The organism is Alcaligenes aquatilis (assembly GCF_003076515.1).
GTDB lineage: Bacteria > Pseudomonadota > Gammaproteobacteria > Burkholderiales > Burkholderiaceae_B > Alcaligenes > Alcaligenes aquatilis.
This window is the reverse complement of sequence record NZ_CP022390.1, coordinates 3,042,243-3,156,591: the sequence shown is the minus strand read 5'-3', so window position 1 is coordinate 3,156,591 and position 114,349 is coordinate 3,042,243. Positions and strand designations below refer to the sequence as shown.

Sequence of the window (114,349 nt, the reverse complement as noted above, 5' to 3'; positions counted from 1 at the left end):
GCACCAGCGCAATACGCGCTTTGCCCTTGCCGGAGAAATGCGGGTGGGCGTTATGAGTCGCCGGTGCGCCATGGGTTGCCCAGCGTGTGTGAGCAATGCCGGTAAAGCCTTGCAGTTGATCCGCCTTGACCTGCTCTTGCAGCTCGGCCACACGCTGTGTACTGCGTGCCCGCAACAACTGACCCTGCGCATGAACAGCAACCCCGCAAGAATCGTAGCCCCGGTACTCCAGGCGCTGCAGCCCCTCCAGCAGCACGGGAACAATATCGCGTTGCGCCACCGCGCCAACAATTCCACACATAGCCAACTCCTGTTCATGGCCCCTTTTGGTGGGCCAGCTAATCAATTCAATCCGCCTATTCTGATCTGAAACACAAAAAATTTTATGTCTATTTTTTTTCTAAAATGAATTAAAATTTCATTTAATAATCAATATGAAAGAAAAACAAATTTCATTTTATTTAACGGAATTTTATTTCATCATAGATAGATAAACATTGTCATGATTGAACTGGACGAGCTGGACTTACGCATTCTGGAGCAGCTGCAAAATGATGCTTCCATCAGCAATCAGGCGCTGGCTTTGCGCGTGCATGCCTCTGCCCCAACTTGCTTGCGGCGAGTGCGTCGTTTAAGTGAACAAGGGGTGATTCGCAGGCAGGTCGCCTTGCTGGATCCGGAACAACTGGGCCCCAGTTTGACGGCGATTGTAGAGATTACGCTGGACCGTCAGGGTGAAGAATATCTGCAGCAATTCGAGCGCCTGATGGCACCGGAAACTGCGGTGACGCAATGCTATCGGGTCTCTACTGGCGTGGATTTCATTGTGATCCTGCAGGTCAGCGATATGACGGCATATCACAAGCTGGCTCATGCCCTGTTCACCAACCAGGCAAATATCCGCAATATTCGCAGCTTCTTCTCGATTCATCAGGCCAAGTTCGAGACACGAGTCCCTTTACCTGCGGCGAAGATCTAAACCAGGCCAAGTTTTTACGCCGAAACGCTATCGGCAAAGAACATGGCTGTGGCTGTGGCTGTGGCTGTGGCTGTGGCTGTGGCTGTGGCTGTGGCTGTGGCTGTGGCTGTGGCTGTGGCTGTGGCTGTGGCTGTGGCTGTGGCAGGAATTAAAACACACGTGAAGGTCAGCACAAGAGCAAAGAGTAGAACGCGCAGAAGCAGATTAAAACAGCCGCGTTCAGGTTCGTGCGCGTTGTTGCACCAGTTGCTGATACAGACGCAGGTAACGCTGCACCATGACAGCGGGGTCATGCTCCTGCTGCACCCAGCGATGTGCCAGTGCGGCCTGTTGCCGCGCGGCCGTCGGATTGCTCAAAGTGGCGTCCAAAGCCTGGGCGATGGCTTGCGCATCCCCTACCGCGCATAAGGTACCGCGCCCATTGTCCAGCAGCTCGCTCAAGCCCCCCGCCATCGTCGCCGTCACGGGAACGTCATACACGAACGCATCCAGGACACTGGAACCCAGGGCCTCATGCCGGGAACTCAAGACAAAGCCATCCATCAGGCGATACGCTTGTTCAGGGCGAGCTTCAAAACCCGCCAGCTTGTAGCAGGACTCCAGGCCCAATTGCACAATCAGTTCCTGTGCCGCTAAGGACTCGGAACCAGGCGCACCAAAATGCAAAAACACAAAGTCCTGACGACGCTGATACAGGGCATGAACGGCACGAATCAGGGTCAAGGGATCTTTCTCTGCCGTCAATGCTGCCATCGTCCCCAGAACGTGCAAGCCTTGCGGATTCCAACGCTGCCGCAAGTGGTTCACATAGGCGTCGTCCTGCTCCACATAGTCAATGGCGCTGGGAATCACGTCTACAGAAAAACCCAGGCGACGCGGCTCGGCTGCCGCTGCCTGACTGATGGCCACCAGGCGATCCGCCTTGCGCCATTTCCAGCGCGTGCGGCGCTCTTTGGAACTTAAGGGGATGCTTGCTTGCCGCCCACTACGCTGCTCGATACGTTTACGATCAACCGGAAAAGCCGTGCGACGTGTAAAGACGACCCGCTTGGGCAGCCAGAAATGCAGCAGGGCCAACCAGCTCATGCAGGACGCGGTTTGAGAGTGGACGATATCAAAACCACGGCCATGTACCAGCAAGTAGCGCAGTGCGGCACCCACAGAGGCACACTCCACCACGCTCAAGCCCTGCTCTTTGGCACGCTTGGCCAATTCCTCATCGCCTCTGGCCAGCAAGCTGACCTGATGGCCAGCCTGCTGCATATGCAGCAGACTCAACAAGGTCTGCCGCTCGCCACCGCGCCAGCCGCGCTCGAAATTAAGCTGCAGAATGCGCATGGCGACCACCCAGAATCCGCCCATCCGGGCTTGCTATGCCACCAAAGCAGGCAGCACGCCCCCCCTTGCAACGCAAAGGGGGCCATACCAAAGAGGGGCTAACACACATCAAGATTTACGAACCGGGCGCTTCCAGCCGGACACGCTGCGCTGTTCCGAACGCGACAGGGTCAACTGATCATCCGGTGCATTGCGCACCAGGGTCGTACCCGCACCAATCGTTGCGCCACGGCCTACGGTCACCGGGGCCACCAACTGCGTATCGGAGCCGATGAACGCATCGTCACCAATCACGGTGCGGAACTTGTTCACGCCGTCGTAATTGCAGGTGATGGTGCCCGCGCCAATGTTCACACGCTGCCCCACATCGGCATCACCGATATAGGCCAGATGATTGGCTTTGGAGCCTTCGCCCAGTTGGGTGTTCTTGATTTCCACGAAGTTGCCTACGTGGGTGTGATTGGCCAGCACAGCACCTGGACGCAGGCGGGCGTAAGGGCCGATACGGGCTTGTTCGCCAACCTGGGCTTGTTGCAGATGGCTGAAGGCTTCGATCTGTGTACCAGCACCGATGGTCACGTCACGCAGCACGCTATGCGGGCCAACACGCACGCCGTCTTGCAGCACGACCTTGCCTTCAAACACGCAGCCCACATCAATGAACACATCGCGGCCACATTCCAGTGTGCCGCGCAGATCAAAGCGGGCCGGGTCAGCCAGTGTCACGCCTTTTTCCAGCAAGCGACGGGCCTGCTCGGCTTGCCACAAACGCTCCAGCTCAGCCTGTTGAATGCGGCTATTCACACCCAGGGTTTCCCAGCCAGCAGCGGGTTGAGCAGCTTGCACCGACACGCCATCGGCAACCGCCAAGGCGATGATGTCGGTCAGGTAATACTCGCCTTGTGCATTGTCATTGGTAATGCGGGTCAACCAGTCTTTCAGGCGGGCCGTGGGCGCCACCAAAATGCCGGTATTGACCTCTTTCACGGCACGCTCGGCGTCGTTGGCATCTTTGTGCTCAACAATGCGTTGCACGGAACCGTCAGCACCGCGAATGATGCGGCCATAGCCGGTGGAGTCTGCCAGCGTTTCAGTCAATACAGCCACGCCTTGGCCACGCGCGGCCAACAAGCGTCGCAAGGTGTCAGCCTGGACCAGAGGGACGTCGCCATACAGAACCAGCGTGGCGTCATCTTGCTGGTCGCCACCGACCAGTTCAGGCACAGCCTGTTGTACAGCGTGGCCCGTGCCATGTTGAGGTTGCTGCAAGGCAAAGGCCAGCTCGGCCTGAGCGAAGGTTTGCTGAACGCGCTCGGCGCCATGCCCCACCACGACCACAACTTTTTCCGGCTCCAATTCACGTGCGCTGTCGAGCACGTGGGCCAGCATGGATTTGCCGGCGATAGGGTGCAGTACTTTGGGCAGGTCAGACTGCATACGCTTGCCCATGCCTGCTGCCAGAATCACGATATTAAGCATAAAAATTTACCTACTAGGTTGGTCGATCCGTTTTTTTGGTACTACTTTTGGTGCTGCGCGTGGCGGTTTTTTTAGCCGCCGTTTTGGTGGCCGCCTTGGCCGCCGTTTTAGTCGCTGCTTTTGCGGCCGTTTTTACCGGTTTGGCTGTTGCCGGAGCACTGGTCTTGGCAGAAGTCTGGGCATCGGCGGCGGCCGGTTTAGGGGGCTTGGCCGACCCGGCCGCTTTGGCCTTGGTCGCCTGCTGGCGATAGTTTTCCACCTGCTGCATCGATGCGGCTGTAGCGGTCGCCATGGCATCGAATTGCTGTTGCAGCATGTTCCACCACGCTTGCGCAGCGGGATTACCTGCACCTGCGTCCTGCTGAGCGCCGGGCTGTTTATCTTTGGAGCTGTCCTGATTGGCAGCCGCGTCGGGCTGTGGCGACGCTTGTTGTGGCTGTGCCGATGCTTGCTGGAAGGCCGTTTGCGCTGCGGTTTCAGGCTGACTGACCCCAGGCTGGGTGCTCGAGACACTGGCGGCACTCTCGGCCGCTGCAGCACCGGCCGCCATGGGATTGAAAGCCATAAAGGCTTCAAAAGGATTTTTCCCACCAGCAGCCTGGGTGCCTTGCTGCGCCATGGTCTTGATCGCCGCCAGGGTGGAGCGCTGAATCTCCAGCCCCTGGATGGTGGTGCTCAGCATGGACAGGTTCAACTGCAACCAGCTCTCCACTGCACGCAAGTCACGGATACGGCGATCCAGATCATCAGGGGACAAGCTGGGCATCATGCCCGAGCCGACATCGCCCGCTCCCCCGCTGGCCATGTTTTTCCAGGCCTGCGCCATCATATCCATGCTGCGCAGCAATGGATTGTTGCCGCTGCCCAGGGCATTGAAATCAGGTATACCAAAAGGATTCGGGTTCATGCGTCGCTCCCATCAGGTTGGTGCCTGCCCGGTAATGCCCAGGTTCAGGCCAGCTTGTCCAGATGCTGCTTGATGCTGTCGATCAGCACCACTTGCGCTTCCAGGGTGAACAAATCTGCTTCTATCATTTGCCAGGCTTCATCCAGCGTCAATAAGCGAAACTCACTAACCTCGCCGTCCATATTGCGGGGCCGCACATCGTCAGCCAGCACGCAATCGCTAACCAGGGCGTTCTCCACCTGATAGCCTTCCGGCAGGCGACGATGCATGCGCAAGGACACGCGCAAAGGGGTGCAATTGACCAGCACGGACTCGGCCAAACCTGCTTCTTCATAACTTTCGCGTATGAGGGAGGTCTGCAACGATTCACCGCTGACCGCCAATCCCCCGACCAGCGTGTCCCACATATTCGGGTCTGTCGATTTGGTGGGGGAACGACGCGCGGCCCAGATTCGGCCGTCTGTGGACCAACCATTCAAATGCACCGCTTGCGTCAGAAAACCCAAGGGCCGCACGGCACCACGTTCAATGCGGGACAGACATTGCCCTTCTCCGACCACGTCCAACAACTCGTCACGCCAGGCCCGGATGCAACCGCCTTCCTGCAAACGCAAGGCGACCTGATCCAGGACCTGAGCCAAGCTCAGTTCCTGGCTGGGGCAATCGCTCAGACGCAAGACATCTTCTTCAATCGAGACCCCGGGCAAGGGCTCAATACAACGAGCGGCCTTGGGGGTGATCCATCCGGCCACGCGCCCATCAACAGTGACAGGACGGCTGCCCGGCGGGGGCAATTGTTGCAGCTGACTGGTCAGGCTGGCCATGCGCTGACGCAAGGCCTGAGTAAGTGATCGGTTCTGGAACAAAGTCATAGTCGGCGATTGTAATTCAAGCCTTGCTCCGTTACGGCTTTTGTAGCGTTTAGTCCAACCTTGTCGTCTAGGGACATACCCTGCCCTTGAAGGCTAAAGCAAGTTCTATATAATTTCCGTGAACAAATAAGCAATTAAAAACTTCGAGCGGACCAGCACTTAGCTGCCACAAGCCCGCCACTGCAACACAGCAGTTTCTTCCAGCGTTGGATTTTTCGGAGCGTTGACGCAGCCGAACCCCGGTTTGGCATGGCAACACCAAAAGAGGGACAACAATGAAGATGTGGAGAAGTTTATTTGCTCTGACCGCCTGTTCGACGGCAGGGCCTAGCTTGGCTCAGGTCACCAATATGGAAGGTGGCCCCCGTGTCAATCAGCTCAATTTGCATAACGGGGTTACCCCCATCGCCCAGGACATTGCCTGGCTGCATTGGATGATGCTGATTATCTGTACCATCATCTTTATTGGCGTGTTCGGTGTGATGTTCTATTCCATCATCCGGCATCGCAAGTCCAAGGGTGCAATTGCCGCGCGCTTTCACGAGCACCTGGGGGTGGAAGTAGCCTGGACTATCATCCCCTTTCTGATCGTGATCGGCATGGCGCTGCCTGCCACCAAAACGGTGGTGGCCATGAAGGACACCAGCAGCGCCGATCTGACCGTCAAGGTCACGGGTTATCAGTGGAAATGGGGCTACGAGTATCTGGACGGCCCAGCCACGGGCGTGAAATACCTGTCCAACCTGTCCACCCCCCGCGCCCAGATTGAAGGTCGCGAACCCATTGGCCCCAACTATCTGATGGAAGTGGACAAGCCACTGGTCGTGCCGGTCAACAAGAAAGTGCGCGTCATGCTCACTGCCGAGGATGTCATCCATTCCTGGATGGTGCCCGAGTTTGGCGTCAAGCAAGATGCCATCCCTGGTTTTTTGCGCGATACCTGGTTCCGTGCGGATAAGGTCGGCACCTACCGTGGCCAATGTGCCGAGCTGTGCGGCAAGGACCATGCCTACATGCCCATCGTGGTGCAAGTGATGGAGCAAGACGACTACGACACGTGGGCCAAAGAGCAGAACGACTTGATGACTGCCCAGGCCGACGATCCCAATAAAGAGTGGACAAAAGACGAGTTGATCGAGCGCGGCCAACAGATCTTTGCGCAAAACTGCGTGGCTTGCCACCAGGCCAACGGTAAAGGCATGCCCGGCACCTTCCCCGCTCTGGATGGCGATACGAAGTTTGTCCTTGCCCCCAAAAAAGGCCAGATTGACACGGTGTTAAATGGTCACCCTGGCACCGCGATGGCCGCCTTCCGCAATCAACTTAACGACGTTCAGATTGCAGCGGTCATTACCTACACACGCAATGCCTGGGGCAACGCGGGCAAAGGGCCTGATCCTGTCGTGATGCCCGCCGATGTCCAGCAACAGCGCTAATTCTGCGCGCACCGCCTATCACACTATCAATCCATCCCTGACTACGGCCAGGGGGAGTGCAGCAAGGAGTCAAGCATGAGTAGCGTCACCGTCGACCATGTAGCGAACCCGAGCGGACATGATGATCACCATCATGCCCATGCCACCCCTAGCGGCTGGCGTCGCTGGCTGTTCGCCACCAATCACAAAGACATCGGGACCATGTACCTGATCTTCTCCTTTGTGATGTTGCTGGAGGGCGGCGTGCTGGCCTTGCTGCTGCGTACAGAACTGTTCCAGCCGGGCTTGCAATTTTTCCGGCCCGAGCTGTTTAACCAGTTCACCACCATGCACGGCCTGATCATGATTTTCGGCGCGATCATGCCGGCATTTGTGGGCTTTGCCAACTGGATGATTCCGTTGCAAATCGGTGCCTCGGACATGGCCTTTGCCCGCATGAACAACTTCAGCTTCTGGCTGCTGCCCGTGGGCGCGATTCTGTTTACCGCATCTTTCTTTGTGCCGGGCGGCGCACCTGCCGGTGGCTGGACCATGTATGCACCGCTGTCCTTGCAGATGGGCCCCGGCATGGACTTCACTATTTTTGCGGTTCATATTCTGGGCGCGTCCTCCATCATGGGAGCCATCAATATTGTGGTGACGGTATTGAACATGCGCGCCCCTGGCATGACGCTGATGAAAATGCCGCTGTTTTGCTGGACCTGGCTGATTACCGCGTACCTGTTGATTGCGGTCATGCCTGTGCTGGCCGCTGCCGTGACCATGCTGCTGACCGACCGCCACTTTGGCACCCACTTCTTTAACGCAGCCGGTGGTGGCGATCCGGTTCTGTACCAGCACATTTTCTGGTTCTTTGGTCACCCCGAGGTCTACATCATGATCTTGCCGGCCTTCGGGATTGTGTCGGCCATCGTGCCGGCCTTCTCGCGCAAGGCCCTGTTTGGCTATGCCTCCATGGTGTATGCAACCGCCGCCATTGCAATTCTGTCCTTCCTGGTGTGGGCGCACCACATGTTCACCACCGGCATGCCAGTAACCGGGCAGTTGTATTTCATGTACGCCACCATGCTGATTTCCATTCCGACCGGGGTGAAAATCTTTAACTGGGTGGCCACCATGTGGCGCGGTTCGCTGTCTTTTGAAACGCCCATGCTGTTTTCCATCGGCTTTATCTTCGTGTTCACGATTGGCGGCTTTACCGGCCTGATCCTTGCCGTAGCCCCCATTGATATTGCGGTTCACGACACCTATTACGTGGTGGCTCATTTCCACTATGTGCTGGTAGCCGGATCGCTCTTTGCCCTGTTTGGTGGTGCCTACTACTGGCTGCCCAAGTGGACAGGCCGCATGTACAACGAACGTCTGGGCAAGATCCACTTCTGGTCCACCATGATCTCGTTCAACGTGACCTTCTTCCCCATGCACTTTCTGGGTCTGGCAGGCATGCCACGCCGCTATGTGGACTACGCTGGTCAGTTCACGGATTTCCACCAGATTGCCACCATTGGCGCCTTCTGGTTTGGCCTGTCGCAACTGCTATTGATCTACATCGTGATCCAGGCCGCTCGCGGTAAAGGGGAAGTGGCCAGTGCCAAGCCCTGGGAAGGCGCAGAAGGTCTGGAATGGACGGTGCCCTCGCCCGCCCCGCATCACACCTTTGAAGTCCCCCCTGTCGTCAAGTAACACTGGAGGAACGCCCATGACCCCCGAACAACGCCGTCGCAACCGCCGTCTGGGATTGCTCCTGGCCGTGTTCGTCATTGCCATCATGGCCTGGACCTTTCTAAAAGGCAGTCAATTTCTAGGACAGTGATATGGATGACGATTTTCGGGACCTCACACGGCGCAAGCTCAGTTTTTTCCAGACATTGAAAGCCATTGCCTGGGGTTTTTTTGGAGTCCGTCGTGGCAGCGACCATGAACAGGACATTGCCAAGATCAATCCGGTCTATCTGATTATTGCCGCCTTGATCGCCACGGTTGTTTTCGTTGTGGGCCTGATTATGGTGGCCCGCTGGTTCATTGGTCAGGCCGGCTGAACCCTGGCCGGATACTGTGCCCCAGGGCACATGACCCGAAGGAGAACACTATGCATGTCGAGACTACGGCTCACCCATCCAAGGCGCCGTATTACTACGTCCCCGGCTTGTCGGGACACCCGGTACGCGCCAGCCTTTCCCTATGTCTGACGCTGCTGGGTGCGGCAACCTGGATCAATAACTGGCCGGGCGGTTTCTGGGTGTTCCTGGTCGGGATTCTCAGCTTCCTGCTGGTCCTGTTCTTCTGGTTCAGCGACGCCGTGCGTGAATCCGAAACGGGCCTGAACAGCACACGCGTAGACATCTCCTATCGCTGGAGTATGTCCTGGTTCATCTTTTCCGAAGTCATGTTTTTTGCCGCTTTTTTCGGGGCGCTCTGGTATACCCGCGAAATTTCCACACCGCTGTTAAGCGATCTGGATCACCGCGCCCTGCTCTGGCCGGACTTTACCGGGACATGGCCCAATCAGGGGCCAGCGGGCACGATCGCTCCGTTCCAGACAGTTGGCCCGCTATGGCTGCCAACGATCAACACGGCTTTGCTGCTGACCTCGGGCGTTACCCTGACCATCGCTCACCATGCACTGCGCGCCAGCAAGCGTAGCAGCGCAATCTTCTGGCTGTTCATGACGGTCGCACTGGGCTTTGCCTTTGTGGCCTGCCAGGCCTACGAGTACCTGCACGCCTACGCCGAACTGAACCTGAAGTTCACCTCCGGCGCCTATGGGGCCTTGTTCTATATGCTGACGGGTTTTCACGGCTTTCACGTGATTATCGGTGCCACCATGCTAACGGTGATGCTGATACGGTTGATGCGCGGTCACTTTACCGCCGAGCACCACTTTGGTTTTGAAGGTGCCGCCTGGTATTGGCACTTTGTGGATGTGGTGTGGTTGGGCTTGTATCTGTACGTCTACTGGTTCTAGTGATTCATGCCCCAGGCCCATTTCTTCGGGCCTGGGTTTTTACCTCAGGCCAAGGGCACGCCGGTGCTTTCAATCCAACCCAGATAATGGGCCAGCAACACAAACAGGAACAGGGCCACGGACAAGCCCACTCGCCAGGTCAAGGCATAGGCCATGCGATTGGAGTTACCCCGGTCCCGCATCAAATACACCAGGGCCGAACCCAGCGACACAATAATCCCCAGAAACACGATCAGAACTAGCACACGCATTACGTCTCCCCCGCTTCAGGTTGAATGGATGTCCAGCAACAATTCTCGTTCTTCTTCGACTCGACCCCTGCTTGCCCTGGTTTGTCTGGGTTTGCTGATGCTGCTGTTCATTAGCCTGGGGCGTTGGCAACTGAGCCGCGCACAGGAACGTCAAAGCCTGGCACAACAAATTGAACAAGGCCGCCAACAAGCTCCCCTTCATATTGATTCCCAGGCCAGCCTGGATAAAGGTGCCTTGTGGCAGTCTGTCGCCGTGCACGGCTCCTGGCGCAGTGAGTTAACTGTACTCCTGGATAATCGCAATTTCAAAGGTAAGCCGGGCTACTGGATTGCGACTCCTTTTGTGCTGGACGAAGGTGATCTGGCAGGCTCCAGCCTGCTCGTACTCCGAGGTTGGCTAGCTCGCGTACCGGGACAGGCGCCTAGCGTACCGGACGCACCGTCCGGCTCCGAGACCATCTCCGGTGAATTACTGGAACGCGTGCCGCGTCTGTTTGAGCTAGGCAGCAGTCCCTTGCCCGAGCACTTGCCCAGCCCTTCTGGTACGCCCCCTGTGGTGCAGAACCTGGCCCTGGAAGATCTGCGCAGCCGCATTGATCTGCCTGTACTGCCCCGTGTGCTGGCCCAGACCGCCCCCGCCTCGCAGTTGCAAACCAACTGGCCCGACCCGAATATCGACTTTGAAAAGAACCGGGGCTATGCCCTGCAATGGTTCGGTTTTGCCCTGATTGCCCTGTGTGCCTGGATCGGTGTAGCGTGGAAATGGCTACGACGCTCCAGACCCAACTTTGCCCCTACAAGGAAAACCTGACGTGGACACGACTCAAACCCCTGCCCGCCCGCGTTCCCTGACTCCGTTGTATCTGCTGCTGGCAGTCAGTCTGGCACCGGTACTGTTTGCGCTGGCGGCCTACTACATGCCTTCGTTGGGGCTGCGGCCTGAGCAAAGCAATGCCTATGGTCAGTTGATTGAGCCACAACGTAGCGTACCGACACCTGCCACCCTACCCTTGCAGACCCTGCAAGGCGAGGCCTTTGATCTGCAGTCCCTGCGGGGCCGCTGGGTACTGGTCAGTGCCGACGAGAGCGCCTGCCCCGAAAGCTGCGTACGCAAGCTGTTTATCCTGCGCAACTCCCATGCCAGCCAGGGTAAGAATGTAGACCGACTCGCCCGCGTCTGGTTTGTGACGGACCAAGGCCAGCCTTCGGAACAAATTCTGGAAGCCTATCTAGGCACTCATATGCTGCGCGCCGATCCGGGCCAGTTGGCCGAGTTTCTAGCCCCTGGAACCGACAGCCGTGCTGCCGAACAAGCTGTCAAAAATGGCATGTGGATCATCGACCCCAATGGCAATTTAATGATGGTTTTCCCCGGTGATGCCGACCCTATCAAAGTTCGCACCGACATACGCAAACTGCTGAACAACTCACGCATCGGATAAGTTTATGGCCGATATCCGCCAACGCTACCGCAAACTGGTCTACCTGACCTGGTTCCTGACCTTGGACCTGATCATGTTCGGCGCTTTTGTCCGTCTGACAGATTCGGGCCTGGGCTGCCCGGACTGGCCCGGTTGCTATGGCAAACTCTCGCCGCTAGGCGCGAGCGCACATATCGAGCAAGCCTATCAAGCCATGCCTTATGGCCCAGTCAGTTGGGGCAAGGCCTGGATTGAAATGATTCACCGCTATGTGGGCGCGGCCTTGGGCATGTTGATTATTGCCATCGTCTGGATGGCCTGGCGGCATCGTCACACCTTGGGCTATTCGGCTCGGCTGGCCCTGTTCACCTTGCTGGCCGTCTGCGTGCAAGGAGCCTTTGGTGCCTGGACCGTCACCCACAAATTGATGCCTATTATCGTCACCACCCACTTGCTGGGCGGCATGAGCGTACTGGCCTTGATGACCTGGCTGGCCGTACGCGAGAACCCTGGCCCGCCGGTCTCTCCTGTCACCCGCCGCTGGCGACCTTGGCTGATTGGCGCCTTCATTCTGCTAACGATTCAGATCGGCCTGGGTGGATGGGTCAGCACCAACTATGCGGCGCTGGCCTGCATGGACTTTCCGCAATGCCACGGCCAATGGATACCCGAGATGGATTTGCATGGCGGGTTTTCGCTGTTTCGCGCGCTGGGCGAGCTGCCTTCTGGCGAGATGATTTCCCAGGCTGCACTGACCGCCATTCACTGGGTTCATAGAAATATGGCCTTTCTGGTGTTTCTGATTTTGGGTTCAGTCGCGTGGAAACTGCGCGCCGATCCCGTACTGCGTCGCCCGGCAACATTAGTCCTTTTGTTGCTGTTGGCACAGCTCATCACGGGGTTAACCACGATCTTTTTCCAGTGGCCTCTTTTGATTGCCGTCCTGCATAATGGGGGAGCTGCCGGTCTCGTTTTATGCTGCGTCACCCTGTTGGTACGGCTTTCCCGCAAGTCGACTGTCCCCCAAGGAATACAGTATGACAAACACCGCTACCCTGGCTCCCGCCTCGCTCCTGCGCCAGTATCTGGTACTGACTAAACCACGAGTCACCCAACTGGCTGTTTTCTGTGCCGTAATCGGCATGTTTCTGGCTGCTCCCGGCCTGCCCGATCCGGGTACGGTGGTCGCAGGCACGCTAGGCATATGGATGCTGGCGGCTGCCGCCTTTGCCATCAATTGCCTGATCGAAAGCCAGATTGATGCCCGCATGCTGCGCACCGCCCGACGCGGTACGGCACGCGGCACCATTACCCCACCCCAAGTGCTGGCCATGTCCGGTTTGCTGGGCGGCATAGGCATGCTGGTGCTGTACTACTGGGTCAATCCGCTGACCATGTGGCTGACCCTGGCCACCTTCATTGGTTACGCGGTGATCTATACCGTGATCCTCAAACCCCTGACCCCACAAAACATCGTGATCGGTGGTTTGTCCGGTGCCATGCCGCCTGCTTTGGGCTGGGCCGCCATCGCCAACGCTGTACCGGCAGAAGCCTGGCTGCTGGTGCTGATTATCTTTATCTGGACGCCCCCGCACTTCTGGGCCTTGGCGCTCTACCGTCAACACGACTACCAGCGCGCCGGCCTGCCCATGCTGCCCGTCACCCATGGCAAAACATTTACGACGCTGCATGTGCTGCTCTACAGCTACATCCTGATGGCCTCCAGCCTGCTGCCCTTTATCATCCGCATGAGCGGCCCTCTGTACCTGGCTACCGCCCTTTTGCTGGGCGCCCGTTTCATTCAATACGCCCATCAACTACACCGCCACTACAGCGATGAACTGTCCCGTAAGCTGTTCCGCTTTTCCATCATTTATCTGGCGGTTCTGTTTGGGGCGCTGCTAGTGGATCACTGGGTGCGCTTGATCTGATCAACACAAGGATGTAATACGTAGACTTTTGAGACATGTTGGAAAAAACACTATTTTTCGACGTATCTCAAAAACATGTCTATCGCTTGTACACATAATTCATATGTGTTTAAAAAATAGAAAAAAATCGACATATCAGGCAGGTCTCAATAGAATTCATAGCGTGATCCACATGTTTCTTTAGGGACCTAAGTATGTTCAATCCACAAGTGCCGTACAACGATCTGCCCCGGCTCCCACCACAAACTGACATTGAAACCAAGGCCATTCTGAAAGCCTGTATCCAGGCACAGGCATCGTTAGCAGAATTAAAAGGCATGGCAAAGCGCATTCCGAACCAGGAAATGCTGATCAATATCATCCCCATGCTGGAAGCACAGGCAAGCTCAGAAATCGAGAACATCGTCACAACGGCAGACCGGCTCTTCCAATACGCGAACGACGCCTCGAACACACAGGCTGATCCGGCAACAAAAGAAGCCCTGCGTTACCGTACAGCGTTACACAAAGGGTATCGCTCCCTCAAAGAAAGACCTCTGACAACAGCCACGGCTGTGGACATATGCCAAACGATCAAGGGTGTGGCCATGGATATCCGCAAGGTGCCAGGAACCGCCTTGATGAATGATGCAACCCAGCAAATTATCTATACCCCACCTCAAGGAGAAGCGACGATACGTGATCTTCTCTCAGACTGGGAGAACTTCATTCATCAACAAAGAGATATCGACCCTCTTGTTCGCATGGCAGTCATGCACTATCAATTTGAAGCTATCCACCCGTTCAGTGACGGTAATGGACGAACGGGCCGGATACTGAACCTGCTGTTCTTGATCTCTGAAAACTTGTTGGAAGTCCCTATCCTCTATTTGAGTCGTTACATCATTCAAAATAAGCAGGAGTACTACCGTTTACTCCTGCAAGTAACAACAGAGCATCAATGGGAACCGTGGGTTTTGTACATGTTGGAAGCTATCCACCGCACATCTGAATGGACCGCTGCAAAAATCAACGCAATCTGCGACCTCATAGACAACACGCGGGAGCGACTTCGCAACGAAGCCCCGAAGATATACAGCCATGAACTGGTTGATCTAATTTTTATGCAGCCGTATTGCCGAATCCCAAACCTAGTGGAGCAAGGAATTGCACAACGGCAAACCGCATCAAAAATACTGAAAGATCTTGTCGCCTTGAAAATCCTGAACGAAGTCACTGTCGGGCGCGAAAAGGTCTTCATCAATCTAGGCTTGATGGCCTTGCTAAAGGGAGACAACGCCCGCTAAAAGCAGGCGTTGTCTCTACTCAACTTTCTTGCGTCTTAGGTGGTAACGGCGGCCCTACAAAATTCTCCGCCTCACTCAAAGCATGCGCCAAGCCAAATAGCGGTGGCAGTGCTTCGTGCTGGCGTTGGCCGGACTCGAACTCCTGCCAGACTTGGTAGGCTCGCTGGCGTTGACGCACGACTGCCTCGATCTTTTCACTGAAGATAGGATCTTTGCCACGCAAGGTGTCGAAGTCGCGCTCGGTCAGCATCAGCAGGCGGCTATAGCCCAGAGAGCGGACTTCGCCCGCATGGTCGCTATGCTCGACGACATTCACCTCGCCAATCGTCTGCCCTGTTCCCAATTCGACCAGACTGCCATCGGGCAAGGTCAGCTCCAGTGCTCCGGAAGCCACAAAGAACATGACGCGCATGCCGCCGTAGCGCAGATGAATCTTCTGGTCCGGCAGAGCCAGACGTGGGCGCAAGCGTCGCGCCAGTTCTTTTTTGGCCTGCTCGGAAATGCCATCGAACATGGGCACCTGGGCAATCAACTCCATGGCACTCATGGTCATGTCCAGAGTGGGACGCTCCTCCAGATAGCGCCAGCGTTGCGTGATCTGTTTGACCAGATCCGCGTACATCTCGCTGGTAATCAGAGAGTGCGACAGCATGGTGCGATAGTGGGCTCGCTCTTGTGCCGCCGCCACTCGTGCCAGATAGGATTCCTGCAACCATTGTGCAAACACAGGGTATTGCAGCGTCAAGGAATGCAAGGCATCTTCCAGTTGCGACAGACGCAATTTATGGGCCTGCACAATCGTACCGGTGGCCTGCTGCCCCAATAAGGGAGCCAGCTCCGTTTGGGCAAACTGTATCAAACGCTGGGCCACTGACCGCTTGGCGATCAGGTTCGAGAAACGCTTGTCCAGTTCCCGGACCAGCCAGCCTTGCCGGCCAAATAGATAATGCAAGCGCAACGCATAACGAAACCCTCGGGAGTAACGCAGGTCTGATGCAATGGCGGCCTCAAAACCAGCCAAACCCGCCTGACGCACCGTATCGTTCATGCGCTCGGCCCGGCTTAACAAGGACTCGGCTGTTTTCCAGTCCACAATCTGCGATTTCAACTGCTCGTAAAACAGCTCCACTTCACGGGCCGATAGAATCGCCATGCCCATTTTCACTTTCTGCGCCTCGGTCAGGCTTTGGATCTGACCCGACGCCACACCGGCCTGACTGACCTCAAAAACGGTACACAGGCGCTCGATAACTTGTGGCTTGATTTGCTCTTGCCGACCCAGTTCCTCGGTCTTGTCGCGCAGCTCTTCCAGGGCCAGACTCACCGCCTGATCGCGCAAATGGCGCTCCAGAGGAGTCAGTTGGTTCAGACCCAAACGACGAATCAAAGGCCGCAGGCTGATCCCGTTCACAAACAAAGTCAGCAACACAAAGCCCGTCGTGGCCACGCCGATGAACTGGCGCACATCATGCGGGATAGCGTGTTGCTCGGTGACGGCCAAGGCCAACGCCAAGGAGACAGCACCACGCAGCCCACCCCACAGAATCACCACCCGATAGGGACGACTGACTCGGGTCCCAAAGCGGGTGCGCCCCAGCAAGGGCAACACGGCAAACACCATGACAGCCCGTGCCAGCAAGGTCACCACAAACAGCAAGGCGACCAGGCCGATCTGCATCCAGGTGATTTCAGCCATCAGGCGCGGAATCAACATGGCAGCAAACAAGAAGATCAAGGAATTGGCCAGAAAGCCCATCTGGGACCAGGAGCTGCTCAAGAGTTCGAAGGTCGCGGGCGACATGCGGGTGCGGCCTGTGGAGCCCACCACCAAACCGGAAATGACCGTGGCAACCACACCCGATACACCCAGATAGTGCTCGGACACAAAAAAGGCCAGATATGCCAAGGCAATGGTCAGCGTCACTTCCGCTGCGGGCCAGCCTCGTAACAGCACAAACAGGCCACTGGCCAGACGCCCCATCAGGAAACCCGCAACACCACCGCCCAAGAAGCTGAACAGGAAACTGCCCAGCACGGTGCTGCCACTTAATTCGCCACCGCCGGTCAACACCGCCAGCAGCACCGAGTACAAGGCAATCGAGGCCGCGTCATTGAACAGGGCCTCGCCCTCGACCAGCGTGGACAGACGTTTAGGCGCACCCACTTCACGGAAGATACCCACCACAGCGACTGGGTCTGTGGTGGCCACAATGGCGCCCAGCATCAAACAGACCACCAGCCCATAGGAAGAGGCCACGTTCAGGGCATAACCCACGGCAAAGGTACAGACCACCACGGCCACAATGGCCATCATCAAGATGGCGCCTATATCATCGAGCAACCTACGCAGGTTCATGGCCAGCGAAGTCTCGAACAGCAAGATAGGCAGGAAGGCGTAGAGGAAGGTCTCGGAGGAGATGTCGAAGGCTTGCAGGGTGCTCAGAAAGTCCGACACCATCTTGGGTGCCCAGGCATGCAGATGCAACAGGATGCCCAACGCAAAGCCGATCAGAGCCAAGAGTACGGAGTACGGCAGTCGCAAGCGTCCCGCCAAAGGCGGCATAAAGGCAACCAGCCCCAACAGGCCTGCCAACCCAAACACAAACTGCCCAATCTGCATCGCGACATCCTTTGTCATCGGCATTGAGTCTACCGGCATGTACCTACGCATTCAGGCGTGGACAGGCCAGATCGACACGGAAAATCCCCCCGCTTTCCGCATAAGGCAGAATAGCGCCTTTTCCCCGCATCACAGCCACCGAACTATCTTTTTCTCGCAAAATTTACGTTTTTTGGCCTCTGGCCCCGCACCCAGAGCCACATCTACACAAAGATACGACAGCGAGCCGGAATCTGCGCCAACGCAAATTCGCCTTTGACATAACTGGTTATACTTTCGCATCATGAATTTTCCGCGTCCCTTTCCTGCTGCGACTCGCTGGCCCCATCGTCTGGGCCTGTGCTTGTTGTTGCTGGCTGTGGTGCTGCGCGGAATCGTGCCTGCGGGCTACATGCCCACGCAAAACGATCAGGGCTATGCCCTGGCCTTCTGTTTGCCTTCAGGACAAAGCCTGCCCCCTGAAATGGTGCAGCACTGGGCAGCCTTGTTGGGCGAGGACACCGCTGACCACTCGGACGAGGCTACTACCAGCGCCACCTGTCCGTTCTGCGTCATGCTGCAAGCCGCGTTGACGCCCGCGCCTGTGGCTGTCGCCACACCCTTGAGCCTGGGCCACTTCCGGCCCTTCCTGCTTCCCCTGCTTGATCCCGCCCTGGCACAGGCCTTTATTCGTGGCCCGCCGGTGGGACAACGAGCCCCACCCTTTCTTCTTCCTGCCTGATTTCCCGCGTTCGGCTCTGCCGCTGCGCCTTTTCTCCTTTGCTGCTATTGCCCAAGCGGATTTGCCGCTGGGCGACGGCTGCTCTTCGGAATTTAGTCATGAAGAAATTAGTAAACCCCGGCCTGATCAGCGCCGGTGTTCTGGCCTGTGTGCCCTCTATTGCCCTGGCCCAATCCACCGTTATCGAACAACTCAGCCCCATTGTGGTGACAGGGGTGGCTCCTGAATCTCCTTTGCAGTTCAGCACCAATCCCAAACTGCCGCGCCTGCCCCTGCCCGCCAGCGACGGCACAGACTACTTGAAAACCATCCCTGGCTTTGCCGCCATCCGTAATGGCGGTAGCAACGGCGACCCGGTGCTGCGTGGCATGTTTGGCTCGCGCCTGAACGTGCTGACCAATGGCAGCTCCATGCCTGGTGCCTGCCCGTCGCGCATGGATGCGCCCACCTCCTACATTTCGCCCCAATCCTTTGATGAGCTGACCATCATCAAAGGCCCACAAAGCGTGCGCTGGGGGCCAGGCGCGTCTGCCGGGACGGTACGTTTCGAGCGCAAAGCGCCTGGCTTTACCGAAAGCGATGCCACGCTGGACGCCAGCATCCTGGGCGGCTCGGCTGGTCGTCACGCAGGCAATGTGGACTTTGCCGCTGGCAATGCCTCTTACTATGCCCGCCTGACCGCCAATCAGGATCGCGCGCAAGACTACAAGGACGGGGATGGCGAGCGTGTGCCTTCACGCTGGAAAAAATGGAATACAGACGTCGCCATTGGCCTGACACCGGATGCCGATACCTTGCTGGAGTTAAGCGCAGGCACGGGTGACGGCTATGCCCGCTATGCCGGTCGTGGCATGGACGGCACCAAATTCAAGCGCGAAACCTTGGGTCTGCGCTTCCAGAAAGACATGCATGAAGGCGTACTGCGCAATGTGCAGGCCCAGTTGTATTACAACTACGCCGATCATGTGATGGATAACTACGAGCTGCGCCCCTTCAAGCCCAGCGGCGGTATGTCCATGCCTATGGCTTCCAATGTGGACCGTCTGACCTGGGGCGGCCGCTTCAGCATGGACTGGGCCTTGAGCGACGACCTGACGCTAACCACCGGCGCGGATGCCATGCGCAGCCGCCATCGCAAACGCAGCGCAATGGGGATGCAGGACTACCGTGATCAGGATTGGGTAAAAGATGCCGAGTTCGACAATATCGGCATCTTCACCGAGGCCCGTTGGGATCTGAATGACGCCAGCCGTTTGATTGGTGGTGCACGTCTGGATTGGGCCAGCGCCCGCGATCTGCGCCCCAGCCTGGGCAGTGGCATGATGAGCAAACCCAACCCCGGAGCCAACGAGCGCCGTCGGGAAACCCTGCCCAGTGCCTTCTTGCGTATCGAGCATGATCTGGATTCCCTGCCTTTGAGCCTGTACGCCGGTATTGGTCATGTGCAGCGCATGCCGGATTATTGGGAACTAATTTCCCCGGCCAGCGGTCCGCAAGGCAGCCCCAGTGCCTTCCTGGGGATTCAACCTGAAAAGACCACGCAGCTGGATTTTGGCGCGCAGTACAAGGATGAAACGGTATCGGCCTGGGCTTCTGCCTATATCGGCCAGATTCAAGACTACATCTTGTTCGACTACCTGCCCGGCGGCATGATGGGCAAGAAAACCCAGGCCCGCAACGTCAAGGCCCGCATCATGGGCGGCGAATTGGGTGCGGACTGGAAAGCAACGCCCAACTGGACCTTGGGCGGCAGCCTGGCCTATGCCTGGGGTCGAAATAGCACTGATGGCCGCGCTCTGCCGCAAATGCCCCCGCTGGATCTGCGTCTGACAGCGGATTATGTGCAAGGTCCTTGGTCCGCAGGCGGTGTCTGGCGCATTGTGGCCAAGCAAAATCGCTATTCGCAGGGACAAGGGAATGTGGTGGGTTACGACTTTGGGCCTACCGGCGGTTTCAGCACCTTGTCGCTGTACGGCGGCTACAAAATCAACCGCAATCTGTCTGTGACAGCCGGTGTGGATAATGTGTTCGACAAGACCTATGGCGAACACCTGAATCTGGCCGGGAACAGTGGGTTTGGTTTTGGGGCAGCAAGCCGCTTTAATGACCCTGGTCGCACCGTCTGGCTACGCGCTGCTTTGACCTTCTGATCGTTTTTGCCTGCTAGGTCAGATGGACTCAGCAGGCAAAAAGGCTGAAAAACCAGGGCAAAAAAAAGGGACACCTAGCTGGTGTCCCGTAAACATCCGCTTCAAAAGGGAGGGGAAGAGGAGAAGCCGAAGCGGATGTGCAAATGCCGAATTGCATAGGTGGCAAAAATCAGCAAATGTATTGTTTAGTCCGCGAAGATCAGCTTAAGTTCTGCCGGTTTCCCTGGAAATTTGTAACTCTTTAAAACGACTTAAACTGCTGCCGCCAAAGCGACACGCAGCTTCTTGAATGCAGCCACTTCGATCTGACGGATACGCTCTGCCGACACGCCGAATTCGGCAGCCAGATCGTGCAAGGTCGCGCCACCATCGTCCTGCAACCAGCGGGCGCGCACAATGCGCTGCGAACGCTCGTCCAGCGTGTCGATCGCTTCTTCCAGGCCGCTGCCTTCCAGCATGTCCTGAGCACGACGTTCCAGCACACGCGAGGGTTCCTCCTGCCCTTCGTCGGACAGGTAAGAAATAGGCGCGAAATGGTCATCGTCGTCATTAGTCGGGGCTTCCAGAGCCATATCGTGACCGGACAGACGCACTTCCATCTCGCTGACGTCCTGTGGACGCACATCGAGTTCACGCGCAATCGCGTCTACCTGAGCCGTATCCAGCGTTTGTCCGTCCGGACGCATGCGGCGCAGATTGAAAAACAGTTTGCGTTGGGCCTTGGTGGTAGCCACTTTCACCATGCGCCAGTTGCGCACGACGTATTCATGAATTTCGGCCTTGATCCAATGCACGGCAAACGACACCAGACGCACACCGCGTTCTGGGTCAAAGCGTTTGACGGCCTTCATCAGGCCCACGTTCCCTTCCTGAATCAGGTCGGCATGCGGCAAGCCGTAACCCAGGTACTGGCGGGCAATGGACACCACCAGACGCAGGTGCGACAAAATCAGTTCGCGCGCAGCATCCAGGTCATCCTGGTCGCGCAGGCGCTGACCCAGCTCGGTTTCGCGTTCGGCGCTGAGCATGGGCAGACGGTTAACAGCAGAAATATACGCTTCGATCGTCCCCAGTGCGCCTGGATTAGACACGGCGGCGACGAGTTCATTACCAGACGCCAGGGCCAAAGCGTTCGCTTGTTGTGTCATGGAAAATCCTTCAAAGGTCAGCCGGCGAGAGCACTCAACAAGGCCCTCAAACCGCCAAAAACGTATTTCAACAATCATTGAGTTTAGCACTCGATGGTCTGGAGTGCTAAAAATTTCGGATACAGGAATAAGAGCGTCGCAGCAAGAAAAAGTTCACTACTTGAGGGGAAACGGCGGTCAATCGGTGGGCAGAACGCCACAAACAGGCAAAAAACCGTGGCTGCCTGAGAGTAACGCCTTAATGCCCACCTGAAAATAACAAAGTACGACCTTGTTTATCCAACGATCACAGTCGCTCGGCGTGGAAATTCAGATGGTCCTGAATGAAGGTCGAGATGAAGTAGTAGCCATGGTCATAGCCGTCGTGACGGCGCAGGGTCAAAGGCTGTTTGGCCTGCTCGCACGCCTGCTCGAATACGTCCGGATACAGTTGTTCGGCCAGAAAACCGTCGCTCAAACCCTGATCCACCAAAATTCCGGCAGGATACGGCGTGCTGGTCTTGGCCATCAAGGCGCTGGCGTCGTGCTGTTCCCAGGCCTGACGATCCTGACCCAAGTAGGCACCAAAGGCTTTTTCACCCCAGGGGCAGCGGGTTGGCGCAGCAATAGGCGCAAAGGCCGACACGGAGCGGTACTTGCCGGGATGGCGCAACGCCAGCGTCAAGGCACCATGACCGCCCATGGAATGACCAAAAATACCCACACGGCTGGCATCACCGGGCAGGATGGTCGTGACCAGCTCAAACAGCTCCTGGGTCACATAGCTTTCCATGCGGTAATGCTTGTTCCAGCCCGGTTCAGTGGCATCCAGATAGAAACCAGCACCCGTGCCCAGATCCCAGCCCTCATCCTCCCCTGCCACGCCGGCGCCACGTGGGCTGGTATCGGGAGTGACCAGCATGATGCCGTGCTCGGCAGCGTAACGCTGGGCACCGGCCTTGATCATGAAGGTTTCCTCTGTGCAAGTCAGCCCTGCCAGGAAAAACAGCACAGGCACACGGCCTTGCCCGATGGCCTCTGCCAGGCTGGCGGCCTCTTTCTGAGCACCAGCCTGTAGTTGTGGCGGCATATACACAGAAAACCGCATGGGCAGACCAATCGTCTGCGAAGCGTGTTGGTAATAACGCTGCCAGCCATCAAAACAGCGGTGTTCGTTGAGCAGTTCCAGTGTCTGAGTCATAGCCCCCTCTTGTTCTCAATTGCAGATCAGGCCCCAAGCCGGTGGCACACCCCCAGGGCGGCAACGGACTCTGGCACCGGGATAAAGGGTGCAGGCAGCAGCCTGCGCCCTCTTCCTGCGACGTCTATCAGTACATCACCACCGAACGGATGGATTTACCGGCATTCATCAGGTCGAAACCTTCATTAATGCGTTCCAGCGGCAAAGTGTGGGTGATCAGATCGTCGATATTGATCTTGCCATCCATGTACCAGTCCACAATTTTCGGTACATCGGTACGACCACGAGCGCCACCAAAGGCAGAGCCCTTCCATTCACGGCCGGTCACCAACTGGAACGGACGAGTGGAGATTTCGGCACCGGCCTCGGCCACCCCAATAATGATGGACTGGCCCCAACCACGGTGGCAGCACTCCAACGCCTGACGCATCACCTTGGTGTTGCCAATACATTCAAAGGAGTAATCCGCGCCGCCGTCCGTCAGTTGAATAATGTGGTCCACCACGTTTTCAACGTCATTGGGGTTCACAAAATCAGTCATGCCGAACTGGCGAGCCATGGCTTCGCGCTCGGGGTTGATGTCCACACCAATGATCTTGCCCGCGCCCACCATCTTGGCGCCCTGGATCACGTTCAGGCCGATACCGCCCAAACCGAACACCACCACGTTGGCACCGGCCTCCACTTTGGCGGTAAACAGCACGGCGCCCAAACCGGTGGTCACGCCGCAGCCGATGTAGCACACCTTGTCGAACGGCGCGTCGTTACGAATCTTGGCCAAGGCAATTTCTGGCACCACGATGTGGTTGGCAAAAGTCGATGTGCCCATGTAGTGGTGCACAGGCTTGCCACCGATGGAGAAACGCGACGTTCCGTCCGGCATCAGGCCCTTGCCCTGAGTAGAGCGAATGGCGGTACACAGGTTGGTCTTGCGCGACAGGCAGGATTTGCACTGGCGGCACTCGGGCGTGTACAGCGGGATCACGTGATCGCCGGGACGCAGGCTGGTCACACCCGCGCCCACATCCAGCACCACGCCTGCGCCTTCATGGCCCAGGATGGCCGGGAACAAACCTTCTGGGTCAGCGCCAGACAGAGTGTAGTAATCAGTATGGCAAATGCCCGTCGCCTTGATCTCGACCAGCACTTCGCCCGCTTTGGGACCTGCCAGATCGACCTCTTCAATCGTTAGCGGTGCGCCCGCTTTCCAGGCAACTGCTGCACGTGTTTTCATGTGGTCCACCCTCCGGGTAAAAGTAATTATGGTTACGGCAAACTCGGTCCTTCGGGACCAAACTCTTAAAGTATAGAGAGTATTTTATAAGGCGCTGCCCGGCTGGCGGCACCTTGTATGGGTAAAGACCCGCACAACGTACAGGATTGCCCTCAATACAAAGACGATTTACCCGTCAGCAGCACGCCCAGGCGCAACATACCATAGGCCAGGTAATCAACCAGCCGGCTGAACACCCCCAGACGCTGATATTGCTCCGGGTAGACTCTGGCAGCATTGTGTTCGATCTCGTACTCCAGCTTGGTCTGCAAATTCTGGGTAAATGGCTGATCCTGAATCAGCACATTGGCCTCACGCGCCAGGAGCAGGCTGAACGGATCCAGATTGGACGAGCCCACCATGGAGTAGTCATCGATGACGGCTACTTTGGCATGCAGATAGCTGGCCTTGTACTCATACAGCTCAATGCCATGATCCAGCAACTGCCCATACATGAATCTACAGGCCCGATATTGCAGGAAATATTCGGCATGGCCTTGCAACAACAAGCGTACTCGCACACCACGTTCGGCGGCTTGCTCAATATGCCGTCGCAAGGTGCGGCCCGGAAAAAAATAGGCATTGGCCAAAATGACCTGCTCTTTCGCCTTGCACAACAACTGCAAATAAGCCTGCTCAATTTGCTGACGATGGCGCACATTATCCCGCAGCAACAAAGTGGCCCGTATGCCTTCAAAGACCTGGCCGGCCTGCTCCGCCTTCTTGCGCTGCTGACGGCGCTTGCGCCATTCGCGCCACAAGGTGAAACGCTGGGTGAAGCTGTCCCAATCCTTGCGTCTGCGCCAGGCCATACGCAGCCATAAAGCCTGCTGCGCCCGCACCATGTCATCGACAATCGGCCCTTCACAGCGCACGGCGAAATCAAAACGCGGCATGCCCTGCCCATTGATCAAGGGCACATCATCAAAGTCATCCAGAATATTAATGCCACCCACAAAACCAATGCGCTCATCGACCACCAGCATTTTCCGGTGCAGTCTGCGCAGGCGTCGCAAGGACAGGCGGGGTTCGCGCCACCCTTGCGGCTTGGGGCGATAAATCCGGTAGCGCGCACGCATGGCCTTTAACTGCTCGGCAATTTGCAAGGCATGCACATCGCTGCCAAAGCCATCAATTACCACGCGTACGCGCACACCGCGCTCACTGGCTCGACGCAAGGCGTCCAAAACACAGTGACCACTATCGTCCAGATTGAAGATATAGGTTTCCAGATGCAGACGCTTTCTGGCCTGATCGATGGCTTCGCAGATAGCCGGAAAAAACTCCTGGCCATTTTGCAGCAAGGTGATTTGATTACCTTCGTGCCAAAGTGGATCGCGCTTCAGACTCGGCATGCTGGCTAGGCCTGTACGTTAGAAAACCACTGAATGCCCCGTTACGGCAGCTCCAGCTCGGTCAGGATAGGGGCATGATCGGACAACTGCTTCCAGGGGTCTCCCACCAGCACGCGGGCATTACGCACTGCAAAACCACGCTGATAGACACGATCCAGCCGTAACCAGGGAAATGCTGCGGGGAAAGTACGAGGTGGGGGTGTCATGCGTGCAGCACCATTGACACCCAGTTGGATGCCTTGGTCCGGCACAACCAGCCCGCTTTTACGCATGGTACGCAGCCATTTGATGGGCTGGCGCAAGCGGAAACGGTTATCGGCCTGACCGCGAGGCGAGAAGGAAAACACTTCGTACAGATTCAATTGCTGCACAAAGATAGGCGCCAGACGGTTATTCCAGTCGTTGAAATCGCCCGCGATCAACAAGGGTTCGTCCGCAGGGACAATGCGCTTGATACGATCGAGCAAGGCCTGAACCTGGCGAACCCGGCCACTGTTGAACAGGCCCAGATGAACCACAATGCAATGCACCGGACGGCCGCCAACATCAACAACCGCATGGAGCAAACCGCGCTGTTCCATACGATGGTCGGAGATGTCCTGGTTTTCGTACTGCAAAATGGGAAAGCGCGACAGCAAGGCGTTGCCGTGATCCGTATGAGGACGAACCACGTTGCACCCATAAGCCGTATTCATGCGCAAGGCAGCGGCCAGCGATTCGTGCTGGGCGTCCAGACTGCCTTGCAGTTGGTTACGCCCCTGCACTTCCTGCAAAAACAACAAGTCGGGAGACAATCCGTAAAGTCCCAGGCGCAGATCCGCCAAAGACTCCCGTTTGCCAGAAGCCGAACGGCCTTTGTGAATGTTGTAGCTGACTACCCGAATCACTGACACGCCGTCCCCCGCTCTGACTTACTTGTTTTCAACAGCCCGCAGACGAATATGCAACTCACGCAGTTGCTGCTCATCCACAGCCGATGGGGCCTGGGTCAGCAGACACTGAGCACGCTGTGTCTTGGGGAAAGCAATCACATCACGAATCGAATCGGCACCGGCCATCAAGGTGACCAGACGATCCAGGCCCAGAGCCAGACCGCCATGTGGAGGCGCACCGTATTGCAGCGCGTCGAGCAGGAAGCCGAACTTCAGTTGTGCTTCTTCAGGACCGATCTTCAAGGCATTGAACACCTTGCTTTGAACGTCGGCACGGTGGATACGGACCGAACCGCCGCCCACTTCCCAACCGTTCAGCACCATGTCGTATGCCTTGGCAAAGGCCTTGCCGGGATCGGTTTCCAACAGGTCTTCATGGCCGTCTTTGGGGCTGGTGAAGGGGTGATGAGCCGCAAAGTAACGGTTTTCGCCCTCGTCGTATTCGAACATGGGGAAGTCCACCACCCACAGAGGCTTCCAGCCTTCCTCAAACAGACCGTTCTCTTTACCAAACTCGCTGTGACCGATCTTGATACGCAGGGCACCGATCGCGTCGTTGACGATCTTGGCCTTGTCCGCACCAAAAAAGATCAGGTCGCCGTTCTGGGCGCCCGTGCGCTCCATCAACTGCTTCAGAACATCAACATGGATGTTCTTGACGATCGGCGACTGCAAGCCTTCAGGAATCGAGGCAACATCGTTGACCTTGATGTAAGCCAGGCCCTTGGCACCGTAGATACCGACGAATTTGGTGTAGGCGTCGATTTCGCTGCGGGGCATGGCGCCACCACCAGGAATGCGCAGGGCAACCACACGGCAGGATGGGTCATTGGCTGGGGCGGAAAAGACCTTGAAGTCCACTTCACGCATCAGATCAGCCACGTCCACGAACTCCAGTTTGACGCGCAGGTCAGGCTTGTCCGAACCGTAGCGCTGCATGGCCTCGGTCCAGCTCATGGTGGGGAACGTAGGCAGTTCCACGTTTTGCACCGTACGGAAAATGTGCGTGACCATGCCTTCAAAGATCTCGCGAATCTGCTCTTCGTTCAGAAAAGAGGTTTCGCAGTCGATCTGGGTAAATTCTGGCTGGCGGTCAGCGCGCAGGTCTTCGTCGCGGAAGCACTTGGTGATCTGGTAGTAGCGGTCAAAGCCCGAGACCATCAGCATTTGCTTGAACAACTGGGGCGACTGAGGCAATGCGAAGAATTCGCCCGCGTTCACACGCGAGGGAACCAGATAGTCGCGAGCGCCCTCAGGGGTGCTCTTGGTCAACATGGGGGTTTCAATATCGATGAAACCCAAGTCGTCCAGATAGCGACGGGACTGCATGGCCACTTTGTAGCGCAGCATCAGGTTGTTCTGCATTTGCGGACGACGCAAATCCAGCACGCGATGCGTCAGACGCGTAGTTTCGGACAAATTGTCATCATCCAACTGGAACGCCGGGGTGACCGAGGCATTCAGGATTTCGATCTCATCACACACGATTTCGATCTCGCCCGAACGCAGATCCGGGTTGACGGTGCCTTCAGGACGGGCCTGAACGCGGCCGGTAATGCGCAGGCAGTACTCATTACGGATACGTTCGGCCACTTCAAAGGCCTGCACGTTGTCAGGATTGACGACAACCTGCGCCAGACCCTCACGGTCGCGCAGATCAATGAAAATCACACCCCCGTGGTCGCGGCGACGATGTACCCAGCCAAACAAATTGACCGTCTGGCCCAGGTATTCTTTGGAAACCTCGCCGGTATAACACGTACGCATCTAGGATGACTCCGAAATAGTAAAAACTGCAAATTGGAAAATTCAGGTTCCAGCCAAGGGAGGTGTCCCTTCAGACTGGTCAGAAACTGGGGGTAAGGCGATCGACTCGGCAGGGCCGACCACACCCATGGATACGATGTATTTAAGCGCCGCATCCACTGTCATGTCGAGCTTGTGTACATCGGCCCGAGGCATCATCAGGAAAAAACCGGAAGTTGGGTTGGGTGTTGTGGGCACGTAGACGCTGACAAAGTCGTCTCCCAATATCTGCGCCACTTGTCCGCCCGGTACTCCGGTCAAAAAAGCAATGGTCCAGGAGCCAGCCCTGGGATACTGCACCAGAACGGCTTCGCGAAACGCCTGACCATCGGGTGCCAACACCGTATCACTGACTTGCTTGACCGAATTATAAATGGAACGCACCAAAGGAATACGCCCAAGTAGCAATTCCCAACGATCCACCACTGCACGGCCCAGGTAATTGGCCGCCAGTAAACCCGTACCAAACAAGACCGCCAGCACCAGCACAATTCTAAAGCCGGGAATTCGCAGGCCGAACAGGGCCTGCGAAGACAGAAACTCCGGTACCACGCTCTCCAGCGTTTCGATCAGCAAAGTCATCACCCAGACGGTGATGACCAAGGGCACCCAAATGAGCAGGCCAGTGACGAAATAACGCTTGAAGGGGCGCATAAGAAGTGGTGTTAGCTGGACGATGAGGACGTGGGTGTCGCCGCAGGCGCAGGCGTGGACGTAGCGCCACTGTCTGCGGACTTGCTGCCACCCTGGTTACGAAAATCCGTTACATACCAGCCCGTACCCTTGAGCTGGAATCCTGCCGCCGTTACCTGTTTGGTAAAGGTAGGCTGATTACATTCTGGACAAACCTCTAAAACGGGGTCCGACATTTTTTGCAGCACATCTTTTTCGTATTGGCACGAGCTGCATTTATACGCATAGATAGGCACGACTCATCCTAACAAAAAGCCGAAACAAACTTCGAGAGATAAATAAGTAGGGTCGATACCAGCAAATTTCAAGCTGGGGACCCGCTCAAAAAGAACCCGAAAAGAGTTCACAGGGGCACTTCTGACGTGATTTTAGCCCTTTTTGGGGTGCAATCGCACTGAACTTCACCCCACCAGACAGGCCGCCTGCGGCGGCCATCCGATTTAGATCAAAAATAGGCAGGCAGCAATCAAGGTCGGTGCTGCGGCGCTAAGCAGCAGGCGCAGGGGTGAGATGGCCCCGTCCGGGAAGCTGCCTTTCAAAATGGAAAAGCCAGCGGGGTTCGGTGCATTGGCAATCACGGTCAAGCCACCGCCGGTTACAGCACCTGCCACCAGCATGTATCGCCAAATGTCCGACGTACCTTCAACCAAAGAGCCCAGATAGGTCAAGGCAGCATTATCGGTCACAGCGGTCAAGGCCGTTGCACCCCAGAACAGCACCGTCGGCGACAGGCCGCCCAGCAAATCCTGCAACCACCATTTTTGCAAACCACCCAGCACCACCAGACCGGCCAGAAAGAAACCAACCATCAGACCTTCGCGCACCAGCAAGGGGTTCTGGTAATGCTTGTACGAATGGGCATAACCAATGAACAGCATCAGCAACGCCATGAACACAATGGGGTGATGCGCACCGAGCACAACCGCTATCAGGAAAGCCACGTGAACCGCCATGACACCAATCGGTACCGGGCGTTGGGTTTGGCTGGGCTCGGGCATGCCCTGCCCCATTTCCAGCAAAGCTTTACGGCAAATCAGTGTGACCAAAGTGGCATTGATCAAGACGGCCAAAATAGCGCGCCAACCAAAATGCGTTGCCATAAAGGCGCTGTCCCAGCCAAACGTGCTGGCAACCATCAGGACAGGCGGTGCCGCATACGCGGTCAAGACGCCGCCAATGGACACGTTCACAAACAGCACACCCACGGTCAAATACTTGAAACCGGCATGGCCTTGATGGCGGAAATACGCCTTATGCAGCAGCAAAGCCGCCAAGGTCATGGCAGCGGGCTCGGTAATCAGGGAACCCACCAACGGCACCACGGAAATGGTGATGAAGTAGGTGGAAATCTGGTTCGACACGGGTACCGCTCGTGCCAGCACCGACACGATCTTGTTCACCAGCTCCAGAATCGGGCGGCTGGCGGCAACCACCATAATCGCAAACACGAACATGGGCTCGGTAAAGTTGCGGCTCTCCAAATACTCGATGGCCGACTGCAAGTCCACAAAAACGGCCATATAAGCCACCAGCACACAGGCCCAGACGCCAAACACGGCTTCGACCTCGGACAACATGTGCCATAGCCCTGCATGGCTGCCGCCTTTATTGGCCAAGCGTGCAAACACCGGAACCGAGAAGGTGTGGACGATGGCAATGGCAAACAGCGCCGTTGCAACATACTCAAGAGGAGAAGCCATTCTTCGAACCTTTAAAGCTTTATGTAAATTGCTGCGTATCAAACCAAACTGATTGTGCCCGCCAACGCGGCCACCACCAGCAAAACACCAACCCAGATGTTGGCACGGAAAAGGCGCAGGCCTCGTTCGGGATAGCGCACGTCAAAATGTTTCATCTGCCACAGCAGATGGGCACCAATAACCGCCATCACGGCGTAATACAAAATCCGCTCGTCCAACAGCAAACCACCTACCAGCCAGCACAACATGGCGGCTACATAAAAACCGCTGATCCAGGTCTTGCCGGCCTCACGAAAACGCAAGGCGGTCGAGTGCAGACCCAGCTTGGTATCGTCAGCCACGTCGATATAGGCATAGATGGAGTCATAGCCTACCTGCCACAAAATCGCGCCCACCCACATCAGGATGGCACCCAAAGGCACTATGTTCTGCGTGTCGGACCAGGCCATCAGCATGCCCCAGTTAAAACAGATCCCCAGAACCACTTGCGGCCAATAGGTAAAGCGCTTGCACAGTGGGTAGATCATCACAATGGGAAACAGGGCCAGCGCCAGCCAGCGGCTGTACTCATTGATGGCAAAAAGCAGCAAGGCACACACAGCCATCTGCGCCAGCACGAAGATCACGGCCTTGCGCATGGTGAGCTGCCCGCTGGTCAAAGGCCGGAAACGGGTGCGTTCAACCTGGTGGTCAAAGTTGCGGTCCGCCATATCGTTAAAGCAGCAGCCAATGCCACGCATCAACAAGGCACCCAGGGAAAAGATCACCACACGCCACAAGGTAGGAAGACCGTCCGCCGCCTGCACCAGAGCGGCCAGGGCGGGCAAGAGGGTCAACCAAGTGCCCACAGGCCGGTCCAGCCGGCACAAACGCGCATAAGGCCCCCAGGAGGCGGGTAAATAGCGGGCCACCCAGTCATTGGTGGGGCGCATATCGGACAGATCTGGGCGCGGAGAAGACTCCGAAGCGGATGGAGATGTCATAGAGGTAAAACCTAAATCCAGGCCTTGAGCCATAGACTAGAAACAGGCATACCCTCTGGCTGAGGGTATGCGGTGGATTCCAGGAACCTGCTCATGCTCCAGGAGCAAAGAGAGCAAAATGGACGACCCTTGAAAACCACAACGCTGGCCCAGCCAGCGCGTGAAAAGACGCAGACCATCAGTCTGCGTCCATTGCCTGCCAAACACCCATCAGGCTTCTTTAATGAGTTTACCCAAGATGGCGATGCCTTCGCGAATTTTTTCCTCGGGCACAGTCGCAAAGCTCAGGCGCAAGGTGTTGCGTTTGACGTCCTTGCCCGCGTAGAAGGGCTCGCCAGGCACAAAAGCCACCAGATTTTCAATCGCTTTTTGCAACAGGGCCGTGGCATCCACGTGCTCGGGCAAGGTCACCCAAATGAACATGCCACCTTCAGGACGAGTCCATTGGGCCGTGTCCGGGAAGTTCTTGTCCATCGCATCGAGCATGATGGCGCACTGTTTCTGGTAAATATCGCGCACTTTGGGCAGGTGCTGTTCCAGGAACCCGTTATGTACGGCTTCGTAAACCGCCATCTGCGTCAACGTGGAGGTATGCAAGTCCGTGGCCTGTTTGATCTGCACCAGCTTGTCGATGATTTTGGCAGGAGCCACGATGTAACCCAGGCGTAGGCCGGGAGCCAGAACTTTAGAGAAGGTGCCCAGACGAATCACAGTGGCACCTGCCTTGCGGCCCAAAGACAGCAAGCTGGGCAGGCGTTCGCCAGCGTAACGCAGTTCGCCGTAGGGATCGTCCTCGACGATTGGGATATGTGCGGCAGCACATCGTTCCACCAGATCCTGACGACGCTCCAAGGGCAAACGCAGGCCGGTCGGGTTCTGGAAGTTAGGCAGTGCGTACAGCAGACGGGCACCCATAGCTTCAGGAGCCGACACGTACTCGGGAATCATGCCCTGACCATCGGTAGGAATCGCCACAAAAGAAGGGTCGTACACCGACAGAGCCTGCAAGGCACCCAGGTAAGTAGGCGATTCCACCAACACCTTGCTGCCCTCGTCGATGAACAACTTGCCCAGCATATCCAGTGCTTGCTGCGAACCGTTCACCAGCAGGATTTCGTCGGCGTGTACAGGGGAGCCTTCGGCGCTCATTTGTTCTGCCAACCACTGGCGCAGGGGCAGATAGCCTTCCGTGGTGGCGTATTGCAAGGCCACACGACCCTGCTCGCTCAGTACCTTGTTGCACGCGCTTTGCATTTCCTCGACAGGAAAGCCAACTGGAGTGGGCAGACCGCCCGCAAAGGAAATAATCTCGGGACGCGCAGTGACCTTGAGAATTTCACGAATTGCGGAGCCACTCAGTTTCTGGGCACGTTGGGAAAAGGTAAAAGACTGCGAGAGGGTATCCATGATTCGGAAAAGTCCTGAAGAAGAACGATTAAATACTTCATATGCAAACTTTCTAGCTTGCAACAATGAACGCAGGATGCCGGACAAACCAGGCATCCTGCACCTTTGAATGAGTTATGACGCGGGTTTATTAGCGTATACCTTGCCACCAAGCGGCTTGCAGCGCAAGTAGCCAAACCGTATCAGCTCGGGATTTACCCTGAAAAATCGATCTCCCCTTCAAGGCAATCGTCGCACTTTGTCTATACTCAGCTATTGTATATACAATTAAAAATCTGCTCGGAGCCATGCCACCATGAGCGACCCTCACCCTGCCACTTTGCTTGACCTGCTAAACATCAGCAGCCTGCCCGCGCAGCCCTGGAAAAACGGTGGTGGCACCACGCACGAAATACGGTGCTCCCCAAAGCATTCCGATTATGAGCACTTTGACTGGCGCATCAGCCTGGCCCAAGTCCACACTTCCGGCGATTTTTCACGCTTTCCCGGCATAGATCGACACATCATGTTGATCAAAGGCGACAACATGCAGCTAACCCACCATGACCACATTCATGTGCTGCACCCTTTCCAGCCCTACGCCTTCGCGGGCGAGGACCGGGTGGCCTGCGTGTTACCGCTCGGACCCACGCAGGACTTGAATCTGATGCTGCGCCGGGGCCGAGCCCAGGGCAGCCTGCAAGCCTGGCAAGGACGGAATGCTCCCATGACCTTGGCCGCAGGCACGCACTTTCTGTATGCACCGCAAGGCGGCTACCAGCTCCAGTCCGACATACATCGCTGGACCTTGAACACCGGGCAGGCCCTGACAGGCAGCACATCCGCCCCCTTGTCGCTGCAACTGCAGGCCGAGCACGCTGATGCTCCACTGGTCTACGCCTATATCGCTCCCACGGAATGAAACCATGCGCTACACACTTTGGACTGATTTACGCTTGGCCCCCAACGCCGACCCCGAGCAAGTCATTGAAGATGCCTGCCTGGTCGAACAGGCAGGCCGTATCGCCTGGATGGGCCCGCGCCATGCTCTGCCCGCACAGTGGCAGCAAGCCACAGAAGAACACAGGCTGGGAAACCGCTGGGTCACTCCAGGCCTGATCGATTGCCACACTCATCTGGTTTACGGCGATAACCGCGCCCAGGAATTTGCCTTGCGGCTGGCAGGGGCCTCCTATGAAGACATCGCCCGTCAGGGCGGGGGCATTGTGTCCTCCGTTAACGCCACCCGCTCCTTGAGCGAGGACGAACTGCTGGCCCAGGCCCTGCGTCGTCTGGATGCTTTGCTGGACGAAGGCGTCACCGCGATCGAAATCAAATCCGGCTACGGCCTGAATCTGGAGAGCGAGCGCAAGATGCTGCGTGTGGCCCGTCGTCTGGGTGAGTTGCGTCCGGTAACCGTACGTACCACCTTTTTAGGGGCCCATGCCCTGCCCCCTGAATTTGCCGGGCAAACCGATGCCTATCTGGATCTGGTGTGCGATCACATGCTGCCCACGCTGGCACAAGAAGGACTGATCGATGCGGTTGACGTCTTTTGCGAGCGCATTGCCTTTGATTTGAAGCAGTCCGAGCGCGTCCTGAAAGCAGCCCAAGACCTGGGCCTGCCCGTCAAAATGCACGCCGAACAGCTCTCCAACCTGGGCGGTACAGAAATGGCAGCACGCTACCACGCCCTGTCTACCGATCATCTGGAATATCTGGATGAGGCCGGTGTCATCGCCATGAAACAAGCAGGAACCGTGGCCGTACTCCTGCCCGGTGCCTACTACTTCCTGCGTGAAACTCAGTTGCCCCCTATCGGATTGCTACGTAAACACGGCGTGCCCATGGCCCTGTCCACCGACAGCAACCCCGGTACCTCCCCCTGTGCTTCCCTATTATTGATGCTGAACATGGGCAGCACGCTTTTCAAGCTGACAGTCCCTGAGGCCCTGGCAGGTGTCACCCGCCATGCTGCCAAAGCCCTGGGTGCCCCGAATATCAGCGGTGAATTGAGTATCGGGGCCCGCGCCGACTTTGTTGCCTGGGATATAGACTCCCTGCCCGAGCTGGTCTACTGGATGGGCCTGCCACGCTGTGCCCTGGTCGTGTACCAAGGAATCATCAGCCGTGACCTGCGTAAGGAATCACCATGACTATTCTGCGGCACTATGATGCGCTCTGGGCCCCCTGGGCCTATCTGGACAGCCAATGGCAAGCCAATGTACTGCTGCGCTGGGACCGGGACGGTACGCTGACGCATGTTCTCCCCGAAGCCAACCAACAAGACATAGACACCGCAGGCTCCGTATATAAGGCACTGGGCGCCGCACTGCCGGGCATGCCCAATCTGCATTCACACGCTTTTCAAAGCGCCATGAGCGGGCTGACTGAATTCCGGGGACAAGGCCAGGACAGTTTCTGGAGCTGGCGTGACCTGATGTACCGCTTCGCCGCCCGTCTGGAACCCGAGCACATGCAGGCCATTGCCCATTGGCTCTATATACAGATGCTAAAAGCAGGCTACACCAGCGTGTGCGAATTCCACTACCTGCACCACCAGCGCGACGGCCAGAATTACGCGCCCATAAGTCTGCTGGCCCAAGGCGTCATGGAAGCGGCCAGCGCCAGCGGACTGGCCATTACCCTGCTGCCCGTGCTGTATCAGTACAGCAATTTCGGCAGTCAGGCTCCCCGCCAGGATCAACAACGCTTTTTGAATAGCCCCACACAGTTGCTGTACCTGCTGGAGTCCTTGCACACCAGCCACCCGTTGAATGCCGACCGGCGTTACGGTATTGCGCCCCACTCCCTGCGCGCCACCAATATTGCTTCCATCAATACCCTGATCGACGGCCTGCACAGCCTGCCATCACGCCACCCGATTCACATCCACATTGCCGAGCAAATGGCCGAAGTGCTGGCCTGCCAGGACGTCAAAGGCTGCAGCCCGGTGGCCTATCTGTATGACAACTTCAACGTGGACGAACGCTGGTGTCTGGTCCACGCCACTCATATCGACGAGCAAGAGCGCAAGCAAATTGCCCGCAGCGGTGCCGTAGCCGGCTTGTGCCTGACCACCGAAGCCAATCTGGGCGATGGCCTGTTCCCCGCCGCCGCCTTTCTGGCCGAGCATGGTCATATGGGTATAGGCTCGGACAGCCATATCTGCGTGGACTGGCGCGCCGAGCTACGCTTGCTGGAATATGGTCAACGATTAATCAGCCAGCAACGCAATGTGCTGACTTCACCCCAACAGCCTTTTGTGGCGGACTACGTGTTTGAGACCTGCACGCGCGGCGGCGCACAAGCATCCGGACGAGCCAGCGGGCAACTCAGCCCCGGCCATCAGGCGGATTTAATGGTGATTGATCTGGAACACTCCAGTCTGGCGGGGCTGGACAGTCAACATTGGCTGTCAGCTCTGGTCTTTTCCGAACGCGCCCACGCCAACCCGATTCGTGATGTATTCGTCAGTGGTAAGGCCTATGTGACAGAGGGCCATCATCCGCAGGAAGAAGCGGCCTTTGCCGCCTATCAAGAAACGCTGAGTAGTCTACTGAACAAGGCTTAGATACAAAAAATCAGATAATGGCCTGTAAGCCCTTGTCGGCAATGATGTTCAGCAACTTGAGCGCCGGGCCGGTAGGATGGGTTTCTCCTTGCTCCCACTTGCGTATGGTCGATGCCGTGGTATGCAAATAAAGCGCAAATACCGGTTGGCTGAACTTCAAGCCTTCTCGCAGCCGCTTGATGTCGGCTGCATCGAACTCCCGAACTGGCGGCGGACAAATCGCGTCAAACTCGCGCATCGTCACCTTGCCAATCGCTCCTGCCTCCTGGAGCGCCGTCAGGTCGCCGCGTAGCGATTCGATGATCTTGCTCACAATGCACCTCCAATAACACGTCAGCCTGCAATGCATTAAACAAGGCTTCAGGGGACAAACCCAAGAACACCTTACCGACAAATTGCAGCGCTTTCTTCTCATCCTGCGTGATGTTCCCCTTGTCGCTCTTGGAGAACCCATGCAAGAACACATAACGGCTACCTATTCTGGCCGAAAGCAAGCTGCGATAGCCGCCGCTTTTGCCACCACCAGGGCGAGCTACCCGCTTCTTGTATAAGGCGCCCCCCAAGTCCACATCGATCAAACCGCTTTCCATCTCCTGAACTGCCTTGCACAAGGCAATATCGGGCAGCTTCTCGGCCGCCTGCCATCGTGCAAAGTCTTTGCGCTTGAGAACGCACGTCATATCGACCCCCAAACTATACCCGTATCGGATACACTTATCAATCTCTCGCCGTGGAACAACCGATTCACCACCCGCTCAGCCACATTCCACGCCTCGTTATGAACATAGCGCATACCCATCGCCACAGCCATGTGACTTGTGAGCTTTATATCCATCTTGATTGGCACACCTCAGTTGGCAATACAGGTCATCGCTCAATAGCGGATACCGTGCCTGCCTACGTATGGGACGCAGCAGCAGCCGTAGCATTCAGCGTGGACTTGTGCCGGCAGGGTGTAGTCCAGCGAAATGCAATGCTGGAGTCGTCGTGAAGCCCCCCCCCACGCTACGCCTTCGGCTTGCTGCCCCCGAGGGGGAGCTTTTTGTCTTGGGGCGGCCCGGCGACAAAAAAATCCCCGGCTTGGTGATCCAGGCCAGGGACAAGTTCGTGGAGACAAAAACAATCAGCAGTACTTCATGAAAACTAAAACAGATCCGCCGCCGTCGCTGCCAAGCTTTCGTCCAGCACCAAGGCTTTCAGGGCCTCGATATCGGGAGCCAGATAACGGTCCTGATCGTAGAAAGGAACGGCCTGACGAATCGCATCCTGCACCTTCTTCAAACGCGCCGAAGTCAGCAAAGGCGCATGAAAATCAATGCCCTGTGCCGCACACAACAATTCAATTGCCACAATCGCAGCCGTGTTCTGTGCCATGTCTTCCAGCCTGCGCGCCGCAAAGGTTGCCATGCTGACGTGATCTTCCTGATTCGCCGAAGTCGGCAAGCTATCCACACTGGCGGGATGGGCCAGCGACTTGTTTTCCGAGGCCAAAGCCGCCGCCGTCACATGGGCAATCATGAAGCCCGAATTCAGGCCTGCGGACGGCACCAGGAACGGAGGCAGTCCGGAGATGCTGGCATCAATCAGCAAGGCGACTCGACGCTCTGCCAAGGCCCCCATTTCAGCAATGGCCAGAGCCAAACCATCGGCGGCAAACGCGACCGGCTCGGCATGGAAGTTGCCGCCTGAAAGCACCTGATCCGGCTCGCCATCCTTACCGGGGAACACCAGTGGGTTATCCGTGACGGCATTGGCTTCGGTCAGCAAGGTACGTTCGTTTTGCGTGATCAGATCCTGAATCGCGCCCATGACCTGGGGCTGGCAACGCAAGCTGTAGGGGTCCTGCACCTTGTTGTCATTGTCCCGGTGCGACTGACGAATCTGGCTGCCGGCCAGTAACTCCCGATACAGGCGGGCCGCGTAAATCTGTCCTGGCTGCCCACGCACCCCATGGATACGCGCATCAAAAGGCGCATCACTGCCTTTGGCGGCGTCCACGCTTAAGGCACCGGCCAGAATCGCATTGCGGAACAAGGTCTGGGCGCGGAACAGGCCGTTCAGCGCCAGGGCCGTAGACACTTGCGTGCCATTGATCAGCGCCAGCCCTTCCTTGGCGGCCAACACAATCGGTGTGATACCCGCCTTGGCCAAAGCCTGCTGGGCCGGCATCCATTCACCCTGCCACTTGGCTTGCCCTTCCCCGATCAGCGTCAAGGTCATGTGCGACAAGGGTGCCAAATCACCCGATGCGCCTACAGAACCTTTGGACGGAATGAACGGCACCACGCCCGCATTCAGAATATCCAGCAAGGTCGTGACCACATGCGAGCGAATACCCGAAAATCCCCGTGCCAGACTGGCGATTTTCATAGCCATGATCAAGCGCGCAACCGCATCGGACACCGGCTCACCCACTCCCACGGAGTGCGACAAAATCAGGTTTTTTTGCAACTGCTCCAGATCGTGGTCGGGAATGCGTTGCTGGGCCAATTTGCCAAAACCGGTATTGATGCCATAGGCGGGATTACCTTCACGGATAATCTTGGCCACAATGGCCGAGGACGCATCCATGGCCCCGATCGCCTCTGGCGGCAGAGTCAGAACAGTCGGTTCCTGCCAGATTTGGCGCAGTTGTGCCAAGGTCAGTGCGCCGGGCGAAAGTTCGATACGCTTGCTCATTTATCTGTCCTGTTGTTCTTACTTGATCATGGGCAATGTCAGCCCGAAACTCTTGGCCGTTTGAATCGCCAGCTCGTAGCCTGCATCCGCATGACGCATCACACCACTGGCGCAATCGTTAATCAAGACCCGCTCCAGACGGGCCGCCGCCTGCTCGCTACCGTCGGCCACAATTACCATACCCGCGTGCTGGCTGTAGCCCATACCCACCCCGCCCCCGTGGTGCAGCGAAACCCAACTCGCCCCGCCTGCGGTATTCAACAAGGCATTGAGCAAAGGCCAGTCCGACACGGCATCCGTGCCATCACGCATGCTTTCAGTTTCGCGATTGGGGCTAGCCACCGAGCCGGTATCGAGGTGGTCACGACCAATCACAATTGGCGCTTTCAACTCACCGTTACGCACCATTTCATTAAAGGCCAGACCGGCGCGATGACGCTCGCCCAGCCCCAGCCAGCAAATTCGTGCAGGCAGGCCCTGGAAAGCAATGCGTTCCTGCGCCATGTCCAGCCAGCGATGCACGTGCTGATTGTCCGGAAACAGCTCTTTGATTTTTTGATCGGTTTTGTAGATGTCTTCCGGGTCGCCCGACAAGGCCACCCAGCGGAATGGGCCTTTGCCCTCACAAAACAAGGGGCGAATATAGGCGGGCACAAAACCGGGAAAGTCAAAGGCATTGGCCACGCCTTCATCAAACGCGACTTGGCGAATGTTATTGCCGTAGTCCACAACCGGAATACCCATTTGCTGGAAATCCAGCATGGCCTGCACATGGACCACGCAAGACTTGGCAGCCGCTTGCTGAATACGAGCATGTTGAGCGGGATCTTGCTGCGCCGCCTGCCACTGCTCCACCGTCCAACCCGAAGGCAAATAGCCATTGAGCAAATCGTGGGCGGAGGTCTGGTCTGTGACCAGATCAGGTTTCAAACCACCGGCTTGGGCGCGTCGCACCAGCTCAGGCAGCACGTCAGCCGCATTGCCCAGTAAGCCAATCGACACGGCCTCCTTGGCGGCCGTGTGCTGAGCAATCAGCTCCAGCGCATGGTCCAGATCCCGCGCCTGCTTATCCAAATAACGAGTCTGCAAACGGAAGTCGATACGGCTTTGCTTGCATTCAATCGTCAGCGATACCGCTCCAGCAAAGGTCGCGGCCAAGGGCTGCGCACCGCCCATGCCTCCCAGGCCAGCGGTCAGAATCCAGCGCCCGGCCAGCGAACCACCAAAATGCTGACGGCCTGCCTCGGCAAACGTCTCGTAGGTGCCTTGCACAATGCCCTGGCTGCCAATGTAGATCCAGCTACCTGCCGTCATCTGTCCGTACATGAACAAACCGGCCTGATCCAGCGCGTGAAACTTTTCCCACGTGGCCCATTTGGGCACCAGATTCGAGTTGGCCAGCAACACACGCGGTGCATCGCTATGCGTACGAAATACGCCCACCGGCTTGCCGGACTGAATCAGCAAGGTCTGGTCATCCTCCAGTTCGCGCAAGCTGGCCAGAATCTGGTCGTAGCACTCCCAGTTCCGGGCTGCACGCCCAATGCCGCCGTATACCACCAGATGTTGCGGATTCTCGGCCACGGCTGGATCCAGATTGTTCTGAATCATGCGGTATGCGGCTTCCGCCACCCAGTTTTTGCAACTAAGCTGTGTCCCCGTGGGGGCATGAATCTGCCGCGCAGGATCGAAACGAGGATCTTGGCGGGCCGCCGAAGTGTGATGATCTGGCATGGTAATGTCCTCCGTCTGAGGTGTCTCTGGATACGCGCTGGTTCTATCTGGCAGGCTGCTCCACACACTGATGGCAGGCCCAGGCGCCGACAAAACAACGGTTTTCTTGTAAGCTCACGTCAATGTATAGTCATTTTTTCAAGTTGTCTATACATATACCAAGCAGAGTCTTGCATAAGCTCATGACCGTGAGCATGGCTTCACTCACTGCCCAGTTCACGACCTTAAGTCTGGTCTGCGCGAGGCCCTTTTGAGTGTGGACACGTCCTACAGGAAAGCATAAGAATGGATGCCCCCCAGACGAGCAATACGCCCTCCGAATCGGCGTTACCCGCCTACCTGCAAATCAAAAATTTTGTGCTGGAAAAAATCCAATCCGGCCAATGGCGCGAAGGCGATCTGATTCCCACCGAACTGGCTTTATGCGAGCAGTTTGGTGTGTCACGCATGACGGTCAACCGCGCTCTACGTGAACTGACCACCGACAAGTTGCTGGTCCGCATCAAAGGCTCGGGCACCTATGTGGCGCAGCCCAAATTCCAGTCCACCTTGATCGAGATACGCAGCATCGCGCAGGACATACGGGAGCGCGGCCACCAACATAGCTGTCAGGTGCTGAGCGTAGAGCGGCTGCAGGCCAGCCCGGCTCAAGCGCGCTTGTATGGCATTGCACCGGGCTCAGCCCTGTTTCATTCCATTATTGTTCATGCAGAAAATGGCTTGCCCATCCAATATGAAGATCGTCTGGTGGATGCGCACATGGCCCCAGATTACATGGAGCAGGATTGGAGCCAGATCACGCCTAACGAGTATCTGCTGCGGGTTGCCCCCTTGCCGACCGGCTTTTACAGCATTGAAGTGCTGGTGCCTCCCGCCAGAATCGCACAAGCCCTACACATGAAAGAGCAGCAGCCCTGTTTGGTGATGGACCGCCGCACCTTCTCCAGCGAGCAGTTCACGACTCACGCAAGACTGTGGCACCCTGGCGACCGCTATAAATTCACCGGCAAAATGTAGGCTGTAAACCTGCTCCGCCTGGAGTTTGACTCCCAAACGCATCGATCAGGCGGACAGGCGTCTCGCCTTCCTGAGCCATACAACATCGCCATTTTCTTATCGTATTGACCAGGCACGACCCGCCCTTGAGCTGATCACTTGCAACCCCCACCGTCCCTCTATCAGCCTATTGCCACCACACCGGAACGGGCCTGCTCATGCTGGCGATAGCGGGTCAACGACAAGCCTGTGTGACGCTTGAAGTAACGGCATAGATACGAGGGATCCTCAAAACTCAACTGATCGGCAATCTGCCCGATTGCCAACTGACTGTAGGAAAGCAGCGCCTTGATCTCCAGAACCACCTGTCTGTCGATCAAGACCTTGGGGCTGTCGTTGAAGAACTCTTTGCTCAGTTGGGAGAGGTAAAACGGCGTGATATTGAGCGCATCCGCATAAAACTTCACCTCTCTGTGCTTTCGACATTGCTGGCCTACCAGCTCCCAGAAACGCCAACTGATCATTTCCTTGCGGCTGAACGACTGGCTACCCTGGTATTCGGACGGAATCTGCTCGGCAATACGCAGAAAGAAGTTCTGCAGCTGATTACGCAGCATGATGTGTTGATACCGCCCTCGGGCCTGCACAATCTGGCGCAGTTGCACCAGCCATGCGGCCAGCAAAGCCCGATCCTTTTGCAGGGGCACACACAAGGGATTGTCGTGCAGGAACACAAACAGGGAATTGGGCAGCGGATAAGCCACTTCTGACGCCAGGTTCTTGGGCATCAACAGGAAAAACACCTTGAAGCCTTGCGAGCGTCGTTTCAGCAAGGTCATCGTATCTTCGGCCAGCACCAGCACATCATGGGTACGTACGACCTGATCCTTGAAGTTCAGGCTGACCAGGGCGCGACCCGACAGGCAGATCATCAAGGTCATATAGGCATGACCAAAAGACAAAGGCATGCCCACGCCTTCGGACAGCGTTGTCTCGCCCGTCAGGCAGCCGTCTTGGGCGCTGAATAATTGTGGAATGTGATGCATGGGGCTGAACTGTCCTTGACTGGCTAACAACAGGCAAGACTTTCTAAAAGTACCGAAACTGCCAAGGTCCCGCTCTGTTCGTCAAACCCGCCAGCTTCTATTCTGTTTGCTGCTTGACCGTGAGTAAACAAAATGAAACTTCAAACAGAAAGACTTATTTTACGCCCCTGGCAGGACAGCGACGCCGAGGATTTGTACGAATACGCCAAAGATGAACGAGTCGGCCCGATTGCAGGTTGGCCGGTTCATACCAGCGTTGAGGAAAGTGCCGAAATTATCCGCACCGTTTTCAATATGCCCGAAGTGTATGCCGTCGTACACAAGGACATTGGCCGCGCCGTCGGTTGTATTGGCATCCTGATCGGCAAGAACAGCAACGTCGAGATCAGTGCAGAAGAAGGCGAAATTGCCTATTGGATTGGCGTCCCTTACTGGGGGCAAGGCTTGATCCCCGAGGCCGTGCGCGAAGTGATGCGACACGCTTTTGAAACACTGAAGCTGAAAGCACTGTGGTGCGGCTACTTTGCCAACAATACCCAATCGCAAATTGCGCAAGCCAAGTGTGGCTTTCGCCATCATCACACCGAGGAAAACAAGTACAACCCGTTTTTGCAGGACTATCGGACTGAACACATCAGCCGTATTACGGTCCAGCAATGGCGGGCCTTGCCCAAACAACCGGCCTAATCCCAGCCATCATCCTCCGGTCAGTTGGAAGCGGCATCCTGGGACTGACTCACACACAAGAACAGCTCCTGGGCTTCTTCGATGCTTAATGTCAGGCCCAAGCGTGACTGCAAGCATTCAGCCCAGGATGCCACCCATCAGAAACTCGGCACTGCCCATGGCAAACAGGCTCAGGGCAAGCAGATAGACGCCAGACGGGATGGTTCCAGTGGTTTTCAGGCTACTCATGACAGATGTCCCAACAAATTACATTGCCTTAGGCCACGTGCTTGGTCAGCAAGGCCGCAAAGTACATGCCCAGACCAAAAATTGCGTGTGTCAGCACGCTGCGCAAACGATTGATCCAAGGCGTAGGGGTACGCGATGCAGCCACTCCGGCACCCATGGCAGGCTGCATCACAAAAAAGGGCATCACGACCGTCACCGTGCCCACCATGACGGCGGGCAGCCAGCGGGGATCTTGCAGCCATGCGGTGCCATAGACCGCGACCAGCAAAAAGGCGAAAACAATGCCCACGGCATAGTGAATGAACCAGCCCAGGGCAGACTCCCCCGCAATCGGTTCAGCCTTGCCGATATGGCTGTGCGTAATCTGGCCACGCAGCAAATGTCCGGCCCAGCGGCCCACCATGGCGTAGTTCAGCGTAGCAACGCCCATCGCCTTTTGAATCAAGCCCCAAATGTCCATGAAAATAGTGGCTCCGACCCCAATCAGCATCACCTGCACCCACTCATTGATCGATAACATTGGCAATCCTTTCCGTTGATAAGCACCTTGTTTTGAGTGATCATAGAAGTTGAAGTCAACTTCAAGTCAATAGGTACACGATGGATATTTCAGAAGTCGCCAAACATACCGGCTTGCCCTCCTCCACCGTGCGTTATTACGAGAAGGAGGGCCTGATCAGCGCAGTCAGCGCCCCCGGTGAACGACGCCGTTTTACACCACAAGTGCTGGATCAACTGGCCTTGATTGCCCTGGGGCAAGCGGGTGGTTTATCGCTGGAAGAAATACGGGCCATGCTGCCTCCCGATGGGGCTCCGCAGGTAGACAGGCAATTGCTGCTGTCCAAGGCCGATCAACTGGATGCCACCATCAAGCGCCTGAAAGCCATGAGCGAAGGCTTGCGCCACGCTGCCCACTGCCCCGCCGCCAACCATACGCAATGCCCGACATTCCAGCGCTTGCTGAAAGCTGCCGCCATCCGGGTGAAGAAGAACAAGACCGGCAACTCCAGCGAGGCAGTGCGTCTTGCCAAAACCGGATAGGACACAAACGCAACAGCCATACTGGGTTGAAGCTTCAAAGCCATAAAAACCTCCCCCTATAATGGGCAACTGCCGCAACAAGGCCATATACCCTCTTGGGGATTGCGCTGACCGGTACACGTACCGCATTTCGCCAACACCCCCCAGCAAATTATTTAAGTGAGGAGCCGTCTACATGACGAGCACTAAGTCAGCAACTGAATAAGCCGCAACAAGCTCTTGTCTTGTTGCGGCGTTCTGTACTTCCAATCCCGCTGATTGATAACAAACAGACGCCGCCCGATTTCTTTTTCGAGTGGTAATTTTGTTATGTCTTCCTCACGCTCTTCCTGGGCTTTTACGCTGCCAGCCGCCTTGCTGCTGATGGCGCCCTTCGACATCCTCGCCTCCCTGGGGATGGATATTTACCTGCCTGTCGTCCCGGCCATGCCAGCGCTTCTAGGCACGACCCCAGCCGTTATCCAGCTGACCCTTAGCCTGTACATGCTGCTATTGGGTACCGGGCAACTGATCTTTGGCCCCCTGTCGGATCGCATAGGCCGACGGCCTGTTTTGCTGACAGGGGCCGCCCTGTTCGTGCTGGCTTCAACAGCCGCCGCCCTGTCCAGCTCCGCCTGGGCTTTTGTGGGTTTTCGGGTGCTGCAAGCACTGGGGGCTTCGGCCACCCTTGTGGCCTTGTTTGCCACAGTGCGCGATGTCTATGCCGATCGCCCTGAAGGAGTAGTGATCTATAGCCTGTTCAGCTCCATCCTGGCTTTTGTCCCCGCCTTGGGGCCGATTGCCGGTGCTTTGATTGCCCGTGCGGGTGGGTGGCAGGCCATCTTCCTGAGTTTGGCTGGCATAGGACTGCTGGCCTGGATCCATGCACTGCTCAAATGGCCAGAAACGCGACCTGCCAAACCAATACATTCACAACAGTCCGCACTGGCCGTACTCAAAAGCCCGGCCTTTTGGGTCTACACCCTGGGCTTCTCTACCGGGATGGGAACATTTTTTGTCTACTTCTCGACCGCGCCACGAGTCTTGATCGGACAAGCGGGCTATTCGGAAATGGGCTTTAGCCTGGCCTTTGCCAGTGTTGCCCTGGTGATGATTGCCACCACCCGCCTGTCCAAAACCTTTGTTGCTCGCTGGGGCACAGCCGGGAGCCTGAAACGCGGCATGGGCTTGATCGCCCTTGCCGTCCTGCTACTGGCAGCCGGACAACGCTGGCTGGATCCCTCCTTTGCCAGCTTTATCCTGCCCATGTGGCTGGCCGCCATTGGCATTGTGATGACCGTATCCGTCACCGCCAATGGCGCCTTGGCTCAATTCAACGACGTGGCCGGTTCCGCCGTGGCGATCTACTTTTGCGTGGAAAGCCTGATCGTTAGCGTGATCGGTACGTTGGCAGTGACCCTGCTAAATGGGGATACGGTTTGGCCGCTGGTGGTCTTTGGACTAGGAATGAGCAGTGTGGTTTTACTGGCTTTGATGCTGCTGGAGGCAAGAGTCAAACGCGAAGTTTGAAGATAAAAAAGGGAAGGCTTTCGATAAGTCTTCCCTTCATTTGGATCACCCGTCTTCACTTTTCATAAATAATTCCAGGAGCGAGCTATGGCGGACAATAAGGCAATCAAGCGTACCCATGTCCGTAATCCCAGTCCTTATGTGTTCTTAGGGCTGGGATTACGGACATTAAGTCTGCAAGTCGTCGGGTTTCTTCTAGCGAAATAGCCCGCAAAAGACTTGCGCGACAAACCATCACGCTCACCATCGAGCAGAACAGACACTCTCAGTTCTGTGTATCGCCAGCCTTCTCCAGATTCAAGTCATACGTCACCCACGCTGTTGCCTGAGCCAGACCATCGTACAGCCTCCGCGCCTGGGCATTGTCAGCCGCCGTGATCCAGCGCAGAAACGGCCAGCCTTGCTCCTTACCGGCTTGGGCGACGGCCTCAATCAAACGACGGCCCAGTCCGCTGCCTCGCTGTTCAGGAGATACAAACAAGTCATCCAGAAAGCCTGCTTCTTTGCCCAACAAAGGCTCCGGGAAAGGACGGTAATGCGCCAGGCCCAGCAACGCACCATCCGCCGTCGTTGCCACCTTGCCCTGCAAAGGATGCCGCGCATCCAGCAGCCAGGACCAGGTCCGAGCCAAGATATTTTCGTTCATGGGTTCTTTGTAAAACTCGGCATACTGCCGATACAGCCGCTCCCAGGCAGCCCGGTCTTGCGGCTGCAAATCCCGGATCTGAATACCATCGGCTCCGGGCTGTTCTGCACTGCTAGTCATGCTTGTATTCCCCTGTCGCTACCAAGCTGTTGCAAGGGCTGGCTGCTCCTGGTGAGAGGCAAAATGCGGCAGCACATATTCAGCCAGCTCCTGGACAATTTCCGCCGCCGGTCGCTGCGAAAACTGAATACCCAAAGCGGCATGATTCACACCCGCTGCCTGCCATTCCTCCAACAAGGTAATCAGCCCCTTGCGCCCGGTACGCAGTGTAAAGCCACCGCGCAAAGGGGTGCGTGGATAATCAGGGTCGTCCACCAAATCCAGCCACTCGTTGGTCATATGCGGACGAAAGCCGCCATCTGGAATCCGAGCGCGCCAGGCCCGAATTTTCGCAGCCAGCTTTTGCGGGCCCAGCGGCGTATGAGTCGCTTCCGGGTAGGTCAACCAACCATCGGCGTGTTCTGCAATCCATTCGGGCGACTGTCCCGAGGAACTGGTGACAATCAAAGGAATGGAACCATGCACGGGCTTGGGTAGCAGCTCTGCCGTATCAAAGCGGCCTAGCGGAGAGTCGATATTCAATTGCCCCGCTTGAGTTAACTGACGGAAGTAGCTGACAGCCTGCGCGAAACGCTCTGCCCGTTCGGCTCGCTCCACGCCATAGGCGGGAAACTCCACGGGCCTGTCCCCGGAAGCAATACCCAACACCAGGCGTCCGCCCGATAACTGGTCAATGGTGAAGGCGGATTTGGCCAGGTCGATCGGGTGACGCAAGGAGAAAATCGTACTGCCCGTGGCCAAGGCCACCCGCTTGGTGCGAGCAGCCAAAAAAGCCAGATAGGTAAAGGGGTCGAACACTTGCCCCGCATCCCCGAAGCTGGGGTCATACAAAGGCACGTCACGTACCCACACCGCCGCAAAATCCTGGCGGTCTATCTCCTCTACCAGCGCCGCCTGCCCAGCCAGCACACTCATATCGCCTTGATAAAAACGCAGGGGCAGAAAGATACCCATGGTCAGACAACCCGGCGCAAACATGCGGCTATAACCAGGATGAGTGGCAAAGGCAGGGAAAGATGAGCCTTGAGTCTGGCTTGTTTCAATCGTCATGATGTTTTCTCCTCAAGCGCCGGTAGCAGGTTCAGGCAAGGTGATGCCTTTACGAACGGCTGGGCGCTGGGCCACGCGTTCATGCCAGGCGCTCATGTGCGGGTACTGACTGAAATCAAAGTCGATAATTCGCGCAATATGCGTCCAGCCAAAATGCGCAATGTCGGCAATGGAGTAGTCCTGTCCTGCCAGATAAGGATGGTCTGCCAGACGTGTATCCAGCACGGTGAACAGATCATTCACCAGACGGCGGTAGCGCTCGATAGCGGCCGGAATCTTCTCTTGGGCGAACAGCTCGAAGTGCACGCGCTGGCCCAGAATCGGCCCCACGCTGGAGGAATGAAATTGCAGCCATTTGATCGTTTCCCAGCGTTGCTGGGGATCGTTTGAAAGCAATTGGCCGGTTTTCTCTGCCAAATACAACAAGATCGCGGCAGACTCGAACAGGACAATGCCCGTTTCATGGTCCTTCATCACCGGGATACGTCCATGCGGATTCAAGGCCAGAAACTGCGGCTGCTTATGCTCATTCGCATCAATACGCACATGATGCAGGCGATACGGTAGCGCCAGTTCTTCCAGGGCGATGGTTGCCTTAAAGCCGTTAGGCGAACTATCGGTGTACAGATCAATCATGGTGTGCTCCCAAACGGCAAGTTCGCTCTTCTTTTGCATATAGATAAGCTAAACTTTAAAAACGATTCAGAATCCCATTCTCCCAAGCTATACAGACAAAGAAAAACGATTAAATCTGCTTTAGAGATTTAGATAAACTAAACTATGAATCCTGTCTTTCCTTTGCAGGCTCTGCGCGCCTTTACCGAAGTCGGACGCCACGGCAGCATCAAGCTGGCCGCCCAGGCACTGGGCGTGACCTCGGGCGCAGTCAGCCAGCAAATCCGGCTGCTAGAAGATCGCTTGGGCGTCACACTGTTCGTGCGCAGCCACCACAAAATGAGCCTGAGCGAAGCAGGTGAACAGGTCTACCCTGTCCTGCTGACGGCGTTTGACCAGATCGAACAGGCCATGCACACGCTAGACGCCACCAAGCAGCGCAAGACACTGACAATCAGTACCGTGCCTTCCTTTGCCGCTTCCTGGCTGATTCCCCGGCTGGCCGACTTCAAGCAACAGCATCCTGATATCGAAATCCGTGTGGAGGCCTCCCCCACGCTGGTGGACCTGCGCCGCGACAACGTCGATATCGCCATTCGCCACGGCTTGGGCGTGTATCCCGGCTTGCAGGCCGAGCCCTTGATGGCCCCTGTCTTGCTGCCTGTAGCCAGCCCCGCCTTGCTGAAAGACAAGCCAGCCATTCAGGAACCGGCGGATTGCCTGGCATGGCCATTGCTGCAGGATACCGATCGGGCCGACTGGGCACTTTGGCTGTCTGCCCACGGGGTAAAGGACGATGCGCGCGCCGATCGCGGCACGGCTTTCGAGGATGATTACTTGCTGATTCGCGGTGCGATTGCGGGCCTGGGACTAGCCTTGATACCGCAGGAGTATGCGCAAGATGAAATCGCCGCAGGCCGCTTGGTGCAAGTGCTGGACAAGCCCTGGCCAGCCCGCTTTGCCTACTACCTGGTAACCTTGCCCGGTACGACGCAAAGAGCAGAGGTCCGTGCCTTTAGTGATTGGATCATTGAACAGGCACAGCTATAGCAAGGTTGCCAGGCTTCTTCCCGCTGCGGCTGCGGCTGCTGCGGCTGTAGTAGTTGTTGTGATGGTGGTGGTAACAATGACTGCTATCTCAGAGCAGAAGAGAAAATAAAACAGCGCATGATCGCTTCCCCATCCAGCCTATGTAACACCACCACTTCAACAGCCCCGATATCACGCACCCTGCTCCAGACATCGAAAATCAGCCTGACTTCCAACAAGGAAGCATATGATTTTTTTTGAAAAAAAACCCCGTCCCAACAGGACGGGGCAAACCTCAACAAGCAATTGAAAAACGCTTAGGGCAATTCCACGGCCACCGGGCCACGGGGACGGGAACAGCACAACAAGACTTTGCCCTCTGGCACCGGATCCAGAGGCTCTTCAAAATAATCGACCTCGCCCGATACCAGGGCACACATGCAGGTATTACACAGACCCGCACGGCAATTGAAGTCCGGGCTCAAGCCCGTTTCTTCAGCCAGATCCAGCAAGGAAGGGCAGTCTTCATGCCATTGAGCCTGACGGCCATCGGGCAGAAACGTCACGGTCTGCGTGGCATCCGTGGCAGTTTCATCCACGACGGCGGGCGACTCCGGCTCTGACGCACTTGCAGTCGCACTGCCAAGCACGTCAGACCCTACCTCTGGCTGAACAACGCTGGCCGCAACATCACCGGCCAAGGTGTTTTCCAGCACCGTCGCCGGACCAAAAAACTCATAGTGAATGCGCTCTCGCGCCACACCCAGGCTACGCAGCACACCGTAATTGCTCTGCATGAAGGCACTGGGCCCACACAGGTAAAACTCGTAATCATCCAGTGGCAGCCAATGCTGCAACTGCTCACGTGTAATCAGTCCCGCCACATGGTGCAAACCGGCTTGTTCATCATCTTCAGTCGGGTTGCGATAGCAGAAGTAAAGTTGCACACCCTCGCGTTGTGCGGCCAGTTCGCGAATTTCATCCGCAAAGGCATGCACCGTGCTGTTATCACAGGCATGGATCACAGACACCTTACGCTGACTGTGTTTAAGCAAACGATGCAACATAGCCAGCAAAGGGGTTTGGCCCACGCCACCGCTAAGCAGCACCACAGGCCGCTGGCTGCTTTCATCCAGCACAAACTCGCCCATCGGTCCGGCCGCGCTCAGCACATCGCCCGGCTGCACCTGTTGGTGCAGATAGGAGGAGGCCAAACCATCAGCCACGCTTAACCCTGCTGGGGCCTTCTCGTGCTTGACGGAAATGCGCAGTCGATCCGTGCAGTCGGGGTCCCCCGACACGCTGTAGTTGCGCAACACGGTTTGCCCGTCAATCTCCAGGCGAAACACCAGATACTGGCCCGGCTGATAAGACGGCACAACACCGTCCACCGGCTCCAGGACAAATGAAGTAATCACGTCACTTTCGCGCTGCTTTTCCAGTACGCGATAGGCCCGGAAACGGCGGCTGGCCGTGTTCTCGGTGGGCGCAGGCGATGCAGTCGTATTCATCACGCTCAAGCCGTCGTGGTCTCGCTGGTAACGGCTTGCTCGGCCTGAATCATCTGGCTGATCTTGCGACGGAAACGCAAGGGGCCGGAATCCAAGGGCAAATCCAAAGCGGCAGGACGCTCTTTCAGGGCCTTATGCACTTCTTCCAGAACCACTTTGTCTTCCAGGAAGGCGTGGCGCACGTCTTCGTTGAAAATCTTGGAAACGGCCTCGTCATCCGGGCTGAAATTACGCAGTTGGAACCAGAAGTAGCGGGTGTGTTCTTCGTCGATAGGTGTCAGAAAGTTATAGGAGTCCATCAGGAAAACGTCCTGGTGGTACTCGCTGGGCTCTTCGGTGGCGGCACCGGCGGGCAGGAAGATAGCCTTGATCACGGCCAGCGATGGGAAACGCACTTCGTATTGCTGCTTACGGTCGCAATTGCCTTCAAATTTCACAAACTGCTTGTAAAACGGTGCAACTTCCACATTTTTGGACCAGCGCGAGACCGTCACGCCATGGTCCTCAACCTTGACGGTCAAGGGCAGGCCGATGATGTCAGGGCTACCAAAGGAGCTTTGGTGGACCCAGGACACGTGCGACGGGTCCAGCAAATTGTCGGTGACGTACAGGTAATTACAGTCCAGCTCCATGGCATCGCCACGGTTCACACCCCACTCGGGATTGTCCCACTCGGGGATGTCGATCAGTTTGGACGGATCAGCCAATTCAGGGTCACCCATCCAAACCCAGACCAGACCAAAACGCTCCGTACAGGGGTAGCTGCGCACCACCGCACTTTTAGGGATTTGCGCCACACCGGGCGCTTTGGTACAGGAGCCGCTGCAATCAAACGTCAGGCCGTGATAGCCGCATTCCACCTGGTCGCCAATCAAACGGCCTTTGGACAAAGGCAGACGGCGGTGTGGACAGGAATCTTCCAGAGCGACTGGCTGGCCGTCTTCACGGCGATACAGCACCAGGTTTTCGCTAAGCATACGCACGGGCAGCAAGCTGCGACCGAGCTGCGTAGCCAATGCGCCTACATACCAGGCATTGCGTACAAACATGATTTACCCCCAACTCTGAATGCGGTGCATGAAGGCTGAACGAGCCCATTCATGCTCTCTTGTCTTTGAAGCGCTCCGACCTGCTGGCCAGGGCTTCTGCGCCACTGTGCGGGAACACCTAGAGCACCGTATCAATCTGGCCCCGCTTGAGCTCGCCAGCCGTGGCGAGACTTGCGCTTACGTTCTTGCTCATCATAATCGCAATTAAATTCAGCCTACTATCCATATCGTTTAGAATTTCTAAAGTTAAATGACTTTTCTGGACGGGGTCTAAGCACCATGGATACCTTGCCTCCCTTACGCGCGTTGCAAGTCTTTGAAACTCTGGGCCACAGTCAAAGCCTGCAAGAGGCTGCCCGTCGCCTGAAAATTACTCCCGGTGCCATCAGCCAGCAATTGCGCCTGCTGGAGGACAGGCTGGGCTGTAGCCTGACCTACAAAGAAGGCAAACGCTTGCGGCTGACGGCGGCGGGGGTGCGTTTTCATGAAATCTGTACTCAGGCGTTTGAGCTGTTGCGCGACGGCCAGCAAGAAATGGAGCGTTCGCGCAACACCAGCCTGCTGTCCATCAGCGCTTTGCCCTCCATGCTTAAAACCTGGATGGCCCCGCTGGCGTTTCAATGGCAGGAGCAGTACGACCCGGAGCTGACCCTGCACCTGAAAGGCAGCCATGCCGAGCCGGACCTGGAAGCCGAACAAATCGACTTTCGGATCACCTACGGTCAGGCCGCCGCCCGCCCCCGCAGCTTTACCGAGCTTTATACAGACCGTGTCGTTCCCGCCTGCAGCCCGACCCTGCTGCAAGGGCAAGCCGCCTTGCGACATCCCCGTGACCTATTGAACTATCCCTTGCTGTCCTCGGACTGGCAGCCACGCTTTACCTCGCCCCCATCCTGGCGCGACTGGTTTGAGTCTTTGGCTATAGACATAGGCAATACGCCCCTGGATCGCTTCCGTGTTTTTTCCCTGTCGCATATGGCGCTGGAGTCCGCCGTGGCAGGCCAGGGGTTTGTATTAGCGCAATGCTCGATGATAGAAAAAGAAGTGCGCAGCGGGCAGTTAATTCTGCCCTTCTCCCATTCCTTGCCCCTGCCCTGGCCTTATGTACTGACCCGACGGGCGGGTGCGTTTGAGTCACCTCATAGCCAGGATTTTCATCGCTATTTATTGAACCAGGCACGACAACAGGAGCAGATCAATCAGGAGCTGTTGCTGCAAGCATTAGCCTGAGCAATGTCGCAGTACGACGAAATACAGCCAGATTGCCGATAGACCTGCTGGCCTGGCCGTGACCAAGCACTAAACCATTGAGTGCTTCAGCTATATAAGCGCAGGGCTGTTCGATGGCTTAGCTCTACACCGTTCCACTTTTAGTTCAGTTTCCAGCACTCAGCCAGGTGAGCAAAACAAGTCGAGCGCCTGGATCAGACAAGTACATATAAGCGGCTTCTACCGCCCGATAAACGCAACTGCGGATGCATTTCTAGCATCAACAAAAAAGCGTGTTTACCGCCCCCGAAGGGGCCATCAACACGCTCTTTAATCCTGCTGAAGAAACTTCAGCGTCTTAGGCCACGACGGCAGCCAGCGACTCCGCGAAGTAATCCACGTTGGACTGGTTCAGACCTGGCACGCTGATGCGGCCCGACTCCAGCACATACACGCCAAAATCATCACGCAGTTTCTGAATCTGCTCTTTGGTCAGGCCGGTGTAGCAGAACATACCTTGCTGTTTGACAAAATAGCTGCTGTCGTACTGGGGAGCCAGCTCTTTCAGGCGATCGTGTACATGCTTGCGCATGGCAGCAATACGCTGACGCATGGTTTCCACGTCTGCCGCCCATTCGGCCAGCAAAGACTCATCCGACAAGACCGAGGCAATAGCCTGTCCACCGTGCGAGGGCGGGTTGGAGTAGATGCGACGCACCACGGCTTTAAGCTGGCCCAAAACGCGGTCAGCTTCGTCCGCGCTCTTGCACACCACCGACAAGCCGCCGCAGCGCTCGGAGTAGTAGGAGAAATTCTTGGAGAAAGAGTTGGCCAGCAGGAAAGTCAGTCCTGCATCGACCATGGCGCGCACGGCAAAGGCATCTTCATCCAGGCTACGACCAAAACCCTGGTAAGCCATGTCCAGGAAAGGTATCAGCTTGCGCTGCTGCAGCACAGGAATCAGTTGCAGCCACTGCTCGTCGCTCAGATCAGCCCCGGTGGGGTTATGGCAGCAGGGGTGCAGCAGGACAATGCTGTACTCGGGCAGGACGGAAATATCTTCCATCAGGCCGGTGAAATCCAGACCGCGAGTGGCGGGATCGTAGTAGCGGTAAGTGTGGGTAGGAATGCCCGATCCACGGAAAATGGAGTGATGGTTATCCCAGGCTGGATCGCTGATCCACATTTCGCTATTGGGGTAGGCTTCGTGCAGGAAGTCGCCACCCACTTTCAAGGCACCCGAACCACCCAGTGTCTGGATGGTCGCCACACGACCTTCTTGCAGCACTTTACTGTCGGCACCAAAAACCAGTTTTTGCACGGCGCTGCGGTACGAAGCCAAGCCTTCGATAGGCAGGTAGCCTCGGGGTTGGCCCTTGGCTGCCCATTGCTCTTCAGCGCGGCGAGCCACATCCAGCAAAGGCAGACGGCCTTGCTCGTCGTAATACAAACCAATGGTCAGGTTGACCTTGCGGTCGCGCGGATCGGCGTGAAATGCCTCGTTCAAACGGAAAATCGGATCGCCACCATAGGCCTGCAAATGCTCAAACATGCTTGTTCCTTGAAAAATTACGGTTGTGGGCCGCCCGGTCTGGTCGACGGTCTATTCAAATAAGCATTGACCTTATACCTTGGGCCTACTTTAGCCAATATCTTGGGGATTTTTTTTGCAGCACATGGGCACGCGAGCGATGCGTGAATGCGTCATCAGACTTGTCCCCCCTTGGTTCGGCACCGCACCTGTTCTTGTCTAGTCGGTGCAGGCAGTCAAACACCAGCGTCACCATGCAGTCTGTTCATACCTCCAGCAAACCGAAGGTGCAAGAACGTGAACACGGTGTACCAGCTTGTCTGCCTGGGCCTTGCCAGCAACGAATATACATGGCTTTCTGACGATACAGAACCATGCACTTTCATTCATTCTGCTTTTGCTCCGCCCGCGTTGCCCACATGACACCGCATGGTCATATGCAGATCCCGCCCAAGACCGTTAACATGGGACTTTCACCGTTTCAACAGGAGTCCGCCGTGTCCGTATCGCCGCTGCCCAGCCCCGTATCCTGCCCTTTAGAGGGGGCCAGCAACTTCCGTGATATTGGCGGCTATGCCGCAGGCTCCGGTTCCTTTCGTAAAGGCCGTGTCTACCGCTCGGACCATTTGGCGAATTTAAGCAGCCAGGATCTGGACACACTGCAGGAACTGGGCATTGCCTGTTCACTGGATTTCCGTGGCGCACACGAGCGCAAACGCTCTCCCTACCAATACAGCTTTCTGACCAGTCATGCGCTGACCGTCGAACCCACCGTATTGCCCGATTTTCTGGACATGCTTGCCAAGGGTGAAGTGGATGTCAAAGCAGCCCATGGCACGATGAACAAAACCTACTCTGAATTCGTGACCGCACATGCAGCCACGTTTGGACGGGTCTTTGACCAGTTGCTGGACACCCATACTCCCCTTGTCCTGCACTGCACAGCGGGCAAAGATCGCACCGGCTTTGCGGTTGCCTTGCTGCACCGCGCCGCTGGCGTACATCCTGATGATGTAATGCACGACTATCTGCTTACCAATCAATTTTTCCGCCGCCCCGATCTGCCCGATAACCGTGGCATCAGCGACGAAGTGCTGGATATTCTCTGGGGTGTGCAGCCCGAGTTTCTGGAAACCGCCTTCAAGACCATTGATAAGACACACGGCAATCTGGAGAACTTCTTCCAGAGCGCCTTGAAGCTCAGCCCCGCCCGACGTGCGGCCTTACTGGAACGCTACACCGCCTAAACCACGCCTACCGAGGCCTCTGGCAACTCCCAGTGGCCGTCCAGGCTCAAGGCTGGCCCTATCACATTGCGCCAAGTGGGCAGATCATGCATTTGCGTGAACAAAGGCATGCAATAACGTGGCTGCACCATATCCACCAGCCAACGCAAATCCGTCAAACGCGGGTGAGCATTCCAGCACAAGGTATGCGTGCCGCGCGGAGCATGCGGGGCCACATAGCCGGTGTGAATCAACAAGCGATCGCCAGGCTCGGCATTGCCGTCCGAAGTCCGCGCTTGCTGCTCACGAATCAACTCTCCTGCCTTACCCTGACAACCGTCCGGTTCACCAGCCAAAAGCAGGTGTGCTTGGGGATCAAACGTGGCGGCACGCGGCATCAGTTCGCGCAAGGATTGCTGCACGCCTGGCAACAACAGATCGCTGCTTTGGCTGATCATGCGGGTCAGGTTTTCGTAGCAGGACGCATCCATGCTCCAATCCTCAAAGCCTTGCTGCTGACGCCACAAGGCAATCTCGATCGCCCGGCCCGAAGGCGGCACCGGCAACAAAGCAGGATGGGACTGCAGCAAGGACTCCAGAATGCTCCAGGCAACGTGATGAGACTGATCATACAAACCATAAGACGCATCCAGTAACGCCAGATACGCAGGAGGTGGCAAATCAAAGGGAAACAGCAAGGACTCGCAGGAAAAGTCCCCGCTATAAAACAGACCACCACCCACATCCAGATGCAGCCAGACACCCCCCAAGGCATGGCCGGACAAACCAGTGCGAACGGCAATATCGCCAATATAAGTCGTGCCGCGTGTCGGCAATTCACGCCAGATCCGACCGGCAGGCAAGCTGCGCGCGGTCGAGGCCGTGGCGTAAACAGGAATGTGTTCGGGCAGTTTGGATAAGGAGCCCATGTGGTCCTGGTGATCATGCGTCACCAAAATGGCATCCACCTCCAGCCCCTCATGCCAATCGCACACCTGACCGGGGTACAAGGGCCCACCGGCATCCAGCAGCAGTCGCAAGCCACATGCCTGCACGAGAATGGCGGCAGGCACTTTACCTCCAGAGCCGCTTAACACCGTCACCCGTGTCTGGTTCATGCTCCGTCCCCTACAAGGCATTGTGGCCAACCTATCACCCAACCACACCCGGCATTCTGCTTTGCAGCACGGCGTAACGCGGGGCGCAAAAGCAAAGCATCAATAAGCGCAATGGGCCGCAGCTCACGCTGCCGGACAGAGAAAGGCATCAACTTAAAGAACCAGAGCCACCGAAGTGCCCTGCCTTAAAAAAAACGACGACAGGATCAGATTAAACAAGTGTTCTTTCAGCCCTGTTACAGATTTATGGCAGTTCGATGGCAGTGCCCAAGCCAAAAAAAAGAGCGCCAGATCAGCGCTCCTGAAAAGGGGGACTACAAACAGGAACTTAAATAATGAGGGGCGTTAAAAATACCGCCAGAATCACGGCCATTACCAAGCGCATGACGATACCCAAGGTCGCAGCCAGCATGACTTCTTTTTCATTCAGATCTGAACACTCGGCCCAGACCACCGGAATCTGTCCAAATACCGCCGATAAGGGCAGGCCGGACGAGGCCAGAACGAACGCCCCCACGACCAGGGAGGGATCCAGTGTCGAGGCAATAGCCTGCAATTTACCCATTGCCAGTGTCGGGCTGACCAGGATGGCCAACACGCCCGTTTCGGGATGAATGTTCAAGGCCAGCAAACCACGTTCAAGCACATCGCTGATCGGAGCCCAAATGCCGATATGTTCCAGCAAGCCAATGACACAGAACACCAAGGCCACGGCCGGAATCAGGATCAGCAGCAACAATTCCACCCCTTCACGGGCCGCCTTGAACAGCATGGGCGCAAAATCAATATTCGGCGTGAAACGAGGCGCAGCCAGCAAATCCACCGAACGGACGTTGCGATAAACCAGCCGTGACAACAGCAGGGGGGACAGCAACAAGGGGCCAAAGACCGCAATCAGCACCACGGCAAAGACATTCACTCCAGCAAAGGTCAATGCCATCATGCCCAGCATGAAGGTCGAGAAAGACTGCTGGGACTGCACCATCGTGGCAACCGCAATTTTCTGCTCGTCTTTGGTCGCCCCTGCCTGACGCAGCAAGGGCCCCGAGATACGACCAGCCGCATTGATATCGCCAAAAATGTTGTACACGCTGGGAATGATGACGGCCGGATTGATCCCGATAGCCCGCATCGCCGGCATAAAAACCCGCATCATGGCATCGGTAAAGCCCAGACGCTCCAGCAGCCGCCCAATAATGACGCTGATAATGACCGCCACCCCAACCTGCCCGGTCAAAAACACATCCACCACAACGGGTTTGACCTTGTTCAACACGGTATCAAAGGCACCGGACAAGGTAGCAGGAAAGAAAAACAGCGTCAGCATGGCCGCAGCCAGCAAGCTCAGGCCCACCACCTCGATACGCTCCAAAGGACGGCGGCCCGCAGGCGGTGAATGCACAACCTTATCGATTTCTATTGTTTTGTTATCCATGTCTGTCTCCGTTCAGGAAGCTGGATTTACTGGAAGCTCAGCACGTTCTTGCCCATGAGATGGGCAGTCGAGAAATGCCGGGCGTATTCACGCAAACGGGTCCCCCCCACTTGATGCACCGGCGTAGACGTCACCCGATCGCGGAACATCACCACCTCGACACCATCGAGCAAGGCGCTCAAGGCATAAGCCAGTGGCAGTCCGTTTTCCAGAATTTCCAGTACATGGCTGTTACCTACCAGAAAATTCAGCCCCAGTTCACGGGCGCATTCAATCAAGGCATGGCCGTCATAGACTCGGCTAATCGACGCCAGCACCGTATCCACTCCTGGGTTCTGAGCAACTGCCTGGCGCAGATGTTCAGGACTGAATCCCGTATGCGGGAAGATATGCAAAATACGGCTGACTGGACTGCTACGTTCGCCCAGTCGAATCGCACCGCGCGTCAAGGTGCTGGTCTCCAGAATATTCTCGTTGTCCTTGATGCGACGCTCGGCCTGCAAGATCTGATCTTCCAGATCCAGCCCCATGAAACCGTCCAGCCTATCGAGCATATCGCCCAAGGTTTTCACCCCTTCCAAGGGCTCGCCCACGAACATTACATTGCCATGAATACCTCCATAGGCGATATCACTTTTAGCCACTTTGTGGCCATGCAGATACGCAATGCCCGGATGCAAGCCATGAAATGCCTCATGACACTCCAGCGCTGCCACGCCATACAGGTCCAGATAATCCTTCAGGGTCACGCCCCCACAACTGGCGGCATCTGCGATGGGATGGTGCGCCACAATGGCATCCACCCCGGTCGCGCCGGCCAACTCAATACTCAGTTCGGACATGGTCATGCACACGGCCACCTTGCGCACTTCCTTGTTGGGGTCTCCATGAATCAGCCCCGGAATTTCCAGCACTTCCTTGCCGTAAATTCCCGAGGACTTCCAGATCACGAAAGGATGATGGCCGCACTTGACCTCATCCATACAGGACACCATGCGTCCCCCCGTAATGACATTCAACGCATCCAGCAAATCGGCTACATAGGCCATGATTTTGTCTCCAAATAAAAAGCCGGCCTCAGGCCCTGGGAAATCCCAGGGTCCGAGGCCGGCGGTATGCGAGCACTTCCTGTCGGCAACTTCCCCAAGCGGGCCGGTCAGGGCCTGGGCTCGGTTCCAAAGCCAATTGCACACCGGGCAATCCACTCTGGACGGAAGGACAACAAGACTGTCTACCAGTCAGCTTCTTTTTATCGATTCGGAACTCAGGGCAGCGGTTTGCACCGGCGCCACTGCGTTCACACTCCTTTTTGCAACAACACCATGGTGGAAGACAACTGCGCTGTCGCGTCGTAATCCTTGAAAATGGCGACGACATCCAAGCCATACTCTTCCACCAAAACCTGCTTCATCTCCTTTTTGAAAGCCTTGATCAGGTACAGATCGGCCAGATCGGCAATATGTGCGTTTTCACGGCTCAGCGTCTGCAAGGCAGGCTGGCGTTTATGAACGGCCAACATGCTGATCCTGTCATCGAGCACATCAATCTTCAGTGTCACCACACCTGATGCAAAAATACTGCTGTTGATGCGGTTGTAGTCCCGGGTCAGCGCCTGCTTGAATTCGCCCATAGAAGAAAAGCCTGCCATCACCATTGCCTACCCCCAACCTATTTGAATTATTGTCGTTTACTCGTGTTCAGCGACCGCCTCCTGCGCCATCTTGCCATGCTGATAACGGCGATACGCCAAACCAGCAACAGCAATATCTTCAATCGCCACACCCACTGATTTATACACGCAAATACCCTGTGCGTCGTAACCTTGTCCACGCTCCAATTGCAACCAATCGCTTAACTCGGATACCTTGCCCTGAATGCCGCAATCGGCTGCCGCCAGAATCAGATCCCCGGCCTCGGCAAGCGTCTGCTCCCCCCACTCCACAATGATCTTGCCTGCCCGCTGCAAGCAGACATCATCCAGCTCCCGCGCCGTGGGCAGACTAGAACCAACAGCCGCGACAAAGCAACCTGGTTTGAGCGTACGCCCATCAAACAAGGGCTCACGGCTGCGACTGGCGGTAACCAGAATATCTGCCTGGACCGCGATCTCATCAGGGCGTGCTGCACGTACCGGTACGCCACAGTCCAGCTCCAGCTCCAGCTTGCGGCAACGCTCCTGATCCACATTCGGGCTCCAGACCAGCACACGGCGCAAATCAAAAGCCTGGCAAAACTGCTGGACATGCGCGGTGCCCTGAGCCCCGAGCCCCAGCACTCCCAAGGTTCGAGATTGGGGGTTTGCCCCCCGCTGTGCGGCCAGCACCGAGCACGCGGCAGTACGCCACTGCGTAATCGCACCGGCATCCAGCGTTGCCAAGGTTTGTCCACTGCGCGCATCAAACAGCACAATCACAAAGTTGAACCTGCCGTGTACGGTCGTATAAATTTTGGCCCCAGCGACTTGCTGGCCTGAGATAACCGCCCCCAAGGTAGATAAGCGCGTATCGCCCACCTGCGTGCGCACACGACGTTGCTGCGCCGCCTGCCCCTGTCCAAACTCAAGAAAAGCCTGCTCCAGCACCTGCTGTACCGCAGGCGCATCCAGCAGTGTGTGTAATTGCTTATCGGTCAAATGCAGCATGGGCGGCTCCTTTTACCAGCTCACCGTCACGTCACCGCGCACAAAAGTCTGGCACGCCATACGAAAACCCTCTGCCAGATCCTGCTCGGACAAGTGTTTATGTTCCTTGGCCTTGACCTCATCCGTATTGCTCAGCCCTTCCGTAATTCGGCACTTGCAGGTACCGCAGATACCGCCCCCGCACTTGAACGGGATGCCGCCTCGCTCGCGAATCGAAACCCGCAGCAAATTGCTGTTCTCGGCGGCAGACACCACCAAATCATTATTCGACGCAAATGTAATCTGAACCATATTCTGCTACCTCAGGATTGCTGCTTTACCAGGGGCTGCGTCCCTGTTTTGTGACCCGTAAGCTCACATTGGCGCAACTCGGCCTGTAGGCTGCCAAAGTGCGTCAATCCGGCCAGTTCTTCATAAGCCTGCTCGGCTGTGGCAAATTTTTCCATTTGCCGAGTAGGAATGTCATTGATCGTGCCATTTGGCGCCTCTTCCACAATGCGAACCCGCGACCCGTCCTGGATACGCGCAATGGCAAACACCGCTTTGAAACGACCCTGAAAATGGTATTCATACGCCGCCACCATTTCCACGCCCACACCCGGCTCCGTACGGTATTCGCCTGGCTTGCTCGTTAGCACCACATACATCACTGCACCTCCTGTATCTCTGCCTGCTCCAGAACGATGTCCTGGTTAATCCACAACTGGCACGCCAGCCGCCAGCCCTGATCCAGGCGCTCGCCTAACTGCTTTTTCTCTTTCCAGTTGGCCGCTGGCAGATGCTCAGCCCCCTCCAGCACCCGACACGCACATTTGGCGCACTTGCCCATTCCACAGCCATAGGTCAGATAAGGAAACGGAAACTGCTTGATCCCTGCCCGGACCACCAAATTGGTGTTCTCCTGCACCTCGCCCACATGTGTCTGGCCGTTTTTATGAAAAGTAATGGTTGGCATAAGACCTCCTGCTTGCTGCCAATGATGCGACCGGATTGCGAGCCCTGACCGCCTGAAAAAAAACAAGAACGGTATACCAAGTTAAAAATTGCACTTTTCCCACAACAGATTTCTTTAGTTTTAGATACAGTTTCCTGTCTGTTTGAGTAGAAACCCCTATTGCGGTATACTTAATTCAATTCAACCCCTAAACGAGATTGCCATGAAAACCCCCGTCGAACTTCGCTACTTGCAGCGTCCCGTCGGCGAGCAGTTGCTGCCACATCTGGCTCAGCGCAAGCATCTGCGCCGTCGTATTCCGCTCATCAATCTGCCCTCACTCACTGAACTGTTTGGCAGCCGAAAAAAGCGCGAACCCGAAGTCGCCCAAGATCAGCTCCCACACAGCGCCTAAGCAAGAGAAGGCTCTGCCGAGCGGCTATCGGACTGAAAGTTGAACGCATCGGCATACATGAACTGCTCATTGGCACCATGCTCCTTGAACAAGCCACGGGCCTGCTCAATCATCACGGGTGAGCCACACAAGTAAATGGCATGCTCAGACAGGTCAGGTTCATCCTGGCATACCTGTTGTTGCACATAGCCCCGAGCGCCTTGCCAGCTCTCGTCGGCATGCGAGAGCACAGGCACGAAACGGAATTCGCACAAACGGTCTGCCCAGGATTCGATCTCCTTGGCCAGATACAAATCCTCGGGTCGGTTCATGCCCCAGTACAGGCTCACAGGTGGGCAGTCGTCCTTGTCCAGCAAGGACTCCAGAATCGCCTTGATCGGTGCAATACCCGTACCGGTTGCCACCATGACCATGGGTCGCCAGTCGCGCTCGCGCCAATAGAACACCCCCAAAGGCATCTCCAGCAGCAGCTCATCTCCGGCCTTCAGGCCGGGCAAACACACTTGGGTAAAACGGCCGCCTTCCACTTCCCGTACATGCAGTTCAATACGCCCATGGGCCGCATCGGCATTGGCCATGGAAAAACTGCGCGCACGCCCGTCCTCGAACAGGATGTTCAGATACTGACCAGGACGGAACTGCACGTGTACATCCTGGGGTAACTGCAAGGTCAGGCGCCAGATTCCTTGGCACGCCCGCTCCACGCTATGCACCTGCGCCCTGACCTGCTGCGTGTCAGGCAGCTCGTCACGATGGGCGGCCAGACTGATTTCAATATCCGCATCCAGTCGAGCCTGACAGGCGGCGGCATGGCCCTGCTCGTGCTCCTCATCGGCAATACTCATGGGCAGGCAGTCGTCCTCGTAACAAACCTTCCCTCGGGTAACCTGAATGCGGCAGGTACCGCAACCGCCAAACTCACAGTCGCTATAAATGCGCACGCCTTGCCGCTGAGCGGCCTGCAAGAGGGTCTCTTGCGGCTCTACCCAGAACTGCTCGCCGGTTTCCTTGATGTCGACACGATGGGCCATGACCCGTCCTCCTGATGCCACTATTTCTTGATGTCCGCCTGAACCAGCACGTCCAGACCCTCTGCCTTCAAGGCCTCGGCCAAGGCCTGCAAGCCGGCCACACCGGCTGCCGTGTCCTGCTCGCCGTTACCGCCGCTCAGGCCAATACCACCGATTACTTCCCCATTGACCACAATGGGGTAGCCGCCCACAAAGGCCGCAAAGCGTCCCTCAAAGCTGAGCTGAATCCCGAAGGCCTCGTTACCAGGCAGTGCCGGACCATTGGGCGCTTGCGTGAACAAATGGGTGGAGCGCTTGTGGCCGGCAGCGGTAAACGCCTTGTTCCAGGCAATTTGTGCGCCAGTGATACGTGCCCCATCCATGCGCTCCATCACGATGGGATAGCCCCCTTCGTCAACCACGCAAACAGTCTCCAGCACGCCAATCTCTTTGGATTTGGCAATCGCCGCGTCCACCATCAAGCGCGCTTCGCGCTGTTCGAGACGTAGGATTTTTTTCATAAGTCTTCCCAGTATTTCCGGTTAATAAAATTCAGATGCCGCGATACACGGTCTTGATCTGGGTGTAGAACTCCAGACCAGCCCGACCCGACTCGCGGAAAGTGGATGTGCTGGACTGTTTCAGTCCACCAAAAGGGGCATTGATCAAGTTGCCGGTTGTTGTGCGATTGATCTTGACCGTCCCGGCCTCAATGTCATTGGCAAAGCGATGCGCATAGTCGGCACTGCGCGTCACAATGGCGGCCGACAAGCCATATTCAGTGTCATTGGCCATGGCCAGCGCCTGCTCGTAGGAATCAATTTCCAGCAAGGCAATCACCGGACCAAAGATTTCTTCGCGGGCAATACGCATCTGCTGGGTCACGTCTGTAAACAAAGCCGGGCGCATGAACAAGCCACGTGCATAGTCGCCTTCGGTCAAACGCTCGCCGCCCAGTAAATGGGTGGCCTCCTGCTTGCCGATGGCCACATAGTCCAGAATGCTTGCCAGTTGGCTTTCGGTGGCAATGGGGCCCAGGTCGGGGTTGCCATTCAAACCATTACCCACGGTCAAGGCGCTGACTTTCTCTACCAAGCGCCGGGTGAACTCCTCTTTGACGTGACGATGCACCAGCACACGGCTGGTGCCCGTGCAGGCCTGGCCACTTAAGGAAAACCCACCTTGAACCACCAGCTTGACGGCCAGATCCAGGTCGGCGTCTTCCATGACAATCAGGGGGTTCTTGCCACCCAACTCCATCTGGGTGCGAGTGCTCATGCGGGCTTGACGACAAATATCTTCACCCGCCTGGGTCGAGCCGGTAAACGAAATGGCACGTACCTGAGGGGATTGCACCAGCGTGGGCCCCACTTCACTGGCCCTGCCATGTACCAGGTTCAGTACACCGGCCGGAACCCCTGCTTGTGCAAAGGCTTCGCACAGGTAATAACCCGTCAACGGCGTCTCCGACGAAGGTTTGAAAACGACGGTATTGCCCGTAATCAAGGCAGGCGCAATTTTGCGTGCCGGGATGGAGATGGGGAAATTCCAGGGCGCAATTACGGACACCACACCCAAGGGTTCGCGCTGGGTATACACCAGTTGCTGCGCATCATCCTGCGGAAAGGTCTCGCCGGTATAGGTCTGGCCTTCAACCGCATAAAAACGCAGGGTCTGGGCCGAGCGCCCTACTTCCATCTTGCTTTGCGCCAGCGTTTTGCCCTCTTCTCGCGTCAGACCCTGAGCGATACGATCAACATTGGCATCCAGCCAGGCCGCCGCCGCATTCAGCACACGGGCCCGGGTGGAAATCGGTGTTGCTCGCCATCCTGCAAAAGCAGCCTGAGCAGCAGCAACGGCTGCCTGTGCGTCCTCAGCCGTGGACAGAGGGAAAGCCCCCACGACATCGTCCCGATCGGCCGGATTCAAATTGGGCTTCGTGCGCCCACTCTGGCTGGGCTGCCACTGCCCATTAATGTAATTGTCGAAAACGACGTCCTTGAGATTGTCCACCGCTGTACTTCCTTGTTTCTAAATCGGCGGGCAGCCTATCTGCCCGCCCGGCTGGCCGACTTACGCTGCTTCCAATTGCAGATCCTGCAAGCTGATCTCGTCTTTGACGTAATCGTTGTACAGGGAAGTGGTATACAGTAGACGCATCTCGGCACCAATTTCGCAGATACGCAGGCAACGCTGCTGCAGTTCCACGGTATTGGCGTGCTCGAGCACGATCTGGTAACCACGCTCGCCATGGATCTCATCGGACACAATGTGCAGGTCGAAAAACTCCACCTCTTCATCCGTGAAGCCGTATTTTTCGCGCAAGGTTGGGGTCTGCTTGCGGTAAATGGATGGCACTTGCGACTCCAGGCCCACCACCAGTCCCGCCACGGCGACGACGGGGTCTTCACGCATGGCAATGGCGTAACACCAAGCCTGCAAGGCGCGGGTGGTGGCATTCATGTTGTCGGGGTCTTCAATACGTGCCCGTGTCGTGCCGCAAGCTTCGCCAAAGCGGATCAGCAGATCTGTGTGGCGGTCACCACCAATTTCCTCTTCGTACATATTGGCCAGCAAGAAGTCTTTGGCTTCCACGTATTCAGCGGGAGTGCGGGCATACAGATAACCCAGGTAATCGGCAAAAGGGCCGACATAGTGATAGTGGTTTTCAGCCCAGCGAGCTAGATGCTCACGGCTTAGCTTGCCGCTGGCCCAGGCAATACTGAAAGGGGAAGTATTGGCACTTTTCCCTTTAATGGCGGTTTCCAGTGCGGTGCGAAATTCATCGCGATTCAGCAGTTTTTCCATGACTGTTTCCTTGTTGAAAGACGTCGCCCTGACAGCAGCCGACGAAATATGAGGTTTGGACTATTTAAGTATATTGTATACCGTCTACTATTTTAGAAAGTAGGGAATAACCCTGCCTGTTTATCAAACCAACGCCACGCAGCCATCTTTGCGCGGGTCCGATACGGCTTTCAGGCGGCCATCCGCCAAGCGCTCCACCGCTTGTGCACCGCCAAAATCGCTACGGCCTGCCAGTTCGCCGACTCCCTTGTCGGGCGCCCCATACCCGTGTTCACGCAGGAAGGCCGTGCGGCTCGCATCAAAGCCGTCTTCCAGAGCCAGACGCCCAGCCCCCTCCAGACGCCAGCGCGGTGCGAACAAGGCTCGCTCCAAAGGCCAGCCATCGCGCAAGACACGGGTCCATATCTGTATCTGGCCCTGGGGTTGCATCAAACCGCCCACCACACCCAGCCCCATATGGAACTGGCCCGTCTTCAAGGCCAGAGACGGGACAACCGTGTGATACGGACGTTTTCCCGGACCGGGGCCATTCACATGCCCAGGCTCGGAGAAGCCAAAGCCTCGGTTTTGCAGCACAAACCCACAGCCAGGCACGGCGAAACCGGAGCCAAACCGTTTGAAAATACTGGACATGAACGTGACGGCCAATCCGTCCTCGTCAACCACAACCGTGCAAACCGTATTGCCTGCCGGATCACACACGACCTGAGCGGCATGAGTCATTGCCCCTTCGGTCGCCTGGATCAATGCCAACTCCGCCTCATCATCATCCAAGGGTCGGTGCCAGGCGCTTTGGACCGCGTCCAGCACGGCCACCCCATGTGTGTTGGGCGGACACTCATACAGACTGAACTCACCCAGCGATGCGCTGACCGGTTCACAGAAAAATCCTTTATGCTGACGAAAGTCCTCCGCCCGCAACAGCCCCTGTACCCGTTCCATTGCCTGTTCAGCCTGCCATGCGGGGCGCCCCAGATAGAAGGCATCGGGTCCTTGCGTGGCGATGTCCTGCAAGACAGCCGCCAGCTCCGGGTTCAGGTACTGCTCTCCTGCCTTGGGCGGCTTGCCCGCCCTATAAAGAGCGGCACACTCGGGATCGCGATGCAGCACAAAATCAAAGATTTGCCATTCACGCGCCGCCACCGACGCCACCGCAAAACCTTCCTGTGCTGCCTGGATGGCGGGCTGAAGCAAGCGGGCCCAATCCAGACGGCCATAGCGCTGATGCATATCCCACCACCCTCGCACTAGGCCGGGCGTGGTAATGGACAGCACATGGCGCTCGGGAATCCGTCCCCCAGGCAAGGCCTGAACCTGCTCTGCCTTCAACAGCAAAGGCGCCGCTCCGCTACCGTTATAAGCCACTGGCTTACTGTTCGGCGGTGCAACCATCGCCAGCAAGTCGCCGCCTATCCCCGTTGCCATCGGTTCAACGACGCCCATGACGGCATCAGCCGCAATGGCCGCATCCACCGCACTACCCTTGAGTTCCAGCATGGCCTGCGCGGCCCGAACCGCCAAGGGGTGTCCGGCAGCCACGGCCCACAGTTTCCCCAAACCCTGTTTTTCACCTGCGCTATAGGCTGTCGTTCCCATACCGATCATCCAAACACCAGTACGGCACAGATTGTCGAAATCGCCATCCCGGTCAGTACCGGTACCGTCAAGGCCCGCACCAGATCAAGCACATGCACCCGAGCAAAACCTGCCACCGCAATCAAGGACGACCAGGCGATCAAGGTGCCACCACCGGTCCAGATCGCACCGATCTGTCCTACCGCTGCCAAGGTTTCGATGTCCAGACCCGACACAGGGCTCAACGCCGAGGCCAGGGTGCCCGTCAGAGGCAGACCCGAGAAGCCCGACCCATCAATACCCGAGATCATCCCCACCAACAGGACACCAAACGCCACCAGAAAATGATTGTCCGGAATCAGATGCTGACCGGCTGAAATCAACTCGAACAAGAGGCTAGGTGTTTGTGCCAGTGGAATGCCTAAAATGGCAGAGGTCGCTTCACTGGCGCCCAGGAAGAAGAAACCAGCGATTGGCAACACCGAGCCCATGGCACGAAACGCGAATACAAAACCATCGGTCATATGATCCGGACAGGTGTCCAGCATGCGCCGTGGACCTTCTGCCATACAGGTGGCAATCATCATCAACACAAAGGCGACGCCCCCCACCAAACCGGCAGCATCTCCACCACGCAGAACGGGTAAGGACGGGATAAAGCGGGGCAGCAGCATGATGCCAATCACCGCCAGGAACGCCAGTGGAGTGATCCAGGCCAGAATGCGCGAATAACGTTCTTCCTTGGCACTTAAGCCGGAGTGCACCGTGTGTTCATTACCCGCCGTCCCACGGGCCATCTCTGCCTTGTCATACGTCCCTTGGGATTCCACGTCATCCAGCGTGCTGTCCGGTGCCTGACGCATCCAGGCGTCCAGCAAACGGCTGTCTGCCGGCTTGAAATGGCGACGCATCAACAAGAACGCCAAGGTCAGCGCGACACCCCCCGTAATCCAGGACAACACCAGCGCGCGGTCAGCCAGCACGGCAACATCAGCACCGACACCGGCTGCCTTGGCGCTGATGCCCGGAGCAACCCCAATGATGTAGTCCGACGATAGCGCCATGCCCTGCCCACAGATGGCGATCGCCATCGCACCGACCAATGGTGGCAAACCAGCCGCAATAGCCGCTGGCAGCAAAATGGCCGACACCAGAGGCACTGCAGGCGTGGGCCAGAAGAACAGGGAAATAAAATAGGTCGCTGCAGCAATCATCAAAAAGGACGAGGCACTATTGACCATGACCTTGCGAAAGGGGGCCACCATCTTCACATCGGCTTCCAGCCGCTTTAAGGAATTGAGCAACGCTGTCATGAAGGTGATTACCAGGAAGATGTTGAACAGTTCCTGAGCCGCCACGAAGCTGGCCGAAAAAATACTGATTAAGCCCTGAATAGGGCTGCCCGTTATGGCCGTGACTACCGCCAAGGTCCCAATGACGGATGGCACCACTACGTTGGCCCGGAAAATCATCGTAATGATGATCACCAGGACGCTGATCAAATAAGCCCAGTGCGCCGCACCGAGCACCACGTCGCTTTGCATGTATCCCCCTTTCCTTCTCTTTTTTCTGAATATTTAGTATTCCTGAAACGGTATACTATCTTCAATTAATGATCGAAATCAGAAAAAACTAGCAAAAACTGGGGAAAACTCTAAGAATTTCATGCTTGAAACACTTAGATTGAATACCTTATACAAATAAAAGGATGTTTATGGCGGCTTTAATTGACCTCGTGGACCCGCTGTCCTGGCTGCTGATGGCCTGCCTGGTGGTTTTGGCCGCGTTTTTACAAGGAGTGGGAGGGATTGGATTTGCCATGCTGGTGGCGCCCATTGCCGCCCTGATCTTCCCACAGCTAGTACCAGGGCCGCTGTTGGCCTTGGGCGGTAGCGTCTCTTTACTGGCGGCCCTGCGAGAACGTCAACATATCGTGCCTAATGTCGTGGTCTGTGCGCTGGGCGGGCGGGCCACGGGCTCGCTTATCGCTGTCTTGGGTATGACGCAACTACCGATAGCCGCCGTCAACCTGGGTTTTGCATTTGCCATCTTGGGCGCAGTCGCTCTCAGCGCCTGGGGCCTGCGCATACTACCCTCCACACGCAACATGATTCTGGCGGGTATTGCATCGGGGATCATGGGCACGCTAACCTCGGTCGGCGCCCCTGCCCTGGCAATTGCCATGCAGAATCTGGCGCCGGCACAGCTACGCGCGTCACTCGGCCTTATTCTCTTTCTAGGCGCGAGCCTGTCTTTGGTATTGCTGATGCTGGTTGGCCTGTTCTCCTTGCAACAAGCCATGCTCAGCATTGTGCTCTACCCATTCATGCTGCTGGGTTTTGCTCTATCAGGACAATTACGCCATCAAGTCAGCCTGCCATTAATGCGCAGGCTGCTATTGGGTATTTGTTCCATCAGCGCCCTGGTCTTGATTGCACGCACGCTGTGGCACTGAATACTTAGCCCCCAAACTGTATACCATATTCAGAAAAGTGCGCCTACACCGTATAATCGTGTCTGGCCCTTTTGCCCGATTGCACAGGTCGTACCATGAATATCCCCAGTTTCAACCTTCCCAACTCCCTTGTCGATGCGGATAACCGCCGCTTGGGTGATCAGCATGCCTCATTGTTTGCGGTAATACGCGACCAATTGCGTGAACGTATTCTGAGCGGTGAATTCCATCCTGGCGACCGCCTGGTGGAGGGCAAACTGGCGAGCGAGCTGGGGGTCTCGCGTATTCCTGTACGGGAAGCCCTGCGCGAGCTGGCCTCCGAAGGCCTGGTCACTATCGAACCACGACGGGGGGCCTCCGTAGCCATATTGTCGGCCGAGATTGCCTATAACATGGCTGAAGTGCGCGCCACGCTTGAGGGGCTTAATGCCAAGTTGGCCGCTCAACGCCAGGACCCGGTCAATATTGAAAAACTGCAAACCATTCTGAGTCAGGGCCATGAAGCCATGGATGCCGGCAATCTGGAATTGCTCAAATCCCTGAACCGGCAATTTCATGAAACCCTGGCCACCATGTCGGGCAATATCGTACTGACCGAGCTGATGCGCTCCTTACGTGATCGCACCGCGCTGCTCTTTGCCCCCAGCAATCTGCAGCGCATCCGCCAGAACTGGGAAGATCACGCCCAAATCCTGAACGCGGTTGTGGCCGGTAACAGCGATCTGGCCAACCTGCTGGCGACCCAGCACGTACACAATGCGGCCAAGGCCTATCAGGATGCCCAAAACGGCGAGAAAACCTGATCAAGCAGAGCGGCCCGCTCTTAACGCGGTCTCAAAGACCATCCAAACCGATGCCAGGCGCCGTTGGTACTTGTGTGCGCCACCAAACAACAACTCGCTTTGCAGGCTGTCGATCAAGGCCATGTAAGTCATGGCCAAGGTATCCACACGTAAACCCGTCTCGGACTTGGCCAGGGCAGACAGCTCCAGGGCCTGATGGATGATGCTTTCCAGGTCCTCCATGAACACGTGCATGGGTTCCATCACCACATCGTACAAATGCACAGGCGGGGCAAATAAGGTACGAATCCAAAAACGTACTTGATGCGATTGCTCAAAGCGCTCCTGTATCCCTTCCAGATAGGCCCGCAACTGCTGCTTGATCTCATCGCCCCCTTGCAGAACCTGACGTGCATGGTTCAGCTCATCATCCACAATCTTTGGAATCAGGCTCAGAAACAGCTCATCCTTGTTGCGAAAATGGGCATAGACAGAGGGCTTTTTAATGCCCACATCCGCGGCAATCTCGTTCATGGTGGTGGCATCAAAGCCCTGAACAGCAAAGCGCGCCAACGCGGCATCCTGCAGTTTTTCAGTCGTGGTTTTGCTCACAGTCCAACACGCTCTCAGTCAAAGACTCATCATCAAGGCCACCGTCACGGCCCGCCGCAAACGCTTATTTTACAGTGCCCAGCTCCCCGACCGATCTCGTTACCGTGCGGCAACGGCCGGCCAGAACATACAACAGAATCGACAGCAGACCGCAGCCACCAATCGCCAAAGGCACAACGTGCGGCCCAGGCACCGCCAGACTGACGATGTAGCCCACCACCGCCGAAATCAGATAATGGAACATACCCATCAAGGCCGCAGCGGTACCGGCCTGAGGGCCAGCCACGCTCATGGTCAAGGCCGTCACGTTACCAAAAACCATTCCTAAAGAGCCGACCGACATGGCGATCAAGGCGGCATACAGGATCAGGCCCGCCACGTCTGCCTGCACCGTCACATACAAGAGCCAGGCCGAAGCCGTATGGACAATCAGCCCTAAGGCCAGCACCCGAGAAGTAGGCATCCCAGCCTTCAACACGTAATTGCTGACGACCCCACCCAGGACCAACGCCACCGAATTACCGGCAAACACATAACTGAACACAGCGGGCGACAAAGCAAAATGCTGCGTGAACACAAAAGCCGAGCCACTGATATAAACAAATAAGGCAGCCAGTGCAAAACCACCGGAACCGGTATACGCCATGAATGGCTTATTGCCCAGCTCGCGTCCATAGGCGCGAACAATATGACCGGGATTCAAAGGAACACGCTGCGTCACGGGCAAGGAGTCCGGGATGGTCTTGAGCCCCCACAACAAACCCATCGTCCCTAAAAAAGCCAACATCCAAAAAATGGCCCGCCAATCTGCATGGCGCAATAAATACGCGCCCCAAATAGGAGCCACAATCGGTGCGATCATCATCACCTGCATCAATAACGAAAAGATGCGTGCCGACTCTTTCATATCGCACAAATCCGCCACAATCGCGCGCGGTGTGACGAGCCCTGCTGCCGCACCCAAGGCCTGAATAAAACGCGCAAGGAGCAAAGCCTCAACCGATGTGGCCAAAGCACCAAGAATCGAACCAATCACAAAGATGACAACGCCCAGCAGCAAGGGAACTCGGCGCCCGAAACGGTCCAGCAAAGGGCCATAAATACCTTGCCCCAAAGCCAGGCCCGCCAGAAAGATAGACAGCGTTTGCTGAATCCGGCCCGGGGAAACTCCCAGCTCCTGCGCAATGGCAGGCATACCCGGCAAATACATATCGATTGCCATCGCATCCAATGCCGTCAACATGGCCAGCAACAAGATCAAGGACCAAGCCAGGCTCCTGGTACGTGACAAATCACTCATGTTGCACTCTCTGTCGCACGGAAAAACAAAAACCCAAACACACTGACACCCCTGTCCATAGCAATTTCAATCCAAACTACCTACCGATAGGTAGGAAAGTCGTTACTGTACTCTTTTTCAGGATGTGGGCGAAAAAAAACCCCGGTAAATACCGGGGTTCCTGAGCGCCTGAGCAGCTAAAACTTAAATGTCCAGCAAATCACCCATGTCATCAGCGTGCTCTTCTTCCACGGCCATGATCTCGACCAGCATCTGGCGAGTGGTCGGGTCGGTGTCACCAATGCGTTCAATCATTTGGCGATAGGACTCGATGGCAATACGCTCGGCAATCAGGTTGGCGCGGATCATGGATTTGATGTCGCCGCTATCGTCATATTCCGCATGGCTGCGTTGGGCCAGGTTTTTGGGATTGAAATCCGGCTCGCCGTTCAACTGCACAATACGTTCGGCAATGCGGTCGGCATGCTCGGCCTCTTGCTGGGCATGCTCCAGAAACTCGGCTTTGATAGGCTCGTTGTTCAAACCGGTGGCAGTAAAGTAGTGGCGCTTGTAGCGCATCACACAGACCAGCTCAGTGGCCAGAGCCTCATTGAGCATTTGGATGATCTCTTCACGATTGCCCTTGTAGCCGGATGCCACCGCACCATCGTCCACAAACTTCTTGGCAGCTGCGCGGATAGCGGCAACATCGATAGGACCTTGGCTGGGTTTATCAGCTTTGTGCTTACTCATTGCATTCCTCCGTATTGATTCCCACCGCAAAAGCGCGGCACTGTATCGTGCAACAACCGGAAACGAACACACGGACTCCATAACCAACAAGTGCTTGCCCTAAGGACAAGCGCTTTACCTAAACCTGGGCTTGAAGTCTGCACGCTGCTGGTGATCCAAACCGGTCGCGCAAGAAACTGAACAAAGTGAATAGGTGCCTTTCATGGTAGCGATTGCCCCTTGGCTTGGAAAGCGCAAAACAGCCGCCTCCAGTTGCAGGAAGCCAGGTCTTTGAGCAATAAAAAACTGAAAATCAGGCCGTATGAAAGCCGCTCAAAATCACCATCCATGCGGGCTAAGCACGAAATTTGCTACTGGTTTTCCCCAATAAAAACGGCTATCGCCCTTCTCAAGCAGAGATACAAGCTCAAACACTTGGATACAGGTTCGACGCTATCAACGGCCTGTCTCAAGCCAGTATTGATATGTTTTTTATTTATCGCCTCCTTTCATAAAAAACGACAACATCGATTAATATGAAACGGTCGTTACTACTTTTTGATTGTTATGACATCAATGAGATGGCTACTTCTGACCTATAAAGTCCCCTCTGAGCCTAGTGCCAAACGCCTGGCACTGTGGCGACGTTTGAAAAGCCTGGGCGCGGTGTATCTGCAAAACGGGGTGTGCGTGCTGCCCAAAACCGACGAGCATGTACGCCGCCTAAAGGTGCTGGAAAACGACATCGCCACCATGCAAGGCGAATGCGTCTTGCTGGAAACCATTGCACTGGACAAGGCCCAGGAAAACAAGGTCATCGCCCGTTTCACGGACGAGCGCAACGATCAGTATCAGGAGCTGCTGGGAGGGTGCAAAGACTTCGAGGCCGAGATCGACAAGGAAATTTCGATTCAGAAATTCACCTATGCCGAACTGGACGAAGAAGAAACTGACCTTAAGAAACTGGAAAACTGGTACGAGAAAATCCGGAAGCTGGATTTTTATGGCGCCCCCCTGGCACCGCTTGCCCAAGAGCGTCTGCAAGCGTGTCAGGCACGGCTGGATGCGTATGCCCAGATGGTCTATGACGCTCATGAAGAAAACTGCTGATCCTGCACCGACACCGGCCGCCGCCCCTTCCAGGGCCAGCATTCACCGCAGCGTCTGGGCATTGGGCTTTGTATCCATGTTCATGGACATTTCCTCAGAACTGATCCACGCTCTGCTGCCCATTTACATGGTTACCGTCCTGGGTACCTCGGTACTGGCAGTAGGCGTTATCGAAGGCATTGCCGAGGCCACCGCCTCCATCATGAAAGTGTTTTCCGGCGCGGTCAGCGACCGTTTTGGAAAGCGTAAACTGCTGGCCGTCATTGGCTATGGGCTGGCAGCCCTGACCAAACCCATTTTTCCCCTGGCAAACTCACTGGACTGGCTGGTCGGCGCCCGCTTTGTAGACCGCATCGGCAAAGGCATACGCGGTGCCCCCCGTGACGCCCTGATCGCCGATGTCACTGGCCCCGAATCGCGTGGGGCGGCCTACGGTTTGCGGCAAACGCTCGATACCGTTGGCGCCTTTGTCGGCCCCCTGCTGGCCATCGGGCTGATGTGGTGGACAGCCAATAATTACCAGTTGATCTTCTGGGTTGCCGTGCTGCCTGCCTTTGCTTCGATCGCCGTTCTGGTGCTCTTTGTGCGCGAGCCCACCTTACCCGCCAACACCCGCCCCCGCAAACTACCCCTGAACCGGGAAGACCTGAGCCGTTTGGGTTCCCGCTATTGGTCGATTGTCGCCATTGGTCTGGCCTTTACATTGGCCCGTTTCAGCGAAGCCTTCCTTCTCTTGCGCGCAGAGGCCAGCGGCTTACCACCCATGTGGGCTCCAGCCGTCCTGGTTGTCATGGGAGTGGCCTTTTCCCTGTCTGCCTACCCTGCAGGTGTGCTGTCGGATCGCATGCGTAAAACCGACCTGCTCCTGATCGGAGTGACCCTGCTGATTGCAGCCGACCTGCTCCTGGCCTTTGTCCCCGGCTTGCTGGGTTTGGGTCTGGGCGTTGCTTTGTGGGGCCTGCATATGGGCTTTACCCAAGGCCTGTTCAGCGTCCTGATTGCCGACAGCGCCCCCGCCGAACTGCGTGGCACCGCCTTTGGCCTGTTCCATCTGCTAACCGGCATCGCCTTGCTGCTGGCCAGTGTTATTGCCGGTGTGCTCTGGGACACCATTGGCTTCCAAGGCACCTTTGCCGCTGGCGCACTTTTTGCGATTTTGACTGGGGTAGGTTTGCTCACCCTACGACACTCAACCCAAGGAGCGTTCTAAGCCACGGCCTGAGCCCCTCAAGCGACAGGCCATTATTGGCAGCCAATGTGCTTGTGTCGAAACCCCACAAAAAAGCCCCTGCCAGCACGGTACTGGCAAGGGCCTTTGAACTTTGGCTTAGTAGGTTTTAGAACGGAATATCGTCATCCATATCGGCCAGATTGTCCGACATAGGAGCGGTATTACGTGGAGCCTGTTGTTGTTGCTGCTGCTGTTGTTGTTGAGGCGCTGGACGCTGAGCACGTTGCGGTGCCGGCGCACCACCACCGCCACCACCGTATTCACCACCGCCCATACTGCCACCACCCATCTCACCACCACCGTCGCGGCCACCGAGCATTTGCATTTGCTCGGCGATAATTTCCGTGGTGAAACGCTCCTGACCGTCCTGGCCCGTCCATTTACGGGTGCGCAAACGACCTTCTACGTAGACGGGGCGGCCTTTGCGCAGGTATTCGCCCGCGATTTCAGCCAGACGGTTATAGAACACCACACGGTGCCATTCGGTTTCCTCGCGGCGCTCGCCGGAGGTACGGTCTTTCCACTGCGAAGTCGTGGCAATGGAAATATTGCAGATGGCCGAGCCTTCTGCGCTGTAGCGTACTTCTGGGTCGCGGCCAAGATTGCCCACCAGAATGACTTTATTTACCGATGCCATGAAAAAAATCCTGTAGTCAAAAATTCTATATCAAGCCGTATTATCGTGGATTCGTGCCTTAATTAACACTCCCTCCCCACTCCAGGAAGGGCCGTTTTGTCCACGCAAACGATCCCGTTACGGCACCTTGAACGGCGTATATGGCTAAGCACCCGGCAAAGTCACCTGTTACGCCCAGCTCTTGATTCTTGAGGCCAATCCGGCCACTTTACTTGCTGCTGCCTGCCACGTCTTTGCACAAGCGTAACAGGCAATACCTTCTAATATTTATCTTTGAAACCACGCGCGGTCAGCAACCACAGCACAGCCAACGCAGCGCCGGTCCATAACACCCATTGGGTGAGCCCTCGCCCAGCCAGCACGCCCCCGATCAGGCCTCCGGCAAACACGCCCAGGGACTGGGAGGTGTTGTAAAAACCCAGCGCCAAACCTTTATATTCTGGCGGCGCGACGCGCGACACCAACGAAGGCTGCAAAGCTTCCAGCACGTTAAAGCCAATAAAGAAAAAAGTCAGCGCTGCCACCATGGGAACCAGCGAGTCACGCGCCCAAGGCATGACGGCCAGCACCACAATCAACAGCAAAACGGCCAGTTCCAACGCGTGTTTGTGACGTTTGCGGGTCTCTGTCCAGAACACCGCAGGCACCATCAGCACAAAAGACACCAAGATAACGGGCAAGTACACCTTCCACAAATCCTGAGTGCTATAGCCGCCCAAGGTAGCCAGAATGCCCGGCACCACAATGAACAGGGACATCAGGATAAAGTGCAGACAGAACACGCCAAAGTTCAGTCGCAATAAGTCCAGGTGACGCAGAACCTGTCCGGCCGTGACCTGCACAATCGAGGCTGGCGCTTTAGGCGCACTGGGCACCACAAAAGCAGCAATCAACAAACAGACAAAGCCCAGCAAGCTGATGGCCCAGAACAGTCCCGACAGGCCAAATTGCCCTACCAACACCGGCGAGAGCACCAGCGAGACGGCAAAGGACAGGCCAATAGACCCGCCTACCATGGCCATGGCGCGTGTACGTACTTCGGGGCGAGTGGAGTCGGCTACCCAGGCGGAAATGGCTGCCGACACCGCCCCCAGACCTTGAATACAGCGACCTACCGTCACCCAGTCAATATTCTGTGCCAGCGCCGAGATCACCCCGCCGACCACGAACAAGGCCATGCCGATGACAATAATCGGCCTACGCCCAAAACGGTCTGATGCCATCCCCAAGGGAATCTGCAAAACAGCCTGGGTCAGACCATAGGCACCCAATGCAAGACCGACTCGCGCGGCATCGTTACCGCCGGGCAGGGAATGGGCAGCAACCGCAAAAACCGGAGTCAGTAAAAACAGACCCAGCATTCGACAGGCAAACAGCAAAGCCAGCAAGATGCTGGCCTTGCGCTCTTGCTGAGTCAGACTCAAGCGCTCTGGGCGCGATCCGGCCGTATTCATGGTTTGGTGTGTACTCATTTAATACTCTGTCACAACTGGGCTAGCAGAGAGCCCGGATACCCGTTCACATAAATTCTGACGCAACGCGCTATAGTAGCAAGTTGCCTTTTGACAAGCCTAAATAAAGCGATGGAAGCCATCCGCATTCGTGGTGCCCGTACCCACAACCTGAAAAACGTCTCCGTAGACCTGCCACGCCACCAATTGGTCGTGCTGACAGGGCTGTCCGGTTCTGGGAAGTCGTCTCTTGCCTTCGACACCTTATATGCCGAAGGCCAGCGGCGCTATGTGGAAAGCCTGTCCGCTTATGCACGTCAGTTTTTGCAACTGATGGACAAGCCAGATGTGGACTTGATCGAAGGTTTGTCGCCTGCCATTGCCATCGAGCAAAAGGCAGCAGGTCATAACCCGCGCTCCACCGTGGGAACCACTACCGAAATCCACGATTATTTGCGCCTATTGTACGCGCGCGTCGGAACTCCTTACTGCCCGGAACACCACTTGGCCTTGCAGGCCCATAGCGTGAGCCAGATGGTAGACCAGATTCTGCAATGGGAGCCTGAATCCCGCATTGCCGTCCTGGCTCCCATGTACCGCGCCCTGGTGGGCGATCTGCAGCGGGAGCTGCGCGGTCTGCAAGCCCAGGGCTTTGTACGGGTGCGCGTCGATGGCGAGATCTCCAGCATTGAAGACCTGCCCGCGCTCAATGCCGAGCAGGCCCATGATCTGGATCTGGTCATAGACCGGCTACGTATCAAACCGGATAGCCAGCAGCGTCTGGCCGAGAGCCTGGAGACGGCTTTGTCCACCAGCAATGGCCGCTGTCTGGTGGTCAATCTGGATACCGGTTTGGAGCAACCCTATTCCAGCCACTACGCCTGCCCGGTCTGTGACTACTCCCTGCCCGAGCTGGAGCCGCGCCTGTTCAGCTTCAATAACCCGGCAGGTGCCTGCCCAGACTGTAGCGGCCTGGGACAAGTGGATGTATTTGACCCTGAACGGGTAGTGGCCTTTCCAGAACTGAGTCTGGCAGGCGGTGCCATTGCAGGCTGGGATCGACGCAATGCCTTTACCTATACCTTGCTGACCAGTCTGGCGGCCCATTATCACTTTGATATCGAGGCCCCCTTCGAGTCCCTGCCCGAAGAACTGCGCCGCACCGTGCTGTATGGCTCTGGCGCGGAAGAAATCCCCTTTCTCTATTTGAATGAGAAAGGACGCACCACAGTAAAAACGCACCCATTTGAAGGGGTCATTCCAAATCTGCAACGTCGCTGGGCGGAAACCGATTCCAGCGCCGTACGCGAGGAGCTAAACAAGCTGCGTCGCACCCAGACATGCCCGGCCTGCCATGGCGCACGTCTGCGTCTGGAAGCGCGTCACGTCCGTATTGGGGATGATCCCATTCCCAGCCATGCGGGGTGCCAGCATCATGCAGGCACCGTGTCTGCCAACCCAGCAGCCATCATTGTCGACACGCTGTCTGACAATGCCGTACAGTGCGTACAAACCAACTCTACAACTCAAGGACAAGCCAAGGGTCTGGCCATTTATGAAGTCGAAGCCCTGGCCTTGTCTGACTGCCTGGCCTGGTTCGAGCGTCTGTCGTTAACAGGCGCGAAAAAAGAGATTGCCGACCGCATCGTGCGTGAAATCCGCCTGCGGCTGGAATTTCTGAACAATGTGGGTCTGAACTATCTGTCTCTGGACCGCAGCGCCGACACCATTTCCGGTGGCGAGGCGCAGCGTATTCGTCTGGCCAGCCAGATCGGCTCCGGTCTGACCGGCGTAATGTATGTGCTGGACGAGCCTTCCATTGGCCTGCACCAGCGCGATAACGACAAGCTGATCCAGACCCTGCAGCACCTGCGGGACCTGGGTAATAGCGTGATCGTGGTCGAGCACGACGAGGACATGATACGCACCGCCGACTATGTCATCGACATGGGCCCCGGCGCGGGCGAACATGGCGGGCAAATCACCGCCCAAGGCACACCCGCAGAGCTGGCCCAGAACGCCAAGTCTCTAACCGGCCAGTACCTGTCCGGCAAGCGCCAGATTGCCGTTCCCAAACGACGTCCCGTTGACGACAGCCTGAACTGGCTGCGCCTGTACGGTGCCAGCGGCAATAACCTGAAGTCCGTTGATTTGGCAATTCCGGCCGGACGACTGGTCTGTATTACAGGCGTGTCCGGTTCGGGCAAGTCCACACTGATCAACGACACACTGGCAACCGCCTTCTCACATTTGCTGCACCGTGCCCATGCCGAACCCGCGCCCTACGAGCGCATGGAAGGGCTGGAGCACTTCGACAAAATCATCAACGTCGACCAAAGCCCAATTGGTCGCACCCCGCGCAGTAACCCGGCCACGTACACAGGCATGTTCACCGCCATTCGTGAACTGTTCGCCAGCGTGCCCGAGGCACGGTTGCGTGGCTACGACCCAGGCCGCTTCTCCTTTAACGTCAAAGGCGGCCGCTGCGAGGCCTGCCAGGGCGATGGCGTAGTCAAGGTAGAGATGCATTTTCTGCCTGACGTTTATGTACCTTGTGATGTGTGCCAGGGCCGTCGCTACAACCGCGAGACGCTGGATATTCGCTACCGGGGCCGCAATATCAGCGAAGTGCTGGACCTGACGGTTGAGCAGGCACTGGAATACTTTGATGCAGTCCCTGCGGTTGCACGCAAACTGACCACCTTGATCGATGTGGGTCTGTCCTACATCCGCCTGGGTCAAAGCGCGACCACCCTGTCTGGTGGTGAAGCGCAGCGGGTGAAACTGTCACTGGAACTGTCCAAACGCAGCACCGGCCAGACCTTGTATGTGCTGGACGAACCCACAACTGGCCTGCACTTTCAGGACATTGCTGTCTTGCTGGCAGTTTTGGACAAGCTGGTTGAGTCCGGCAATAGCGTGGTCGTGATTGAACACAATCTGGATGTGATCAAGACCGCAGACTGGATTGTGGACATGGGGCCAGAAGGCGGCCATGGCGGTGGGCAAATTGTGGTGCAAGGCCCCCCGGAGACTGTTGCTGCTTGCGAGCAAAGCCATACCGGGCGTTACTTGAAGCCTTTGCTGCAGCGTTAAAGCAAAACCTACATCTTGAAAATAGCGTCGTGCTCACGAATGGCATGACGGTCCGTCATGCCAGCGATGTAGTCAGCCACAGCACGAGCCTGTGCAATCGGATCTTCGCGCCTATGTTCGGCTGCTAATAGACGCGGATCATCCACAAACGCCTGAAACAGGTCACGCACGATGTGTTGCGCCTTGTTCATCATGCGCACCACTTTGTAATGACGGTACAGATTGGCGTGCAAAAAACGTTTAAGCTCATCGGCCTGGGCGCGCAGCTCGGGCGAAAAACCGGCCAGGCGCGGAAGGTTCCGGATTGCATCTGCACTATCGGGACGGTGTTCTTCCAGCTTGGCGCGCGTGGTTTCCGTTAAATCCACCACCAGGGTGTTGATCATGCCACGGATAATTTCAGCGACCAGCCGCTGGCCACTCAAGCCCGGATACTGAGCCTGCACATGCTCGTAATGCGCACGGAACAGGCGTAGTTCCAGCAATTGTTCCAAGCGAATCAAGCCAGAGCGCAGACCGTCATCAATATCGTGATTGTTGTAAGCAATTTCATCGGCCAGATTGGCCATTTGCGCTTCCAAAGACGGTTGGCTGCGATCAATAAAGCGCTGGCCGACTTCGCCCAATTCACGCGCATGCTTTAGGGAACAGTGCTTCAAGATCCCCTCGCGGGTTTCAAAACACAGGTTCAAACCATTGAAGGCGGCATAACGCTCTTCCAGCTCGTCCACGATTCGCAGACTTTGCAGATTATGCTCAAAGCCCCCGGCCTCGGGACGCAACTCCTGCATACAGCTATTAAGCGTGTCCTGGCCAGCATGGCCAAACGGAGTGTGACCGAGATCATGGGCCAGGGAGATGGCTTCGATAAGGTCTTCATGCAAACCCAGATTGCGGGCAATGGCCCGCGCCAGTTGGGCCACTTCCAAACTATGCGTCAATCGTGTTCGGAATAAATCACCTTCGTGGTTAATAAAAACCTGTGTTTTGTATTCCAGCAAACGAAACGCATTGCAGTGAATAATCCGGTCGCGGTCCCGCTGAAAGGCGTTGCGGCCTTGGGGCGCTGCCTCTGCGTAACGCCGGCCGCGGGACTGTTCAGGGCGACAGGCATAAGCGGCAAGCATTTGCATCGGTTTTACTCCTGTTCCACCGTTGTAAAGCGGGCCAATGCCTGGCGCACTACATCCGGCGCGACCGCCTGCACCTTGGCATGGCCTAATTTATCCAGCAGCACAAAGCGCAGTTGGCCGCCTTCATTTTTCTTGTCCACCTGCATCAACTCCAGCCAGCGGTCTGCAGGCCATTGTGGTGGCGTGATCGGGCATCCGCTAGCTTGCACCAGGGCTTTGATACGAGCGACATCCTGAGCCGGCAAACCACACACCAGAGCGGACAGCTCAGCAGCCATAATCATGCCGCAACCCACGGCTTCGCCATGCAACCACTGGCCGTAGCCCATACCGGACTCAATCGCGTGGCCAAAAGTGTGACCAAAATTCAAAATAGCACGCAGACCCGACTCGCGTTCGTCCTGTGAAACCACCTCGGCTTTCACCTCGCAAGAGCGGCGGATCGCATGAACAATCTGCTCCTGCTCCAGACGGCGCATGGGGGCGATCTGCTCCTCACACCAGTTGAAGAAATCCAGATCGTAAATCATGCCGTACTTGACGACTTCAGCCAGACCAGCGGAAATTTCGCGAGCAGGCAAGGTCTTGAGTACGTCCGTATCCACTTCCACGGCGATAGGCTGGTAGAACGCACCCACCATATTCTTGCCTAGCGGATGGTTAATGGCTGTCTTGCCACCGACCGAGGAATCCACCTGCGCCAGCAACGTCGTGGGGACCTGTACAAAGCGCACACCGCGCATGAAGCAAGCTGCCGCAAAACCGGCCATATCGCCAATAACGCCACCACCCAAGGCCACGATCAGGGCCTTGCGATCCAGATGAGCACCCAGCAGCGCGTCAAAAATCAGGTTCAGAGATTCCCAGTTCTTGTAGGCCTCGCCATCGGGCAGTTCGATCACATGAACGGGCTTGCCCGTTGCGGCCAGGGCTTGTTTGACCGGTGCCAGATACAAGGCTGCCACCGTAGGATTAGTGACGATCGCAATGGCAGACGTATCGGCTGGCACCGTGCCTGCAAGCTGCGCCAGACGCCCGGCGGCGATCTGGATGGGATAAGCGCCACCCTGGGCGTCAACATGCACTACAGACATTTAGCAACCTCGTTCTTTCAACTGGGACAATAAATGGCGCACCGCATGATGAACCGGCGCCGAGCCAGTTTCAAAGCGGATATCCGCCACTTCTTCATAGAGGGGTTCGCGCGCTTGCAACAGTTCCTGGATGCGGGCGCGTGGGTCCGCTGTTTGCAACAGCGGTCGGTTACGGTCTCGGGCCACGCGACGGTACAGCTCGTCTACAGTGGCACACAAGTACACTACGATACCGCGATCTTTAATGATCTGGCGATTGGCCTCGGACAAAATGGCCCCGCCTCCCGTTGCCAACACGATACCGCTCTGGCGCGAACAAATATCGAGCACCGCTGATTCACGTTTGCGGAACCCTTGCTCGCCTTCGAACTCAAAGATAGTGGACACTCGCACGCCGCTCCGGGCTTCCAGCTCGTGGTCAAGGTCCATAAACTCGCGTTTGAGCTCCCGCGCCAATTGGCGGCCAATGGTTGTTTTACCGGCTCCCATCATGCCCACTAAAATAATGGGACGTGGGCCAGTTTGTTGTAAATGGAGCAGCTCGGCGTCTGATAAAGGATCAGGATGTTCTACAGGCATCAGCTCGGCGGGTAAAGAGTGGTTCATTTGTGTATTATCCCATTAGCCTTCCCTAAGCACAGTCCGCTCGCTTAGTATTATTTTGTTACATTGATACTTGATTTGAGGCCCAGTCCTGCTGCGTTTGGACTTTAAAATCAGCCCTAATGAGTTCTTCTTCCCGCTCCCCCAATTCTAAACCCGAGCAAAGCTCCGGTTCCTGGCTTGCCCGCCTCATCATCAAGACCTCGGTCTTTTTTGTGGGGCTTGGTCTGTGTGCCGCCCTGCTCGGATCGCTGGCGCTGGCCTTAGCCTGGCCCAACCTTCCCGATCTAAGCGCCATGATCGACTATCGCCCACGGGTGCCACTGCGTATTTACACGGCGGACAAGGTGCTGATCGGCGAATTTGGTGAAGAACGCCGCAATGTGCTGCGTTTTGACGAAATCCCCGATGTCATGAAATCGGCCATTCTGGCGGCCGAAGACGACCGTTTCTACCAGCACGGTGGAATTGACTGGATGGGGGTAGGTCGCGCCGCCCTGGCCAATATGACCCACATGTCCAAGACACAAGGGGCCAGCACGATCACCATGCAGGTAGCACGTAACTTCTACCTGTCATCAGAAAAGACCTATACCCGCAAATTCTACGAACTGCTGCTGACCTTCAAGATTGAAGCAACACTGTCCAAAGACCAGATTCTGGATCTGTACATGAACCAGATTTATCTGGGTCACCGTGCTTATGGTTTTGCCGCAGCGTCGCGAACCTATCTGGGCAAGCAGTTGGGCGAGATCACAACGGCAGAAGCCGCCATGCTGGCCGGCATTCCAAAAGCGCCCTCGCGCTTTAACCCCATTGCCAACTTCGAACGCGCCAAAACTCGTCAAGCCTATGTACTGGGCCGCATGCGCTCGCTGGGCTACATCACCGAGCAAGAGTACCAAGACGCCCTGGCACAGGAAATCGTTGTGAAATCGGCCCTGGGCACGCCCGCCGGTGGCTATGCCATCCACGGTGAATACGCGGCTGAGCTGGCACGCCAGCTACTGTACGGCGTCTACCAGGACAATGTGTACTCGCGCGGTTTCAATATCTACACCACGATCCAGTCCACCGACCAGGAAGCTGCCTACCTGGCTGTGCGCAACGGTATTCTGGATTACACCCGTCGAGCTCCTTACACCGGCCCTCAAGGCCAAGTGGATCTGCCCGCTGATATTGAAAACGACCACGCTCAGTTAGATGCCATTCTGGACGACCTGCAGGACAAGTACCCCGATACGGGCGACCTGCTGACCGGCGTGGTGCTGGACGCCAGCCCCAACCAGATTCGTGTTGCCCGTACCGCCCAACAAATTATTGATGTCAACGACAAGCGCGCCTTGAAGATCGTGGCTCGCGGCCTGGTAAAAAATGCCAAAGCAGACGTACGCATCCAGCGCGGCTCCGTGGTTTATCTATTCCGCAATGACGATTACTGGGAAGTACTGAATATGCCTGCGGTGCAAGCTGCTTTTGTATCGGTACGCCCGCAAGACGGCGCTATCCAAGCCATGGTCGGCGGCTTTCACTTCTCAGATGGGAAGTTCAACCGCGTCACCCAAGCCTGGCGTCAGCCCGGCTCCGCCTTCAAACCCTTTATCTACGCGTCTTCACTGGAGCGCGGTTTAACCCCTGCTACCCAGATTTCGGACGAACCCTTTGTTCTGACCGCCGCCCAGACCGGCTCCAAGCCATGGACGCCCAAGAACTACGGGCGCAGGTACGAACCCATGCTGACCATGCGTCAAGGTTTGTACAAATCCAGAAACATGGTATCTATCCGTATCATGCAGGCCGTCGGCCCCAAGTACGTGCAAGATTATGTGACTCGCTTTGGTTTCGACAAAGCCCGTCAGCCTGCCGTTCTGCCGCTGGCTCTGGGTGCCGGTAGCGTGACTCCCCTGCAAATGGCCGGCGCCTACGCGGTCTTTGCCAATGGCGGTTACCGTACCGAACCCTACCTGATCGACTACGTCACCGACAGCACCAATAAAGTCATCATGCGTGCCAAGCCCGTTGTGGCGGGTGATGCCGCTGCACGCGCCATTGATGCCCGCACTGCTTACGTCATGAACGACTTGTTGCGCGGTGTGGCGACCTCCGGTACTGGCGCCCGCGCCTCGCGCACATTGAAGCGCACAGACATTGGTGGCAAAACAGGCACCACCAACGACTCTCAGGACGCTTGGTTTGCTGGTTACACGCCAGATCTGGTCGGTATTGCCTGGATGGGCTTTGACAGGCCACGCAGCCTGGGCTCAGGTGAAACCGGCGGTGGTGCCTCCATGCCTATCTGGATCAACTACATGCGCACTGCACTCAAAGACAAGCCCATCGTACCTCCCGGTCCTATGCCGTCTGGCCTGTCGCGCATCAACGGGGATTTCTACTTTGACGAATTCCCGCCCGGACAAGCCATTGCCCGTGTTGGTCTACCCGCTCCGGGTGACGACTTCCTGCAACAAGGCGGTGGGGATCAAAACGATGGGATTGGCGACCTGCTGCGGCAACTGGACTCTGACTCCGGCTCCTCGGGCGCTGAAACGCAACCCTTCGTCCCCTTCTAGATCCAGTACCCAAACGCCGGCACCGCCGGCGTTTTTTATGCTTTGCCCTTCAAAATGGCATAATGCTCTGCATTGTCCGCACTCGCTCAATACCTTATGAACAAACTACGTTCTTCCCGCCTGCTGGCCTTGCTGACACTTAGCGTTTTTCTCAGCGCTTGCGGCTACAAAGGCCCCTTGTATCACCCTCCTGCGCAGGAAGCGGCGGACGCCCAAACAGCGCCGCGCTGATTTCCGCCCTGCTCGCGCTTAACCTCTGTTATTTGACGACACCATGACCGTTGCACCTCACTTCCAATTTCAGAACAACACGCTGCACGCCGAGCAAGTTCCACTGAACAAGCTGGCTGAAGAATTCGGCACCCCTCTGTATGTGTACTCCCGCCAAGCCTTGCGCGACGCTTGGGAGTCCTATCGAGTAGCCGGCCAGGGCCGCAAGTTGTTGGTGTGCTATGGCATGAAGGCCAACTCCAATCTGGCCATTCTGCAAGAATTTGCCCGTCTGGGAACCGGCTTTGATATCGTGTCGGGCGGTGAACTGGCCCGTGTCATCGCCGCTGGTGGCGACCCAGGCAAAGTCGTGTTCTCCGGTGTCGGCAAACAGGTTTGGGAAATCGAAGCGGCCCTGAAAGCAGGCGTGAAATGCTTTAACGTTGAATCCGAAGACGAGCTGGAACGCGTTGCCCAGGTTGCAGAACGCATGAATGTGAAAGCACCTGTTTCCTTGCGCGTGAATCCGGACGTGGATGCCCGCACCCATCCCTACATCTCCACTGGTCTGAAAGGCAATAAATTTGGTGTACCTATTGATCAAGCACCTCGCATCTACGCCCGTGCCCAAGCACTGCCTAGCCTGGACATTGTGGGTGTGGACTGCCACATCGGTTCACAAATCACCGAGGTCAGCCCCTATCTGGACGCATTAGACAAGCTGATCAAGCTGATCCTGGCCTTGAAGGAACAAGGCGTGAATCTGACTCACCTGGATTTGGGCGGTGGTCTGGGCATTCGCTACACTGACGAAACCTTGGTTACCCCCACCCAATTGCTGACCGAAGTCTTTGCCGCCTTGGACAAGAACGGCCTGGGCCATCTGGAGATCGTGCTGGAACCTGGCCGTTCCATGGTGGGTAATGCCGGGGTACTGCTGAGCCGCGTGGAATACCTCAAGCATGGTGAGACCAAGAACTTCGCCATCATTGATGCTGCCATGAACGACTTGATCCGCCCTACCTTGTACGATGCCTGGCACAGCGTGGAAGCGGTAAACCCTCGTCCCGTAAGCGAGGACACCCCCCATTACGATTTGGTTGGCCCTATCTGCGAAAGCGGCGACTGGCTGGCCCGTGACCGCCAACTGGCGCTGCAACAAGACGATCTAATCGCCATTATGTCCGCCGGTGCCTACGCCTTTACCATGGCCAGCCAGTACAACACCCGCCCCCGTGCGGCTGAAATTCTGGTCGATGGGAATCAGGTCCATGTGATCCGCCCGCGCGAAACACTGGAAAGCTTGTTTGCCACCGAACAATTGCTCCCCTAAAGCCAGGGCAAGAATGCAGGTTACAACCATTCAGCCTTAAAGAACTCTCGAATCTGACCGTAAAACAGGCCGGGATTGCGCTGCCATCAGCAGGCATCGCAATCCCGGCCTGTTGCGTCCTAGCCGGAAAAGCACAGATTTCGCTGTCAGTGGCCAGACAGTTCGATGGTAAGCGCTGGAGACTGTACCACCATCATGACCACCCCAGGGATACCGACCCACAGCTTTGAGCCTGTTACATCGGCTAGCGAACGCTTGATTCGCGGCTTAAGTCTGTACGTCATCCCTTTGTTTCTGATCATGCTCACGTTATGGGTATTGTTGTTCCTACCCAATCGCTACCCTAGCGTTCCCGGTCAAAATTTAGGCATTCAAGCACTGGCCAGCCAACAAGAGCATGCGGATCCAGAGTTATTGACGCAATTGGAAAATGCACCGTCCCAACAACGGCTGCACCTGAGCGAGCCCCATTGGTTGCTACTGACCCTGCCTGCTCCCTTGCCTGAACAAGAGCAAGTCCTGCACTTTCCCGCCTCCCCGATTTCCTCGCTGCACTGTGAAGATGCCCGTAGCGGCAAGACTCTGCGCAATAGCGAGCTGTCCCCGCCTGCTGCCCTGTCACCGACCCCGGTCAAAAGCTACACCCTGGAACTGGACCAGACAAGCCACACTGCCACCGTTCTGTGTCGTGTCCAGACCTCACGTCCCACGCTACTGCAAGCCCAGCTCTGGGCCAGCTCTGACGTCACCAACTCTTCAATTCACCTTAGCCGTGGCATAGGGCTGCTGGAAGGCGGCTTGCTGACCATGGCCATGTTCATGCTGGTGCTGGCCGCGACCAACCGCGCCTGGATTTACCTGCTGCTGTCTGTCTGGCTGATTGGCAATCTACGTCTGGGTTCGATGGCGATGGGTTGGGACACTCAATGGCTAGGCCAGATCCTGCCCTCCCAGTACATGCCCGTACTGCGCCAGGTCACCATTGCCTGCTACTTCATTCTGAGCTACTCCCTGTTCACCGTCTTGCTGGGCAACTCCATCACCACCGCCCGCCTGCAACGCTTGCTACCCACGGTCGGCATACTGGGCTTGATCCTGCTACCCGTGTCCCTGCTCGCTCCAGCTTCAGTGTTCCAGCCCCTGATGTGGATCAGTACCATCTACGCGCTGTGCTGCGTCTCGGCCGTACTGCTATCTGTTCTCTTGCATACCCGCTCGCGCATCTTACTGTGGCAACTGGTGCTGCTGAGCATGGCCTTGTGCATGCTCATTTCGTCCGTTTTTCTGGTGACGTTTGGCTATTCCAGCTTTGTAGAGAACTTTAACGGCGTCATCGCCTTCCTGCTCTCCAACCTAATGGTGGCACTCGCTGTAGGCGAACGCTTGCGGGAGGATCGCAGCGAATCTCTGCGCGCCCGTAACGAGCTGATGGCGCACTACCTGGTCACCCCTGTTGGCATGTTCACCTTGAACGAGTCCGGTGTCTTTTTGCGCATCAGCCCCATGTTGAGCCGCATGCTCCACATAGAAGCAGACCCCAGCGAAACTACCATTTACTGGACGGACTTTTTCCCCGAGCAAGACTGGAAAGCTGTCGCACAAAGCACCCAGAACGGCCAGGATGTCACCATTACCCACTACGACGCGAATGCTCAGCCATGCCAATTCGCTTTGCGCGTGGCCATCGTCAACCAGTGCATTGAAGGCTCTCTGCAAGATGTGACCGCCCGCGCCGAGACCTACCGCCAGCTGCGTCTGATGGCCGACAACGACCCAGTGACCAACGTCCTGAACCAGCGAGGAATCGAAAAAGCCCTGGATGGTCTGCTCAATCGCAGCCAGAACGACAAACCCTGCTTGTTAGCTTATCTGGACCTGAACCACATCAAATATGTGAACGGTACGTTTGGCCATTCCTCGGGTGACGCCCTGCTGCTTAAAGTCTGCGAACAATTGGAATCCGTTCTGCGCAGCGAAGACAAAATCGGTCGCATCGGTAGCGATGAATTTGTGATCATCTTTGAAGATTGCGAACCGGACCAAGCCCGCGCTCTGGCCAATAACGTACTGGAGTCGCTGAACAAAAGCCCCGTATTGGCGGGCAACCGCAGCTTTAACCTGCGCAGCACATTGGGGCTGGTCGAAGTCGCACCCGGTATGGCTCCGCAAGAGGCCATCTCCGCCGCCAGTCGAGCCTCCCGCGACGCGCGCCGACTGCATCAAGACATGATCATCTATGGGCAGGACTCCAACGCCCTGCAAGAACACGCCGAAGAGCTGCGTCTATTTGAAGAACTGGAAGGCGGTTCTTCCCGCGCACTCTACCTGGAAATGCAGCCCATCGCCGCCTTGCGCCGCCCCATGGACAGCCTGAACTTCGAGGCCCTGCTACGCGTGCGCGACTCCTCCGGCCAGCTCATCCCTACTGGCCGCATCATTGCAGCAGCTGAAGAAAGCGGCACCATCACCATCATCGACAAATGGGTGTTCTCCGCCACCCTGGAGTGGATGGCCAAACACGAAGCCCAACTGAGCAAGACCCAATGGGTCACCATCAACCTGAGCGGCGTGTCCCTGAACGACGACACCTTCATCGAATGGCTCTTTGACATTCTGGCCCGCTTCGAGCACCTGGCCCGCCGATTGTGCGTTGAAATCACCGAAGGCGTGGCACTGGATGATCTGGAGCACACCCGCAACTTCATGCGACGCCTGCAGAAAATGGGCGTACGCATTGCCCTGGACGACTTTGGGGCGGGCTACACCTCCTTCTCCTACCTGCGTGAACTGCCCGCCGACGCCATCAAAATCGACGGCGCGCTGATCTGCGACATGCTGAAAAAAGAAACCAACGTCGCCATCGTGCGCACCATCGTCGAACTGGCCAACAACCTGGGCATGATCAGCATTGCCGAATGGGTAGAAGACGTCCCCACTCTAAAAGCCCTGCAAGAACTGGGCGTGGACTACGTACAAGGCTTCATCATCTCTAAAGCCTGCACCCCGACTGAACTGCTCAAAGCCCAAGCCATCACCGACCTGGTCCACGACGGCGCAGCCAAACAGTTCCTGATCGAGTCCCAGGATAAATTCCCACCAACCATGTAAATAGATAGTCACCCAAGGCCCACAGCAGGCCTTGGTGGCCCATGACAAGACCTTGCGCCACCTACGGACGCGCACTCGTATCAAATGCCATAGGGACGCTATAAAGGCTTTGTTACTGTCATCGCCCCAATAGTCAGCTCACTTTCCCGTTATCTACAGCAAGCCACGCCAAGATACGCATCACAGTCAGAACACCCCCCAACACCCGGCTGCATCACAGCCCTGAGTCTGGCCAGACAGCACCACCTAATACAGAGAGCAATCCTGTCCAAACGCAGACCGATGTCTAAGCGTCACGCTGGAAACAGGTTCAAGGAATAGATACCGCCGCCACGCTAGCTTTGTTTTGGTGCTCTGACTCTGACTCTGACTCTGACTCTGACTCTGACTCTGACTCTGACTCTGACTCTGACTCTGACTCTACAACAGGCTACGCCGGTCCCTCTTGGAACAACAAGCGCCCAGTCACACCCTACACAGAGAAAAACGCAATTTTCCCTCCCATCGCCCACTTGCCCCTCACCCCCTCTGAAGTCAGAGGGGCCATAAGTAAACACTGTGAGCCGCTGGTGTGCGGGTCAGCGTGTCGGGGCTATTCAGAGTGCCTGCCGCGGGCGGAGTATGGCGTAGGGATGCAAGCACCGTTCTGTTCGCGCCCGACGCTTGTTGAGTGTCCGGGGGACACTCAACCGGGCAAGTTAACGATGCGCCCGTAGCCATACTTCGACAAGGGTACCGGTGCGCAGCACCGGCAGCGCTCAAGCCCCGACACGCTGACCCGCACACCAGCGGCGTCTTCCGGCGCCTATGCCACCCCAAAAAACACCGTTCAAGGTCCACCAAAAAACAAGCAAATAGCGGTCCCCCCACGCTACGCCTTCGGCTTGCTGCCCCCTTTGTTGTCGAGGGTGCCGAGACTTGGGACGCTCCAGCGGCAAAAAACCCGAGTCCGGCATCCAGCCAAACTCGGGTTTTCCATTTTCAACCAAGCATTCTGAAACCAATCCCCCAGCCCCAGAACAGCAAAAAGACTTACAGCTCCCCGTAGGAATGCAGCCCCGACAAGAACATATTCACGCCCAGGAATGCAAAGCTGGTAATCAACAAACCAGCCAGCGCCCAATACGCCGCCATCGTGCCACGCAGGCCCTTGAGCAAACGCAAGTGCAACCAGGCCGCATAGTTCAGCCACACAATCAAGGCCCAGGTCTCTTTCGGGTCCCACTGCCAGTACGTACCCCAGGCATCAGCGGCCCACAACGCCCCCAACACCGTCGCCACCGTAAAGAAGGCAAAACCCACCGCAATCGCGCGGTACATGATGTCATCGAGCACTTCCAAGGAAGGCAGTTTGCGCGAAATCGGACCACGGAAATACAAAATCGTGCCCACCATCACACTACCGATACCGAAATACAGCATCCAGGTCGGTGACAACTCCCGCGAGCCAAAAATCATGGGCTCGGCACATAGAATGGCGCCCAGCAAAAACACTGGTATCAGCTTGGCACGCGAACGTGTCTCACCATTTTCCTTAACCAGATAGGCAAAGCCCACCATGGCAGCCAAGGAGAAGGTACCGTAACCAATAAAGTTGGCCGGCACGTGCAACTTCATCCACCAGCTTTTCAGCGCAGGCACCAAAGGCTGGATCTGATGCGCATCACGTGTGAAGGAATACCACAGCAGGAAAATAACCAACGAGCTGATCGCCAACAACACAAAGCCACCCAAGGCACGGGTGTTGTAACGACGTTCGTAATACAGATAAAACAAGGCCGTAATCAGCGCCAGCAAGACAAACACTTCATACAGATTACTGACTGGAATATGGCCAATGTCCGGGCCGAGCAAGTGACCTTCGCGCCAGCGTACCAACAAGCCTGTCGTGCCAGCATACACAGCCGCCCAAGTCAGACCCGAACCCATCCAGGCGGCCGTATTGCTGAAAAAACCAGCCCAGTACATGACTGTGCCCAGAATGAACAGCGCACACATCCACAAAATAGCGGACTGGGACGAGAACAAATACTTCAGCAGAAATACCGAATCGGCCTTTTCAATATCGCCGGTACCCAGTCCCTCACCCGTGCTATACAGCCAGACTGCCAGCAAAGCCGTCAAACCCGAGAGCACCAGCAAGGTACGCAGCGGACGCCACAACCACCCTAGCCAGGCCACAAAGGGGACAAAAGCCACCAGAATGATCTTCTCGTAGTAATCCATGCTGGTGCTGTACACATTGAGCGCATACGCCGCACCCAAAGCCAGTACCACCAGAAACAGCACATCCGTCCAGTCCGGACGGCCACGGATACCGCGCCGGTCACCACTGGATGCGATATTGTCTTGCCACATCGTTGGAGTGGCCGAAGAAAGGGTCTGCGCCATAGTTGCTACACCTTGTCAGACAGATAGCCGGTTGAACGCCGCTTTCAGGCGATCAAACTCGAGGTTAAAGTCCAAGTTGCGACGTTGGGATGTCATGGCAGCCATTACGCTGCTGCCTAGCTTGTGAGGGCGAATCCACACCCACACACGGCGATCCCGAATATAGAACATCGAGAACACGCCAATAATCAGAAACAAGCAACCCAAGTACACAATGTACATGCCTGGGCTGCGCGCCACCTGAAATACGCTGGCCTGAACTTGCTCAAAACTGTCCAAGGTCAACATAACGGGTGCCGGGTAATCGGGTAGATTGGCAAAGGCCAGAACAGCAGACTGAATCCAACGATTGGCATCGTTATTTTCCTGACTGTAATCCAGCTCCGGCAAGCCTTGTTGCTGTCTGACCAAATCACGCAATTCCGATAGTGTGAACTGAATCATGGGAATTGCAAAACTCAGGATACGCTCGCGCTCGGCCTCGGGGACACGGCTGATCAGGCCGTCAAAACCGGCACGCACAAAAGTCTGCAAAGCGGTTCGGGAAGCCGAGAGCATCAGCTCTTTTTGCTCGGGCGAAGAAGAATTACGTTCGGCAAAACGCTCGGCCGCCTGGTTTACCAGGGCCTCGTTCTGTGTCGCCGCCCGCAAATCCATGAATTCTTTCAAGGAACCCTTGTCGTCAGCCGGGAAACGCACGTAACGGAACGGTTCGGCGGGCGAAAAACGCATCCCGGCCAGAAACACCAGAGTGCCGTCCAGCTCCACTGGCAACATGTAGTTCACAAACTCGCGGGACTGGCCCTGGTCGTCGATCAGACGATAGTTCACGCTGGGGCCAACGTTCTTCAAGTTCTGATCTTTCTTGTTAGCTGCGCTACCGGTAACCGCGGCCACGTGTTCAATCATGGCCTTGGGCTGAGGGTCACCCTCGGTCAGGTTTTCCACATTGATAGGCCGCAACTCAGTCAGTTGCACCGTCAAAGCATGCTCATTGGGACTTTCCTGAGCCGCGATGCCTACGGTCTCGCCCACCTTGCCACTCAGAGCAAACGTCTTGGAGCCAGGGCCTACCAAAGGATAGCCCTTCAAGCTGAGAATACTGCCACCATCATCAAAGCCGGACTGGTAAACCGTCACGCCCTTGTAACGCAAAGGCTCGTTCACCTCGATCGTGCGCTCAAAGGTATCACCCGTGACAGGATCGGTTACTTCCACTTCGCTCTTGAAGCTGCTGGGCATGCCAGTGGAGTAATACTCCACCAGAAAGCGCTTGAGCTCCAGTGCAAAAGGCAGAGGTTGAATCAGGACGCCTTCACCAGAATTGATCACGGCAGTCGCGGTACGGGCACCTTCAGGCACCAGCATATTGGCGCGAAAGCTGGGGTTGCCCAATCCCAGTCGACCCGACTCGGGCACTTGGGAAATCAGTATGTTTTCTGTAATGGGCTGCTTGCCGCCCAGCCACACTTGCAAGCGCACGGGCAATTCGCTGTCAAGCAGACCGCCCACACAGATCACCACGATGGCCAGATGAGCAAAGATGTAACCCAGCTTGTTGGCGCTGCCTTTTTTGGCCGCCATCATCATGCTGCCATCGTCGTCCTTGCGCACGCGTACCGCATAACCTTGGGACTGCAACCAACCTTGAACCTGCTCCCGGTTGTGTTCGGGGGCACCGGCACTTTCCAGCTCCACACGATGGGGAAAGGCTTTGAGACTGCCACCGCGCACGTGCTCCTTGAAGGTGCGCATTTCGCGGATCATCTTGGGGGCATTGCGGATAACGCACAGCGTGGTCGAGACCACCAGAAACGTCATAATGACCATGAACCATCCACTGTTGTAGATGGACCAGATCGAGAAGTGATCGAACAATTCAAACCAGTAGGGGCCGAACTGATCGATATACGTATTAGCGGGCTGGTTTTGCGCCAGAACAGTCCCGATCAGGCTGGCTACGCAAATGAACATCAGCAAGCTGATGGCAAAGCGCATCGAACCGAGCAATTCCAGGAAATCGGCCGCAAAGCGACGCACAGAGGATACTTTTTTCACAAAGGCTAGCTTAGGAGGTGGGTGGGGTTCACCGGAAACATCCAGACTTTGAGCACTGAAAGTGCCACAAGTTCGATGACTGGACAAAATACCAACACAAGACCCGGCCCAAATCGGCACCGCCCGGTGTTAAGGCACCCAAACCGCCACAACCATCAAAGGAAGCTGGGGCCACAAGGTGAATGTCAGGCTCTAGGCAGTCAGGGGGCCATTGGCCCCCTTGGACTGATTAACGCAGGCCAGCGGCGAAATCCGACACGGCGGCAATGTCAGCATCCGACATGCGATCGGCAATGTCGTGCATTTCAGCACTATTGGCACGGTCACTGCTACGGAACAGTTTGAGCTGTTCAACAATGTAGCCAGGGTGCTGACCGGCCAGACGAGGATATTGTCCTGGCATGCCAGCACCATCAGGCGAGTGGCAAGCGGCACAGGCAGGAACACCACGCTCGGGCAAACCACCGCGCCAAATCTTCTGGCCGCGTTCCATGGTGTCTTCTTTAGTGGCGTTAGCAGCCTGATCCCAGTTCACAGGCTGTTGGGACAGGTAAAACGCCACGTTCTTCATGTCTTCTTCGGTCATGCCCGCAGCAATGGCTGTCATCAGGCTGTTGGCGCCCTCAGGGCCACGACGAGAAGGAAGAGACTTTTCATCCTTGGCACGGAAATCGTGTAGCTGCTTGACCAGGTACTCGTACGGCTGGTGAGCCAGCGACGGGTTGACCGGAATAATACTGTTGCCGCCATCCCCGTGACAGGTCACACAGGCCAGCACGCCACGCGACATCTCACCTTGCAGGTAGAGCTGCTCGCCTTTGGCGGCATCTGGCTTGGGCAGACCAGCTGCATGGGCCACGTTAGCGGTAAAAACCACAGAGCAAGCCATCGTCAGGCTGCTTGCGATAACGACTCGGGAAAGCGCACGCTTCATTTGGACCTCGATAATCGCGAATCAATCGGGGTGCCGCATGCGCCCCGCAAAAGCCACCGTAAGCCGCTGGTCAGTACCCAGTGGACTACGACATTACTGTTTCAAATCGAGAGATTATACAATAGGCGCTGAACCAATATGGAATTACGCTGCAACCATGTCGATACTGCACCGCGCTCACTTCACGATTTCAGCTGCTCAGATCGATCAGCTGCCCCCTCCCGGACCTCCCGAGGTCTGTTTTGTGGGGCGCTCCAATGCGGGCAAATCCTCCGCCATCAACGTATTGGCCAACCAACGAAAACTGGCTTTTTCCAGTAAAACGCCGGGACGAACACGCCTGATCAATATGTTCGGTATTCCCGATCCGCTCTCGCCAGGCGACTTTCTGGGCCACCTGGTGGACTTGCCCGGCTATGGCTACGCTGCCGTGGCCCGCCACGAAAAGCAGGACTGGGCCGAAATTCTGGGCGATTACCTGGCCACCCGCCCCTCGATTGCCGGCATTGTGTTGCTAATCGACATCCGACGCGGCGTGACCGACCTGGATATGCGTCTGGCCGATTGGATTGCGCCTACCGGCAAACCCGTACTGGCGCTTTTGACCAAAGCCGACAAACTGCCTTATGGTCAACGCATCAAGGCGGTGGCCGAAGTGCGTCGCCAGCTCCGAGAAATTGGCGCCCTGCATGCGCTGCCCTTCTCTTCCACTGATCGTATCGGTTTGCCCGAAGCGACCGAATGCATCGAAAACTGGATTTCTCCGAAGGTTGTTCCATGACTCGTTTTATTCCTCCTGCCGACTTTCCTAATACTCGCTTGCGCCGTAACCGCCGCGACGAGTTTTCCCGCCGTCTGGTGCGCGAAAACCGCCTGTCCACAGACGACCTGATCTACCCGGTCTTTGTGCGTGAAGGCGAGAAAGTTCAGGAGCAAGTCGGCTCCATGCCAGGCGTCATGCGCTATTCGCCAGACGAACTGATGCGCGTGGCCGAACAGTGTCTGGAGCTGGGCATCCCTGTGCTGTCCCTGTTCCCTTCCATCGACCCGTCCCTGAAAACGCCGGATGGCAGCGAAGCCGCCAACCCCAGCGGCCTGATTCCCCGCGTCGTGGGCATGCTCAAGCAGCAATTCCCAGAGCTGGGCGTACTCACTGACGTGGCGCTGGACCCCTACACCAGCCACGGCCAGGACGGCATTCTGGACAATGACGGCCACATCCTGAACGAAGAAACCGTTGCCATGCTGATCCGTCAGGCCCAGACCCAAGCTCAGGCGGGCGTGGATATTGTGGCCCCCAGCGACATGATGGACGGCCGTATCGGCTCCATCCGCGCCGCTTTGGACAAGGACCAGTTCATCCACACCCGCATCATGGCGTACTCGGCCAAGTACGCCAGTGCCTTCTACGGCCCCTTCCGCGACGCGGTGGGTTCGGCTGCCAATCTGGGGCGTTCCAACAAGAACACCTATCAGATGGATCCAGCCAACCGTAACGAAGCTCTGCGTGAGGTGGCCGCCGACATCCGTGAAGGCGCCGATATGGTCATGGTCAAACCTGGCCTGCCTTACCTGGACATCCTGCGTGACGTGAAAGACGCCTTTGGCATGCCCACCTATGCCTACCAAGTCAGTGGCGAGTACGCGATGATCAAGGCCGCTGCGCAGAACGGTTGGCTCGATCACGACAAGGTCATGATGGAGTCTCTGCTGGCCTTCAAACGGGCTGGTGGCGATGGCATTCTGACCTATTTCGCCATCGAAGCGGCCAAGCTGATGCGCGAACAGAACTGCTGATTCATATCAATCAGAATGCAAAAAACGCAGCCCGTGAGCTGCGTTTTTTGTTGTGTGTACGCGACGATGTACCGTCTGTTAGACCCTGATAAGCCCGGTTTCGGGCAAATCAGAAACGTCAGGCACCGGCCAAAGCCTCGTCGAGCACCGTGGAGAAGCGACTGGCATCCTGAAAACCGATCACGCGCAGTTGTTCCAATTGTTTCCCCTTGGAATCAAAAAACATGATGCCGGGAGGGCCGAACAGGCGGAAATGTTTGAGCAGTTCACGATCCTCTGGCGTATTGGCGGTGACATCCACCTGCAGCAATTCAAACTGCGCCATGCGTTGCGCAACAGAGGGATCACTAAAGGTGAAGTTCTCCATTTCAATGCAGGACACACACCAGTCTGCGTAGAAGTCCAACATCACGGGACGAGTAGCCTTGGCCAGGCGCTCCTCCAGCTCCTGCAGCGTCAGCACGCGCTGAAACTCCACCTTGTTTTGCGCAGCGGCCACCGTACCGGACGATTTCAGCCCTTCCAAAGGACGAATCACGCTGGGACGACCCAGGGCAATGCTGATCATCATCATGATGGCCCAGACCGCCAGCATCATGCCCACACCCTGTCGTAAACCCGACCAAGGCGTACGTGCAGCCGTGCCGCGCCCGAACGCTCCCAGCAAGGCAGCCGCCCACAAGGCCAGGACAACCCAGCCAAAAACGGCAATCGTGCCCGACATCAAGGGCGAGACCATCCACCAGGCCGTCGCCAACAGCAACACACCAAAAGCGGTTTTGACGCTTTCCATCCAGGCACCCGCCTTGGGCAACACACTGCCCGAACCCGCACCCACAATCAGCAACAAGACGCCCGACCCCCAGGCCAAGGCAAACAGAGCTGAGCCGCCCAGGACCACATCACCCGTCTGCGAGATAAACAGCAGCACGCCAGCCAGCGGTGCCGCAACACAAGGGCCAACAATCAAGGCAGACAGCATGCCCATCAGGAATACGCCGCCCAGTTGCCCGCCCGGCAAGCGATTCATTGTTTCGTTCAAGCGATTTTGCAGTGCCGCCGGCGCCTGAACCGTAAACACATCCAGCATGGACAAGGCCAACACCACCAGAATCAGGGCGAACAGACCCAAGACCCACGGATTCTGCAACCAGCTTGCCAAGCCAGCACCCAGCAAACCGGCCGCCACGCCCAGCAATGTGTAGACCAAAGACAAGCCCAGCACAAAGGCAAAGGCCATTTTCAGGCCGTGCCAACGCGATGGCGCAGGCTGATTACGTCCAGCAATGATGGACAGCAAAATCGGCACCATCGGCAGGACGCAAGGCGTAAAGGACAGCAGCAAGCCGAACACAAAGCTCAGCAACACAATCTGGCCCCAGCCAGCCTGCTTGAGGTAATCGGCCAGGCCCACATCACTCAGGTTCAGCGCCGACGCGACACCGCCTGTAGTGGCGGCTGTAGTCGTAGCAGCCGTTGCTGTCGTGTCTGTTTTCTGAGCCGTGGACTCACCCGGCGCAGGCACCGACACCACACCAAAAGGGCCCGCCACTTCCCAGCCCTGTCCGGTCGGGATCAAGGTCAAGGTTTGCGTTGAGGGGGAATAGCACAGGCCAGCATCGGCGCAACCCTGGCTGACCACATTAATTTTCAGATCCTGGCCCGTACCGCTATCGGCCAGGACAGGCACGCGCAGGGTGACCGAGTTTCGATAGACCTCCATCACTTCATCAAAGGTCGGGTCATACACCTTTTCGCCATCGGGAAGCTGGGGACTGCCCAGATGTTCAGCCTTCTCGGTCGAGACCCCGAAACGCTTGCGATACATATAGTATTCAGGCGCAATCTGAAAATGGATGTCCAGTTGGTCGGGCTGGCTCATGGCCGCGGTCAGCACAAAAGCCTGTTCCGGGTCCAGAAACTCTTCTTCTGCCTGCGCCGTCAACGGCATTGCCAGCCAGGCCAGCATCAGGACAAAGAAAACAGCAAACCACGCGCCAAGACGCTGGGCAGAAAACGGGGAACGCTTCAAAGACAAAGACACAAATCTATTCCGGTTTTTTAGGCTGGGCTATCTGCGATCAGGCAGGACGGGTCTGGGTACGAGCCCAATCCAGATAAGCGGTGAAACCACCAACAACCGGAAGCACAATCAATTCAGGCAGATCGTAAGGATGCTGCTCGCGCAAGCGATCTGCCAGTTCCGGTAGCCGGGCCACTGTGGTTTTGAAAGTCAGCGTAATTTCCTCATCGCCCTGTAACTCCCCTTGCCACATGTACATAGACAAGCTAGCAGGCGCAAGGTTCGCACAAGCGGCAATTCCATCCTCAACCAAGTGATGAGCCAGGTATTTGGCCAGCATCATATCGGGCACGGTGGTCTGCGCCAGTACTACTTGCTGCGCATCCATATCGGGCAGGGTCAAAGCCAGATTGGGTTTGGAACTGGAGGAATTCTCAGAGGACATGCAGGGCTCCTAATCAGAGCCCTTAGTGTAGCGCCGGATGCCTGTGCTTAAACGCTGGATCGAGGTCGACTCAAGCCGCTTAATGTTTCAGAGGGGCGCTCGCCATAGCTATGCCGGTAGTCGGCCGAGAACTGCCCCAAGTGGGTAAAGCCACAAGCCAGGGCTACCTCGGTGACCGACATGCCACCTTGCTGCAAATATTGGCGGGCGGCTTTCAAACGCATCTGTTTCAAACGCGCCATCGGTGCGACACCTAGATGCTCCCGAAACCCGGCATACAGGCTACGCACGCTGACACCTGCCGCCTGCGCAATATCGCCAATGGTGATGGGCTGGCCGGTCTGGCTTTCCATGAAGTCCAGGGCACGCCGCAAAACATGCGGCAAGACGGCCGCTGTTTTGTGAGAAGGTTGATTGTGCTGATGCAGCTCGAACAAAGCGTAGATCAACGTCTGCTCGAACTGGCGCACCTGACGGGGTTGATCAAACAAGGTGCCATCCGACACTTCGGCAAACTGCCAGTCCAGCAAACGGCGCAAGCTGGCCCCACCGGGCGCATCCAACGGGATGGAGGGCTGAAACTCCAGCGGACCGCGCACAGGTTGCGCAAAATAATCCTGATAATGGCGCTCCAACCCTTGACGTCCAATACGCACAAACAGCTTATCGGCCTCCAGACTATGTTCCATGCTGAAGGCTTGAGTCGGGCTAATGATGGAAGCCAGGCGCGAGGTCGACGCGAAACGCCCATGCGCCGTATGAATCTGCTCTTGTCCCGACAGGGGGATTTGCAAGAGATAGAAGTCGTCCAGTGGCTGAGGCGCAATCTGCACCTGTGCCCCATAGCGCAAACGACCATAGGCCACATCCTGGCCTTGGCGTAGAGACAGGCGTGCATTCAAACGCTGACGGGTATCGGCCAAAGTCAGGCTATGCGGGCAGAAAACCTGGGAGATATAGTGCTGAACGCAGTCCACATCCTGCGAATGCAGCTGGGCATAGCGATTCAGTATGGTGGTCATGAGCGTCGCAACAAGCGATAAAAAAAGCTGTACCTTAGTGTGGCACAGCCTCTTGCACTGCAACATCGAGACAATCCCTAGGCCGCCCGGGCCAGGGACGGCAATCCCGATGAGTTACTGACCCTGAAAGCGGCCAAAGCGTCCTTGCCAGTACAGCAAGGGCGAATCCTGTTCCTGCTCGGCATGGTGTACCTGCAACACACGCCCCAATACCAAGGCGTGGCTATGACGCTCAATCACTTCCACAATCTGACAGGCCAAAGCAGCGGGCGCCTGTCGGGCAAGCCAGATGCCGTGCTCAGTACGCAGCCAGTCGTGTCCAGCGTAACGCGCATCGCCTTGCTCGCCTTTGAAACCGGCAAATTGCAAAGCCATGCCCGCCTGCTCAACACCCAGGATATTTACCCCAAACAGACCGCTATCACGCATCAAAGGCCAGGACGAGGAGCTTTGATTCACGCAGACCAGCACCTCTGCCGGATCTGCGGCTACCGAAGTGACCGAAGTCGCGGTCAGGCCGCTGCGCTGACCCTGGTGTTCGACCGTAATCACATTAGCCGTACCCCCCAGATGGCGCATAGCAAGTTTGAACTGCTCGGCAGAAACTCCAGGCGCGTATAGCGCTTGGTCTGTCGGCAAGGAAGCCAATTCCACAGGCATGATTCACCTTTTCTAATCTTATGGGCAGCACAGTCATCGGAACGATGCTGCCTGTGTGGCGTACGTGAACTGGCTATCCCCCTGGGCAAGCCAAAGCCTGCCCGATAGCCAGAAAATCGCTCTTAGCGAATGCCACGCTGCTGCAACAAAGGCAGCACAGTATCACGGAAATAAGGGAATTCCTTTACATAGTCCACAAAGGACAAGGTTGTTCCCCGGAAACCGGCTTCGTGCAGAGCACACAAACCGTCAGCCACTTGCTCGGGTGTACCCACCAGCGGGAAACCACCGTGGCCCGCCGCCATGCGTTCACGGATTTGCTCCAGCAGCTCGTGCGGGAAAGAATGAGCGTGGGCAAACTGCAAATTCATCAAATTATCCACGGCACCATTGTCGATATTGGCCATGATGCGTTCCCACTCGGCCTGGGCCTCGGCTTGCGTAGGACGACACACAACGTGCGAGAAGGTCATCACATCGACTTTGCGACCTTGCGCTTGGCCCTGCGCCTTGAGCTCGGCCACTTCTTTCCTGGAGCGCTCCAGCTCCATGGCGGGCGTGAACAGGAAGTTGGCATTACGACTGGCAAACTCACGGCCTTGACCTGAACCGGCAGCGTTAAAGATAGGCGGATCAAATTCAGGACGAGGATTGCCGTAGACCCCTTTGGCCTGGAAGTACTTTCCATCCCAATCGAAACGGCCATCGTGGTGCCAGATTTTCTTGATCAGGTCGAACCATTCTTGCGCATAGCCGTAACGGGTTTCATGATCATCAGGCAGCTTCACACCCAAAGCGTCATACTCAGGCTTGTTCCAGCCGGCCACGATATTCAAACCGACCCGGTTGCCGCTCATCTGGGCCATGGTGGCGAGCTGCTTGGCAATCACCACAGGGTGGTTAGCAACCGTGTGCACAGTGGCAAACACGCTGATATTGCGAGTATTGGCCAGCAAGGCAGTCGCCCAGGTGACGGTTTCCAGCACGTAACCGTGGAAATCGGTTTCGCCACCGTAACCAATCCAACGGGCGATAGGCAACATGAAGTCAATACCGGCATCGTCCAGCAGCTTGCCCAGCTTCAGATTGTTTTCCCACGTAGCCTGCCAGCGATCGGGCAAGGTTGATACCGTCATGCCACCACCGCAATTGGTGGCAAAGGTTCCCAGCAGAAACTTATCGTGTGTGAGCAATGTATTCTGTGCCATCGCCAGTCTCCTGAAAATCGTTGTTCTTTACAGCTCACCACCATGGCGAAGCTGACATAGCGCAGATTTTAGGGAGCGGCCCTAAGGCCCACTATCGGATCACTGCCGCTTTTATCAAATGCCTGCAATTATTTGAACTTTAAAGCTCTACAGGTCAGAAAACTTAGTAAAAACCCTTATATAACAGCGCCTTGTTGTTTTTTTTGAGCTGTTTTTAACAGTCAAAGCACCCTGCTTTACGCCTTTTCACTGTGCTGAATGGAGCCCACATTCTGGCTCAAACCCGCGCTTGGACCTATATAAGGGGTAGGCTTGGCACCCGGCCTGGGGAGCAGGCAAAACGAAGGTGAGAAACAAGATCAGCAGCAACAAGGTTAGGACCTTTCCAAAAACGCCTAGCCCTTGATGAACAAGACCATACCGCCGCCAATAAAAAAACGGACTCCTGAGAGTCCGTTTTCAATACTACGAGAGAAACAAGCGGCGCTTATTCAGCAGCGGCTTCTTCCTGAACTTCTGGACGATCCACCAGCTCCATGAATGCCATAGGAGCATTGTCACCCTGACGGAAACCCATTTTCAGGATGCGGGTGTAGCCGCCGTTACGCTCTTGGTAACGTGGGCCGAAAACTTCAAACAGCTTGGTCACTGCATCGCGGTCGCGCAGACGGGCGAAAGCCAGACGACGGTTTGCCAAGGTTGGGTTTTTAGCCAAAGTGATCAGGGGCTCAACCACGCGACGCAGCTCTTTAGCTTTAGGCAGTGTGGTTTTGATGGCTTCGTGAGTCAGCAGGGACACGGACATGTTGCGGAACATGGCCAAACGGTGGCTGCTGGTACGATTCAGTTTACGTAGACCGTGACGGTGACGCATGATGATTTTCCTAAATAATGAATCTAATTGGCACGCCGCTTATGCGGCATGCGTAAATCTGGTTCTTCTATCAGCTAGGCTGCGGACCAGATGGACAGCGCAAAACAATAGCACATTTTCAGCCGCCACTCACACTTTTTGCAGGTGTACAACACCAGAAAAAGTGTAAGTGGCGTCCAAGAAACGTCTGTCTTGCTGACTACTTATGGACGCTCAAGACCCAGTGGTGGCCAGTTTTCGAGCTTCATGCCCAAAGTCAGACCACGTGCAGCCAACACTTCCTTGATTTCGTTCAAGGACTTGCGGCCCAGGTTTGGAGTCTTCAACAGTTCGTTTTCGGTACGCTGGATCAGATCGCCGATGTAGTAGATATTTTCGGCTTTCAGGCAGTTTGCGGAACGAACGGTCAATTCCAGATCGTCGACAGGACGCAACAACACAGGATCGATCTGTGGTGCGCCACGTACTGGAGCTTCGTAGGCATCGCCCACACCTTCCAGAGCAGCAAACACGGAGATTTGATCCATCAGGATGCGAGCGGACTGGCGAACAGCTTCCTCGGGCGAGATCACGCCGTTGGTTTCGATGTCCAGAACCAGCTTGTCCAGGTCAGTACGCTGTTCCACACGGGCGTTTTCGACCGCGTAGCTAACACGACGCACAGGGCTGTAGGACGCGTCCAGCACGATACGACCGATCGTGTGGGTGCGGTCATCAGCCAGAGCACGAACGTTACCAGGCACGTAGCCACGGCCTTGCTCAACCTTGATCTGCATTTCCAGCTTGCCGTCATCGGTCAAGGTGGCAATCACATGATTGGGGTTGATGATTTCAACGTCGTGCGGCAATTCGATGTCGCTAGCCAAAACCTGGCCGGCGCCTTCTTTGCGCAGGATCAGGGTAACTTCTTCACGGCTATGCAGCTTGAATACCACGCCCTTGAGGTTCATCAAGATATCAACCACGTCCTCACCCACACCTGGCAGTGTGGAGTATTCGTGCACCACACCGGTGATCTGCACTTCAGTCGGTGCATAGCCGGTCATGGAGGACAGCAAAATACGACGCAGTGCGTTGCCCAGAGTGTGGCCGTAGCCGCGCTCGAAAGGCTCCATGATCACCTTGGCGTGATTTTTGCTGATTGGTTCGACTTCAATGGAACGGGGTTTCAAAAAACCTTGAGACATTCGATTTCCTTTTCAATACCCTCGGCTCGTTACACCGATAAGGCTGACGGAAACTGGCCTAAGCCAGCAGAAAGTATCGCAAAGCCCACTTGCCGAAAAACGGGAAGTGGGCTTGCTTTACTGCATTGTGTAAGCGGTCTTCGCGTAAAAGATTAACGCGAGTACAACTCAACAACCAGCGATTCGTTAACGTCTTGAGCGACGTCAGCGCGATCGGGAACTTGCTTGAAGACGCCGGACAGCTTGGCAGCGTCAACTTCCACCCACTGAGGCAAGCCAATGCCAGTTGCCAGATCCAGGGATTCCTTGATACGGCCTTGGGATTTAGCTTTTTCGCGGACGGCAACAACGTCACCAGCCTTGATCAGCATGGAAGCGATGTCAGCGGTATGACCGTTGACTTCGATAGCACGGTGGTTAACCAGCTGGCGAGCTTCAGCACGTGTAGAGCCGAAACCCATGCGGTAAACCACGTTGTCCAGACGCGATTCCAACAATTGAATCAGCGTTTCACCGGTGTTGCCACGGCGGCGGTCAGCTTCAACGTAGTATTTGCGGAACTGCTTTTCCAGCACGCCGTACATACGCTTGAGCTTTTGCTTTTCGCGCAGCTGCAGACCGAAGTCAGACGTACGAGCACCGGAGGTGCGGCCGTGCTGACCAGGACGCGATTCCAGTTTGCACTTGGAATCCAGCGAGCGACGGGCGCTCTTCAAAAACAGATCGGTACCCTCGCGACGCGAGAGCTTGCATTTTGGTCCAATATAACGAGCCACTTCGCTTCCCCTTAGATGCGACGACGCTTGGGCGGACGGCAGCCGTTATGCGGAACCGGTGTGATGTCTGCAATGCTGGTGATCTTGATACCCAGAGCATTCAGAGCACGCACAGACGATTCACGGCCTGGACCGGGGCCCTTGATGCGAACTTCAAGATTTTTAATACCGTATTCCATGGCAGTACGGCCGGCTGTTTCAGCGGCAACCTGCGCGGCAAACGGCGTGGATTTACGAGAGCCTTTAAAGCCCGCGCCACCCGACGTAGCCCAGGACAATGCGTTGCCCTGACGGTCAGTAATGGTGATGATCGTGTTGTTAAAAGAAGCGTGGACGTGAGCAATCCCGTCCGACACGCTTTTTTTGACTTTCTTGCGTGCGCGTGAAGCGCTGCTAGAAGCTTTGGCCATCTTCTATTCCTCGATTATTTCTTCAGGGACGCGGCGGCACGACGCGGACCTTTACGGGTGCGAGCGTTAGTGCGTGTACGTTGGCCGCGCACTGGCAGACCGCGACGATGACGCATGCCACGGTAAGTTCCCAAGTCAGCCAAACGCTTGATCGAGAGCTGAACTTCACGACGCAGGTCACCTTCTACAGTGAACAAGCCGATCTGTTCGCGAATGCGCTCGAGTTCCGCGTCGGTCAGATCTTTGACCTTCTTGGAGTATTCAATACCCGATGCTTCGCAAATCTTGCGAGCGCGGGTGCGACCGATGCCGAAAATCGCGGTAAGACCGATTTCGGCGTGTTGATGCGGCGGGATGTTAATGCCGGCAATACGGGCCATGGTTATTCCTTGTTAAATCGGTTGCGTTTCGGCAACTTAGCCTTGACGCTGCTTATGACGTGGATCGGTGCAGATGACACGCACCACGCCATGACGTTTAATGATTTTGCAGTTGCGGCAGATCCGCTTTACTGATGCCATTACCTTCATGGTTTGACTCCTAGTTTCCTGTAACCGGCCGCTTATTTGGAGCGGAACACAATTCGTGCTCGGGATAGATCATAGGGCGTGAGCTCCACAGTGACCTTATCGCCCGGCAGAATCCGGATATAGTGCATACGCATTTTGCCTGAAATGTATCCGAGCACTACGTGACCATTTTCCAGCTTGACGCGAAAAGTTGCGTTGGGAAGGTTCTCAAGAACCTGTCCCTGCATTTGAATGACGTCGTCCTTTGCCATTTTCGTGAATTACCGCATCGGCAAGCTCGAGCCTTTGAAGTTAGCCTTCTTGAGCAGCGAGTCATATTGTTGTGACATGACATAGGCCTGAGCCTGCGCCATGAAGTCCATGGTTACTACAACAATAATCAGCAAGGAAGTGCCGCCAAAATAAAACGGTACATTCCAGCGCATTTGCAAGAACTCTGGGACCAGACACACCAAGGTAATGTAGATCGCACCGGCCAATGTCAAACGCATCAAGATCTTGTCGATATAACGCGCTGTCTGATCACCGGGACGAATACCTGGTACGAAAGCTCCACTCTTTTTCAGGTTGTCTGCAGTTTCGCGGCTGTTAAACACCAGGGCCGTGTAGAAAAAGCAGAACAAAATGATCAGCGCGGAGAACAAAGTAATGTAAAGCGGCTGACGCGGCGACAAAGCAGCCTCGATTTCACGCAACCAACCCAGACCGGGTGTGCTGGAGAACCAATTAGCAATTGTCGCTGGCAACAGAATAATGGACGAAGCGAAGATCGGAGGGATCACGCCAGCCATGTTCAGTTTCAGCGGCAAATGCGAGCTTTGACCACCATAGATACGGTTACCTACTTGCCGTTTGGCGTAGTTGACCGTAATACGACGCTGACCACGCTCGACAAAGACGACGAAGTACGTGACGGCGGCTACTAAAACGAGGATAAACAGTGCCGATAGAATCGACATGGAATCCGTACGCACCAGATCAAGCATGCCGCCCAAAGCATTGGGCAAACCCGCTACGATACCGGCGAAGATCAGGATGGAAATACCATTACCCAATCCACGTTCAGTGATTTGTTCACCCAGCCACATGACGAACATGGTGCCAGTGACCAGTGTTACCACTGTCGTGAAGCGAAACAGCATCCCTGGGTCGATAACCAGACCGGGCTGCGATTCTAGAGCGATGGAAATCCCAACTCCCTGGAACAAAGCCAAAAAGACCGTTCCGTAACGGGTGTATTGCGTGATCTTGCGACGACCCGACTCACCCTCTTTCTTGATTGCTTCCAGCGTGGGCACCACAGCGGTCATCAATTGCATGATGATGGACGCAGAGATGTAGGGCATGATTCCCAGTGCGAACACTGAGAATCGCTCTAAAGCACCACCGGAGAACATGTTAAACAAACCCAGAATACCACTCTGGTTTTGAGTAAACAGTTCGGACAAGGCATCAGGATTGATGCCTGGTACCGGAATGTGCGTACCCAAGCGGTAGACAATCAGGGCGAGCAACAGGAAAACGAGACGACGTTTCAAATCGCCGTAGCGCGGACCCGACTTACTCTGTGCCTGAGCTTTTGCCACCGTGACCCCTTTTTATTCCAGCGAGCCGCCGGCTGCTTCGATCACGGCGCGAGCGCCGGCCGTTGCATTAATGCCTTTCAGCGCAACTTTACGGGAAAGTTCACCGGACTTGATGACTTTAGCGTAACGCACCATTTGGCCAACCACGCCAGCCTGCTTCAGTGCCTGGACGTCGATAACTTCGGCATCCATTTTTTGCAGTTCGGACAGACGTACTTCTGCGTACAGGTGGTCGTCCAGGGTGGTGAAACCACGCTTGGGCAAACGACGTTGCAAAGGCATTTGACCGCCTTCGAAACCGACTTTATGAAAACCACCCGAGCGGGATTTTTGGCCTTTATGACCACGTCCGCCGGTTTTGCCCAAGCCGGAACCGACACCGCGACCAACACGACGTGCTGCGTGTTTGGCGCCAGCGGCGGGCTTGAGATTGTTCAATTGCAATTCAGACATCCCGATTCCTTTCAGGCTTCCGAGACCGTAACCAGATAATCCACCTTGCGGATCATCCCACGAACCTCAGGAGTATCAACCAATACACGGCTGGTGTTGACTCGGCGCAGACCCAGGCCGCGAACGGTGTCGCGGTGGCTTTGCTTAGTACCGATGACCGAACGCACCAACGTAACTTTGATTTGTTTCTGTGCCATGACTTACCCCAGAATTTCTTCAACTGTCTTGCCGCGCTTGGCAGCAATGTCAGCCGGTGTCGAGCAAGCACGCAAGCCGTTCAAAGTAGCGCGAACCATGTTGTATGGGTTGCTGGAACCCAGGCTCTTGGCTACGACGTTGCGCACGCCCATCACTTCGAAGATAGCGCGCATTGGGCCACCGGCGATAACGCCAGTACCTTCAGCGGCGGGCGAGATCAGAACGGTAGCTGCACCGTGCTTACCCACTACGGTGTGATGCAAAGTGCCGTTTTTCAGAGGCACTTTGATCAGACCGCGACGGGCCTGTTCCATTGCCTTTTGAACAGCAACGGGTACTTCGCGGGCTTTGCCCTTACCCATGCCGATACGACCATCGCCATCACCGACTACGGCCAGCGAAGCAAAGCTCATGGTGCGACCACCTTTAACGACTTTGCTGACGCGGTTGACCGCAATCATCTTTTCTTTCAGGCCGTCATCGCGCTCTTGCTCTGGAGCCTGTCTGCCTTGTGCTTTAGCCATTTGATAATTCCTTTAGAATTTCAAGCCGGCTTCACGCGCGGCCTCGGCCAGCGCTTTCACGCGGCCATGGTAACGGAAGCCCGAGCGGTCAAAAGCAACCGTCTCGATGCCCGCAGCCTTCGCCTTTTCGGCGACGCGCTTGCCAACCAGGCTGGCTGCCGCTACGTTGCTGCCAACGGCCAATTCTTTGCGAACTTCGGTCTCGACAGTGGAAGCACTGACCAGAACGCGGTCGCCTTCGGGCGAGATGATGCTCGCGTAAATATGCGTATTCGTGCGATGCACCGACAGGCGGTGTACGCGCAGTTCGGCGATCTTGCGGCGAGTAGCCACTGCACGACGCATACGGGATTGTTTCTTGTCCATGATTCGTCCTTGCCTGCGGGCTTATTTCTTCTTGGTTTCCTTGAGGATGACGCGTTCGCCGACATAACGTACACCCTTGCCTTTGTAAGGCTCTGGTGGACGATAGCCACGAATTTCAGCGGCAACCTGACCAACCACCTGCTTGTTCGAACCCTTGATCACGACTTCCGTCGGAGTTGGGCACTCGGCTTTGACGCCTTCAGGCAGGTCGTGCACGATGTCGTGCGAGAAACCCAGTTGCAACTTCAAGGCATTACCCTGGACGGAGGCACGGAAACCCACGCCAACCAGACTCAGCTTGCGTTCGAAACCGGCGCTCACGCCAACAACCATGTTGTTGACCAGTTGGCGCACGGTGCCGGACATTGCGTTTGCGTGACGAGTTTCGTTCGCAGCAGCAAAAGACAGCTGACCGTCTTGAAGTTCAATGGTGACGTCGCCAGTCAGAGTTTGAACCAAAGTGCCCAGAGGGCCTTTGACCGTGATCTGATCAGCGGCAATAGTCGTTTCTACGCCCTTGGGCAGGGAAACGGGATACTTAGCGATACGTGACATATGATGTTCTCCTTATGCCACGTAGCACAGCACTTCGCCACCGACGCCAGCTGCACGCGCCTTGCGATCGGTCATCACGCCGCGAGACGTGGACACGATGGCAACACCCAAGCCGTTCATGACTTGAGGGATGCTTGTGCTGCCTTTGTAGATGCGCAGTCCAGGACGCGAAACGCGGTCGATGCGCTCGATGACTGGCTGGCCGGCATAGTATTTCAGGGTGACTTCCAGCTCTGGCTTGGCTTTTTCGCCAACGATGCGGAAATCTTCGATGTAGCCTTCGTCTTTCAGCACAGCAGCAATAGCTGCTTTCAGCTTCGAGGAGGGCATGCTAACCGATGTCTTGTTGACCATTTGCGCGTTACGCACGCGGGTCAACATATCGGCGATTGGATCGCTCATGCTCATGTGTATTTCTCCTACCAGCTGGCCTTGGTCATACCGGGGATCTCGCCGCGCATTGCCATTTCGCGCACTTTATGGCGAGTCAAACCGAATTTCTTGAAAACACCACGAGGGCGACCGGTGATAACGCAGCGGTTGCGTTGACGGGTCGGGTTCGCGTTGCGTGGCAATTGTTGCAACTGCAAACGAGCCTCGTAGCGCTCTTCGTCAGACTTGGACTGGTCGTCAATAGTCGCTTTCAGTGCTGCACGCTTGGCGGCGAATTTCTCAGCCAGCTTGGCGCGCTTGATGTCGCGATTGATGAGGGAAAGTTTAGCCACGTTGCGCCCCTTAGTTGCGGAACGGGAAGCTGAACGCGCTAAGCAGCGCCTTGGCCTCTTCGTCCGTCTTGGCAGAAGTAGTGATGCTGATGTTCAGACCACGCACTGCGTCGATTTTGTCGTACTCGATTTCAGGGAAAATGATTTGCTCTTTAACCCCCATGTTGTAGTTGCCACGGCCGTCAAACGCACGACCCGACACACCACGGAAGTCACGAACGCGTGGCAGAGCCACAGCGACCAGACGATCCAGGAATTCGTACATGCGTTGACCGCGCAGGGTCACCATACAACCGATCGGGTAATCTTCGCGAATCTTGAAACCGGCAATAGCTTTGCGGGTTTTCGTGATAACGGGCTTTTGACCAGCAATTTTGGTCATGTCCGATACCGCATTCTCGATAATCTTCTTGTCAGCAACCGCTTCCGAGACACCCATGTTCAGAGTGATCTTGGTGATGCGGGGTACTTCCATGATGCTCTTGTACTCGAACTGCTTTTGCAGGTCGGCAACCACTTTTTCGCGGTAGAACTCTTGTAAACGTGCCATGTTATCCGCCCCTTAAGCCTTGGCGCCAACGGCCTTGCCGCTGGAACGATAAACACGCGTTTTCTCGCCGTCGATCACCTGGATACCAACACGGTCGCCCTTGCCGGTTTCTGGATTGAACAGCGCAACGTTCGAGATGTGGATAGGCATGGTCTTATCGACAATACCACCCTGCGTGCCAGCCATAGGATTGGCTTTAACGTGTTTTTTGACTACGTTGATGCCTTCCACGATAACGTGGTCTGCATCGACGCGTTGCAGCACTGTGCCACGGCGTTTTTTATCACGGCCAGTCAGCACAATAACTTCGTCGCCTTTACGAATTTTTTGCATTTTTTTCGCGCTCCTTACAGCACTTCGGGAGCCAAGGACACGATCTTCATGAACTTCTCGGTACGCAGTTCACGCGTAACGGGTCCGAAGATACGGGTGCCGATGGGTTCCAGCTTGGCATTGAGCAATACGGCGGCATTGCCACCGAAACGAATCAGCGAACCGTCTTTACGGCGCACGCCCTTAGCGGTACGAACCACTACAGCGTTGTAGATTTCGCCTTTTTTGACGCGTCCGCGCGGGGCCGCTTCTTTAACGGTAACTTTGATGATGTCACCAATTGCGGCATAACGGCGCTTCGAGCCGCCCAGCACCTTGATGCACATTACGGAACGCGCACCTGTGTTGTCGGCCACGTCCAGCGTGGTCTGCATTTGAATCATGATTTTTCCTGTTCCAACTTAATTGCAACGATCCAGCCAAAATGACTGGGTCACACAACCAGTTTTGGTCCCGTCAGATTCGGATCCAGCCAGTTCGATACCGTAAACCCGATCTCGATCTGGTCCGGCAAGCCGAACCCTAGGTTGAAATCTTGCGAGAGACAAAACGTTGTATTACCAACTTCAATCCGGATAGGCGTCTAAGCCTCTCCGGTCAAAATAAAGAGGTAAGCCACATATACTAGCAAATAAGCCCCAGAAAAACAAGGATTTATTTGCTAAGGCCTTGGCGTGACGGCGTTTTCGCGCAACAACGCATCCAACTGGGCGCTATTGCTGGTTCGCGTTACCCGCCGCAAACCAATCCCCAACTCCCGCAGGCTTTGCAGGAACGCGGTCAGCAAGTGCCGTCCTCCCACTTCAGTCTGCAAAGTTTGGGCTCGCTCATCGTCCAGGACAATATATTTGAGCGCCATCACATGGAGCCACAGAATCGATTCGGGCTGTTCCAGAACACGACGCAGACCAAATTGCACACCCAAGGGACGCAATGTATCCACAAAAGCGACCGTTTCGACATCGTATTCGCTCAGACAGTAAGCATCCAGTTCAATAATCAAACGTTGAGCCTTGTCACCAGCTTTGGCCAGAACCTCGGCCACCTGATCCGCAAAGCCGGGCTTGATCACCGAGGCCC

At 56.3% G+C, this 114,349-nt stretch carries 113 protein-coding genes and 1 pseudogene (2 of these 114 only partly in view); 35 read left to right on the top strand and 79 right to left on the bottom strand.

The annotated features are described in order from the left end of the window. Positions 1-301 carry the 5' end (the start) of a glutamine--fructose-6-phosphate transaminase (isomerizing) gene (glmS, locus tag CA948_RS14470; RefSeq protein ID WP_094198052.1) on the bottom strand. 1,526 nt of this gene lie to the left of the window's left edge, so 301 of the gene's 1,827 nt are visible here — the first part of the coding sequence; it begins with the start codon at positions 299-301; its stop codon lies off the left edge, out of view. A 201-nt stretch (positions 302-502) separates the two neighbouring features. On the opposite strand from glmS, the gene CA948_RS14465 reads away from it, so the two are divergent. Next, positions 503-979 (top strand): Lrp/AsnC family transcriptional regulator, encoded by a 477-nt coding sequence (locus CA948_RS14465; RefSeq protein ID WP_094198053.1) that lies wholly within the window; start codon positions 503-505, stop codon positions 977-979. 219 nt (positions 980-1,198) lie between these two features. On the opposite strand, the gene CA948_RS14460 is transcribed toward CA948_RS14465, so the two are convergent. From CA948_RS14460 to CA948_RS14445, 4 genes are all read right to left on the bottom strand, one after another. Further along, entirely contained in the window at positions 1,199-2,341 is a 1,143-nt protein-coding gene (locus CA948_RS14460; RefSeq protein WP_238988601.1) for a glycosyltransferase family 4 protein, read from the bottom strand. A gap of 84 nt (positions 2,342-2,425) precedes the next feature. Then, entirely contained in the window at positions 2,426-3,796 is a 1,371-nt protein-coding gene (gene glmU, locus CA948_RS14455) for a bifunctional UDP-N-acetylglucosamine diphosphorylase/glucosamine-1-phosphate N-acetyltransferase GlmU (RefSeq protein WP_094198055.1), read from the bottom strand. A gap of 13 nt (positions 3,797-3,809) precedes the next feature. Further along, a complete protein-coding gene (locus tag CA948_RS14450) occupies positions 3,810-4,703 on the bottom strand; it encodes a PhaM family polyhydroxyalkanoate granule multifunctional regulatory protein (protein ID WP_108728371.1) in 894 nt (297 codons plus the stop codon). A gap of 44 nt (positions 4,704-4,747) precedes the next feature. After that, positions 4,748-5,575, bottom strand: a complete 828-nt coding sequence (locus CA948_RS14445) for an NUDIX hydrolase (RefSeq protein WP_094198057.1) — start codon at positions 5,573-5,575, stop codon at positions 4,748-4,750. Positions 5,576-5,850: 275 nt separating this feature from the next. On the opposite strand from CA948_RS14445, the gene coxB reads away from it, so the two are divergent. From coxB to CA948_RS14425, 5 genes are all read left to right on the top strand, one after another. Continuing rightward, positions 5,851-7,011 (top strand): cytochrome c oxidase subunit II, encoded by a 1,161-nt coding sequence (gene coxB, locus CA948_RS14440; RefSeq protein ID WP_094198058.1) that lies wholly within the window; start codon positions 5,851-5,853, stop codon positions 7,009-7,011. A 75-nt stretch (positions 7,012-7,086) separates the two neighbouring features. Further along, entirely contained in the window at positions 7,087-8,694 is a 1,608-nt protein-coding gene (ctaD, locus tag CA948_RS14435) for a cytochrome c oxidase subunit I (protein WP_094198059.1), read from the top strand. 16 nt (positions 8,695-8,710) lie between these two features. Then, positions 8,711-8,824, top strand: a complete 114-nt coding sequence (locus CA948_RS17800) for a cytochrome oxidase small assembly protein (protein ID WP_219003578.1) — start codon at positions 8,711-8,713, stop codon at positions 8,822-8,824. A gap of 1 nt (position 8,825) precedes the next feature. After that, positions 8,826-9,050 carry a DUF2970 domain-containing protein gene (locus CA948_RS14430; RefSeq protein WP_094198060.1) on the top strand — a complete coding sequence of 75 codons (225 nt, stop codon included), beginning with the start codon at positions 8,826-8,828 and terminating at the stop codon, positions 9,048-9,050. A gap of 50 nt (positions 9,051-9,100) precedes the next feature. Then, positions 9,101-9,976, top strand: a complete 876-nt coding sequence (locus tag CA948_RS14425) for a cytochrome c oxidase subunit 3 (protein WP_094198061.1) — start codon at positions 9,101-9,103, stop codon at positions 9,974-9,976. Positions 9,977-10,020: 44 nt separating this feature from the next. Here CA948_RS14425 and CA948_RS14420 read toward each other — a convergent pair whose 3' ends face one another. After that, positions 10,021-10,227: a twin transmembrane helix small protein gene (locus CA948_RS14420; RefSeq protein ID WP_042485541.1), complete on the bottom strand. Its 207-nt coding sequence runs from the start codon at positions 10,225-10,227 to the stop codon at positions 10,021-10,023. A 28-nt stretch (positions 10,228-10,255) separates the two neighbouring features. Here CA948_RS14420 and CA948_RS14415 point away from each other — a divergent pair, with 28 nt between their 5' ends. The 5 genes from CA948_RS14415 (at position 10,256) to fic (ending at position 14,865) form a co-directional block, all read left to right on the top strand. Further along, entirely contained in the window at positions 10,256-11,038 is a 783-nt protein-coding gene (locus CA948_RS14415) for an SURF1 family protein (protein WP_108728370.1), read from the top strand. A gap of 1 nt (position 11,039) precedes the next feature. Continuing rightward, positions 11,040-11,669: an SCO family protein gene (locus tag CA948_RS14410; RefSeq protein WP_094198063.1), complete on the top strand. Its 630-nt coding sequence runs from the start codon at positions 11,040-11,042 to the stop codon at positions 11,667-11,669. A 4-nt stretch (positions 11,670-11,673) separates the two neighbouring features. Then, complete coding sequence (locus tag CA948_RS14405; RefSeq protein WP_108728369.1) at positions 11,674-12,747, top strand: COX15/CtaA family protein; 1,074 nt, start codon at positions 11,674-11,676, stop codon at positions 12,745-12,747. After that, the gene (gene cyoE / locus CA948_RS14400; RefSeq protein WP_094198065.1) at positions 12,686-13,579 is read left to right on the top strand and encodes a heme o synthase; all 894 of its coding nucleotides are present in this window, start codon (positions 12,686-12,688) and stop codon (positions 13,577-13,579) included. Before CA948_RS14405 ends, cyoE begins: the two co-directional genes overlap by 62 nt. A 194-nt stretch (positions 13,580-13,773) precedes the next feature. Next, a complete protein-coding gene (gene fic / locus CA948_RS14395) occupies positions 13,774-14,865 on the top strand; it encodes a protein adenylyltransferase Fic (protein WP_108728368.1) in 1,092 nt (363 codons plus the stop codon). Between the two features lie 19 nt (positions 14,866-14,884). On the opposite strand, the gene CA948_RS14390 is transcribed toward fic, so the two are convergent. Next, positions 14,885-17,485, bottom strand: coding sequence for a cation:proton antiporter (locus CA948_RS14390; RefSeq protein ID WP_108728367.1), 2,601 nt, complete (start codon positions 17,483-17,485; stop codon positions 14,885-14,887). 283 nt (positions 17,486-17,768) lie between these two features. On the opposite strand from CA948_RS14390, the gene CA948_RS14385 reads away from it, so the two are divergent. After that, on the top strand, positions 17,769-18,206 hold the full coding sequence (locus CA948_RS14385) for a DUF2946 family protein (RefSeq protein ID WP_094198067.1): 438 nt from the start codon (positions 17,769-17,771) through the stop codon (positions 18,204-18,206). 98 nt (positions 18,207-18,304) lie between these two features. After that, positions 18,305-20,356, top strand: coding sequence for a TonB-dependent copper receptor (locus CA948_RS14380; protein ID WP_108728366.1), 2,052 nt, complete (start codon positions 18,305-18,307; stop codon positions 20,354-20,356). A 251-nt stretch (positions 20,357-20,607) separates the two neighbouring features. Here the strand turns inward: CA948_RS14380 and rpoH are convergent, their stop codons facing one another. The 11 genes from rpoH to CA948_RS14325 all read right to left on the bottom strand — a co-directional run bounded on the left by rpoH (position 20,608) and on the right by CA948_RS14325 (position 32,833). Then, complete coding sequence (gene rpoH, locus CA948_RS14375; protein ID WP_094198069.1) at positions 20,608-21,504, bottom strand: RNA polymerase sigma factor RpoH; 897 nt, start codon at positions 21,502-21,504, stop codon at positions 20,608-20,610. Between the two features lie 286 nt (positions 21,505-21,790). Then, on the bottom strand, positions 21,791-22,684 hold the full coding sequence (gene fghA / locus CA948_RS14370) for an S-formylglutathione hydrolase (RefSeq protein ID WP_108728365.1): 894 nt from the start codon (positions 22,682-22,684) through the stop codon (positions 21,791-21,793). A 127-nt stretch (positions 22,685-22,811) separates the two neighbouring features. Next, the gene (locus CA948_RS14365; RefSeq protein ID WP_094198071.1) at positions 22,812-23,918 is read right to left on the bottom strand and encodes an S-(hydroxymethyl)glutathione dehydrogenase/class III alcohol dehydrogenase; all 1,107 of its coding nucleotides are present in this window, start codon (positions 23,916-23,918) and stop codon (positions 22,812-22,814) included. Between the two features lie 152 nt (positions 23,919-24,070). Beyond that, positions 24,071-25,312, bottom strand: a complete 1,242-nt coding sequence (gene clsB / locus CA948_RS14360; protein ID WP_094198072.1) for a cardiolipin synthase ClsB — start codon at positions 25,310-25,312, stop codon at positions 24,071-24,073. A gap of 41 nt (positions 25,313-25,353) precedes the next feature. Next, the gene (locus CA948_RS14355; RefSeq protein ID WP_094198073.1) at positions 25,354-26,205 is read right to left on the bottom strand and encodes an endonuclease/exonuclease/phosphatase family protein; all 852 of its coding nucleotides are present in this window, start codon (positions 26,203-26,205) and stop codon (positions 25,354-25,356) included. A gap of 18 nt (positions 26,206-26,223) precedes the next feature. Beyond that, positions 26,224-28,011, bottom strand: a complete 1,788-nt coding sequence (aspS, locus tag CA948_RS14350) for an aspartate--tRNA ligase (protein ID WP_094198074.1) — start codon at positions 28,009-28,011, stop codon at positions 26,224-26,226. 42 nt (positions 28,012-28,053) lie between these two features. Beyond that, the gene (locus tag CA948_RS14345; RefSeq protein ID WP_094198075.1) at positions 28,054-28,704 is read right to left on the bottom strand and encodes a DUF502 domain-containing protein; all 651 of its coding nucleotides are present in this window, start codon (positions 28,702-28,704) and stop codon (positions 28,054-28,056) included. 11 nt (positions 28,705-28,715) lie between these two features. Beyond that, positions 28,716-28,919: an FmdB family zinc ribbon protein gene (locus tag CA948_RS14340; protein WP_420866716.1), complete on the bottom strand. Its 204-nt coding sequence runs from the start codon at positions 28,917-28,919 to the stop codon at positions 28,716-28,718. 264 nt (positions 28,920-29,183) lie between these two features. Continuing rightward, positions 29,184-30,443, bottom strand: coding sequence for a putative Na+/H+ antiporter (locus tag CA948_RS14335; RefSeq protein ID WP_094198077.1), 1,260 nt, complete (start codon positions 30,441-30,443; stop codon positions 29,184-29,186). 38 nt (positions 30,444-30,481) lie between these two features. Next, positions 30,482-31,426, bottom strand: coding sequence for a 4-hydroxybenzoate octaprenyltransferase (gene ubiA, locus CA948_RS14330; protein ID WP_108728776.1), 945 nt, complete (start codon positions 31,424-31,426; stop codon positions 30,482-30,484). A gap of 210 nt (positions 31,427-31,636) precedes the next feature. Continuing rightward, a complete protein-coding gene (locus tag CA948_RS14325) occupies positions 31,637-32,833 on the bottom strand; it encodes an aminotransferase-like domain-containing protein (protein WP_108728364.1) in 1,197 nt (398 codons plus the stop codon). Between the two features lie 295 nt (positions 32,834-33,128). On the opposite strand from CA948_RS14325, the gene CA948_RS14320 reads away from it, so the two are divergent. The 3 genes from CA948_RS14320 to CA948_RS14310 are packed head-to-tail and all read left to right on the top strand — an operon-like array spanning position 33,129 to position 36,386. Beyond that, entirely contained in the window at positions 33,129-33,734 is a 606-nt protein-coding gene (locus tag CA948_RS14320) for a HutD/Ves family protein (protein ID WP_108728363.1), read from the top strand. A 4-nt stretch (positions 33,735-33,738) separates the two neighbouring features. After that, positions 33,739-34,968, top strand: a complete 1,230-nt coding sequence (gene hutI, locus CA948_RS14315) for an imidazolonepropionase (RefSeq protein ID WP_108728362.1) — start codon at positions 33,739-33,741, stop codon at positions 34,966-34,968. Next, the gene (locus CA948_RS14310) at positions 34,965-36,386 is read left to right on the top strand and encodes a formimidoylglutamate deiminase (RefSeq protein ID WP_108728361.1); all 1,422 of its coding nucleotides are present in this window, start codon (positions 34,965-34,967) and stop codon (positions 36,384-36,386) included. The genes hutI and CA948_RS14310 overlap by 4 nt, the downstream gene beginning before the upstream one ends. Before the next feature lie 10 nt (positions 36,387-36,396). Here the strand turns inward: CA948_RS14310 and CA948_RS14305 are convergent, their stop codons facing one another. The 4 genes and pseudogenes from CA948_RS14305 to hutU form a co-directional block, all read right to left on the bottom strand. Next, positions 36,397-36,699, bottom strand: coding sequence for a helix-turn-helix domain-containing protein (locus CA948_RS14305; protein WP_108728360.1), 303 nt, complete (start codon positions 36,697-36,699; stop codon positions 36,397-36,399). Next, a pseudogene (locus CA948_RS14300) lies at positions 36,686-37,066 on the bottom strand (type II toxin-antitoxin system RelE/ParE family toxin); the annotation flags it as partial. The pseudogene CA948_RS14300 and the gene CA948_RS14305, both read right to left, overlap by 14 nt. Positions 37,067-37,529: 463 nt before the next feature. After that, positions 37,530-39,065, bottom strand: a complete 1,536-nt coding sequence (gene hutH, locus CA948_RS14295) for a histidine ammonia-lyase (protein ID WP_108728358.1) — start codon at positions 39,063-39,065, stop codon at positions 37,530-37,532. A gap of 18 nt (positions 39,066-39,083) precedes the next feature. Next, positions 39,084-40,799, bottom strand: a complete 1,716-nt coding sequence (hutU, locus tag CA948_RS14290) for a urocanate hydratase (RefSeq protein WP_108728357.1) — start codon at positions 40,797-40,799, stop codon at positions 39,084-39,086. A 285-nt stretch (positions 40,800-41,084) separates the two neighbouring features. On the opposite strand from hutU, the gene hutC reads away from it, so the two are divergent. Next, a complete protein-coding gene (gene hutC, locus CA948_RS14285) occupies positions 41,085-41,816 on the top strand; it encodes a histidine utilization repressor (RefSeq protein WP_094198084.1) in 732 nt (243 codons plus the stop codon). 161 nt (positions 41,817-41,977) lie between these two features. Here the strand turns inward: hutC and CA948_RS14280 are convergent, their stop codons facing one another. Next, a complete protein-coding gene (locus tag CA948_RS14280) occupies positions 41,978-42,841 on the bottom strand; it encodes an AraC family transcriptional regulator (protein ID WP_108728356.1) in 864 nt (287 codons plus the stop codon). 132 nt (positions 42,842-42,973) lie between these two features. On the opposite strand from CA948_RS14280, the gene CA948_RS14275 reads away from it, so the two are divergent. Next, positions 42,974-43,528, top strand: coding sequence for a GNAT family N-acetyltransferase (locus tag CA948_RS14275; RefSeq protein ID WP_108728355.1), 555 nt, complete (start codon positions 42,974-42,976; stop codon positions 43,526-43,528). Between the two features lie 256 nt (positions 43,529-43,784). Here CA948_RS14275 and CA948_RS14270 read toward each other — a convergent pair whose 3' ends face one another. Further along, positions 43,785-44,276 carry a DUF2938 domain-containing protein gene (locus tag CA948_RS14270; protein WP_108728354.1) on the bottom strand — a complete coding sequence of 164 codons (492 nt, stop codon included), beginning with the start codon at positions 44,274-44,276 and terminating at the stop codon, positions 43,785-43,787. A gap of 80 nt (positions 44,277-44,356) precedes the next feature. Between CA948_RS14270 and CA948_RS14265 the strand changes: the two genes are divergently transcribed. Both CA948_RS14265 and cml read left to right on the top strand, forming a co-directional pair. Continuing rightward, positions 44,357-44,797 carry a helix-turn-helix domain-containing protein gene (locus CA948_RS14265; RefSeq protein ID WP_108728353.1) on the top strand — a complete coding sequence of 147 codons (441 nt, stop codon included), beginning with the start codon at positions 44,357-44,359 and terminating at the stop codon, positions 44,795-44,797. Between the two features lie 309 nt (positions 44,798-45,106). Then, complete coding sequence (cml, locus tag CA948_RS14260) at positions 45,107-46,306, top strand: CmlA/FloR family chloramphenicol efflux MFS transporter (RefSeq protein ID WP_108728352.1); 1,200 nt, start codon at positions 45,107-45,109, stop codon at positions 46,304-46,306. Positions 46,307-46,571: 265 nt separating this feature from the next. Here the strand turns inward: cml and CA948_RS14255 are convergent, their stop codons facing one another. From CA948_RS14255 to CA948_RS14245, 3 genes are read right to left on the bottom strand one after another with little or no spacing between them, the layout of a single operon-like run. Continuing rightward, positions 46,572-47,072 carry a GNAT family N-acetyltransferase gene (locus CA948_RS14255; protein WP_108728351.1) on the bottom strand — a complete coding sequence of 167 codons (501 nt, stop codon included), beginning with the start codon at positions 47,070-47,072 and terminating at the stop codon, positions 46,572-46,574. A gap of 18 nt (positions 47,073-47,090) precedes the next feature. After that, positions 47,091-48,122, bottom strand: a complete 1,032-nt coding sequence (locus CA948_RS14250; protein WP_108728350.1) for an LLM class oxidoreductase — start codon at positions 48,120-48,122, stop codon at positions 47,091-47,093. A gap of 12 nt (positions 48,123-48,134) precedes the next feature. Next, a complete protein-coding gene (locus CA948_RS14245; RefSeq protein WP_108728775.1) occupies positions 48,135-48,758 on the bottom strand; it encodes a glutathione S-transferase family protein in 624 nt (207 codons plus the stop codon). A gap of 144 nt (positions 48,759-48,902) precedes the next feature. Here CA948_RS14245 and gcvA point away from each other — a divergent pair, with 144 nt between their 5' ends. Further along, positions 48,903-49,787, top strand: coding sequence for a transcriptional regulator GcvA (gcvA, locus tag CA948_RS14240; protein ID WP_108728349.1), 885 nt, complete (start codon positions 48,903-48,905; stop codon positions 49,785-49,787). 296 nt (positions 49,788-50,083) lie between these two features. Here the strand turns inward: gcvA and CA948_RS14235 are convergent, their stop codons facing one another. Both CA948_RS14235 and CA948_RS14230 read right to left on the bottom strand, forming a co-directional pair. Beyond that, positions 50,084-51,277: an FAD-binding oxidoreductase gene (locus tag CA948_RS14235; protein WP_108728348.1), complete on the bottom strand. Its 1,194-nt coding sequence runs from the start codon at positions 51,275-51,277 to the stop codon at positions 50,084-50,086. Between the two features lie 5 nt (positions 51,278-51,282). Continuing rightward, positions 51,283-52,326: an aromatic ring-hydroxylating dioxygenase subunit alpha gene (locus CA948_RS14230; RefSeq protein ID WP_108728347.1), complete on the bottom strand. Its 1,044-nt coding sequence runs from the start codon at positions 52,324-52,326 to the stop codon at positions 51,283-51,285. A gap of 279 nt (positions 52,327-52,605) precedes the next feature. On the opposite strand from CA948_RS14230, the gene CA948_RS14225 reads away from it, so the two are divergent. Further along, complete coding sequence (locus CA948_RS14225; protein ID WP_108728346.1) at positions 52,606-53,556, top strand: LysR substrate-binding domain-containing protein; 951 nt, start codon at positions 52,606-52,608, stop codon at positions 53,554-53,556. Positions 53,557-53,893: 337 nt separating this feature from the next. On the opposite strand, the gene CA948_RS14220 is transcribed toward CA948_RS14225, so the two are convergent. Next, on the bottom strand, positions 53,894-55,087 hold the full coding sequence (locus CA948_RS14220) for an amino acid aminotransferase (RefSeq protein ID WP_094198097.1): 1,194 nt from the start codon (positions 55,085-55,087) through the stop codon (positions 53,894-53,896). Between the two features lie 353 nt (positions 55,088-55,440). Here CA948_RS14220 and CA948_RS14215 point away from each other — a divergent pair, with 353 nt between their 5' ends. Next, on the top strand, positions 55,441-56,313 hold the full coding sequence (locus tag CA948_RS14215) for a tyrosine-protein phosphatase (protein WP_238988600.1): 873 nt from the start codon (positions 55,441-55,443) through the stop codon (positions 56,311-56,313). Here the strand turns inward: CA948_RS14215 and CA948_RS14210 are convergent. The 8 genes from CA948_RS14210 to CA948_RS14175 form a co-directional block, all read right to left on the bottom strand. Beyond that, a complete protein-coding gene (locus CA948_RS14210; protein ID WP_108728344.1) occupies positions 56,310-57,410 on the bottom strand; it encodes an MBL fold metallo-hydrolase in 1,101 nt (366 codons plus the stop codon). The genes CA948_RS14215 and CA948_RS14210 overlap by 4 nt on opposite strands. A 328-nt stretch (positions 57,411-57,738) precedes the next feature. Further along, complete coding sequence (locus CA948_RS14205) at positions 57,739-58,845, bottom strand: hypothetical protein (protein ID WP_094198100.1); 1,107 nt, start codon at positions 58,843-58,845, stop codon at positions 57,739-57,741. Positions 58,846-58,871: 26 nt separating this feature from the next. After that, positions 58,872-59,894, bottom strand: coding sequence for a Nif3-like dinuclear metal center hexameric protein (locus CA948_RS14200; RefSeq protein WP_108728343.1), 1,023 nt, complete (start codon positions 59,892-59,894; stop codon positions 58,872-58,874). Between the two features lie 248 nt (positions 59,895-60,142). Continuing rightward, positions 60,143-60,493, bottom strand: coding sequence for a DUF2294 domain-containing protein (locus CA948_RS14195; RefSeq protein ID WP_094198102.1), 351 nt, complete (start codon positions 60,491-60,493; stop codon positions 60,143-60,145). Between the two features lie 39 nt (positions 60,494-60,532). After that, positions 60,533-61,486, bottom strand: a complete 954-nt coding sequence (locus CA948_RS14190) for an ornithine cyclodeaminase family protein (protein ID WP_108728342.1) — start codon at positions 61,484-61,486, stop codon at positions 60,533-60,535. A gap of 12 nt (positions 61,487-61,498) precedes the next feature. Then, positions 61,499-61,777 (bottom strand): 2Fe-2S iron-sulfur cluster-binding protein, encoded by a 279-nt coding sequence (locus tag CA948_RS14185; RefSeq protein ID WP_009457378.1) that lies wholly within the window; start codon positions 61,775-61,777, stop codon positions 61,499-61,501. 11 nt (positions 61,778-61,788) lie between these two features. Next, a complete protein-coding gene (locus CA948_RS14180) occupies positions 61,789-62,133 on the bottom strand; it encodes a ferredoxin (RefSeq protein ID WP_108728341.1) in 345 nt (114 codons plus the stop codon). Next, positions 62,133-62,441, bottom strand: a complete 309-nt coding sequence (locus tag CA948_RS14175; RefSeq protein WP_094198105.1) for a 2Fe-2S iron-sulfur cluster-binding protein — start codon at positions 62,439-62,441, stop codon at positions 62,133-62,135. The genes CA948_RS14180 and CA948_RS14175 overlap by 1 nt, the downstream gene beginning before the upstream one ends. A 202-nt stretch (positions 62,442-62,643) precedes the next feature. Between CA948_RS14175 and CA948_RS14170 the strand changes: the two genes are divergently transcribed. Further along, on the top strand, positions 62,644-62,835 hold the full coding sequence (locus CA948_RS14170) for a hypothetical protein (protein WP_094198106.1): 192 nt from the start codon (positions 62,644-62,646) through the stop codon (positions 62,833-62,835). On the opposite strand, the gene CA948_RS14165 is transcribed toward CA948_RS14170, so the two are convergent. The 6 genes from CA948_RS14165 to CA948_RS14140 form a co-directional block, all read right to left on the bottom strand. Next, positions 62,832-63,866 (bottom strand): 2Fe-2S iron-sulfur cluster-binding protein, encoded by a 1,035-nt coding sequence (locus tag CA948_RS14165; protein WP_108728340.1) that lies wholly within the window; start codon positions 63,864-63,866, stop codon positions 62,832-62,834. The two genes, CA948_RS14170 and CA948_RS14165, sit on opposite strands and share 4 nt — an antisense overlap. A 20-nt stretch (positions 63,867-63,886) precedes the next feature. Then, entirely contained in the window at positions 63,887-64,366 is a 480-nt protein-coding gene (locus CA948_RS14160) for a GlcG/HbpS family heme-binding protein (RefSeq protein WP_094198108.1), read from the bottom strand. Between the two features lie 31 nt (positions 64,367-64,397). Next, positions 64,398-65,858 (bottom strand): aldehyde dehydrogenase family protein, encoded by a 1,461-nt coding sequence (locus CA948_RS14155; RefSeq protein WP_108728339.1) that lies wholly within the window; start codon positions 65,856-65,858, stop codon positions 64,398-64,400. Between the two features lie 60 nt (positions 65,859-65,918). Then, complete coding sequence (locus CA948_RS14150; RefSeq protein WP_094198110.1) at positions 65,919-66,653, bottom strand: iron-containing redox enzyme family protein; 735 nt, start codon at positions 66,651-66,653, stop codon at positions 65,919-65,921. A 123-nt stretch (positions 66,654-66,776) separates the two neighbouring features. Continuing rightward, complete coding sequence (locus tag CA948_RS14145) at positions 66,777-68,249, bottom strand: gamma-glutamyltransferase family protein (protein ID WP_238988599.1); 1,473 nt, start codon at positions 68,247-68,249, stop codon at positions 66,777-66,779. 5 nt (positions 68,250-68,254) lie between these two features. Then, positions 68,255-69,772, bottom strand: coding sequence for a hypothetical protein (locus CA948_RS14140; RefSeq protein ID WP_094198112.1), 1,518 nt, complete (start codon positions 69,770-69,772; stop codon positions 68,255-68,257). A gap of 170 nt (positions 69,773-69,942) precedes the next feature. Between CA948_RS14140 and CA948_RS14135 the strand changes: the two genes are divergently transcribed. Together CA948_RS14135 and CA948_RS14130 are read left to right on the top strand one after the other, a co-directional pair. Next, positions 69,943-70,683, top strand: coding sequence for a TSUP family transporter (locus CA948_RS14135; RefSeq protein WP_094198464.1), 741 nt, complete (start codon positions 69,943-69,945; stop codon positions 70,681-70,683). Between the two features lie 95 nt (positions 70,684-70,778). Beyond that, entirely contained in the window at positions 70,779-71,486 is a 708-nt protein-coding gene (locus CA948_RS14130) for a GntR family transcriptional regulator (protein ID WP_108728337.1), read from the top strand. On the opposite strand, the gene CA948_RS14125 is transcribed toward CA948_RS14130, so the two are convergent. The 3 genes from CA948_RS14125 to CA948_RS14115 form a co-directional block, all read right to left on the bottom strand. Then, the gene (locus tag CA948_RS14125; RefSeq protein ID WP_094198114.1) at positions 71,487-72,077 is read right to left on the bottom strand and encodes a TetR/AcrR family transcriptional regulator; all 591 of its coding nucleotides are present in this window, start codon (positions 72,075-72,077) and stop codon (positions 71,487-71,489) included. Between the two features lie 64 nt (positions 72,078-72,141). Continuing rightward, a complete protein-coding gene (locus CA948_RS14120; protein WP_108728336.1) occupies positions 72,142-73,377 on the bottom strand; it encodes a multidrug effflux MFS transporter in 1,236 nt (411 codons plus the stop codon). Positions 73,378-73,560: 183 nt separating this feature from the next. After that, the gene (locus CA948_RS14115; protein WP_094198116.1) at positions 73,561-74,109 is read right to left on the bottom strand and encodes a ferritin-like domain-containing protein; all 549 of its coding nucleotides are present in this window, start codon (positions 74,107-74,109) and stop codon (positions 73,561-73,563) included. 555 nt (positions 74,110-74,664) lie between these two features. Here CA948_RS14115 and CA948_RS14110 point away from each other — a divergent pair. Together CA948_RS14110 and CA948_RS14105 are read left to right on the top strand one after the other, a co-directional pair. Then, on the top strand, positions 74,665-75,198 hold the full coding sequence (locus CA948_RS14110; protein ID WP_108728335.1) for a Chromate resistance protein ChrB: 534 nt from the start codon (positions 74,665-74,667) through the stop codon (positions 75,196-75,198). After that, positions 75,182-76,408 (top strand): MFS transporter, encoded by a 1,227-nt coding sequence (locus CA948_RS14105; protein ID WP_203226722.1) that lies wholly within the window; start codon positions 75,182-75,184, stop codon positions 76,406-76,408. The genes CA948_RS14110 and CA948_RS14105 overlap by 17 nt, the downstream gene beginning before the upstream one ends. A 127-nt stretch (positions 76,409-76,535) precedes the next feature. Here the strand turns inward: CA948_RS14105 and ssb are convergent, their stop codons facing one another. Together ssb and CA948_RS14095 are read right to left on the bottom strand one after the other, a co-directional pair. Further along, complete coding sequence (gene ssb, locus CA948_RS14100) at positions 76,536-77,066, bottom strand: single-stranded DNA-binding protein (protein ID WP_108728333.1); 531 nt, start codon at positions 77,064-77,066, stop codon at positions 76,536-76,538. 260 nt (positions 77,067-77,326) lie between these two features. Continuing rightward, positions 77,327-78,538 carry an MFS transporter gene (locus CA948_RS14095; protein WP_094198120.1) on the bottom strand — a complete coding sequence of 404 codons (1,212 nt, stop codon included), beginning with the start codon at positions 78,536-78,538 and terminating at the stop codon, positions 77,327-77,329. Between the two features lie 111 nt (positions 78,539-78,649). Between CA948_RS14095 and uvrA the strand changes: the two genes are divergently transcribed. Continuing rightward, positions 78,650-81,613, top strand: a complete 2,964-nt coding sequence (uvrA, locus tag CA948_RS14090) for an excinuclease ABC subunit UvrA (RefSeq protein ID WP_094198121.1) — start codon at positions 78,650-78,652, stop codon at positions 81,611-81,613. Positions 81,614-81,621: 8 nt separating this feature from the next. Here uvrA and CA948_RS14085 read toward each other — a convergent pair whose 3' ends face one another. The 3 genes from CA948_RS14085 to CA948_RS14075 are packed head-to-tail and all read right to left on the bottom strand — an operon-like array spanning position 81,622 to position 84,446. Further along, positions 81,622-82,746 (bottom strand): deoxyguanosinetriphosphate triphosphohydrolase, encoded by a 1,125-nt coding sequence (locus CA948_RS14085; RefSeq protein ID WP_094198122.1) that lies wholly within the window; start codon positions 82,744-82,746, stop codon positions 81,622-81,624. Between the two features lie 5 nt (positions 82,747-82,751). After that, complete coding sequence (aroB, locus tag CA948_RS14080) at positions 82,752-83,840, bottom strand: 3-dehydroquinate synthase (RefSeq protein ID WP_094198123.1); 1,089 nt, start codon at positions 83,838-83,840, stop codon at positions 82,752-82,754. Next, positions 83,841-84,446, bottom strand: coding sequence for a shikimate kinase (locus CA948_RS14075; RefSeq protein WP_094198124.1), 606 nt, complete (start codon positions 84,444-84,446; stop codon positions 83,841-83,843). It lies immediately after the preceding gene. A gap of 119 nt (positions 84,447-84,565) precedes the next feature. Here CA948_RS14075 and CA948_RS14070 point away from each other — a divergent pair, with 119 nt between their 5' ends. The 4 genes from CA948_RS14070 to CA948_RS14055 all read left to right on the top strand — a co-directional run bounded on the left by CA948_RS14070 (position 84,566) and on the right by CA948_RS14055 (position 91,664). After that, positions 84,566-87,013: a penicillin-binding protein 1A gene (locus CA948_RS14070; RefSeq protein WP_094198125.1), complete on the top strand. Its 2,448-nt coding sequence runs from the start codon at positions 84,566-84,568 to the stop codon at positions 87,011-87,013. 96 nt (positions 87,014-87,109) lie between these two features. Then, the gene (gene lptM / locus CA948_RS14065) at positions 87,110-87,244 is read left to right on the top strand and encodes an LPS translocon maturation chaperone LptM (RefSeq protein ID WP_094198126.1); all 135 of its coding nucleotides are present in this window, start codon (positions 87,110-87,112) and stop codon (positions 87,242-87,244) included. A 43-nt stretch (positions 87,245-87,287) separates the two neighbouring features. After that, on the top strand, positions 87,288-88,556 hold the full coding sequence (lysA, locus tag CA948_RS14060) for a diaminopimelate decarboxylase (RefSeq protein ID WP_108728332.1): 1,269 nt from the start codon (positions 87,288-87,290) through the stop codon (positions 88,554-88,556). Between the two features lie 195 nt (positions 88,557-88,751). After that, a complete protein-coding gene (locus CA948_RS14055; protein ID WP_108728331.1) occupies positions 88,752-91,664 on the top strand; it encodes a putative bifunctional diguanylate cyclase/phosphodiesterase in 2,913 nt (970 codons plus the stop codon). A 1,032-nt stretch (positions 91,665-92,696) separates the two neighbouring features. Here CA948_RS14055 and ccsB read toward each other — a convergent pair. The 3 genes from ccsB to CA948_RS14035 form a co-directional block, all read right to left on the bottom strand. Next, on the bottom strand, positions 92,697-94,055 hold the full coding sequence (ccsB, locus tag CA948_RS14045) for a c-type cytochrome biogenesis protein CcsB (protein WP_094198129.1): 1,359 nt from the start codon (positions 94,053-94,055) through the stop codon (positions 92,697-92,699). 15 nt (positions 94,056-94,070) lie between these two features. Continuing rightward, positions 94,071-96,113, bottom strand: a complete 2,043-nt coding sequence (locus CA948_RS14040; protein ID WP_094198130.1) for a cytochrome c biogenesis protein ResB — start codon at positions 96,111-96,113, stop codon at positions 94,071-94,073. Positions 96,114-96,342: 229 nt separating this feature from the next. Beyond that, the gene (locus tag CA948_RS14035) at positions 96,343-97,047 is read right to left on the bottom strand and encodes a c-type cytochrome (protein ID WP_199827849.1); all 705 of its coding nucleotides are present in this window, start codon (positions 97,045-97,047) and stop codon (positions 96,343-96,345) included. A 157-nt stretch (positions 97,048-97,204) separates the two neighbouring features. Here CA948_RS14035 and yihA point away from each other — a divergent pair, with 157 nt between their 5' ends. After that, the gene (gene yihA / locus CA948_RS14030) at positions 97,205-97,828 is read left to right on the top strand and encodes a ribosome biogenesis GTP-binding protein YihA/YsxC (protein ID WP_042489383.1); all 624 of its coding nucleotides are present in this window, start codon (positions 97,205-97,207) and stop codon (positions 97,826-97,828) included. Continuing rightward, complete coding sequence (hemB, locus tag CA948_RS14025) at positions 97,825-98,844, top strand: porphobilinogen synthase (RefSeq protein WP_094198132.1); 1,020 nt, start codon at positions 97,825-97,827, stop codon at positions 98,842-98,844. Before yihA ends, hemB begins: the two co-directional genes overlap by 4 nt. Before the next feature lie 118 nt (positions 98,845-98,962). On the opposite strand, the gene dsbD is transcribed toward hemB, so the two are convergent. The 24 genes from dsbD to CA948_RS13905 all read right to left on the bottom strand — a co-directional run. Continuing rightward, positions 98,963-100,888: a protein-disulfide reductase DsbD gene (dsbD, locus tag CA948_RS14020; RefSeq protein ID WP_108728330.1), complete on the bottom strand. Its 1,926-nt coding sequence runs from the start codon at positions 100,886-100,888 to the stop codon at positions 98,963-98,965. Between the two features lie 37 nt (positions 100,889-100,925). After that, positions 100,926-101,312 carry a divalent-cation tolerance protein CutA gene (gene cutA, locus CA948_RS14015; RefSeq protein WP_108728329.1) on the bottom strand — a complete coding sequence of 129 codons (387 nt, stop codon included), beginning with the start codon at positions 101,310-101,312 and terminating at the stop codon, positions 100,926-100,928. Between the two features lie 47 nt (positions 101,313-101,359). Beyond that, positions 101,360-102,334, bottom strand: a complete 975-nt coding sequence (locus tag CA948_RS14010; protein ID WP_094198135.1) for an AraC family transcriptional regulator — start codon at positions 102,332-102,334, stop codon at positions 101,360-101,362. 114 nt (positions 102,335-102,448) lie between these two features. Then, complete coding sequence (locus CA948_RS14005) at positions 102,449-102,994, bottom strand: flavin reductase family protein (RefSeq protein ID WP_094198136.1); 546 nt, start codon at positions 102,992-102,994, stop codon at positions 102,449-102,451. Positions 102,995-103,116: 122 nt separating this feature from the next. Beyond that, on the bottom strand, positions 103,117-104,202 hold the full coding sequence (locus CA948_RS14000; RefSeq protein ID WP_094198137.1) for an LLM class flavin-dependent oxidoreductase: 1,086 nt from the start codon (positions 104,200-104,202) through the stop codon (positions 103,117-103,119). 487 nt (positions 104,203-104,689) lie between these two features. Next, positions 104,690-105,076 (bottom strand): 50S ribosomal protein L17, encoded by a 387-nt coding sequence (gene rplQ, locus CA948_RS13995; RefSeq protein ID WP_003805334.1) that lies wholly within the window; start codon positions 105,074-105,076, stop codon positions 104,690-104,692. 203 nt (positions 105,077-105,279) lie between these two features. Beyond that, positions 105,280-106,263: a DNA-directed RNA polymerase subunit alpha gene (locus tag CA948_RS13990; protein ID WP_003805337.1), complete on the bottom strand. Its 984-nt coding sequence runs from the start codon at positions 106,261-106,263 to the stop codon at positions 105,280-105,282. Positions 106,264-106,415: 152 nt separating this feature from the next. Further along, positions 106,416-107,039, bottom strand: coding sequence for a 30S ribosomal protein S4 (rpsD, locus tag CA948_RS13985; protein WP_094198138.1), 624 nt, complete (start codon positions 107,037-107,039; stop codon positions 106,416-106,418). 11 nt (positions 107,040-107,050) lie between these two features. Beyond that, positions 107,051-107,449 (bottom strand): 30S ribosomal protein S11, encoded by a 399-nt coding sequence (gene rpsK, locus CA948_RS13980; RefSeq protein WP_003805343.1) that lies wholly within the window; start codon positions 107,447-107,449, stop codon positions 107,051-107,053. A gap of 14 nt (positions 107,450-107,463) precedes the next feature. Beyond that, complete coding sequence (gene rpsM / locus CA948_RS13975) at positions 107,464-107,829, bottom strand: 30S ribosomal protein S13 (RefSeq protein ID WP_003805346.1); 366 nt, start codon at positions 107,827-107,829, stop codon at positions 107,464-107,466. Between the two features lie 36 nt (positions 107,830-107,865). Further along, complete coding sequence (gene rpmJ, locus CA948_RS13970) at positions 107,866-107,979, bottom strand: 50S ribosomal protein L36 (RefSeq protein WP_003805360.1); 114 nt, start codon at positions 107,977-107,979, stop codon at positions 107,866-107,868. 32 nt (positions 107,980-108,011) lie between these two features. Next, positions 108,012-108,230, bottom strand: coding sequence for a translation initiation factor IF-1 (gene infA, locus CA948_RS13965; protein ID WP_003805361.1), 219 nt, complete (start codon positions 108,228-108,230; stop codon positions 108,012-108,014). A gap of 9 nt (positions 108,231-108,239) precedes the next feature. Next, complete coding sequence (secY, locus tag CA948_RS13960) at positions 108,240-109,565, bottom strand: preprotein translocase subunit SecY (protein WP_003805363.1); 1,326 nt, start codon at positions 109,563-109,565, stop codon at positions 108,240-108,242. Positions 109,566-109,577: 12 nt separating this feature from the next. Further along, a complete protein-coding gene (gene rplO / locus CA948_RS13955) occupies positions 109,578-110,018 on the bottom strand; it encodes a 50S ribosomal protein L15 (RefSeq protein WP_094198139.1) in 441 nt (146 codons plus the stop codon). 11 nt (positions 110,019-110,029) lie between these two features. After that, a complete protein-coding gene (rpmD, locus tag CA948_RS13950) occupies positions 110,030-110,215 on the bottom strand; it encodes a 50S ribosomal protein L30 (protein WP_003805366.1) in 186 nt (61 codons plus the stop codon). Positions 110,216-110,218: 3 nt separating this feature from the next. After that, a complete protein-coding gene (gene rpsE, locus CA948_RS13945) occupies positions 110,219-110,740 on the bottom strand; it encodes a 30S ribosomal protein S5 (RefSeq protein ID WP_003805367.1) in 522 nt (173 codons plus the stop codon). Positions 110,741-110,752: 12 nt separating this feature from the next. Then, complete coding sequence (gene rplR, locus CA948_RS13940) at positions 110,753-111,106, bottom strand: 50S ribosomal protein L18 (RefSeq protein ID WP_009459977.1); 354 nt, start codon at positions 111,104-111,106, stop codon at positions 110,753-110,755. 21 nt (positions 111,107-111,127) lie between these two features. Continuing rightward, positions 111,128-111,661 (bottom strand): 50S ribosomal protein L6, encoded by a 534-nt coding sequence (gene rplF / locus CA948_RS13935; RefSeq protein WP_108728328.1) that lies wholly within the window; start codon positions 111,659-111,661, stop codon positions 111,128-111,130. 12 nt (positions 111,662-111,673) lie between these two features. Continuing rightward, positions 111,674-112,069: a 30S ribosomal protein S8 gene (gene rpsH / locus CA948_RS13930; RefSeq protein WP_094198141.1), complete on the bottom strand. Its 396-nt coding sequence runs from the start codon at positions 112,067-112,069 to the stop codon at positions 111,674-111,676. Positions 112,070-112,080: 11 nt separating this feature from the next. Then, a complete protein-coding gene (rpsN, locus tag CA948_RS13925; protein ID WP_042489405.1) occupies positions 112,081-112,386 on the bottom strand; it encodes a 30S ribosomal protein S14 in 306 nt (101 codons plus the stop codon). A gap of 10 nt (positions 112,387-112,396) precedes the next feature. Continuing rightward, positions 112,397-112,936 carry a 50S ribosomal protein L5 gene (rplE, locus tag CA948_RS13920; RefSeq protein ID WP_009459981.1) on the bottom strand — a complete coding sequence of 180 codons (540 nt, stop codon included), beginning with the start codon at positions 112,934-112,936 and terminating at the stop codon, positions 112,397-112,399. A gap of 12 nt (positions 112,937-112,948) precedes the next feature. Beyond that, positions 112,949-113,269 carry a 50S ribosomal protein L24 gene (rplX, locus tag CA948_RS13915; protein WP_094198142.1) on the bottom strand — a complete coding sequence of 107 codons (321 nt, stop codon included), beginning with the start codon at positions 113,267-113,269 and terminating at the stop codon, positions 112,949-112,951. A gap of 14 nt (positions 113,270-113,283) precedes the next feature. After that, positions 113,284-113,652 (bottom strand): 50S ribosomal protein L14, encoded by a 369-nt coding sequence (gene rplN / locus CA948_RS13910; protein WP_003805375.1) that lies wholly within the window; start codon positions 113,650-113,652, stop codon positions 113,284-113,286. A gap of 278 nt (positions 113,653-113,930) precedes the next feature. Continuing rightward, positions 113,931-114,349: the 3' end of a bifunctional diguanylate cyclase/phosphodiesterase gene (locus tag CA948_RS13905; protein ID WP_108728327.1), read on the bottom strand. Its footprint extends 1,522 nt past the window's final position; 419 of the gene's 1,941 nt are visible here — the last part of the coding sequence; its start codon lies beyond the right edge, outside the window; the stop codon is at positions 113,931-113,933.

What these genes read in the sequence shown, in the direction of transcription:
- CA948_RS14130 (WP_108728337.1), top strand. Translation starts at nt 70,779, where the DNA reads ATGAATATCCCCAGTTTCAACCTTCCCAACTCCCTTGTCGATGCGGAT.
- CA948_RS14245 (WP_108728775.1), bottom strand. Translation starts at nt 48,758, where the DNA reads ATGATTGATCTGTACACCGATAGTTCGCCTAACGGCTTTAAGGCAACC.
- CA948_RS14075 (WP_094198124.1), bottom strand. Translation starts at nt 84,446, where the DNA reads ATGAACCACTCTTTACCCGCCGAGCTGATGCCTGTAGAACATCCTGAT.
- rplO (WP_094198139.1), bottom strand. Translation starts at nt 110,018, where the DNA reads ATGTCTGAATTGCAATTGAACAATCTCAAGCCCGCCGCTGGCGCCAAA.
- rpoH (WP_094198069.1), bottom strand. Translation starts at nt 21,504, where the DNA reads ATGACACAACAAGCGAACGCTTTGGCCCTGGCGTCTGGTAATGAACTC.
- CA948_RS14310 (WP_108728361.1), top strand. Translation starts at nt 34,965, where the DNA reads ATGACTATTCTGCGGCACTATGATGCGCTCTGGGCCCCCTGGGCCTAT.
- CA948_RS14115 (WP_094198116.1), bottom strand. Translation starts at nt 74,109, where the DNA reads ATGAGTAAGCACAAAGCTGATAAACCCAGCCAAGGTCCTATCGATGTT.
- CA948_RS14200 (WP_108728343.1), bottom strand. Translation starts at nt 59,894, where the DNA reads ATGGCCTATGTAGCCGATTTGCTGGATGCGTTGAATGTCATTACGGGG.
- CA948_RS14070 (WP_094198125.1), top strand. Translation starts at nt 84,566, where the DNA reads ATGAGTTCTTCTTCCCGCTCCCCCAATTCTAAACCCGAGCAAAGCTCC.
- CA948_RS14175 (WP_094198105.1), bottom strand. Translation starts at nt 62,441, where the DNA reads ATGCCAACCATTACTTTTCATAAAAACGGCCAGACACATGTGGGCGAG.
- rpsH (WP_094198141.1), bottom strand. Translation starts at nt 112,069, where the DNA reads ATGAGCATGAGCGATCCAATCGCCGATATGTTGACCCGCGTGCGTAAC.
- rpmJ (WP_003805360.1), bottom strand. Translation starts at nt 107,979, where the DNA reads ATGAAGGTAATGGCATCAGTAAAGCGGATCTGCCGCAACTGCAAAATC.
- CA948_RS14225 (WP_108728346.1), top strand. Translation starts at nt 52,606, where the DNA reads ATGGATACCTTGCCTCCCTTACGCGCGTTGCAAGTCTTTGAAACTCTG.
- rplF (WP_108728328.1), bottom strand. Translation starts at nt 111,661, where the DNA reads ATGTCACGTATCGCTAAGTATCCCGTTTCCCTGCCCAAGGGCGTAGAA.
- rplR (WP_009459977.1), bottom strand. Translation starts at nt 111,106, where the DNA reads ATGGACAAGAAACAATCCCGTATGCGTCGTGCAGTGGCTACTCGCCGC.
- aroB (WP_094198123.1), bottom strand. Translation starts at nt 83,840, where the DNA reads ATGTCTGTAGTGCATGTTGACGCCCAGGGTGGCGCTTATCCCATCCAG.
- coxB (WP_094198058.1), top strand. Translation starts at nt 5,851, where the DNA reads ATGAAGATGTGGAGAAGTTTATTTGCTCTGACCGCCTGTTCGACGGCA.
- hemB (WP_094198132.1), top strand. Translation starts at nt 97,825, where the DNA reads ATGACTCGTTTTATTCCTCCTGCCGACTTTCCTAATACTCGCTTGCGC.
- CA948_RS14335 (WP_094198077.1), bottom strand. Translation starts at nt 30,443, where the DNA reads ATGGCTTCTCCTCTTGAGTATGTTGCAACGGCGCTGTTTGCCATTGCC.
- CA948_RS14235 (WP_108728348.1), bottom strand. Translation starts at nt 51,277, where the DNA reads ATGAATACGACTGCATCGCCTGCGCCCACCGAGAACACGGCCAGCCGC.
- infA (WP_003805361.1), bottom strand. Translation starts at nt 108,230, where the DNA reads ATGGCAAAGGACGACGTCATTCAAATGCAGGGACAGGTTCTTGAGAAC.
- cml (WP_108728352.1), top strand. Translation starts at nt 45,107, where the DNA reads ATGTCTTCCTCACGCTCTTCCTGGGCTTTTACGCTGCCAGCCGCCTTG.
- CA948_RS14430 (WP_094198060.1), top strand. Translation starts at nt 8,826, where the DNA reads ATGGATGACGATTTTCGGGACCTCACACGGCGCAAGCTCAGTTTTTTC.
- CA948_RS14185 (WP_009457378.1), bottom strand. Translation starts at nt 61,777, where the DNA reads ATGGTTCAGATTACATTTGCGTCGAATAATGATTTGGTGGTGTCTGCC.
- CA948_RS14170 (WP_094198106.1), top strand. Translation starts at nt 62,644, where the DNA reads ATGAAAACCCCCGTCGAACTTCGCTACTTGCAGCGTCCCGTCGGCGAG.
- lptM (WP_094198126.1), top strand. Translation starts at nt 87,110, where the DNA reads ATGAACAAACTACGTTCTTCCCGCCTGCTGGCCTTGCTGACACTTAGC.
- fic (WP_108728368.1), top strand. Translation starts at nt 13,774, where the DNA reads ATGTTCAATCCACAAGTGCCGTACAACGATCTGCCCCGGCTCCCACCA.
- lysA (WP_108728332.1), top strand. Translation starts at nt 87,288, where the DNA reads ATGACCGTTGCACCTCACTTCCAATTTCAGAACAACACGCTGCACGCC.
- gcvA (WP_108728349.1), top strand. Translation starts at nt 48,903, where the DNA reads ATGAATCCTGTCTTTCCTTTGCAGGCTCTGCGCGCCTTTACCGAAGTC.
- CA948_RS14250 (WP_108728350.1), bottom strand. Translation starts at nt 48,122, where the DNA reads ATGACGATTGAAACAAGCCAGACTCAAGGCTCATCTTTCCCTGCCTTT.
- CA948_RS14255 (WP_108728351.1), bottom strand. Translation starts at nt 47,072, where the DNA reads ATGACTAGCAGTGCAGAACAGCCCGGAGCCGATGGTATTCAGATCCGG.
- fghA (WP_108728365.1), bottom strand. Translation starts at nt 22,684, where the DNA reads ATGACTCAGACACTGGAACTGCTCAACGAACACCGCTGTTTTGATGGC.
- CA948_RS14270 (WP_108728354.1), bottom strand. Translation starts at nt 44,276, where the DNA reads ATGTTATCGATCAATGAGTGGGTGCAGGTGATGCTGATTGGGGTCGGA.
- glmU (WP_094198055.1), bottom strand. Translation starts at nt 3,796, where the DNA reads ATGCTTAATATCGTGATTCTGGCAGCAGGCATGGGCAAGCGTATGCAG.
- CA948_RS14460 (WP_238988601.1), bottom strand. Translation starts at nt 2,341, where the DNA reads ATGGGCGGATTCTGGGTGGTCGCCATGCGCATTCTGCAGCTTAATTTC.
- CA948_RS14210 (WP_108728344.1), bottom strand. Translation starts at nt 57,410, where the DNA reads ATGAACCAGACACGGGTGACGGTGTTAAGCGGCTCTGGAGGTAAAGTG.
- CA948_RS14380 (WP_108728366.1), top strand. Translation starts at nt 18,305, where the DNA reads ATGAAGAAATTAGTAAACCCCGGCCTGATCAGCGCCGGTGTTCTGGCC.
- CA948_RS14205 (WP_094198100.1), bottom strand. Translation starts at nt 58,845, where the DNA reads ATGGATAACAAAACAATAGAAATCGATAAGGTTGTGCATTCACCGCCT.
- CA948_RS14450 (WP_108728371.1), bottom strand. Translation starts at nt 4,703, where the DNA reads ATGAACCCGAATCCTTTTGGTATACCTGATTTCAATGCCCTGGGCAGC.
- rpsM (WP_003805346.1), bottom strand. Translation starts at nt 107,829, where the DNA reads ATGGCCCGTATTGCCGGCATTAACATCCCGCCGCATCAACACGCCGAA.
- CA948_RS14110 (WP_108728335.1), top strand. Translation starts at nt 74,665, where the DNA reads ATGAGATGGCTACTTCTGACCTATAAAGTCCCCTCTGAGCCTAGTGCC.
- CA948_RS14165 (WP_108728340.1), bottom strand. Translation starts at nt 63,866, where the DNA reads ATGGCCCATCGTGTCGACATCAAGGAAACCGGCGAGCAGTTCTGGGTA.
- rpsK (WP_003805343.1), bottom strand. Translation starts at nt 107,449, where the DNA reads ATGGCCAAAGCTTCTAGCAGCGCTTCACGCGCACGCAAGAAAGTCAAA.
- CA948_RS14145 (WP_238988599.1), bottom strand. Translation starts at nt 68,249, where the DNA reads ATGGGAACGACAGCCTATAGCGCAGGTGAAAAACAGGGTTTGGGGAAA.
- CA948_RS14280 (WP_108728356.1), bottom strand. Translation starts at nt 42,841, where the DNA reads ATGCATCACATTCCACAATTATTCAGCGCCCAAGACGGCTGCCTGACG.
- hutC (WP_094198084.1), top strand. Translation starts at nt 41,085, where the DNA reads ATGGATGCCCCCCAGACGAGCAATACGCCCTCCGAATCGGCGTTACCC.
- CA948_RS14405 (WP_108728369.1), top strand. Translation starts at nt 11,674, where the DNA reads ATGGCCGATATCCGCCAACGCTACCGCAAACTGGTCTACCTGACCTGG.
- CA948_RS14445 (WP_094198057.1), bottom strand. Translation starts at nt 5,575, where the DNA reads ATGACTTTGTTCCAGAACCGATCACTTACTCAGGCCTTGCGTCAGCGC.
- CA948_RS14465 (WP_094198053.1), top strand. Translation starts at nt 503, where the DNA reads ATGATTGAACTGGACGAGCTGGACTTACGCATTCTGGAGCAGCTGCAA.
- CA948_RS14385 (WP_094198067.1), top strand. Translation starts at nt 17,769, where the DNA reads ATGAATTTTCCGCGTCCCTTTCCTGCTGCGACTCGCTGGCCCCATCGT.
- CA948_RS14420 (WP_042485541.1), bottom strand. Translation starts at nt 10,227, where the DNA reads ATGCGTGTGCTAGTTCTGATCGTGTTTCTGGGGATTATTGTGTCGCTG.
- hutU (WP_108728357.1), bottom strand. Translation starts at nt 40,799, where the DNA reads ATGCCAGATCATCACACTTCGGCGGCCCGCCAAGATCCTCGTTTCGAT.
- CA948_RS14365 (WP_094198071.1), bottom strand. Translation starts at nt 23,918, where the DNA reads ATGAAAACACGTGCAGCAGTTGCCTGGAAAGCGGGCGCACCGCTAACG.
- CA948_RS14005 (WP_094198136.1), bottom strand. Translation starts at nt 102,994, where the DNA reads ATGCCTGTGGAATTGGCTTCCTTGCCGACAGACCAAGCGCTATACGCG.
- CA948_RS14105 (WP_203226722.1), top strand. Translation starts at nt 75,182, where the DNA reads ATGAAGAAAACTGCTGATCCTGCACCGACACCGGCCGCCGCCCCTTCC.
- CA948_RS14160 (WP_094198108.1), bottom strand. Translation starts at nt 64,366, where the DNA reads ATGAAAAAAATCCTACGTCTCGAACAGCGCGAAGCGCGCTTGATGGTG.
- CA948_RS14085 (WP_094198122.1), bottom strand. Translation starts at nt 82,746, where the DNA reads ATGCAAATGCTTGCCGCTTATGCCTGTCGCCCTGAACAGTCCCGCGGC.
- rplX (WP_094198142.1), bottom strand. Translation starts at nt 113,269, where the DNA reads ATGCAAAAAATTCGTAAAGGCGACGAAGTTATTGTGCTGACTGGCCGT.
- CA948_RS14195 (WP_094198102.1), bottom strand. Translation starts at nt 60,493, where the DNA reads ATGGCAGGCTTTTCTTCTATGGGCGAATTCAAGCAGGCGCTGACCCGG.
- hutI (WP_108728362.1), top strand. Translation starts at nt 33,739, where the DNA reads ATGCGCTACACACTTTGGACTGATTTACGCTTGGCCCCCAACGCCGAC.
- CA948_RS14275 (WP_108728355.1), top strand. Translation starts at nt 42,974, where the DNA reads ATGAAACTTCAAACAGAAAGACTTATTTTACGCCCCTGGCAGGACAGC.
- aspS (WP_094198074.1), bottom strand. Translation starts at nt 28,011, where the DNA reads ATGCGTACGTGTTATACCGGCGAGGTTTCCAAAGAATACCTGGGCCAG.
- CA948_RS14095 (WP_094198120.1), bottom strand. Translation starts at nt 78,538, where the DNA reads ATGAGTACACACCAAACCATGAATACGGCCGGATCGCGCCCAGAGCGC.
- CA948_RS14345 (WP_094198075.1), bottom strand. Translation starts at nt 28,704, where the DNA reads ATGCGCCCCTTCAAGCGTTATTTCGTCACTGGCCTGCTCATTTGGGTG.
- rplN (WP_003805375.1), bottom strand. Translation starts at nt 113,652, where the DNA reads ATGATTCAAATGCAGACCACGCTGGACGTGGCCGACAACACAGGTGCG.
- CA948_RS14265 (WP_108728353.1), top strand. Translation starts at nt 44,357, where the DNA reads ATGGATATTTCAGAAGTCGCCAAACATACCGGCTTGCCCTCCTCCACC.
- CA948_RS14010 (WP_094198135.1), bottom strand. Translation starts at nt 102,334, where the DNA reads ATGACCACCATACTGAATCGCTATGCCCAGCTGCATTCGCAGGATGTG.
- rpsE (WP_003805367.1), bottom strand. Translation starts at nt 110,740, where the DNA reads ATGGCTAAAGCACAAGGCAGACAGGCTCCAGAGCAAGAGCGCGATGAC.
- CA948_RS14325 (WP_108728364.1), bottom strand. Translation starts at nt 32,833, where the DNA reads ATGGATACCCTCTCGCAGTCTTTTACCTTTTCCCAACGTGCCCAGAAA.
- CA948_RS17800 (WP_219003578.1), top strand. Translation starts at nt 8,711, where the DNA reads ATGACCCCCGAACAACGCCGTCGCAACCGCCGTCTGGGATTGCTCCTG.
- CA948_RS14055 (WP_108728331.1), top strand. Translation starts at nt 88,752, where the DNA reads ATGACCACCCCAGGGATACCGACCCACAGCTTTGAGCCTGTTACATCG.
- CA948_RS14120 (WP_108728336.1), bottom strand. Translation starts at nt 73,377, where the DNA reads ATGAGTGATTTGTCACGTACCAGGAGCCTGGCTTGGTCCTTGATCTTG.
- rplQ (WP_003805334.1), bottom strand. Translation starts at nt 105,076, where the DNA reads ATGCGTCACCGTCACGGTCTACGTAAACTGAATCGTACCAGCAGCCAC.
- CA948_RS14035 (WP_199827849.1), bottom strand. Translation starts at nt 97,047, where the DNA reads ATGAAGCGTGCGCTTTCCCGAGTCGTTATCGCAAGCAGCCTGACGATG.
- CA948_RS14340 (WP_420866716.1), bottom strand. Translation starts at nt 28,919, where the DNA reads ATGTCGGACCCCGTTTTAGAGGTTTGTCCAGAATGTAATCAGCCTACC.
- uvrA (WP_094198121.1), top strand. Translation starts at nt 78,650, where the DNA reads ATGGAAGCCATCCGCATTCGTGGTGCCCGTACCCACAACCTGAAAAAC.
- CA948_RS14415 (WP_108728370.1), top strand. Translation starts at nt 10,256, where the DNA reads ATGTCCAGCAACAATTCTCGTTCTTCTTCGACTCGACCCCTGCTTGCC.
- CA948_RS14230 (WP_108728347.1), bottom strand. Translation starts at nt 52,326, where the DNA reads ATGTTTGTACGCAATGCCTGGTATGTAGGCGCATTGGCTACGCAGCTC.
- CA948_RS14425 (WP_094198061.1), top strand. Translation starts at nt 9,101, where the DNA reads ATGCATGTCGAGACTACGGCTCACCCATCCAAGGCGCCGTATTACTAC.
- cutA (WP_108728329.1), bottom strand. Translation starts at nt 101,312, where the DNA reads ATGTCCTCTGAGAATTCCTCCAGTTCCAAACCCAATCTGGCTTTGACC.
- CA948_RS14390 (WP_108728367.1), bottom strand. Translation starts at nt 17,485, where the DNA reads ATGCAGATTGGGCAGTTTGTGTTTGGGTTGGCAGGCCTGTTGGGGCTG.
- CA948_RS14220 (WP_094198097.1), bottom strand. Translation starts at nt 55,087, where the DNA reads ATGTTTGAGCATTTGCAGGCCTATGGTGGCGATCCGATTTTCCGTTTG.
- clsB (WP_094198072.1), bottom strand. Translation starts at nt 25,312, where the DNA reads ATGCCGAGTCTGAAGCGCGATCCACTTTGGCACGAAGGTAATCAAATC.
- CA948_RS14135 (WP_094198464.1), top strand. Translation starts at nt 69,943, where the DNA reads ATGGCGGCTTTAATTGACCTCGTGGACCCGCTGTCCTGGCTGCTGATG.
- ctaD (WP_094198059.1), top strand. Translation starts at nt 7,087, where the DNA reads ATGAGTAGCGTCACCGTCGACCATGTAGCGAACCCGAGCGGACATGAT.
- cyoE (WP_094198065.1), top strand. Translation starts at nt 12,686, where the DNA reads ATGACAAACACCGCTACCCTGGCTCCCGCCTCGCTCCTGCGCCAGTAT.
- ubiA (WP_108728776.1), bottom strand. Translation starts at nt 31,426, where the DNA reads ATGACATCTCCATCCGCTTCGGAGTCTTCTCCGCGCCCAGATCTGTCC.
- CA948_RS14320 (WP_108728363.1), top strand. Translation starts at nt 33,129, where the DNA reads ATGAGCGACCCTCACCCTGCCACTTTGCTTGACCTGCTAAACATCAGC.
- CA948_RS13990 (WP_003805337.1), bottom strand. Translation starts at nt 106,263, where the DNA reads ATGTCTCAAGGTTTTTTGAAACCCCGTTCCATTGAAGTCGAACCAATC.
- hutH (WP_108728358.1), bottom strand. Translation starts at nt 39,065, where the DNA reads ATGAGCAAGCGTATCGAACTTTCGCCCGGCGCACTGACCTTGGCACAA.
- CA948_RS14215 (WP_238988600.1), top strand. Translation starts at nt 55,441, where the DNA reads ATGCACTTTCATTCATTCTGCTTTTGCTCCGCCCGCGTTGCCCACATG.
- rpmD (WP_003805366.1), bottom strand. Translation starts at nt 110,215, where the DNA reads ATGGCACAGAAACAAATCAAAGTTACGTTGGTGCGTTCGGTCATCGGT.
- ssb (WP_108728333.1), bottom strand. Translation starts at nt 77,066, where the DNA reads ATGGCATCGGTAAATAAAGTCATTCTGGTGGGCAATCTTGGCCGCGAC.
- CA948_RS14150 (WP_094198110.1), bottom strand. Translation starts at nt 66,653, where the DNA reads ATGGAAAAACTGCTGAATCGCGATGAATTTCGCACCGCACTGGAAACC.
- CA948_RS14140 (WP_094198112.1), bottom strand. Translation starts at nt 69,772, where the DNA reads ATGCAAAGCGACGTGGTGCTCGGTGCGGCGCACTGGGCTTATTTGATC.
- CA948_RS14000 (WP_094198137.1), bottom strand. Translation starts at nt 104,202, where the DNA reads ATGGCACAGAATACATTGCTCACACACGATAAGTTTCTGCTGGGAACC.
- yihA (WP_042489383.1), top strand. Translation starts at nt 97,205, where the DNA reads ATGTCGATACTGCACCGCGCTCACTTCACGATTTCAGCTGCTCAGATC.
- rplE (WP_009459981.1), bottom strand. Translation starts at nt 112,936, where the DNA reads ATGGCACGTTTACAAGAGTTCTACCGCGAAAAAGTGGTTGCCGACCTG.
- ccsB (WP_094198129.1), bottom strand. Translation starts at nt 94,055, where the DNA reads ATGGCGCAGACCCTTTCTTCGGCCACTCCAACGATGTGGCAAGACAAT.
- CA948_RS14190 (WP_108728342.1), bottom strand. Translation starts at nt 61,486, where the DNA reads ATGCTGCATTTGACCGATAAGCAATTACACACACTGCTGGATGCGCCT.
- CA948_RS14180 (WP_108728341.1), bottom strand. Translation starts at nt 62,133, where the DNA reads ATGTATGTGGTGCTAACGAGCAAGCCAGGCGAATACCGTACGGAGCCG.